Here is a 115,343-nt window from a genome sequence, read left to right on the forward strand (position 1 = left end):
TGACGCCGCTGATGTGCACGCGCAGCTTTTCGTCGGCCGGCAGGTTCATGACCATGAGCCGCTCGAGGCCGGATAGCGCGATCGAGGCCTGGCGCTCGACGAGCGCGAGCAGCATGCCTTCCTTGTTGCCGAAGTAGTACTTGATCAGGGCCGCGTTGAGCCCCGAATGCGCCGCGATCTCGGTGAACGAGATTTCGAGATTGTTGCGTTGGGACAGCAGGGCGGCCACCGAATCGAGCAGCAGCTCGCGGGAAGGCCCGCGTTCGCGAGGGCGCCGCCCGGCCCCCGCCGCTTTCGGCTTCTTCGACGCTGTCTTGCCGGCCATCCCCGAAATTTCCTCAATTGATTGCGGAATGAATTGCTCCATTGTGACAAGCCCTCAATGGGTGCGCCAATGAGGGCGAGTGTTTCGGCGCCGGGAGGCTGCGAGGCGGACCGGGCCGAAAGGGGTACTCATCAAATGAGCTCGCTCATTTTCATGGTGTCGCCGAGCGGCGGCGTATCCTCGATCTCGACGTCGAAGTTGCGCAGGCAGCCTGCGGTCATCGTGTAGAAGCCGGCGAGCAGGCTCAGCTCGACGAGTTCGGCCGCCGAATACAGCGCCTGGGCCTGGGCGAAGATTTCGTCGCCGACTCGGCCGTCGAGCTTGGTCTGTTCGGCAAAACGCACCGCGATCGCTTCGCGCTCGCTGAGGGCGGAAAGATCGCCGCTGCGCATTGCGTCTATCTTCGCCTGGGGCATGTCGATGGCCTTGGCGATGCTGACGTGCTGATGCCACTCGTATTCCGACTCGCTTAGCACGCCAATGCGCAGGATTACGAGTTCGCGCGTGATCGCATCCAGCACGCCGTCGCGCAGCAGCTGGGTGCCGAGCTTGGAGTAGGCCACCATCAGGCCGGGAGCATGGGCCATGATCCGGGTCACGTTGAGCGAACCGAGCCGCTTGAGGCGATCGGCGATTTCGGGCTGCATCGTTTGCGCGTCGGGGTAGGGAATGCGGGCCATGAGCTGTCGTCGACCGAAACAAGTAATTGATTGATTAAATTTAGCACGACCGAAGCCGCCCCGCGTCCGTCGATCAGCACCGGTCGACGTCCACGTTGATCCCGGTCAGCTGCGACTGGTTGCTCAGCACGTCGTAGGCTTTCGGGCCAATCGGCGCGAGCTGGTTTGCGTTGGCTCCGCCGTGACGGCGGGCAGTGTTGAGGCTGCGGGCTTTCTGCTGACCCCAGCCGTGCGTCATCGCGACGACGCCGCTGCGCAGGCTGTCGTCGAACACCAGCGTGGCTTCGACGCTGCCGTAGTCGTTGTGCACGCGCACCGAACTGCCTTCGACGAGCTCGCGCCGGGCCGCATCCTGCGGATGCATCCACAGCGGATTGGTCATGTGCACGCCGTGCTTGAGCACCGGCAGGTTGTGCAGCCAGCTGTTGACCATGTAGTTGGTGCGTCGCGTGATGAGCTTGAGCTGGTCCGGACTTTCGCGCAGCAACTCCTCGTAGATGCGTTCGGCGGTGTCGAAGCCGCGCTCGAAAATCTTCGGGCAGCAGTCGATCAGGCCGTCGTCGTTCTGCACCGCGATCGTGAAGACGTCATTCGGATTCGCGTCGGGGAGGATCGCGGTCTGGCAGGGCATTTCCTTGAGCTTTTCGATGCTCAGGCCCGCGGTTGCCAGCATCGCGTCGACGTTGGCGAACGGATTCGGGGACGGATCGTCGAGCAGGCTTTTCATGCCCATGGCCTGCTGGATGCGCGACAGAATCCACCAGTCGTCGCGGCGTTCGCCCTTGGGTTTGGCGACGGCGGGCGTGTATTGGATGTAGGGCTCCATCGCCACGCCCATGGTGCCGAGAAAGTTCACGTCCTCGCGTTCGAGCCAATCGGTCGCGGGCAGCACATAGTCGGCCATTTCGCCGGTCACCGAGCGATACAGATCGAGCACGACGAGCAGTTCGAGCTTCTCGAAGGCCTTGCGCAAGCGCGCTTCGCCGCCGATCGAGAGCAGCGGATTGCCCGAGACGACGATCATCGCGCGCACAGGTTCTTGCGGATTCTCGATGAACTCGGACATCAGCGTGCCCGGCAGATCGCCGCCGACCGAGCGCATCTCTCCGAGCGGGCTGTCGAAGTAGGGGTTGTCGCGCTTGCGCTTGGAGAACTGCACGGTGTCGCAGACGCCGCGCGAATAGATGTTGCCGCCGCGCCTGCCGAGATTGTCCGAGAACAGGCTCACCATGTTGAGCATCCAGTAGGCGAGCGCGCCCTGGCGGCCCTGGTTGACACCCGTCGCCATGAAGATGCTCGCGCTCGGCGCCGCGCAGAAGTCGCGTGCGACCTGGCGAATCGTCTGCGCCTCGATGCCGGTGACGGCGGCGACGCGATCGACCGGATAGCGGCGCACGAAGTCGATCAGTTCGTCGACGTTGCGCGCGTGCCGCTCGACTCGCGCGCGGTCGTAGCCAATGTGGAAGATGATTTCGTTGAGCAGGCCGGCGAGGAAATAGAAATCGGTGTCCGGGCGGATCAACAGGACTTCGCCGGTCTCGGGAGACGAGGATTCGATCCTGCGCGGGTTGACGAACAGCACGGTCCCGCCGCGCTTTTTGATGGCCTTGAGCTTGGCCATCGGGTCCGAGATGTGGATCAGCGTCATGTGCGAGACCAGCGGATTGCTGCCCAGGCACAGGAAGTAATCGGTATGCAGCAGGTCCGGGATCGGATGCGCGGTCAACGCGCCATAAACCGCTTCGCTGACCGCGAACTTCGACGACATGTCCTGCGTGCCGGCGCTGAAATGCATGCGCGTGCCGAAGCCGTGCAGCAGTGTCGCCGCGTTCGAGTAGTACGAGCCGCTGAACGCCGACGGGTTGCCCTGGTACATCGCGAGCGCGTTCTTGCCATAGCGCTGCTGGATGTCGCGCAGCTTGCCCGCGATCTCGTTGACCGCATCGTCCCAGCCGATCGGCTCGAAGACGCCTTGCTCCTCGCTGCGCGGATTCAGGCGCTTGAGCGGGCGATCGAGGCGATCCGGGTCGTTGTGCAGCTGCAGATAGTGCACGCCCTTGTGGCACGAAAAGCCCTTGTGCACCGGATGCTCCCGGTCCGGTGCCAGGCGCAGAACGCGCTCGTCTTCGACATCGGCGACGATACCGCAGCCGGGTTCGCAGATGCGGCAGAAGGTGTGCACTTGCCGTGTGCTCATGAGGCAGTCTCCATCCAGCCAGCGCGCACGCCGGTCGCTTGATTCAGGCGAACTGCGCGGCGCGCAGCATCGTCGGAACGTCGGTGAACTTCACGCGCGGACGACCCTGCGCGAAGCCGGCGATCTTTTCGGCGCGATCGATCGCGGTCCAGTCGTTCAGTGCGATCAGATCGGGCTTGCGGGCGCGCAGAATGTCGAGCACGGCGCTCGCATCGAGCGTGCTCGTCGAGTACGGTGCTGAGCGCAGTTCCGCGAGCAGGCGTGCCGTGGTCTGGCGCGCGCATTTCTTGTTGGTGCCAATGATTCCGCTCGGTCCGCGCCTGATCCAGCCGGTCGTATAAGCGCCTGGCCTCAGCGTTTCGCCGTCGACGATCTGGCCTTCGATGTTCGGAATCAGTCCGCGACGCTCATCGAACGGCAAGCCCTGCAAGGGTTTTCCGCGATAGCCGATCGCACGCAGAACGAGACTCGCGTCGATCTGCTGGCGTTCGCCGGTCGGCATCGCCTGCAGGATGCCGCGGACATCGGCCTGCAAGGCATTGATCGCGAGTTCGATGCGCTCGACCTTGCCCTCGCCATGCAGGTGAACCGGCGAGGCGAGGAACTTGAGCACGATGCGTTTGGACGGCCGATCGACGCGGCGTTCGAGCAACTGCTTGAGCACCTCGTTCTTGAGTCCCTGGGCCCAGCTCGCAGGCTCGGTTTCGCCTGACGGCAGACCGCTTTCGCCTTCGATCACGACTTCGACGTCGTGCAGATGCAGCAGCTCCTCGAATTCGGGCGAATTGAATGCGCTCTGCTGCCAGCCGCGGCGACCGACGATCACCACTTCGCGGATGCGGCTCTGGCTCAACGCAGCCAGAGCGTGCGGCGCCATGTCGGTCTTGGCGAGCGCTTCGACCGGCAGCGTCAGGATGCGCGCCACGTCGAGCGCGACGTTGCCGTTGCCGATGATCACGGCGCGCTCGCCGGTCAGATTCCATTGCAGATCGCGATAGTCCGGATGCCCGTTGTACCAGGACACGAACTCGCGGGCAGCGGCGCAGCCGGGCAGGGACTCGCCTGGAATATCCATGCGCAAATCGCCTTGTGCGCCGGTCGCGTAAATCACGGCGTCGTACCAGCGCGAGAGTTCATCGACGCTCGCGTCGCGACCGATTTCGAAATGGCCGATCAGGCGCACTTCGGGCTTGCGGATGAGAAAGTGAAACAGCCGCTCGGTGATGAGCTTCTTTTCGGGATGATCGGGCGCGACGCCATAGCGCACGAGGCCCCAGGGCGTCGGCAGGCGTTCGAACAGATCGATCTCGACCTCGGTTTCGTGCTGTTCGAGCAGATGCTGCACCGAGTACATGCCGGCCGGCCCGCTGCCGACGATGGCGATTCGGGCCGGGCGATTCACGCGGCCGCTGCCTTGACGAAGTAGTCGCGGTTGAACTGCTCGTAGTGCCGCCATTTCTCGGGCAGCTTGCTGGCATCGTAGATCGCGAGCACCGGACAAACGTCCGAGCAGGCGCCGCAACTGATGCAGACGGCCGGGTCGATGTACATCTGCTCGGTGCGGTCGAAGCGCGGGTCTTCCGGTGCCGGGCTGATGCAGCCGACGGGGCAGACCTCGATGCAGGAATAGTCGGCTACACAGGGAGCTGTGATGACGTAGCTCATTCTCTCTCCGTGCCGCTTCGGCTCGTTTCGGCTTGTTATGGTCACTGGCTTACGGGCGACCGCTTCCGTATCGGAAGCAACATTAATTTATTGATTAAACAGAGGTCAATGAGGACCGGAAAGCGCTGCTCGTACGCCGGACGCGGCAAAGCTGCAGCGGCGCCCGTAGCGCCGCCGCTGCCGACCCGGGTTTCAGAACTGAAAGCCGAGCGTGAGTCCGTAAGTGGCCGGGTTGCCCCAGGCGACGGAGTCGAAGCGCTGGGTGATGTTGCGATAGACGAAGTACTTCTCGCCGGTGACGTTCTTGCCCCAGAGCGTCAGGGTCCAGCGATCGTCCGGCGTAGCGTAGCGGGCCGAGAGATCGACCAGCGTGTAAGCGTCCTGATGGAACAGATTGCCTTGGTCCCAGGCGAACTTGCCGCTATGGGCGAGGCTGCCGTTGAGCGTGACGTTGCCGGCCGAACCGACGTCGAACAAATACGACACGCCGAGATTGCCGGTGACTTTGGGCGTGCGGATCACGTCGTTGCCGGTGACGTCCTGAGCGGTCGAGTAGTTGCCGCCGCTGGCCGACGGCACGAAGACTTCGGCGTCTTCGAAATCGGTGTACTCCGCCTTCTCGAGGCCGACGCCGCCACGCACGGTGAGACCGCGAGTCGGCGACACTTCGGCCGTGAGCTCGGCGCCGACCATCTCGGCTCCGCCTGCGTTCTGCAGATGCGTGAGCCCATCCGGGCCGACCACGAAAGTCTGCAGGTCGCGGTAGTCGTAGTAGTAGACCGAACCATCGAGGCGCAGCCAGCCCGGCGTGGCCTTGAAGCCGATTTCGTAGGCGTAGAGCGTTTCAGGCTTCACTGGCGGAGCGCCGATGTTCTGCTCATTGTAGATGCCGCTCTTGAAGCCCTTGTTGATGGTGCCGTAGACCATCAGCGCATCGCTGACGTGATAGTCGATCGCACTGCGAAAGGTAAAGGACTTGAACCAGTGCGATTGCTCGCCTTCGGGGCCGGCACCGTAAACGTCGTAGCCGCCTTGGCCATTGAGCTGGCTCACGGTGCCGTCGATGCTCTTCTTCTCGCCGCTGTAGCGAATGCCTTGCGTCAGCGTCACGCCGCTGTCGAGCGTGTAGCTGCCCTGCGCGAACGCGGCAAGCGCGAGCGTCTTCTGGTCGCGGTCGATGATCGCGATCGGCGGAGCCTGCGTCGAGAAGTACAGATTCAGCGGGTCGTAGCCGTCCTGGGACGACTGCAGGTAAGTGCCGGTGATCCACTTGAACGGGCCCGGATCCTTGGAAACGAGCTGGAACTCCTGCGTGATGAAGCGCGGAATCGACTGCTTGGAGGTATAGAAGAACGAGGCCGGGACGACCGTTTCGTTAACCGCCACCAGATTGCCGTTTTCGTCCCTGCGCAAGGCCTGCTGCTGCGTCGCGAGCACGCCGTCGGAACTCGTGCCGTCGCCTTCGACGTGATAGTTCGCTTCGACGCGGCGGTACTGGCTAAGCGAAACGAAGCTCGCGAAACCGAGATCGAGATTGAGCGTCGCATTGACGCCGTACTGCTCGACGTCGAACTTGGGATCGATGTTGGCCGCGAACTCGTCGCGGGTCTGTCCGTAGACCACGCCGGGTCCGTGCTCGAGCGGCAAGGTGCCCGGCGCCGGGCTGTTGACATTGGCGAGATTGTTCTTCGAATTGGTGTATTCGCCGCCGATCAGCAGCGAATTGGAATCGCCGAAGTTGAGCAGCAGCTTGGAGCGCGCCGACACGTAATCGTTGGTGCCGTAGCGCTTGCCGTCGACGAGATTGCGGCTGAAGCCCTTGCCCTGATCCTGCGCCGTCACCGCGAAATCGATCGCCGCGTCGTCGGACAGCCCGGTCGTCATGTACGCATTGCCGGCCCAGGTGTCGTAGTTCGCGTAGCCGACCGAGCCTTCCAGGCTCGGTGTCACGCTGGGCTTGCGAGTGACGATGCTCACCAAGCCACCGACCGCGTTGCGCCCGTACAGTGTGCCTTGCGGGCCCTTTAGCACTTCGACGCGTTCGACGTTGTTGAACGGCAGCTGCGTGGCGACGCTGAGGCCTTGGTAGAAGCCGTCTACATAGGTCGCGACGCTGGGTTCGTCGCCGGCGAGCACGCTGGTGGTGCCGACGCCGCGCATGAAGGGAGCACCGAAGCCGACCACGCGATTGGTGCTGAAGCCCGGCGTGAGTTTGCCGATGTCGAAAGCGTCGGTGACGCCCTGGGCCTCCATCTGCTCGGCGGTCGCCGCGGTGATCGCGATCGGAATGTCCTTGAGCTTCTCCTCGCGATGCTGCGAGGTGACGACGATTTCTTCGATACCTTGGCCCTGGCTGGGTGATGTAGCGTCGGTTCCGCCGGTTGGGCTCGGCGCTTCGGACGAAGCCTCCTGGCTGCGCGCGGGCTGGCCGACGGCGAAGCAGAGGAACGCAACAGCGGAGCTGCTGCGCTTGAACGCGGGCATGCACATCATTGAACGACTCTCCTTGACGCATGAGCCTCCGGGATCGGAGGCGCTCTGTTCTCTTTTTCGTCCGGCGCTGACTGTCCGGGCGACGCTCTTCCTCGTGGACGCTGTGGCTCTGTCGGCCCTTGGTCCTGCTTTTTTTCAGTCTGACAAAGTCGAAAATACGAAGAAACAAATTACGTATATTGTTACTTTAAAGGCGACGAGCGGCCTGGTTCGAGGGCGTGAACGGGCGAGAGCCACCAGCCGGGCTTTTGCGCCCTGTGAGGAAGCGGGAGGGGATGCAGCGGGCGCCGGCTCAGCGCGGAGCGGGCGCCGGATACTGCAACAGCAGAGGCAGCACGATCATGCGGCGAATGAAGTGCCGCAGTTCGTCGTCGCCGATCTCGACCGATTCGAGCTTGATGACGAGCATCTGCTCGGCGTTGGTGAGCCAGGAGACGATCTCGTCCATGCTCAGGTCGCTGGCGAATTCACCGGCTTCGGCCGCGTCGTCCAGCAGGCTGCCCCACCAGGCCCGCTGGCGGCGATGGGCTTCGCTGCTTGGGTCAGCCGCCTTGGACGGGTAATCGCTCGTGTGCAGCACCATGCGGAGGTAGAGGCTGTTCATGGCACTGCGCACGGCCAGCAGCAGGCATTCGGCCAACGAATCCGCGAACTGGCTCTTGCGGACGAAACGGGCGCGGACCTCGTCGTTGACCTTGGCGATCTCGAGCGCGGTGATGTGCGCTACAAGCTCGTCCTTGTTGCGGAAGTGTTTGTAAATCGTCGCCCGCGACAGCCCGGCTTTCGCGGCCACGTCTTCGATGGTGGTCTTGTCGATGCCGAAGCGCCCGAAGCACTCGTAAGCCGCCTGCTCGACGCGCTCCAGCGATGTCGGACGCTGTTCGTCCTGCGTGGACCTGGCTTGCCTTGGGGAAGGGCTCAAACGGGCTTCTCGATGAGGTCGTGATCGGGCGGCGTGTGCCGTGGTCGATTGTAGTCGCAGCCCTGCAAACCGGGGCGCGGCACCAATGTCGGCGTTCGCCGCCGAAGCTCGAAATCCCCGAATATGCAATCTTACAAAAATAGTTACTTGTATAATTATGCCTTCGAAAGCAGGCAGACGCCGTCCGGCGAAACCGACGTAGAGGAGAACAACAATGGGCGAAGCCCGACGTGACATCGCGGTAAGCGCGGAGGTTTCCGAACGCATGCTCGCGCATCTGCGCGAGGACACCACCGATCTGGCCGATCGGGACTTGCTAGTGCCGGTGGCGAACTTCGTCGATCCCGAACGTGCACGCGCCGAGATCGCGCTCATGAAGCGCCTTCCGCTGCTCGTCGCGCATTGCTCCGAGCTCGCGCAGCCGGGCGATTTCATTACGTGCGAAGTGCTCGGCACGCCGATCCTGCTCGCGCGTCAGAGCGATGGCGCTCCGCAGGCTTATCTGAACAGGTGCCGCCATCGCGGCGGACGCGTCGAATCCAAGGCCTCGGGCAACAAGCGCGTCTTCATGTGCCAGTACCACGGCTGGTCCTACGAGCGCGACGGCGGCCGTCTGCGCAACGTGCCGTACGAGAAATCCTTCGACGAGATCGATCGCGGCTGCAACAGCCTCATCAAGCTCGCCACCGAGCAGCGGCACGGTCTGATCTTCGTGACGCTCGCGGGCGATGCGGCTTCGGCGCACGCGCTGGCCGACTATCTCGGGCCGCAGGTCGATGCGCAGATCGCCCCCTGGCAGCTCGAACGATCCGTCATCCATCTCGACAAGACCTTCGAGCTCGACATCAACTGGAAGCTCGTCATGGATGGCGCGATCGACATCCTGCATCCCAAGTTCCTGCATGTCGGCGGCGTCGGCAATCTGATCGAAACCAACGTCGGCATCTATCGCAATTACGGCCGCCACGGCCAGCATTTCGGCGCGCGCACCAAGTTGCGCACGCTCGCGAAATCCGGTGCCGAGGTCAAGGGTGGATCGAAGTACATCGGCTCGAATCTGGTGATCTACCCGAACGCGATGATGATCGCCGCGCCCGATCACATCGAGTTCTGGACCGTCTGGCCGACCGACAAGCCGGGGCGCTGCATCACCAACATCCGCTTTCTCGTGCGCGCCGACATCATGAGCCCGGAGATCGAGAAACGGCTCGCGATGAGCTGGGAGATTCTCGAAAACGCCGCCTCGCGCGAAGACTGGCCGATGGAGCGCTGGATCCAGCAGAACGCCGAGGCGCGGCCCGAAGGCACGTTCCGCTACGGACGCAGCGAAGTGTCCTGCCAGCATCTGCATCGGCAGCTCGCTGCCGATCTCGATGGCGTCACCGAATAAGGAGCGCGCATGGCGGGCTACGATTTTCTGAATGGCATTCGCGTGCTCGAGGTCGCCCAGCTCGGCCCTTCGAGTCTCGGCGGTTATCTGGCCGACATGGGCGCCGAAGTCATCGAGGTGGAAGGCCTCGATGGCGATCCGGTGCGCGTCACGAGTACGCCGGCGGTCGGCTCACCGCAGGGGCCTAGCTTTCTGCATCTGCGCTGGAACCGCGGCAAGAAAAGCATCGGGCTCGATCTCAAGCACGCCGAAGGCGCGGAGCTGTTTCGCAAGCTCGCGGCGCAATCGGACGTGGTCATCGAAGGCATGCGGGCCGGCGTGCTCGATCGGCTCGGCCTGGGCTTCGAGGATTTGCGCAAGCTCAATCCGCGCATCGTGTTCTGTTCGATCTCGGGTCTCGGTCGCAGCGGCCCATATTACACGCTCGGTTCGCACGGACCTTCGTTCGATGCCTTCGGCGGGCTCTCCGCGCTGAATCCCTACGGCTTGTCGCCGGAGGAGCGTGCGCGAACCGATTTCGCGCCGATCGGCATGCACGCGATGGGGCTGAATGCCGCGCTGGGCACGCTCGCCGCGATCCTGCGTGCGCAACGCACGGGCGAGGGCGCGCTGATCGAAGTCACCGGCGCCGAATCGGCCGCGCACTGGCTGCCCGAAGGCGTCGACAAGGTGCTCAACGCCGAACGGCTGCACGATCGTCCGGGCTTCTTCAACAGCGCCGGGCGCATGGCCGGCTGGTCGCGTCTGTACGCGTACGAGACGCGCGACGGTCATCGAATCTTCTTCCAGGGCCTGTTCCCGCGCTTCTGGACTCGCTTCTGCAAACTCATCGAGCGCCCCGACCTGATCGCGCTGAACGAATCGGGCGCGGACAGTGCGGGCATCGATGAAGCGCTGCGTGTCGAATTGCAGAAAATCTTCATCACCCGCACCCGCGACGAATGGATGCACTTCTTCCGCGAACACGACGTGCCGGGTGGTCCGGTCAACACGCCGCAGGATCTGGCGATCGATCCCCACTTCGTCGAACGCCAGAACGTCTACGAAGTCGAGCAGCCTGGCCTCGTTACGCTGCGGCTTTCGTCGACGCCGGTGAAAACGCCGTCTCAGCGTTTCGCGCCGACGCTAGCGCCGGCGCAATGGCAGCACTCGTCGGAGGTACTCGCGGAACGTCTGGGATTGAGCTCCGACGAGATCGAAGGCCTGCGCCGTAGCGGTGCCGTGTACGTCGCGGCGCTGGGAGGCTGAGCCGAGGCGGCACCGCGCGGACTGCCTTCGCCGCCCGCCTTCCCGCGTTTCGCAGCGGGAACCGATCGGGCTGCCGGGCATCGGCAGGGAACCCGGGCGGCTCGAGAATGCCGCGGGACGAGCTCGGCGCTGTCCCGCGGCATCAGCGAAGCGAGGCCTGTGATCAGCTGGCGCTGCTGGCGACGTCGTCGGCTTGCGTGGCGAGCTTGTCGGCGCCGTCTGCGACGGAATGCGCCACGACCGCGACGGCTTCGGCCGCGACCTTGACGGCGCGCTTGACGCGCGCCTTCACCGTCTTCTTGGTGGCGGGTTTCGCGGTCGATTTCTTCGCCACCTTCTTCGCGGCTTTCTTGGCGGTCTTCTTCACCGCGGCGGCCTTGCCGGCGACCTTCTTCACCGCACGCTTGAGCACTTTCTTGGACGCCGCTTTCTTGGTGATGCGCTTGCCGACGGCCTTCTTCGCTGCTTTCTTCGTTGCCTTTTTCTTCGCTGCCATGATCGCTATCTCCATTGATGGAACCGCAGGCGGACCGATCAATGTGATCGAGTCGACGGACGCCGGCGTCGATCGTGGCCTGACGGCGGACAAGATTCAAATCGCGCTCCCATCGGAACGCAAACTACTGCGAGATCACGCGCACCGCTCTGGCCGCGGCAGAGGCGCGGTTCTCCACTCCGAGCTTCTCGAAAACCTGCTCCAGATGCTTGTTCACCGTGCGCGGACTGATGCTCAGAATCTCGCTGATGTCGCGATTGGCCTTGCCCCGGCTGATCCACAGCAAGACCTCTGCCTCGCGCGCGGTGAGCGCGAGCGCCTGCTGCAATTGCAGCGTCTGGGCCAGCTGCACGGCTTCCGGGTCGGCGACTTCGCGCAGGCGGTACAGGTACTCGTCGGGCCCGGTCGAGCTCACGAACGAGAACTCGAAGCGCCGCCCGCCGAGCGCGAGCACCTGCGTCTGCTGCTCGCCGCGCAGGCTCGCGAGCTTGGCCGCGAACTCGGGCGTGAAGCCCTGCTCGGCGGGCATGAGCTCGTGCAGGAGCTGCTCGGCTCGCGGCGTGCTCCACAGCAGCCGGCCGCTCGCATCGGTCGATACGAGGTAGCGGCCGGTCGCATCGAGCGCGGTGCGCGAGGCATGCGCCATGCGCGCGTTCGCCAGATGCACGCGAATCCGCGCGAGCAGTTCGCCGACGACGATGGGCTTGGGCACGTAATCGACGCCGCCGGCCTGCAGCCCGCGCACCACGTGTTCGGTTTCGGTGAGCCCGGTCATGAAGATCACCGGGACGTGCGACAGCAGCTTCTCGCGCTTGAGCCGGCGGCAGGTCTCGAAGCCGTCGAGGCCCGGCATCACCGCGTCCATGAGCACCAGATCGGGCGTGATCTCGTCGAGCAGGGCGAGACAGTTTTCGCCGCTCGTCGCCACGAGCACGGTGATGCCCTCGCTTTCGAGCGTATCGGTCAGAAAGCTCAGGCTCTCCGGCGTGTCGTCGACCACGAGCACGACGTCCCTGCGGGAACCCGCTGCGTCATTCATCCTGGCTTTCCTCCGGCTCCGGCAGCTTGCTGCGCGCGGATTCGAGCATCCGCAGATAAGACGGCAGATCGAAACGGGTCACGGCCTCGCGCAGGCGCACGATGAAGGAGCGACCGTCCGCATGCTGGCCTTCGAGATCGCGCAGCCGAGCCTGGATGCCGCGTACGTGACCGATGCGGCCGAGCTGGTGCAGGGCGTCGAGATGCGGGCGCAGCGAAGCCGGCACGTCGAGATCATCGGCTGCTGGTGGCGCCTGCTCGGACGGCAGGGCCTCGTACTGCCATTGCAGCCGCAGCAGGCTGCCGACGCGTTCGAGCAGCACTTCGACGTCGAACGGCTTGGTCAGGAAGAAATCGTGCAGGCCGGCGCTGGCGATGCCGCTCTGCAGATCGTGCGCGTTGGCCGAGACCATCAGGATCTTGAGCTCGTGCCTGCCCTGGGCGCGCAGGCGCTCGGCGACCTGCCAGCCCGAAAGACCGGGCATCGTCACGTCGAGCGTGATCAGATCGGGCTGGGTACGGCTCGCGATCTCGAGCGCCATTTCGCCGTCGCGCGCGGTCATCAGCTCGAAGCCGAGCGGCTCGAGCAAGGCTTCGACAAGCTCGACGTGCGCAGGATCGTCGTCGGCGATCAGCACGCGCCTGCGCTCGCCCGCGTAGCCGCTGATGCGCTGCCGCGGACGCCGGTCGTCGCGCGTCTCGCTGGTCTCCGACAGCAGCAGGCGCACGATGAACGTACTGCCCGCGCCGGGCGTGCTGCGCACCACGATCTCGCCGCCCATGATCTGCACGAGCACCTTGGTGATCGTGAGCCCGAGACCGGCGCCCGGAACCGCGCGGGCGCCCGGCATGCCGCCGCGCTCGAAGGGCTTGAAGATCGATTCCATGTCTTCGGGCCGGATGCCGATCCCGGTGTCGGATATTTCGAACTCGGCCACCTGCGTTCGATAGCGCACCGTGAGCGACGCATGCCCCTCGCCGGTGAACTTGATCGCGTTCGACAGCAGGTTGATGAGCACCTGGCGCAGCCGCTTCTGGTCGGCGTGCACGAGCTTGGGAAGATTGGGCGCGCGCTCGAAGCGGAACTCGATGCCTTTCGCCGCGGCCTGCACGCGGAACATGTCGACGAGCTGGTCGAGCAGCTCGTGCAGGCGGATCTTGTCGCGCGAGAGCCGGATCATGCCGCTCTCGATCTTGGAGATGTCGAGCAGGCCGTCGACGAGGTTCGACAGGTGCTCGGCGCTGCGCCGGATCACGCGGATGGCGTTCTCGGGCGGATGCTTGGGCTCGCGCTCGAGCAGCTGCGCGTAGCCGAAGATCGAGTTGAGCGGCGAGCGGATCTCGTGGCTGATGCCGATCACGTAGCGGCTCTTGGCCTCGTTCGCGGCTTCGGCGACTTCCTTGGCTTTCTGCAGCGCCGCGTCGGTGCGCTCGTGCGCCTCGATTTCCTCCATCAGCATCGCGGTCTGCCGCGTCGATTCGATGACCGCGGAATTGCGCGATTCGTGCGCGAGCACGAGCAGCCACGACGCCACGCCGGAGACGATCAGCAGGCTCAGGAACACGATCCACAAGGTGTTCGCGATCACTTCGCGCTGCGCCGGCGCCTGCGTCGCGTACTGCAGGTAGATGAAGGCGAGCAGGCAGCCGATCGCCACCATGAACAGCAGCAGGATGCCGAAGAACTGGCCGATGCTGCCGAGCCGCACGGTCTGTTGCAGCGGCTTCGGCAGCAGGCCACGCAGCAGCGCCGCGATCTGCTGGCCGAAGCGGCTCTGATCCTTGCAGAGATCGTGGCAGCGCGCTTCGAGCGTGCAGCAGAGCGAACAGATGTAGCCGTCGTAGGCCGGGCAGGCGGCCATGTCGCGGCGTTCGAACAGGTTCTCGCAGATGCTGCAGCGCAGCTCGCCGGGCTCGCGCAGCTCCGGTGCGCTCTGGCGCGCGAGGTAATAGCGCCCGCGCGTTCCCCAGGCGATCAGTGGCGATGCCACGAAGGCGACACCGAAGCCCACGAACGGAGCGAGCGCCTGCGCGAGATGGCCGAACAGGCCGAAGAACGCGGCGGTCGAGATCACGATCGAAGCCAGCATCGCGCCGACGCCGACCGGGTTGATGTCGTACAGATGCGCGCGCTTGAACTCGATGTACGAAGGCGACAGCTTGAGCGGCTTGTTGACGACGAGGTCCGCCGTGAGCGCTCCGATCCAGCCGACCGCGAAGTTCGCGTAGAGCACCAGGATGCTCTCGATCACGCTGAAGATGCCGATCTCCATGAGCAGCAGCGCGAGCAGCACGTTGAACACCAGCCAGACCACGCGCCCCGGATGCGCATGCGTGAGCCGCGAGAAGAAGTTCGACCAGGCGATCGAGCCCGCGTAGGCGTTGGTGACGTTGATCTTGAGCTGGCAGGTGACGACGAAGACGCCGGTCAGCGCGAGTGCGACCGAGGGCGAACCCAGCATTTCGCCGAAGGCGACGAAGAACATCTGCGTCGGCTGCGTCGCTTCGGAAGCCGCAACGCCGTGCTCGATCGCGAACACCGCGAGCAGGCCACCCGCCGCGAGCTTGAGCCCGCCCATGAACACCCAGCCCGGTCCGGTGGCGATCAGCGCGCTCCACCAGCGCCAGCCGCCGACGGTCTTGCGATCGGGCAGGAAGCGCAGATAGTCGGCCTGCTCGCCGATCTGCGGAAGCAACGACAGCAGCGTCGACGCCGCGACGGCGAACAACAGCACGTCGAGCTTGCCGTCGGCGCTGCCGTGCGCGCCCGAGAATCCGGTCCAGGCTTCGATCGCATCGGGCCTTGCGATCGCGATGTATAGCAGTGGAGCGAGCTGCAGCAACAGCCAGACCGGCTGCGTCGCGATCTGCATGCGGCTGATCAGGCTGATGCCGTACAGCGCGATCGGAATCACCACGAGCGCGCTGATCAGGTGCGCGATCCAGAGCGGCAGGCCCGTGACCATGTGCAGGGCCTGCGACATGATGCTCGCTTCGATCGAGAACAGCAGGAAGGTGAACGAGGCGTAGATCAGCGAGGTGATCGTCGAGCCCATGTAGCCGAAGCCGGCACCGCGCGTGAGCAGATCGATGTCGAGGCCGTAGCGCGCCGAATAGGCGGCGATCGGCAGGCCGATGACGAACATCAGCGCGCTCACGAGCGCGATTGCGAGCATCGCGTTGGTGAAGCCGAACTGCAGCGTCAGGCTGCCGCCGATCGCTTCGCAGGCCAGGAACGAAATCGCGCCGAGCGCGGTGTTCGCGATCACGAACGAGGATCGCTTGCGCGCACTCGAAGCCGTATAGCGCAGCGCGTAGTCCTCGAGCGTCTGCGTCGCCACCCATTTGTTGTATTGGCGGCGTTCGCGAACGATGCGCTGGCGGGGGTTCTGGACCACGGCTCAGCCCAGCGCGAGCCCCGCACCAACGACGACGCTGAGCCATCCGGCCGCACGTGCGAAACGGGAATCGCGCCGCTGCGCATAGGCGCCGAGCGAAAGGCCCACGATGTGCAGCGCCGCGGTCTGGATCAGAAAGCCGCTCGCATAGAGCAGCGGATGCGCGAGCTGCTGCAGTTCGATTCCATGCGCCGCTCCATGAAACAGCGCGAACAGGCCGACCAGCGGAATCGCGAGCGGCAATGCGGCCCGCCAGGCCAACGCAACGGCCAGGCCGAGCGCGAGCAAGGAGACGACGATGCCGCCCTCCATCGTCGGCAGGTTCGCGGCATGCAGCGTCAAGGCGCCGATCGCCATGAGTGCGACGAAGCTCGCCGGCAGCCAGGCTCGCGCGCGTCCCCCGATCTGCGCGGCCCAGACGCCGACGATCAGCATCGCGAGCAGGTGATCGAGCCCGAGCAGCGGATGCACGAGCCCCTGGAAGAAGCTCAGCGACGCGGCCTCATGTCCCGGATGCGCCTGCGCAAGCGGGCCGACGAGGCACAGCAGCACGAACAGCGAACAGCGATGGATGGTTTTCACTCGAAGTATCTCCGGTCGGCGGCTCATGCGGTTCTAGAACGTCTCGGGCAGTTCGCGCGGCACCAGGCCGCCGGTCTGCGCGATGAAGCGCGCGATCTCGTGCACGCCCTTGTTGGCCTTGAGGTTGGTGAAGATGAAGGGCCGCTCGCCGCGCATTTTGCGGGCGTCGCGGTCCATGACTTCGAGCGAGGCGCCGACCAGCGGAGCCAGATCGATCTTGTTGATCACGAGCAGGTCCGAGCGCGTGATGCCCGGCCCGCCCTTGCGCGGAATCTTGTCGCCGGCCGAGACGTCGATCACGTAGATGGTGATGTCGGCGAGCTCCGGCGAGAACGTGGCGGCGAGGTTGTCGCCGCCGCTCTCGACGAAGATGAGTTCCATCGCCGGGAACTTGCGGTGCATCTCGGCCACCGCCGCGAGATTGATGCTCGCATCCTCGCGGATCGCGGTGTGCGGGCAGCCGCCGGTTTCCACGCCCATGATGCGTTCGGGCACGAGCGCGCCGGCGCGCGTGAGGAACTCCGCGTCCTCCTTGGTGTAGATGTCGTTGGTGATCGCGGCCACGTCGTAGACCTGGCGCATGAGCTTGCAGAGCCGCTCGGTCAGCGCGGTCTTGCCGGAGCCGACCGGGCCGCCGATGCCGACGCGCAAGGGGCCATGGGAGGGAAGGGACGCCGGCTTCGTCGTCGATAGCGGAGTGGCGAGCGGACTGTTCATGAGCGGAAGAGCCTCGTGTATTGGGTTTCGTGGCGCAGAGAGCAGAATTCGAGTTTCGGGGCCGCCGTGCCGAGCTCGTCGAGATCGGCTTCGAGCGCACGTGCGGCGGTGTTCGCGACGTGGCCGGACAGCGTGGCGAGCGCGATCTGGCCATCGGTCTGGCCGAGCGGAACCAGGCGCACGCCGGCCGATACCAGGTTCGCGACGGTGGCATGCAGGAAGGCATTGAGCGCGGCTTCGAGCGCGATGCCGTGCGCGGCGCAGGCCAGCGCCATCGTCACCGCCTGCACGACGGGCGCATCGCCCTGCCGCTCGGCGAAGGCATCGAGCAGCGCATGCGGCCAGGCGCGGCGGGTGACGAGCAGAAACGCGGCGCCCTGCTGCCGCGCCTCGAGCGCGGTTTCGCTGCTCGCGCGAAACGCGCTCGCGAGCTCGGAGATCGCATCGAGCCTGCCCGCATCGTGCGCGCAGCGATGCGCCTGCGCGAACAGCACCGCATCGATCCAGCCGCCACCGCGCGAAATGACCGCGCCGATGTAGTCGACGAGCGTCGCCACGTTGCGCACGCTGCCTTCCTCGACGGCCCATTCGAGGCCATGGCTGTAGCTGAAGGCGCCGATCGGATAACTCGGCGAACTCCAGACCAGCAGTCGGTACAGGTCCGCCTCAGTGGCCATGCGAGGCGCCCGTGAACACGAACGGATGCTCGTGCTGCTGCGCATGCGAATGCGCGTTCGCGTAGGCGCCGGATTCCGGCGTGAACGGTGCCTGCAGATGCCGCAGCTGCGCACCGAGGCCGATCAGCATGTCGGTGATCACATGGTCTTCGCGGATCAGGATGCGATCGGCTTCGAGCTGCGCGGGCAGGTGGCGATTGCCGATGTGCCAGGCGAGCCTGACGAGCTCCTGCGCGGTTTCGGCCCTGACTTCGGTCAGCGATTCGGGCGCCGCGATGACTTCGACGATGCGGCCGTCGTCGAGTGCGAGGCCGTCGCCGTGGTTGAGCACGGTGGCGCGTGCGAGGTCGAGCAGGAAGTCGGTGCCGGCGCTCGCGACGTAGCGGAAGCGGCGACGATGGCGCGCGTCGTAATCGAGGGCGATGCGGTCGCTGGCGCTCATGTTCGGCCAGGTTCCGGCGGGGAGGATTTCTTGGGCGCGGTTCATTTTTGTTTCCTAGCGCAGTTGAGCACTGAGCGCTCTCGACCTCGCCGGTCGGGCCTTGCGCTGCTCGTGTGCTCGGGGCAGAAGTTTCGACGCGACATCCCTGTCGCGACGAAACTCGGCGGGCTCCTGCCCGCCGTCCCCTGCGCGCGCTGCGCTGCTCGGTGCGTCACAAGGGAACCCGGTAAGGCGAACGTCAAAAGCAGAAGCTACTGCTTCCGGCAGTCCCCTCTCCCGCTTGCGGGAGAGGGTGGCGCGTAGCGCCGGGAGAGGGAAAGCCCGAAGAGGGAGCTCACTTTGCGGACAAACCCTCTCTCCCCGCCTCCGGCGGGACTCTCTCCCGCAAGCGGGAGAGAGGACAAGCCGTTGACGTTCGACTGCCGGTGCGGACTTCGGGGCCTGCGCTCGATGCCCGATCGACGGCATCGACGCCCTCAGGCTGGCGCACGCTCCGATGATCACGAAAGTCAGCATCAGAACAGGAAATACCGCTGCGCCATCGGCAAGACTTCCGCCGGCTCGCAGGTCAGCAACTCGCCGTCGGCACGCACCTCGTAGGTCTCCGCATCGACCTCGATCAGTGGCATCGCGTCGTTGAGCACCATCGACCGCTTGCCGATGCCGCCGCGCGTATTGCGCACCGCAACGACGGGCCGCGACAGTCCCAGGCGCCGCGCCCCATCGGACGCCGCGAACGCGCCGCTCACGAACAGCAAGGAGGATTCGATCCCGGCGCGTCCGAGCGTGCCGAACATCGGCCGGTAATGCACCGGCTGCGGCGTCGGAATGCTCGCGTTCGGGTCACCCATCGGCGCGGCCGCGATCATGCCGCTCTTGAGCACGAGGTCGGGTTTCACGCCGAAGAACGCCGGCGACCACAGCACGAGGTCGGCGAGCTTGCCGACTTCGACCGAGCCCACGTGGTCGCTGATGCCGTGCGCGATCGCCGGATTGATCGTGTACTTGGCGATGTAGCGGCGTGCGCGAAAGTTGTCCGCGCCATCGCGATCAGGCGCCAGCAGGCCGCGCTGGACCTTCATCTTGTGCGCGGTCTGCCAGCAGCGCAGCACGGTTTCACCGATGCGGCCCATCGCCTGGCTGTCGCTGCTCATCATCGAGAACGCGCCGAGATCGTGCAGGATGTCCTCGGCCGCGATGGTCTCCTTGCGGATGCGCGATTCGGCGAAGGCCACGTCCTCGGCGATGCGCGGATCGAGGTGATGGCAGACCATGAGCATGTCGAGATGCTCGTCGAGCGTGTTGCGCGTGTACGGCCGCGTCGGATTGGTGCTCGACGGCAGCACGTTCGGCAGGCCGGCGACGCGAATGATGTCCGGCGCGTGGCCACCGCCTGCGCCTTCGGTGTGGAACGCATGGATCGTGCGGCCCTTGAAGGCCGCGATCGTGGATTCGACGAAACCGCTTTCGTTGAGCGTGTCGGTGTGCAGCGTGACCTGCACGTCGAGTTCATCGGCCACGCTCATGCAGCAATCGATCGCGGCTGGCGTGGTGCCCCAGTCTTCGTGCAGCTTGAGGCCGCAGGCGCCGGCCATCACCATTTCCTCGAGTGCGGCGGGCTGGCTCGCGTTGCCCTTGCCGAACAGGCCGATGTTCATCGGCAGCGATTCGCAGGCCTGCAGCATGCGCGACAAGTGCCAGGGTCCCGGCGTGCAGGTGGTGGCCAGCGTGCCGTGCGCGGGGCCGGTGCCGCCGCCGAGCATCGTCGTGATGCCCGCGTACAAGGCCTCGTCGACCTGCTGCGGGCAGATGAAGTGGATGTGCGTGTCGATCGCGCCGGCCGTGAGAATCTTGCCTTCGCCGGCGATCACCTCGGTGCCCGGGCCGATGACGATCGTCACGCCGGGCTGCGTGTCCGGGTTGCCGGCCTTGCCGATCGCGACGATGCGCCCGTCCTTCAAGCCGACGTCGGCCTTGACGATGCCCCAGTGATCGAGGATCACCGCATTGGTGATGACGGTGTCGACCGCGCCCTGCGCGCGCGTGACCTGCGACTGGCCCATGCCGTCGCGAATCACCTTGCCGCCGCCGAACTTCACTTCCTCTCCGTAGAGGGGCTGGCCGTCCACGAGGCCGGCGGTGTGATCGTGCTCGATGCGGATGAACAATTCGGTATCGGCCAGGCGGATGCGATCGCCGATGGTCGGTCCATACATGCCGGCGTAGGCGCGGCGCGTGATCGTGGTCGCCATGTCAGTTCTTCACCTCGAGCGGGCCCATCACGTCGCCGCGAAAGCCGATCACGATGCGCGATCCGGAGTAGGCGACGAGCTGCACCTCGCGCGACTGTCCGGGCTCGAAGCGGATCGCGGTTCCGGACGGAATGTCGAGCCGGTAGCCGCGAGCCGCGATGCGATCGAACTGCAGGCCCGGATTCACTTCGGCGAAGTGATAGTGGCTGCCGACCTGCACGGGTCGATCGCCGGTATTCGCTACCGTCAGCGTGATGCAGGAACGGCCGGCATTGAGCGTGATGTCGCCGGCCTCGGTCAGGATTTCACCAGGTGTCATGACAGTGTTTTCGCGATGGGGTGCGATCAGCGGATCGGCTGATGCACGGTGACGAGTTTGGTGCCGTCCGGGAAGGTCGCCTCGACCTGGATCTCGTGGATCATCTCGGCGACGCCTTCCATGACCTGCGCGCGAGAGAGCACCTGGCCGCCGGCCTGCATGAGATCGGCGACGCTGCGGCCGTCGCGCGCGCCCTCGACGACCACGTCGGTGATCAGCGCGATGGCTTCGGGATAATTGAGCACGACGCCGCGCTCGAGGCGGCGGCGTGCGACCTGCGCGGCCATCGCCACGAGCAGTTTGTCCTTTTCACGCGGGGTCAGATTCATCGCTACCGTGTTCTCGTTTTCGACATCGTCTCGTTAGCAGGTCCAGACGCGCGGGAGCGCATCCGGCAATCCCAGGGCCAGGCAGCGCAGCATCGCCGCGATGCGCTTGAGCGCCTCGCGCAGACGTGCGGCATCGGCCGACAGCAGCCGCACGATCAGCAGGCCATCGAAGCTCGTGGCCGCCGCGATCTGCGCGTCCTCTTCGCTCAGGCGCTCGCGCAGCGCGGTCAGCAGCGCGGCGGCGTCGTCTCCGGCATAGAGCAGTGTTGCACAGGCCGACGCATCCCCGAGTGCGAAGGCCGTTTCGCGATGGACGCGCATGCCGCCCTGCAGATGCAGCGCATCGGCCCAGACCAGCCGGCCGTCACGCCGCAGCCTCCAGGCTTCGTGCAGGCGACCGCTCTCGTAGCGCTCCCCCATCGCGCTACGGCCGAACACCACGCTTTCGGTCGCGAGCAGCCGCGCACCGGCCGACAACTCCACGTCGATCTGGCGCCGCAGGCGCGAGCGATCGAACAGGATGGTCTCCTGCGCGAGCCATTCGAGCGTGGCCCCCGGCTCCACGCGTAGATGCACGGCGACCTGCGCATCGGGCTCCCCCGCAAGTGCCCGATAGAGCTTTTCCGCGGCCTGCGTGGCGACCGTGAGCCGGCTGCTTCGCCGGGCGACGATTTCGATTTCGAGCCGATCGCCGCTGGTCAGGCCGCCGCTGGTCGTCAGCAGCACGGCCTGTGGCGGTGCGTCGGCCTCGACGTCGGGGAACAGCACGCGGCACGGCGCCCGCTGATACAGATCGGCCAGCCGCGTGCGTCCCTGCGCGTCGCGCGCGTAGGCGATGCGCAGTGCGCCGTGCACGCGCTGGTGCGCGGGCGGGGTCAAGCTCACTGGCGTCAGCAGCATGCAGCGTCCTGAGTCATCGGCCTCCCCAGCCCAGTCTGTCTTCGTCGGATCGTCCGCCAGAGTCGTGCCAGCTCCGGAGGGGCGAACGCATCTTGGCACCGGCGGCGTACGCATGCCCTACGTCAAACGCCCCATACCCAAGCCGGCGGCCGCATCCCTAGCCTGAAAGGGAGCTCACGGCGCCCAGGCATTTGGGGAGGCGCCGAAGCCCAAACCGGCGCCCGCTCAGGACGGTGCCGGCTCTCTCACGAAGAAATCCGGGGGTCGCATGAAGGGGCACAACAGGCAGTACAGGGGCATTTCATCCACACTCAAACGCGCGGCAGTCTCGGCTTGCGTGCTCGCGGCCGGCCAGGCCGGCGCAGCCGAGATCACGCTGCCGCCGACATCGGTCACCGCGGCGCTGCGCTCGAGCTTCGTGAGCACGAACTACGACGGTCCGGCCGACGACGTCAACGACTTCGTCCTCGACAGCGTGCGCCTGCAGATCGGCGGCAAGGTCACCGACACCATCGGCTTCACCTTCAACACCGACTACAACAGCGTGACGAGCGAAGTGGTGGTGATCGACGCGATCGGCCAGTTCTCGTTCTCGGATCAGTTCAACATCTGGGCCGGCCGCTTCCTGCCGCCGTCCGACCGCGCCAACCTGCACGGACCGTACTACGGCAACGCCTGGGGCTTCGCGATCGACGGCATCCAGGACGGCTATCCGTTCTTCGCCGCGGGCCGCGACAACGGCATCGCCTACTGGGGCGACTTCGACCGCGTGAAGCTGTCCGCGGGCGTGTTCGACGTGCCGTCCACCTCGGCCGCCAACGGTGGCGACGGCAAGGAAGTGGTCTACGCCGCCCGCGTCCACGTCTCGCTGTGGGACATCGAGAAGGGCTACTACCTCAACGGCACCTACTACGGCGACAAGGACATCCTGTCGTTCGGCGCGGCCACGCACAGCATCGACGGCGATACCTCGTTCACGATCGACGGGCTCATGGAGAAGAAGCTGCCGAGCGGCGGCGTGGTGAGCCTCGAAGGCGAATGGGCGAGCTACGAAGGCAAGTCCGGCGGCTACATGCCCGGCGGCATCGGCGGCTTCGACAACAGCGATGGCGGTTTCGGCCTGCTGGCCTACCTGTTCCCGCAGAAAGTCGGCATCGGCCAGATCCAGCTGCTCGGCAAGTACGCGACCAACACCTACGAGTTCCCGGCCAGCCCCGACGTCGATCGCGACCAGATCGAGTTCGACGTGAACTACGTGATCAAGGCGTTCAACGCGCGCCTGTCGCTGTTCTACATCGACAACAGCTTCAGCGGCGCTCCGATCGCGGATTACTCGCAGATCGGCGTGGGCATGCAGCTGCAGATCTGATCCTCGGGCAGGCGCGCGTCGCTCGCCAACCCTCACACACAGGTGAAACATGAAATTCGCAAAGCAGTTTGAAGGCATGAAGAAGGCCGGCATCGCCGCCACGGGTCTGGCGATGTTCGCGCTGTCGGCGATGGCGCAGGCCGCCGATACGATCAAGGTCGGCGTGCTGCATTCGCTGTCCGGCACGATGGCGATCTCCGAGACCACGCTGAAGGACACCGTCCTGATGATGATCGACGAGCAGAACAAGAAGGGCGGCCTGCTCGGCAAGAAGCTCGAGCCGGTGGTCGTCGATCCGGCCTCGAACTGGCCGCTGTTCGCCGAAAAGGCGCGCGAGCTGCTCGCCAAGGACAAGGTCGACGTGGTGTTCGGCTGCTGGACCTCGGTGTCGCGCAAGAGCGTGCTGCCGGTGTTCGAGGAACTCAACGGCCTGCTGTTCTATCCGGTGCAGTACGAAGGCGAGGAGTCGAGCAAGAACGTGTTCTACACGGGCGCGGCGCCGAACCAGCAGGCGATTCCGGCCGTCGACTACCTCATGAACGAAGTCAAGGTGAAGCGCTGGGTTCTGGCCGGCACCGACTACGTCTATCCGCGCACGACCAACAAGATCCTCGAGGCCTACCTGCTCGGCAAGGGCGTCAAGAAAGAGGACATCATGATCAACTACACGCCGTTCGGTCATTCCGACTGGCAGTCGATCGTCGCCGACATCAAGAAGTTCGGCAGCGCGGGCAAGAAGACGGCGGTGGTCTCGACGATCAACGGCGACGCGAATGTTCCGTTTTACAAGGAGCTCGGCAACCAGAAGATTTCGGCCGAAGACATTCCAGTGGTCGCCTTCTCGGTCGGTGAGGAGGAGCTCGCGGGTCTCGACACCAAGCCGCTCGTCGGCCATCTGGCCGCCTGGAACTACTTCATGAGCATCGACACGCCCGAGAACAAGAAGGAGATCGCGGCGTGGCACAAGTTCATCAAGAACGACAAGCGCACCTTCAACGACCCGATGGAAGCGACGGTGATCGGCTTCAACCTCTGGGCCAAGGCGGTCGAGAAAGCCAAGACCACCGACGTCAGCAAGGTCTCCGACGCGATCATCGGCCTGAAGACGCCGAACCTGACCGGCGGCACCGCCGAGATGCTGCCGAACCATCACCTGACCAAGCCCGTCTACATCGGTGAAATCCGCGAAGACGGCCAGCTCGACGTGGTCTGGAAGACCAAGGCCGAAGTGCCCGGCGACGCCTGGTCCGATTACCTCGAAGGCAGCAAGGACATCGAGGCCGATTGGGTCAAGCTCAAGTGCGGCAACTACAACACCAAGACCAAGAAGTGCTCGGGCCAGAACTTCTGATCCCCCTGGTGAAGCTTTTGCTTGGTCATAGCGGAACATTTCCCTGAGGTGCATTGCCCCGGGCGCAAGCCCGGGGCTCTATTGATCACGCATCGAGGAAACGCTGTTCGAGCTGCGTTTCCTTCTGCCAACGAGAACGACGTGGATATGCGATCCATCTTCTACGCCTGTCGAGCCAGCCTGCTGTCCGCGCTGATTCTCGTCGGCCCCATTTCCCATGCGCAGGATCAGCCTGCGCCCGAGGCAGTTGCCGAGCCGCTCATCGAAGCAGCGCCGGCAGCGCCACACGATTACGCGGGCTATGTACGCGCTTTGCCCGAGGCGAGCTATTCCGAAAAGCAGGAGCTGCTCAGGCAGATCGTCGAGACGCGCGACGACAAGGCCGGCGCCCTTTTGCAGGCCTTGCTCGATGGTCGTCTCTACACGCGTGGAGAAAGCACCGACGTCGTCATCGCGACCGGCGAAGGCGACACGCTGGAGCTGACCGACGCGATCAGCGCACAGCCCGCCGGAACCGCGAACAGCGACGCGCTCAAGAAGGTCGGCACCAACAACGCGCTGCGCAAGGCACTGCGCGGGTTGATTGCGCAACTGCAGCTCGCCAGCGAGGACGAGGCCGTTCGCCTCGCCGCCGTGCGCGAGATGATGCGCAGCCTCGACGACAGCACCGTGGCGGTGCTGCGCGCGCATCGCGCCGAAGAAAGCGATGCGTCCGTACAGGAGGCCATCGACGTCGGCCTCGCACTCGCCGACCTGCAAAGCGGCGATCCCGAAGTCCGCCTCGCCGCGGCCGAGCATCTCGACGGCCAGCTCGCGAGCGAGGTCTACAACGCCCTGCTGCCGCTGACCGAGAAGAACGAGGATGGCAGCTACGCCGAATCCGATGCGCGCGTGCGCGTCGCCGCGCAGACCGCGGTGCGCAGCATCGAAAGCAAGCGCAAGTTCTACGGCGCGGTCGAGACGCTGTTCTTCGGGCTGTCGCTGGGCTCGGTGCTCGTGCTCGCGGCGATCGGCCTCGCGATCACCTTCGGCGTCATGGGCATCATCAACATGGCGCACGGCGAGCTGATCATGCTCGGCGCGTATACGGCCTACGTGATGCAGCAGCTCATGCCGCAGCACATCGCGGCCGCGACGCTGCTGTCGATCCCGATGGCCTTCGTCGTCTCGGGGCTCGTCGGCGTGGCGATCGAGCGTGGCATCGTGCGCTTCCTGTACGGCCGGCCACTCGAAACCCTGCTCGCCACCTTCGGTCTCTCGCTGATCCTGCAGCAGCTCGTGCGCAGCGTGTTCTCGCCTCTCAACCGCAGCGTTTCGACGCCCGAGTTCATGAGCGGATCGCTGGTCGTCAACGACGCGCTGTCGCTGACCTACAACCGGCTCTATATCGTCGTCTTCATGTTCGTGGTCTTCATTGCGCTGCAGACGCTGCTCAGGCGCACCTCGCTGGGGGTCAAGGTGCGCGCGGTGTCGCAGAACCGTGGCATGGCGCGCGCGATGGGCGTCAAGAGCGAATGGGTCGATGCGGCAACCTTCGGCCTCGGCTCGGGCATCGCCGGCGTGGCGGGCGTCGCGCTGTCCCAGCTCACCAACGTCGGCCCGAATCTCGGGCAGGCCTACATCATCGATTCGTTCATGGTCGTGGTGTTCGGTGGCGTCGGCAATCTGTGGGGCACGCTGATCAGCGGCATGTCGCTCGGCGTCATCAACAAGCTGCTCGAGCCGTATGCCGGTGCGGTGATGGCGAAGATCCTCGTGCTCGTGTTCCTGATCATGTTCATCCAGAAGCGGCCGCGCGGATTGTTCCCGCAGAAAGGCCGGATGGCGGAGGGCTGATCGTGAATCCGACTCCTCGCGCCTCGTTCATCGGCCGGCTGCTGCGCAGCGACCTCGGCAGCCGCATCTTCTTCGCGTTGCTGCTGCTCGCGGCCGTGCTGATTCCGGCGCTCAACCTGCTCACGCCGGAAGGCTCGGCGCTGCACGTGCCGATCTACACGGTGACGCTGCTCGGCAAGTACATGAGCTACGCGCTGCTCGCGATCGCGGTCGATCTGATCTGGGGCTATTGCGGCATCCTGAGCCTCGGCCACACCGCCTTCTTCGCGCTCGGCGGCTATGCGATGGGCATGTACCTGATGCGCCAGATCGGCACGCGTGGCGTCTACGGCGACCCGGTGCTGCCGGATTTCATGGTGTTCCTGAACTGGAAGGAGCTGCCCTGGTTCTGGCATGGCATGGACCTGTTCTGGTTCGCCATGCTCATGGTCGTGCTCGCGCCGGCGCTGCTGGCCTACGTGTTCGGCTGGTTCGCGTTCCGCTCGCGCGTGACCGGCGTGTATCTGTCGATCATCACGCAGGCGCTCACATATGCGCTGCTGCTCGCCTTCTTCCGCAACGAGATGGGCTTCGGCGGCAACAACGGGCTGACCGATTTCAAGGACCTGCTCGGCTACGATCTGCAGGCGCGCGGCACGCGCATCACGCTGTTCCTGACCACCGCGCTGTTCCTCGGCCTGGGCTACGCGGCCTGCCGCTTCATCATCGGATCGAAGCTCGGCCGCGTGGTCGAGGCGGTGCGCGATGCCGAGAGCCGCACGCGCTTCATCGGCTACCGGGTCGAGAACGTGAAGCTCTGGCTGTGGACGTTCTCGGCGATCCTCGCGGGCATCGCGGGCGCGCTCTACGTGCCGCAGGTCGGCATCATCAATCCGGGTGAGTTCGCGCCGATCAATTCGATCGAAGTGGTGGTCTGGGTCGCGGTCGGTGGCCGCGGCACGCTGTATGGCGCCGCGCTCGGCGCGCTCGTCGTCAACTATGCCAAGACCTGGTTCACCGCCGCGCTGCCGGAGATCTGGCTCTACGCGCTCGGCGCGCTGTTCGTCGGCGTGACCTTGTTCCTGCCACAGGGCATCGTCGGACTCGTCGAGAAGCTCGCGGCCAAAAGGAAAGCCTCATGAATGTCGGTCGCCTGCTCGGCCAGGGCCAGCGCTCGCGCGCACCCAAGCTCGATCTTTCGCACAACATCATCCTGTACCTCGAAGACATCAGCGTGAGCTTCGATGGCTTCAAGGCGCTCAATAATCTCAATCTCTACATCGAAGCCGGCGAGCTGCGCTGCATCATCGGCCCGAACGGCGCCGGCAAGACCACGATGATGGACGTCATCACCGGCAAGACGCGGCCCGACGTCGGCAGCGCCTGGTTCGGCCAGACCGTCGATCTGCTCACCCTGAGCGAACCCGAGATCGCCGCGGCCGGCATCGGGCGCAAGTTCCAGAAGCCCACGGTGTTTCCTAACCACACCGTGTTCGAGAACCTGGAGCTCGCCATGGCGGGCGACAAGTCGGTCTGGAAGACGCTGTTCGCCAAGCTGTCGGGCGAGCAGCTCGGACGCATCGACGAGGTGCTCAGGATCATCGGGCTCACCGAACGCGTCGAAGCGCTCGCGGGCGGCCTGAGCCATGGGCAGAAGCAATGGCTCGAGATCGGCATGCTGCTCATGCAGGACCCGGAGCTGCTGCTTGTCGATGAGCCGGTGGCCGGCATGACGCCGCAGGAGACCGAGAAGACCGCCGAGCTGCTGACCTCGCTTGCCGGCAAGCATTCGGTGGTCGTCGTCGAGCACGACATGGCGTTCGTGCGTTCGATCGCACGCACCGTGACCGTGCTGCACCAGGGCTCGGTGCTCGCCGAAGGCAGCATGGACCAGGTGCAGAACGATCCCAAAGTGATCGAAGTCTACCTAGGCGACTGAACGATGCTCACGATCAAGGGACTCAACCAGTTCTACGGCGGCAGCCACACGCTGTGGGACATCGACATGCGCATCGAAACCGGATCGCGCACCTGCCTCATGGGCCGCAACGGCATGGGCAAGACCACGCTGCTGCGCTGCGTGATGGGCCTGGTGCCGGCCGCGACGGGTGAAATCAGCTTCGATGGCGGCACCGATCTGCGCAAGCTCTCGGCCGACCAGCGCGCCGGACTCGGCATCGGCTTCGTTCCGCAAGGGCGCGAGATCTTCAGCCAGCTGTCGGTGGAGGAGAACCTGCGCATGGGCCTCATCGCCAAGCGCGAACGGCCCGCCGATGCGCTCGAGCGCGTCTACGCCACGTTTCCGGTCCTCAAGCAGTTCCTGCGCCGCCGCGGCGGCGACCTGTCGGGCGGTCAGCAGCAGCAGCTCGCGATCGGCCGCGCGCTGCTGCTGCAGCCCAAGCTGCTGATCCTCGACGAGCCCTGCGAAGGCATCCAGCCGAACATCGTGCACGAGATCGGCGATCTGATCCTGCGGCTCAACGAAGAGAGCGGGCTGACCGTGCTGATCGTCGAGCAGAAGCTGCCGTTCGCACGCCGCGTGGCGAGCGATTTCCGCATTCTCGACAAGGGCCGGCACGTCGCGCAGGGACCGATCGGCGATCTGACCGACGAGATGGTGAAGCATCACCTGACCGTGTAGCGCCGCGGTCGCGGAGGTGGCTCCGCTGGATCGGACTCGGCGCTTCGATCGAGGCGCCGAGTCCGATCCCGATGACGTGATTAAGACTCGGTCTCGCTCACCGTGATCGCGCCCGACGGACACTGGCTGGCCGCCACACGCACCGTGGCCTCGAGTTCCCGAGGCACTTCGTCGTAGCGGACGATCGCGTAACCGTCGTCGTGCAGTTCGAACACCTCCGGGCAAACTCCCAGGCAGGCGCCGAAACCCGCGCAGATTCCCGCGTCGACGTGGACTTTCACTTCGAGCCTCCCGGCACTGCGTCGAACTCCAGCGCGAGGTGCGTGAGCCCGCGCAGGATGAAGGTCGGCAGGTAACCGTACCGGCGTGCGTTGGCCGGCCCGTGGACCTTCTCGGAGATGCGAATGTCGCGGGTCCGGTCGAACATGCGGTTCAGGGCGACGACCGTCTCGGCGCGCGCGAGCGGAGCGCCTGGGCAGGCATGGCGGCCACGGCCGAACGCGACGTTCAGGCGGGCGTTCTCGCGGTTGATCTGGAACTCGCCCGGGTTTTCGAACTTGCGCGTATCGCGATTGGCGGCGCTGTTGGCGATATAGAGGAAGGCACCGGCGGGGATGTCGACGCCGCCGACCTGCGTCGGTTTCTTCGCCAGGCGGAAGTCGCCCTTCACGGGGCCCTCGATGCGCAGGCATTCCTCGACGAAGTTGGGGATGAGGCTGCGATCCTCGCGCAGGCGCTTCTGCAGGTCAGGACGGTCGCCGACGACCTGGAACGCGTAGCTCAGCAGTCGCACCGTGGTTTCCTGTCCGGCGGCGAACAGGTTCGCGGCGATGCGCGCCACGTCGAGCGGCGTCGGCACCGACTTGTCGGGGAAAGTGGCCTTGGCCAGGCCCGAAAGCACATCTCCGGTCGGGTTGAGGCGACGGTCTTCGATGTACTTCGAGAACGTGCTGTACAGCCATTCCAGCGGCGAGTGGTGGGCCTCACGATCCTCGGTGCCGCCGATGGTGGCGCTTTCCCGTTCCTGCCGAATCAGCTGCTGGCGGAACTTGATGCGGTCTTCGGCCGGCACGCCGAGCAGATCGGAGACGACGAGCACGGCGAAGGGCTGCGCGAAGGCCGCCATGATTTCGCATTCGCCCTTGTCGATGAAGGTGTCGATCTGCTGATCAGCCAGCTTCCACATGAAGTCCTCGTTTTCCTTGAGACGCTTCGGCGTGATGAGGGCCATCAGCAGCGCGCGGTGATTGGTATGCACCGGCGGGTCCATCGTCGGCAGCTGATCGTAGAACGGCGTCTTGTCGCGCCAGGCTTCGATCAGTTCGGAAATGTCCTCGTTCTCTTTCCCTTTAAGCGGAATCGGGCATCCCGCGAACGGTCCGGTAGTCGACATGCACGAAGAGAAACGTTCGGGATCGTTGTAGATCTCGAGCGCTTCGTCGTAGCCCGTGACCATGAAGATGCCCTGATGCGGCTCGCGCAGCACCGGAGACTGGCTGCGCAGGTAGTCGAAATAGGGATACGGGTCGTTGATGAAACGGTCGCTGCGGAAAAAATCGTGCTTTTCAAACTCGTGCGACAAATCGCTCATATCGACTCCCTATTCGCGCTGATATCCGCGGCGTGAACCGTCTTCGCCGCTGGTTTTGTGAGGATCGTGGCGGCCCTGCGGGCGCACCGGCACGCCGGTCTTTCAACAGGCTGAAAAGCTCGGCGACCCGAGGTGGAAGTATAAGTGAACAGTGGTGTTGAACAAGCATCGCCTTTGCGCCCGTGGCACAGAAAAATGTGCCCTGCCGGGCGACCGGCGGTGATGCGGAAGCGCCCTCGAGGGGGCGCTGATGACCCGTCTCCTCCAGAAGGGCGCGGCGCCCTTCTCGCAGCTTGGCCCCGACCCGGGGGCTTCTTTTAGCTCCTTGTCTTGACGCCTGCCGCAGTCCATTTGATTATCGTCACATCAATCAATTGGAGTTCGACATGCCGCGAGGTGGTTCCCGGCAGGGATCGGGGCGCCCTCAAGGCAGCGGAAGTCGCTACCCCGGAGAGGCGACTCGCACGATTCGTGTGCCCGAGGGCGCCATGCCCTCGATTACGACGTTTCTGAGCGACTACCGGCTCAAGTTGCTGGCCGCCCGGATCGTCTCGGAGCCGGTCGCGCTCGATCCGCCGCCGCTGCTCATCAACGAAGCCGCGGTGCGCGTGCCCGCGGGTTCCGCGGTGCCCAGTGACGGCGCCGAGATGGAGCTCGGCGTCGACCTCAATCGCCTGCTCGTGCGCAAGCCCGCGGTGACGCACCTCGTGACGGTCGAAAGCGATTCGATGACCCGTGCCGGCATCGAGCCGGGAGACCGGCTCGTCGTCGAATGCGGCATGGAAGCGCGCCATGGCGACATCGTCATTGCCATCATCCTGGGCGAGGGTCATACGCTGAAGCGCTTTTCGACGAAGGGGCCGCGGCCTCAACTGGTTCCCGAGTCTCACAATCCCGTGCATCGGGTGCGCGAGCTCGGCGAGTTCGACGAGTGGATGATCTGGGGCGTGGTCACCAACCAGATCCGGCAGCTGCGATGAGCGCCGACGTCTCGCTGTCGCGGGCCCACGATCAGCGCTTGCGAGCGGTGTATCGGTCGGCCGGCTGGCCCTATCTCGATTCGATCGAAATCGACCTGCTCGCGGCCGGGCTGCTCGAGCGCGTGATGCCCGCCGCTGGCCCGGAAGCCATGCGCGTCACCGATGCCGGCCTGGCGCGGCTTTCCACCGTGCTGACGCGCAATCGCAGCGCGTTCGGCGCGCATGAAGCGCTGGTCGAGCGCATCGCGGAAGATCAGGTGCGTAACGGACGCATCGCCTATTGCGGACTCGGTTTGCTCGCGAAGCCCGCAGAAGCCTGGCTGCACCTGCGCCCGGATGTTTTCTCGATCGCCAATACCACCGTTGAAGAGTACGTCGCGCCGATCATCTTCGAAGTGAAGGTGAAGCGCTCGGATTTGCGCGCCGATCTGAAGAAGCAGGACAAGCGGGCCGGTTATCTCGCGCTGTCGAGCCAGTGCTATTACGTGCTGGCCGATGGTGTCGGCAGCGCGGACGACATTCCGCCCGAGTGTGGCGTGATCATCGCGAGCGAGGTGTCGCTGCAAGTGGTGCGTGCGGCACCGCGCACGCCGATGCGCCTGAGCTTCGGCGCCTGGATGGCGCTCGCAAAGGCGGATCGGTTCAAATCGCTCGCCGATCCGACGCCGTCGCTGTAGGAACGATGGGCCGTTCGACCGCGCCATCCGTCGCGACCATCGCCGTTCGCGAGCTTTGCGCCTTCGCGGCCAAGCAAGGCGATCTGGACATGCGCTTCACGCCATCGCCGACGTCGCAGCAAGGCATCGAAGGCCATGCGGCCGTCGCCGGTCGTCGCGGCAAGGGCTATCAGCGCGAGATCACGCTTCGCCACCGAGCCGCAGATATTCACGTCGTCGGTCGCGCCGACGGCATGCGGCCGAGGCCGCTCGTGCTCGAGGAGATCAAGACCTTTCGCGGCGATCTGGCGCGCATGCCGGACAATCACCGGTATCTGCACTGGGCGCAGCTCAAGACCTATGGCGCCATGCTGTGCGAGGAGCGCAAGCTGCAGAGCCTCAAGCTCAATCTCGTCTACTACGACGTCGACAAGGGCAGGGAGACCCTTCTTCGCGACGAGTGCTCCGCCGAAGCACTCGATGGCTTCTTCTGCCGGCAGCTCGATGTTTATCGCGCGTGGAATGCCGCGCAGGTCGCGCATCGCGAGCGGCGCGACGCGGCCTTGTCCGCGATGCGGTTTGCCCATGCGGAGTTTCATTCTGGGCAACGCAAGCTTGCCGAGGCCACCTATCGCGCCATCAAGCAGGGCCGAAAGCTGCTCGCTCAGGCGCCGACCGGAACCGGAAAATCCGTCGGCACCTTGTTTCCCGCGCTCAAGGCGATGGCGCAGGGGCACATCGACAAGATCTTCTATCTGACGGCGAAAACGTCGGGCAGGAAGGCCGCAGTCGATGCGGTGGAATCGCTGGTACGCGCCAACGGCGCGATTCCGCTGCGCGTGCTCGAGCTGACGTCGCGAGACAAGCTCTGCGTGCATCCCGATCGCCTGTGCACCGGAAGCTCGTGTCCGCGAGCCAGCGGCTTCTACGATCGTCTGGCCGGCGCGCGCGAAGCCGCCAGCACCGCGGAGAACGGCTTCAGCCTTGCATCCGTCAAAGACATCGCCGAACGACACGGCATTTGTCCGTACTATTTCGCGCAGGAGCTGACGCGCTGGGCCGATGTCGTGGTCGGCGACTACAACTACTACTTCGATCGCAGCGCCTTGTTCTACGACCTGGCCAGGGTGAACCACTGGCGCGTGTCGGTGCTGGTCGATGAGGCGCACAACCTCGTCGAGCGATCGCGGCGCATGTACTCGTCGACCTTGATCGAGCGCGACATTCCGCAGGTCGGGAAAGCGCAGCGGCGAGTGCGCCAGGCGCTGCGCAGGCTCGACACCGATTGGCAGGGCCATGCGAGTCGCCAGCCTCCCGGATACACCGAGCAGGCCTCGCCGCCAAAAGTGTTGATCGACGACCTGACGAGTGCGGTCGCCGCGATCGGTGAACTCGCGGCCGAGTCGCCCGATGAAGTGCCCAAGCCACTGCAGCGGTTTCAGTTCGATGCGTCGGCCTTTCTGGAACTGGCCGGCAAGTTCGGCGTGCATTCCGTCTGCGATATCGTCCGCCGTGGCGACCCGCATTCCGCGCAGGCGAATTCCGAGCTGTCGATTCGCAATGTGGTGCCGGCGCCATTCCTTGCGTCTCGCTTCGAAGCGGCGTCCAGCGTGGTGCTGTTCTCCGCGACGATCGCCGCGCCCGACTATCACCTCGAGCTGCTCGGCCTGGATGGAGACGCTGCGTGGATCGATGTCGAATCGCCGTTTCGCGCGGAGCAGGTGCAGGTGCGCATCGCCGATCAACTGTCGACGCGCTACAAGGATCGGGACGCCTCGATCGCGCCGATCACACAGCTCATTTCGAATGAGTATCGGCGGCAGCCCGGAAACTACATCGCGTTCTTCAGCAGCTACGACTATCTCGAAAAAGTGCATGCGGCGCTCAGCGCCTGCAACACGATTCCCTTGCTCAAGCAATCGCCCGGGATGTCCGAGCCCGAGCAGCAGCGGCTTCTCGACCAACTGACGGACCACAGCGCGCTGCTCTGCCTGGCAGTGCTCGGTGGCGCGTTCGCCGAAGGTGTCGATCTGCCCGGCAGGCGCCTGATCGGCGTGTTCGTCGCCACGCTCGGACTGCCGCAGGTCAACGCCGTCAACGATGCGGCGCGCTCGCGAATCGAGCAGGTGCTCGGCAAGGCCGTCGGCTACGACTACACCTATCTTTATCCGGGCGTCCAGAAGGTCGTCCAGGCCGCCGGCAGGCTGATTCGGACGCCGCAGGATCGCGGCGCGATTCATCTGATCGACGATCGATTCAAGCAGTCTCGAATCAGCCGGCTGCTTCCGAAATGGTGGCAGGTGGGCTCGCGCTGAAATGGCGCGGCAGGCGTCCGCGCGGCGTGACGACGCGTCGTGCCATCAGATAGATTAAGCCGATGACCACTCGGCTCAACATCGATTTGCTGCGTAGCTTCGTCGCCATCGCCGAGGCACGCGTGATGAGCCGGTGGGTCGGCGTCAGGGGCAGCGATGCGTACAACCGCGATCCGCTGCAGCTCGCGCTGTCGGACCCCGACACCCTGGATCATCAGGCCGCGACTTCGGGACTCGAGCGCGCCGGTCACCAGTACCGCATCGCCTATGCGAGCGGCAGCATCTCGGGACTCACGGCGGTGGTGCGTTCGGGGCTGCTGCGCAGCTTCGAATCGCACGTCCGGGCCAAGCTGCCGACGCTGTAGAGCAGCGTCGCGCCGACATTAGCGCCCCGTATCGGTCACATAAGAAGTATTAGCTGTCACCGCTACGGCGCTGTCGGCAGAATCCGCAACAGCACCCGCTTCCAGGGCGTTCGAACGAGCGCATGGCGAAGCCCGTGAGACTGCGTTGCAGTGGCTACCAATTCGAAAACGAGAGCGCCGATCATGAGGCTGCTCATGCGCACGCCGTACAACGCGGCACTCGCCGAAGCGCGCATGCCGAGGCCGAGTGACCGCTTCCTGCAAGCCGGCTACATCCGCGGCGAGCACGGCTCCGAAGGCGAATACGTGGTCACGCAGCGCGTGCGCGGCGCGTTCAACGACAGCGGCGTGGATCATTCCACCGACGCCTGGGACACCATCGACTGGTTACGCGGCGATGCTCGAGCGCATGAAGGCGAACGCGGTCATGGTGGATGTCGCGATCGACCAGGGCGGCTGCTTCGAAACCTCCAGGCCCACGACGCACGAGCAGCCCACCTATCGCGTCGACGGCGTCGTGCACTATTGCGCGGCCAACATGCCGGGCGGCGTGGCGCGGACCTCGACGTTCGCGCTGACCGACGTGACGCTGCCCTATGTCATCGCGCTGGCCGACAAGGGCTACCAGGCGGCGATGCAGGCCGACGTCCATCTGCGCGAAGGTCTCAACGTGCATCGCGGCAGGGTCACCTACAAGGCCGTGGCCGATGCGCTCGGTTACGACTACCTGCCCGCGAATCGCGCGCTCGAGGCCAGATCGCAGGCGTGACGATCGGCGTCGCCGCATGTGCGGCGCGCTCATCATCGAGAGGCTTCGATCCCGGCGAGTTCGATCTTCGCGGCCAGAAAGCTGCCGTTCGGCAAGCCCGGTGCCCAATCGCGCCCTTGGGTACGGTGAGTACGGGCTTCCAACATGATGTTCACAAATTCTCGAGATGCCGACGCCGTCTCGTCGAGCGAGGCGAAGGCCATGATGCTGATCGCGGACCTGCAGGCGGCGGCGCAGCGCCTGCTCGATCACAGCCCGGGCGCGCAGGTGCTGAGCGTTCCGGTCGCGGCCGGAGTCGTGCTGCTGGTGGGGCACAAGGACGCGGTCAGAGACGAAGCCCTGCGGCTTCAGGACGCCGAGGCCGGGCCGCACTAGCGATATCGATGCGAACGAGCGCCGGTCATGCCTTCTGCTCGGCCGGCGGCGCATGGCAGTCGAAGCATGGGTTCGCGTCGTCCTGCGACATCATCCGCAACTGCCAGCGCTTGCGGTGGTGAGCGCCAGGTCACCGACACAAGAAATCACGATATCCACCATCGCTTGATGTCAGCTGGACCCGCCGTCTTTTAGGGTGGGGACGTTCAGTGGGCTGACCCCGCATCTTCTGATTCTCGGCGAGACAGGAGAGGCGGGTGGGCAAACTCATCAATATCGACAACGGTGGCACGCTGACGGACATCTGCGTGCTGGACGGTTCCACGGTCTGGCGCACCAAAACGCTGACGACGCCGTTCGACCTGTCGCGCTGCTTCATCGACGGGCTGACCAAGGCATCGAAGGCCATCTACGGCCACGAGGATCTGGTGGCCTTGCTGGCGTCCACCGATCACATCCGCTATTCGACGACGCAGGGCACCAATGCGCTGGTCGAGCGCAAGGGCCAGCGGCTCGGCTTGCTGCTCACGGGCAGCCTGAGCCGCGAGTCGCTGCGTCAGGCCGAACACGCGGCCGATCTGTTCGACGCGCTGGTCGGCGGCCGCTGCGCCACGCTGGATCTGTCCCAGGATGCCGAGGCGCTGGAGATGTCGGCGGTCCGCGCGATCAACACGCTGGCGTCCTCGGGCGCGCACCGGGTGGTGGTCGCGCACGGTGGCGCGGATCGCCTGGCCCAGGAAACGCGGCTCAAGAAAATCTTCCTGCGCAAGTTTCCGCAGCATCTGCTCGGTGCGGTGCCGCTGCTGTATTCGCACGAGGTGGTGCAGGACGAGGACGACGTGCGGCGCACCTGGACGGCCCTGTTCAATGCCTTCCTGCATCCGGCGATGGAGCGCTTCCTCTACAACGCCGAACACAAGCTGCGTCTGGCCAGGACGCGCAATCCGCTGCTGATCTTCCGCAACGACGGCCACTCGGCGCGCGTCGCCAAGACCATCGCGCTGAAGACCTACAGTTCGGGCCCGCGTGGCGGCATGGAAGGCTCGCGCGCACTGGCGCAGCACTACGGCTTCGAGCATCTGGTGTCGATCGACATCGGCGGCACCACCACCGACATCGGCGAAGTCTCGAACGGCAGCGTGCGCGAGGAGCGCCGCGGGCGCGTCGAGAACGTCGAGGTGTCGTTCCCGCTCTGCAACGTCGTCAGCGTCGGCGTCGGCGGCAGCTCGATCATCCAGTGCCGCGACGGCAAGCACATCGACGTCGGCCCGCAAAGTGTGGGTAGCGCGCCCGGTCCGGCCGCGTTCGGGCTCGGCGGAACGCAAGCCACCATCACCGATGCCTTCGTGCTCACCGGCCTGCTCGATCCCGCGACGTTCTTCGGCGGCGATCTGCGGCTCGACGTGGAGCGGGCACGCGCCGCGATCGCGCAGAACGTGGCGCAGCCGCTCGGCCTGACCGAGGAAGTCGCCGCCGAGCGCATGGAGGCGGCCTGGGTCGACAAGGTCGCGCAGAGCATCCGCGACTTCACGCAGGTGACGCCGCAGACCACGCTCGCGGCTTTCGGCGGAGCGGGACCGTTCGTGGTCTGCCGCATCGCCGAGGCCGCCGGCATCGACCGCGTGCTGATTCCGGGCCTGGCGGCGGTGTTCTCCGCGTTCGGCCTCGGCTTCTCCGACATCGAGCATCGCTACGAGGCGCCGCTGGCCAGCGCGGGCGACCTGCCAGCCGTGATCGAGGAGCTCACGCGCCGCGCACGCCGCGGCATGCATGCCGAAGGCTTCGCGCTCGAAGACTGCGTCGTCGAGCGCAGGCTGGCGATCAGCGGCGCGGAGCGCGACGAAGAACTGCCGCTGCCCGAGACGCTTCCGCAAACCGAACCGGGCGAACGCCTGTCGGTGGCCCTGAACGTGCGCAAGCCGATTCCGCAGCCCGCGCTGCAAGGCCGTTTCGGCTCGGCTACGCACGCGGCCGTCGAGGCCGGCCGGCGTCGCGTGGTGCTTGCCGACAAGAGCCGGGAGCTGCCGCTTTATCGACTCGAGGACCAGCGCGCGGGCACTCGCGCCGCGGGCCCGGCCGTGCTCGAGGAGGCCTTCTTCACGTGTCGCCTCGATGCGGGCTGGCAGTTCGAATTCAACGATGCCGGCGACGTGCTGCTGAGCCGCGACGGCCGGAACTGAGGGGAAAGGATCGCGATGAAAAAAGTATTGATCACCGAGAATCTGCGCATCGACCTGGACAGCGAGCAATGGGAGTGCCGCGCCTGCAATGCCGAGCTGATCGGAGCGCGTGAGAACTACAAGCGCGGCCTTCTCGTCTACGACCGCGATCCACGCGAGATCCACAAACCCCTGCTCGATCCGGATTACTACGAGTTCACCTACGCGCCGAATCCGCAGTGGTGTCGCATCCTCGAGTACTACTGCCCGCGGTGCGGCTCGATGATCGAGACCGAATACCTGCCGCCCGGACATCCGCCGATACACGATATCGAGCTTGATATCGATGCGCTCAAGCTGCAATGGAAAGACAGGCCCCAGGTACAGCAAGCCGCCGCAGGCCAGGAGTATCCGCGCCCGGTCGCGCACGGCGGGCAACGCGCCGCGCGCCTGTACACCGGAGAAGGCGCATGAAGCGCGTGTCGGTCGACATCGGTGGAACCTTCACCGATTGCTTCGTCGCCTGGGGTGATCGCTACATCGAATCCAAGGCGCTCACCACGCATCAGAACCTCGCGCTGGGCTTCAACGAGGCGCTGAAGACCGCCTGCCGCCAGCTCGAGATCAGCGAGCGCGAGCTGCTGTCGCAGGTGGATTCGGTGCGCTACGCCACCACGCTCGGAACCAATGCGCTGATCGAGCGCAAGGGCCCGCGCCTGGGCCTGCTGACGACGGACGGCTTTCGCTCTTCGGTTCCGCTGACGCGCGCCAAGGGCTACGGCACCGGCCTGCCGCACAAGCAGCAGATGGACGTGCCGAACGCTCAGCGTCCCGATCCGATCGTGCCGATTCCGATGATTCTCGAAGTGCGCGAGCGCGTGGACTACGCGGGCAGCGTGGTCATGCCGCTCGACGAAGACCAGCTGCGCGATCGCCTGCGTGAGCTCGTGGATCTCGGCGCCGAGGCCATCGTCGTCGTGCTCGCCAATTCGGTGGTCAATCCGGTGCACGAGCTGCGCATCCGCGAAATCTTCCTCGAGGAATATCCGGGACACATGCTCGGTGCGATTCCGATGCTGCTGTCGCACCAGGTGGTCGGTCGCAAGGGCGAATACGTGCGCGCCATGTCGACGATCATCGATGGCTTCCTGCACCAGGTGATGTACCACGGCCTCGGCACGCTGGAATTGAACCTGCGCAACGCCGGCTACGACAAGCCGATGCTGTGCAACCACAACTCCGGCGGCATGGCGCAGCTCAACTCCACCGACGCGCTGCAGACCGTGCATTCGGGCCCGGTGTCGGGCATCGCGGCCAGCGAGCATCTCGCGCTGCAGACCGGACTCGGCAACATCGTCGCCACCGACATGGGCGGCACCAGCTTCGACATCGGCATCGTCGTCGAAGGCGGCATCAAGCACTACGACTTCAACCCCGTCATCGAGCGCTGGATGGTCAGCGTGCCGATGGTGCATCTGGTAACGCTCGGCGCGGGCGGCGGATCGATCTGCCAGTACGACCGCATGTTCCAGACCGTGCAGGTCGGGCCGGAATCCGCAGGCTCCGATCCGGGGCCGGCCTGCTACGACCGCGGCGGCATGAAGCCGACCGTGACCGATGCCGATCTGTTGCTCGGCTATCTCGACCCGGCGCATTACGCGGGCGGCCACATCAAGCTCAATCCGCGTCGCTCGAAGCAGGCGATCGAGGCGCATCTGGCCGATGAGATGGACGAGAGCGTGGTGGAGTGCGCGAAGCTGATCAAGCGCACGGTCGACGCCAACATGGCCAACGGCATCGCGCGCGAGCTGCGTACACGCGGCTACGAGCCCGAGCATTTCACGATTCTCGCCTACGGCGGCAACGGTCCGCTGCACGCCTGCGGCATCGCGCGCGCGCTCGGCGTGAAGACCATCCTCGCGCCGCCGTTCGCCTCGGTGTTCTCGGCCTGCGGCGCGGGCAACATGAGTCAGCTGCACATCCACGAGATGAGCACCTGGACCACGCTGTTCGACGCCAATCGACAGGCCTTCTTCAGCGACTACGATCGCTTCAATGGCGTCGTCGAGGAGCTCGAGCGCCGCGGTCGCGAGGACCTGCTGCGCCAGGGCTTCGAGCCCGCCCAGGTGCGCTACCGTCTCGAGCTCGACATGCGCTACGGCAACCAGCGCGTCGAGACCGCGGTGGTCACCGATCTGAACCGCGTGACCGCACCGGAACACGTGCTCAAGCTGATCGAGCAGTTCCACGAGCGCTACGGCGAGCGCTTCGGCGCGGGCAGCCAGACGCCCGAGGCCGGCGTGCGCATCAACACGATACGCGTGTGCTCGTACATCGAGCATCCGGGCATCCGCTTCCGCAGCATCCGGCCGCCCGAGAAGCTGCTGCCGGCACCATCGCCGGTCAGTACACGCGACTGCCACTTCGTCGGCGTCGACGGCGCGCGCAAGACCGCGATCTACGACGAGGCCGCGCTGACGCCCGGCACGCGGATCGACGGGCCCGCGATCGTGGTCACGCGGGCGACGACCTATTTGATCGAACCGGGTTGGCGTTACACCGCGGCCGACCAGAACGCCGTGTGGTTCACACGGCTCGACGCCTGAGCCGGTGGAGGAACAAGCGCTCATGAACGACAACAACATCACTCCCGACCAGCAGGCGATGCTCGATCGCTTCGTACGGCAGAACAAGCTGTTCTACGCGCCGGACCCGGCGATCATGGAAAACCATCGCATCGATCCGCGCAGCGAGATCGAGCAGCGACTGCTGTCCGGCGAGGTGGACCCGCACAAGATCAACGAGGTTCGAGGCCTGATCATTTCGGCGCTCGACGAATCGAACACCATGATCGAGCAGATGGGCGCGGCGCCCGGTGCCAAGTGGGGCGACATGACCACCGGCATCTTCACCGCGGCCGGTGATCTGTCGATGATCGCGCCGCATGGCGTCGGCGGCTTCGCGGCCGCGGTGTTCTACCCGATCAAGTTCATCAACAAGTACTGGACCTACGAACCGACCGTCGGCGTGCGCGACGGCGACGGCTTCATCCACAACGATGCGCGCTACGGCGGCATCCACAACACCGACCAGTCGATGATGATGCCGGTGTTCTGGGAAGGGCGGCTCGTGTGCTGGGTTTCGGCCACGATCCACGAGGGCGAGAACGGCGCCACCGAGCCCGGCGGCATGCCGGCCGCGGCCGAGAGCAAATTCGACGAAGGCCTGAAGATGTCGCCGTTCAAGGTGGTCGAGAACTTCGAGCTCAAGCGCGATCTGGTCACCTTCCTGCAGAACTCGGTGCGCGATCCCAAGCTGCAGCTCGAAGACATGAAGGTGCGCCTGCATTCCTGTCTGCGCCTGCGCGAGCGCGTGGTCAAGCTGCTCGAAGAGCACGGTGCCGAAGCGCTCATCATGACCTTGCGCAAGCACATCGAGGACGTCGTCGACGAAGTGCGGCGGCGCATCCGCGAGCTGCCGGATGGCACCATGCGCACGGTGTCCTTCGCCGATTCCACGCTGCGCGAGAGCGCGCTGCTCAAGCTCAACATGGCGATCACGGTCAAGGGCGACACGCTGACCGTGGACATGCGCGGCTCGTCGCCGGAGCTCGTCAATCGCTCGATCAATACCTGCCAGGCCTCGTTCAAGACGATGCTCTACAGCGGCTGGATGCAGAACGTGTGGCCGGATCTGCCGTTCACGATGGCGGTGTTCACGCCGTTCGATTTCGTGTTCGACGAGAAGTCCATCGTCAACGGCTCGTTCGACACGCCGCAGGCCATGAGCCTGATTCCGCTGTTCAAGACCATGACCATCGCGAGCATTCCGATGGCCAAGTTCAACTACAGCCTGCCGAACCGCTACACCGCGATGGTCGCGCCGCAGTACGACCAGCCTGCCACGCTGATCTACGGCGGCATCACCCAGCACAACGAGTTCACGGGAAATTTCTGCGCGGACATCAACGGCATGGGGCAGGGTGGCCGCAGCCATCGCGACGGCGAGCATTCGGTGTCTCCGCCGTTCGCGGCGCATTGCGACCTCGGCGAAATCGAGCTCATGGAAGAAGACCTGCCGCTCGTGCGCCTCGGCGCGTTCACGCTGACCAAGGACCGTGCCGGTTTCGGCAAGCAGCGCAGCGGCCTCGGCTACGAGCAGATCCACACCTTCCGCGGCTCGGCGCTCTGGGGCTACATGACCGGCTGCACCGGCTCGCTGTTCCCGTCCGCGCAGCCGCTGTTCGGCGGTTATGCGTCGCCCGCGTATCCGCTGTGCAAGATCAAGGGCGTGAACATCTTCGACGAGCTGCAGAAGAATCCCGAGCGCGTGCCGTTCGACATCGTCCGGCTCATGAACGAGCGCGCCATCGAGGGCGCGACGTATTCGACGCATCCGGCGGCGATGACCTTCGAGCTGGCGCAGCCGGGCGAGGTCTACATGCTGTGCCAGGGCGCGGGCGGCGGTTATGGCGACGTGCTGCAGCGCGATCCCGCGCTCGTGATGAAGGATCTCGAGGAGCAGCTGATCTCCGACGACACCGCACGCGAGATCTTCAAGGTGGCGTATGACAGCGGCTCTCGCCTCGTCGACGAGCAGGGCACGCAGGCGCTGCGCGAGCAGGAGCGCAAGGCGCGCATCGCACGCGGCAAGCCTTTCGACGAGTTCGTCAAAACCTGGAGCACGCCGGAGCCGCCCGCGCATCTGCCCTACATGGGTTGCTGGGGCGCGGACGTGAGCACCGTCTACGGCGTCATGATGGGCGAGCGCGTGAAGATGAGTGCGACCGCGCTGCAGAGCCAGTTCATGCTCAACCCCAAGGACGTGCGCATCGCGCAGCTCGAAGCCGAAGTCGCGGCGCTCAAGCGCGCGAGATAACGAAAGGGGAGCGACCCGGAAGGAGATTCACGAATGACGGACTACGTTCGAATGTTCCGGCTCGACGGCAAGGTCGCCGTGGTGACGGGTGGCGCGCAGGGGATCGGTGCCGAAACCAGCCGGGCGCTCGCGCAGGTCGGAGCGGCGGTGCTGCTCACCGACGTGAACGATGCGGCCGGCAGCAAGACCGCGGAGCGCATTCGCGCGGAGGGCGGCAAGGCGGAGTTCCTGCATCAGGACGTCACCGATGAAGCCCAGTGGGAGGCGGTGATCGCCGCGGCGAAATCGCGGTTCGGCGGACTCGACATTCTGGTCAACAACGCCGGCATCGAACGCATGGGCCTGCTCGACGACGTGGACGTCGAGACCTTCCGCGAAGTACTCGACACCAACGTGGTCGGCGTCTTCCTGGGTTGCAAGCACGCGATGCGCGCGATGCGGCGCGATGGTGGAGGACGTGGCGGTTCCATCATCAACGTTTCGTCCGTCGCCGGGATGATCGGCGTGACGGCACTGGGCGCCTACAACGCGTCCAAGGGCGCGGTGCGCCTGCTGACCAAGTCGGTCGCGGTCGAATGCGCGCAGTTCAAGACCGGCATCCGCTGCAACTCGATTCATCCGGGCGTCGTCCAGACGGACATGGGGCACAAGTTCCTGCAGAACTTCGTGGATCTGGGCCTGACGCCGGATGTGCCGACCATCGATGCGGCGTTCAAGGCGGTGATTCCGTATGGCGAATACGGCGAGGTCAGCGACATCGCGAGCGCCGCGCTGTATCTGGCAGCCGATGCTTCGCGATACATGAGCGGCGCCGAGATCGTCGTCGATGGCGGCTGGACGGCGACCTGAGCGGAGATGATCGAATGGCAGTGATGGAAGGTGAATGGCTCTGGTCGCCTGGGCCCGAGTACGTGGCGCGCTCGCAGATCGCGCGGTTCATGCAATGGCTGCGGCAGCAGCGCGGAATCGATTTCGCCGACTACGAGTCCCTGCATCGCTGGTCGGTGAGCGACATCGAAGCATTCTGGGCGGCCCTGTGGGATTACTTCGAAATCCAGTCCGACAGCCCACCGACGCGCGTGCTCGAAGCCAGCGGCATGTTCGGCGCGCAATGGTTTCAGGGCACGCGCGTCAATTACGCCGAGCATCTGCTGCGCTACGAGGCGCGCGCGTCGGCAGGTGAAACCGCGATCCATCACCTGACCGAGAACCGGCCGCTCGCTCGCATGAGCTGGCAGGAGCTCGGACGGCAGGTGCGCATCCTCGCCACGCGGCTGCGCGCGCTCGGCATCGCTCCGGGCGATCGCATCGTCTCGTACATGCCCAACGTGCCCGAAACCACGGTCGCGATGCTCGCGAGCATGGCGGTCGGCGCGGTGTGGTCGTCGGCCGCGCCGGAGTTCGGTACGCGCACCGTCGTCGACCGGCTCGTGCAGATCGAACCGAAACTGATCTTCGTCTGCGACGGCTATCGCTTCGGCGGCAAGGACTACGAGCGCACGGACGAAGTCCGGCAGATCGTCGCCAGCTTGCCGACGCTGCGGCAGGTGATCTGGCTGCCGTACCTGAAACCGGAGCGAAGCGAGCCGCCGGTAGCCGGCGCGATGGCCTGGAGCGAGGCGCTCGCGGGCCCCGAGGTGTCGCGCGAGTCCTTCCGCTACGAGCGCGTCGACAACCGCCATCCGCTCTGGGTGATGTTCTCGTCGGGCACCACGGGCCTGCCGAAGGCGATGACGCACAACCACGTCGGTCAGCTCGTCGAGCACCTGAAGCTCACCGCATTTCACTTCAACCTCGCGCCGGGCGGCGTGATGTTCTTCTACAGCACCACGGGCTGGACGATGTACAACCTGCTCGTGTCCGCGCTGCTCAGCGGAGCGGCCATCGTGCAGTACGACGGCAGCCCGGTGCATCCGGGGCTCGATTTTTTATGGTCGCTCGCCGCGGACACGCGCGCGACGAACTTCGGTGCGAGCCCGACCTTCGTGCAGATGATGGAGAAAGCCGGGCTGCGCCCGCGCGAGCACTTCGACCTGTCCGCGCTCGAGGCGGTGCTCGTGGCCGGAGCGCCGAGCACGCCCGAAACCTTCCAGTGGTTCTACGACAACGTGAAGGACAATCTCTGGGTCACCTCGCAATCGGGCGGCACCGAGGTGGGCAGCGCCTTCGTCGGCGCATCGCCGACCTTGCCGGTGCATGCGGGCGAGATCCAGTGCCGTTGCCTGGGCATGGACATCCAGGCCTGGAGCGACGACGGCAAGCCGCTGATCGACGAAGTCGGCGAGCTGGTCTGCGTCCAGCCGTTTCCGTCGATGCCGATCCAGTTCTGGAACGACCCCGGCGACAAGCGCTATCACGAGGCGTATTTCGAGCACTTTCCGGGCGTCTGGCGACACGGCGATTTCATCAAGATCAATGCGCGCGGCGGCTGCTACATCTACGGTCGCAGCGATTCCACGCTCAATCGCTACGGCGTGCGCATCGGCGCGGCGGAGGTCTATCGCGTGGTCGAGCAGGTGGAGGAAGTCGCCGACAGCCTGGTCGTCTGCTGCGAACTCGACGCGGGCAAGTTCTTCATGCCGCTGTTCCTCAAGCTCAAGCCCGGCATCGGCTTGAGCGAAGCCCTGATCGACAAGATCGCCGCGAGGTTGCGAGCGGATTGCAGCCCGCGCCACGTGCCGGATCGGCTCTACGCGGTCGAACAGATTCCGTACACGCTCACGGGCAAGAAGATGGAAGTGCCCGTGCGCAAGCTGCTCATGGGCTGGGCGCCGGACAAGGCCGCCAGCCGCGACGCGATGATGAATCCGGCGAGCCTCGACTGGTTCATCGAATTCGCGGCGACGACGAGCGACTACGCGCGGCCTTCGCAGCCGAAATCCGCGAGCCGCTAGCGCGCGCCGTGCTCAAGCCGCTCGATCGCTATCCCGAAGCGCAGGCCGTTGCGGGCCAGCGTGCGCTGCCGGTGACCCTGATCGGCGGCTTCCTCGGCGCCGGCAAGACCACCTTGCTCAACAGCCTGCTGACGCAGGGCGACGGTCGACGGCTCGCGGTGCTCGTCAACGACTTCGGCGAACTGAACATCGATGCGCGTCTGATCGTGAAAGTCGAAGGCCAGCAGATGGAACTCGCCAACGGCTGCATCTGCTGCTCGATTCGCGACGATCTCGTCGCCGGCGTCGAGCGCCTGCTCGCATCCGAGCCGGCGCCCGAGCAGTTGTTGATCGAAACCAGCGGCGTGTCGGACCCGATCAACATTCTCTGCACCTTGAACCAGTCGCAGCTGCGGCGGCGCATCTTTCTCGAAAACGTGGTCACGGTGGTCGACGCCGTGCATGCGCCCGATGCGCGCACGAGCGAATACGCCGAGCTGTTCGAGCGCCAGATTCGCGGCGCGTACATGATCGTGCTCAATCGGGCTGGCGCGGCCGGGGCCGATCGGCTCCGCGAGTTGCGCGAGTCGATCGTCGAGCTGCTGCCGGGCGCCGCGATCATCGAGACCGAAGACGGCACGGCGCCCTTGGCGCTGCTGCTCGGCGACACGCGCCTCGGGCAATCGGCGTTTCGTCCCGAACCGGTGCTGGATCCGCGCTCGCATCCGTTCGCGAGCATGGTCTGGCGCAGCGAGCGGCCGCTGCAGCGCGCCGAGTTCATGCGCACGATGAAGGCCTTGTCCGGCAGCGTGTACCGCGCCAAGGGCTTCCTGAACTTTCGGCACTATCCGCTCGCGACGCTGTACCAGAAAGTCGGCAGCTTCGAGTCCTGCATCGACGGCGGCGCCTGGAGACAGACCCGTCCGCATTCCGAGCTCGTGCTGATCGGCGTGAGTTCCGGCTTCGATCCACAGCGCATCGGCCTTGCGCTGGATGCCTGCACGGATGCGAGCGTGCGCCCGGCGCCGAAGCCCGTCGCCGGCGAATAAAAAAACCCCTTCCGGCCTGGCGACGGAAGGGGTAGCGAGAGAAGGGCCGCACGCAGCCCTTCGGTAGCAGAGCACTCGTCCGAGCCTTGGATCGAGCTTGCCCTTATTGGAAATCTGGAGATCGGGCGAAACGCGGCAGCTCGGTGACGCCGCCGCGCTTCGCGAGACCCGATCAGGGCTTGGGTTCGGCCTGCGCGCTCGCGTTCTTGGCCAGATCGTCCTTGAGATCGTGCGCGCGCTTGATCACGTACTGGTGGATGGCGTCGACTTGTTCGGCCGACAAGGTGCCCGTGAACGAGGGCATGCCCTTGGCCGCGTAAGCGCCCGCGACGATGCCGTTGAACAGCTGGTGCTTCTCGGGCGTCAGGTAGCGCAGGTCGGGCAGCACCGAGCCGGCGATCGCGGAAATGCCGTGGCAGACGCCGCAATGGCCGTTGTAGAGATCGCGGCCTTGCGCCACTTGGCTTTCGCTGCCGGTGAGTTCGGGCGGCTCGGGCAGGTTCGCGGGCATCGGCTGCAGCGCCGGCAGCGCGGCCGTGCCGCCGATCTTGTAGGTCAGCACGCGCGCACTCGGACGGACCTTGGCGGGCTCGGCGAGACCGCCGAGCACGAGCGGGAATGCGCCGCCCCAGCCGGCCGCGACGGTCACGTACTGCTCGCCGTTGATCTCGTAGGTCATCGGTCCGGCCATCACACCCGTGTTCGCCGGCGTTTCCCAGAGCTTCTCGCCCTTGTCGGCCGAGTAGGCGACGAAGCGTCCATCGGCCGTGCCCTGGAACACCAGCCCGCCCGCGGTGCTCAGCGTGCCGCCGTTCCAGACGGTGACGTAGTCCTGGCGCCAGACTTCCTTGCGCGCGACCGGATCCCAGGCGATCAGATGGCCCTTGTGCAAGGCGGCGATGCCCGCGAGTTCGGCGGCGTTCTCGGGCAGGGCGAGCGGCTGCGAGCCCATGTGCCAGCTGCCCTTGCCGGTGAAAGTCTGCTTCGGATCGGGCACGTAGGCGCCGAGCGCTTCCTGCATCGGAATGTAGACGTAGCCGGTTTGCGGGTTGAACGACATCGGCTGCCAGTTGTGCGCGCCGAGCGGGCCCGGCGAGACGACCTGCATCTTGCTGCCCCAGTCCGCCGTCTCGGCTTCGACCGGGCGTCCGGTCTCCATGTCGACGTGCGTCGCCCAGTTGGCCGGCGCGTACTTGTCGGCCGACAGCAGCTTGCCGGTGGCGCGGTCGAGCACGTAGAAGAAGCCGTTCTTCGGCGCCTGCATGAGCACCTTGCGCTTCTCGCCGGCGATCGTCAGGTCGGCCAGCATGATGTGCTGCGTCGCCGTGTAGTCCCAGCTGTCGCCCGGCGTGGTCTGGTAGTGCCAGACGTATTCGCCGCTGTCGGGCTTGAGCGCGACGATCGACGACAGGAACAGGTTGTCGCCGCCGCCCGGGCTGCGTACGTGGCGGTTCCAGGTCGAGCCGTTGCCGGTGCCGATGTAGAGCAGATCGAGATCGGGGTCGTAGGCCATCGCGTCCCAGACCGTGCCGCCGCCACCGAACTTCCAGTAGGCATCGCCGCTCCAGGTCTTGCGCGCCATTTCCATCGCCTTGTCCTCGGCGGGCTTGGACGGATCGCCCGGCACCGTGAAGAAGCGCCACAGCAGCTTGCCGTTCTCCGCATCGTAGGCGCCGACGTAGCCGCGCACGCCGAGCTCGGCGCCGCCGTTGCCGATGATGACCTTGCCCTTGATCACGCGCGGCGCGCCGGTGACCGTGTAGCTGCGCTCGTGATCGATGACGGTGTCGGTTTCCCAGACTTTCTGGCCGGTCTTGGAATCGAGCGCGATCAGGCGGCCGTCGTAGGCGCCGACGAAGACCTTGCCCTTCCACACCGCGACGCCGCGATTGGCGACGTCGCAGCAGCCGTCGCGATCCTTGTCGCGCGGCACCTGCGGATCGAACTTCCAGAGCTCCTTGCCGGTGACCGGATCGAGCGCGCTGACGATCGAGAACGCGCCCGTCACGTACATCACGCCGTCGACGACGACGGGCGTGGCTTCGGTCGCGCGATCGACGTCGAGCTTGTAGCTCCAGGCCAGGCCGAGTCCCTTGACGTTCTCGGTGCTGATTTTCTTGAGCGGGCTGAAGCGTTGCTCGTCGTAGGTGCGGCCGTAGCTCATCCACGAGCCCGGTTCGCCGTCGGCCGCGGTCAGGCGTGCGGCATCGACGTTGGCCGTCGCGCTGGCCTTGGTTTCGGTGGTGCCGCCGGCTTCGTTCTGTTTCTTGCCGTTGCAGGCCGTGAGCGCGATGCCGAGCGCCATCACGCTCAAAAGATGCGTTTTCATCGAAAAAACCTCATGCGAATGGAAATGCCGAGGGCGGAGCGTGCCGGCGTTTCGGTGAATGGGGAGCTGCGTGATTTCGCCTTCAGGCGCTTGCGAATTGGGCTTTCAGCCACTCGCTGGCTTCGTTCATGACCCGGCGGCTGATGTCGAAGGCCGCGAAGAAATAAAGGAAGCCGTGGATCGCGCCGTCGTATCGCGAGTGATCGACCTTCACGCCCGCCTTCTTCAGCGCGGCCGCGTAGGCATCGCCTTCGTCGCGCAGCGGATCGAACTCGGCGGTCACGACCAGAGCCGGTGGAAGTCCCGACAGATCTTCGGCCCGGCTCAGGTTGAAGCGCGGATTCTGGCTGTCGTGTCCAGGGCCGAGATAGTGATCGGTGAACCAGACCATGTCGCGCTGTGCGAGCAGATAGCCCTCGGCGTTGGCGACCATCGAGGCGCTCGGTGTGCCGACGTAAGCGGCGACTGGATAGATCAGCAACTGAGCGCAGAGCCGGCCCGGGGAGGTCTTGCGCGCTTCGATCGCGGTGACCGCCGCGAGATTGCCGCCTGCGCTGTCGCCGCCGATGGCGATGCGCTTCGGATCGCCGCCGATCTCCTCGCAATGCTCGATCAGCCAGCGCAGCGCGAAACCCGAATCCTCGACCGCGGCCGGAAAGCGGTGCTCCGGGGCCAGCCGATAATCCACCGAGACGACGATGCAGCCCACCGCGCCGCAGAGTTCGCGGCAGACCGCATCGTAGGAATCGAGATCGCCGATGACCCAGCCGCCGCCGTGGATGAACAGCAGGACCGGAAACGGCCCGCTTCCGTTGGGCGTGTAGATGCGGGCCGAAACGCGGTCGGCCGACAGCACGCGATCCTCGGTCCTGGCGATCGACTGCGTGGCCGGAAACGATGCGAGCAGCTGCTTGAAGCCGGCGCGCGCGACGTCCACTGGCAGGGTGTTGAATTCGGGTACTCCGGCGGCTGCCAGATCGCCAAGAAACTTTTGGAGCTGCGGGTCCAAAGGCATGGGTTTTCTCCTCGGTTCGTTCTTTAGTCTTGTTGTTTCGATCGAGCGAGAAAGCCGCCAGAACGCCGCACCGACAGGCGACGGTCGGCAGCTTCCCCGCTACGATCGAGTGCTTCTACAGCGGCAGCGCTACATCACGTAGGTCGACTTGAGCTGCCAGTAACCGCTCAGCGCTTCGGGGCCGAGTTCGCGGCCGAGGCCGCTGGCCTTCACGCCGCCGAACGGCGAGCCCACCGACGGCGCGTAGCCGTTGATGCCGATGGTGCCGGTCTGGATGCGCGAGGCGACGTCGAGCGCGCGCGCTTCGTCGCGGCTCCACACGGTGCCGCCGAGACCGAAGGCGCTGTCGTTCGAAATGCGAACGGCCTCGGCCTCGTCGCCGTACGGAATCACCGCCAGCACCGGCCCGAAGATTTCCTCCTGCGCGATGACGGCCTTGTTGTCGACGTCGGCGAATACCGTGGGCTCGACGAACCAGCCGCGGCTCGTGTGCTTCGGCCTGCCGCCGCCGGTGACGAGGCGCGCTTCGCTGCGGCCCTTGGCGATGTACTGCTCGACACGATCGCGGTGCGCGGACGAGGCCATCGGCCCGATCTGCGTTTCGGCGTCGAGCGCCTCGCCGACTTTCAGCTGCGCGGCCACGCTCGCGACCGCGTCGACGACTTCGGCATAGCGGCTGCGCGGAGCGAGGATGCGCGTGCTCGCGAAGCAGGTCTGGCCGTTGTTGAGGAACGAGGCCATCGGCAGGTTCTGCGCGAGCTGGGCGAGATCGGCGTCTTCGAGAACCACCGCGGCGGACTTGCCGCCGAGCTCGAGCGTGACCGGACGCAGCAGCTGGCCGCATTCGCGCGCGATGATGCGACCCGCGGCGGTCGAGCCCGTGAACGCCACCTTGTCGACGCCCGGATGCGAGACCAGGTAGGCGCCGACGTCGCGATCGGCCGCGACCCAGTTGATCACGCCGGCCGGCAGCTTCGCCTCGATCGCCGCTTCGGCGAGGATGTAGCTGTCGAGCACGGTGCCGGGCGAGGGCTTGATGACCATCGTGCAACCGGCCGCGAGTGCGGGCGCGATCTTGGTCATCGCCAGCGTCACCGGATAATTCCACGGCACCACGGCGGCGATCACGCCGACCGGAACGCGATCGACCAGCGTCTGCTTGCCCATCTGCGAGGCGCGCGTCTCACGCGTTTCCTGCTGCTCGGCAAGGCCTGCGTAGTATTCGATCAGCGACAGCGCCACATCGCCTTCGAAGAAGCTGCTGAGCCAGGCCGGCATGCCGTTCTGGCGCGACACGCTCTGCGTGAGCTCGGCCTTGCGGCGCTGCAGGGCCTCGCCGAAGCGACGCAGCGCGGCCGTGCGCTCGGTCACCGGAACATCCCGCCAGCCGCTGCCGTCGAAGGCCGCACGCGCCGCCGCGACCGCGCGATCGATGTCGGCCTTCTGTCCTTCGGGAACCGTGCCGATGACCTCTTCGGTCGATGGATTGACCAGCGTGAAGACCTGGGCGGACGAAGGCTCCACCCAGGCGCCACCGATGAAAAAGCGGGAGGTGTGATTGTTGCTGGTCATGCGGTTCTCCTGTCGTTATGTACTCGGCGCAAAAATGAAACGTCCAACTTCAAGCCCAGCAGGTGGGTGAGGTGTCGATGCGTTCGACGCTCCGATGCCGTCTCGATGCCGCTCGACGAGACGGCGAACGCGACTCCACGAGCTACGTTAGGAGGCGCCTCTGAGGCCAGCCACTACCCGAAGCGGGTAGCAGGACGATCCGGCGGCCGCGTGTAGGCTGCGGGTGGCGGCCGGCAAGGCCAGGGGCGAGCTTTCGCTGCGCTGCGCGCAGGCTCCGCCACGGAAATTCTGAGCGGCACGATTGGAGCCCGGCGCTTGCGGGCTCCCGATTCTTGTCGGGCGGACGGCCGCCTTGTCCGGCGCCAAACTGCGCTCAATCGGACCTGATGCTGGAAATCACCGCGAAGGCTTCCGATCGGCGATTGATGCCGAGCTTTCCGAAGATCTTCTTGAGGTGGAACTTCACGGTGTTCTCGGAAATGCTGGTGGCGTCGGCGATCTCCCGGTTCGACATGCGCTGGCGCAGGCATTCGATGATCTCGCGCTCGCGGTCGCTGAATGCGGCGAGGTCCACTGTCACGCTCGATGCCGCGAGCCCCGCGGCAGGGCAGCCACCCTGGATGCGGCTCAGGACATCGGTCGCGAACCGACGCAGCGCGGTGTCGCCGATCGCCTGGGTGGAGGCGAGGAAGCCTTCGAGCAACTGCCGGATCGACTTGCCTTCGTCGATGACCATGCGGACGTAGCCGCACTCGTGCGCCATCTTGAGCGCGGTGGAGAACTGGCGCGCGGCGGGCATGGACAGGCCGCGCGCTTCGAGCAGGAGCGCCTTGCCGAAGCCCAGCTGGGTGCTGACGAACATCGACTCCGAATGAAGCTCGTGCAGGCGCGCGATCTCGGCCGCGGCCTCCTCGAAGCGCCTGGTGCGGATGGCTTGGCGGATGTATCCGAGCTGCGGGTCCATCGCGAGCTCGCCGCAGGGCATCCATTGGTCGGCGATGCCGAAGCGATGCTGCGGTCCGTCGCTGAGCACGCCGTGCTTCTGCGCCGCTGAGCCGCTGGCACCGAACAGGCGCTCGCGCCGTATCAGCGAGGCGATGCGAGGCCAGCGGCCCTGCACGCACAGGACCTCGGCTTCGGACAGCAGGGTGTGCGCTTCGGCATCGCGATGCAGGGCGCGGAAGCAGCGCGCGGCCGACAGCACGCCGACGGCGAAGAAATCCGGAATCGCGCACTTGAGCAGCATTTCGCGATATTCGGACAGCACCAGCTGCACGGTGTCGAAGTCGTCGGTGACGTACAGCGCCCAGACGTAGCAGGCCGCCAGCGGTGCCGTCGCGAACGGCATGTCGAGGGCGCGGCGTTGCGAGGCGAGCGAGCTGCGCAGCAGGTCGAGCGCGCCCTGCGTCTGGCCGTGCATCAGCAGCGTCACCGCCTTGACGCAATCGGTGTAGCCCGACGTGAACGACGAATTGGCGAGCTTGTTGAAGGTTCGCGCCGCGGTGATGCGAACCTCGGATTGCTTGAAGTCTCCGATCACCAGCTGCCGGTAGGCATCGAGATTCGCCGCCGCGGCCAGCTCGAAGTTGTTGAACCGATCGCTGGCGCCGCCGAGCGACGAGACTTTCTCGACGCTCGAGAACGCCTTGGCCATGTCGTCGGTGCAGATCGCGGCGATCGCGACCACCGGCAGATCCTGCAGTGAATCGCTGTCCGCATACCAGTCGGACGGGTCGTCGGAGCCCATCAGCGAGAACAGCTTGGTGCGCTGGTTCAGGAACATCAGCGCCCAGGCCATGCGCCGCTTGAGCAGCGGACGCCGGATGACCTCGGCCAGCGGAATGCAGTCGAGCCAGCGCTCGGTGATCGTCATTTCGCCGTCCGACACCAGCCTTTCGGACCAGGTCTCGAAGATGTCGGCGGCGAGCGAGTAGTTCGAAGCCGCGACCGCATGATGCATCGCGTCCTCGTACAGCCCGTTCTGGTAGAACCAGTCCGAGGCTTGGCGATGCAGCGAGCGGAACTTGTCGTGATGCTGGTTGAGCAACTGCTCGCGCAGATGCGTTGCGAGCAGGGTGTGATAGCGGAACCAGACATGGTTCTCGTCGAGCGGACTCACGAACAGCCCGAGCTTCTCGAGGCGCAGCAGCTGCTGCATCGAATCCGAACGGCCGGTTAGCGCGTTGCAGACCTGCGCGCCAAGGCGGTTCAGGATGCAGGTGCGTTCGAGAAAGCGCAGCGTGTCGGGCGACAGCCCTTCGAGCACGCATTCGGTCAGGTAATCCGCGAGTTCGCGCGGGCGGTATTGATCGATCCGGCGCAGCGCATCGGACGGCAGGCGGCGCGACAAGCCCAGGCGAAACAGCTGGATCGCCGCGGGCCATCCTTCGGTGCAGCGATGCACGGCCGCGAGATCGTCGTTCTGCATCGACAACACGCCGGCCGAAGAGAAGAAGCGCTGCACTTCGTCGAGCGAGAACGACAGGTCGGCCGCATGCAGGACGAGCACGCGATTGGCGACGGTCAGCCGTGGAATGCCGATGTCGGGCAGCGTCCTGCTGGCGATGAAGACGCGAACGTGCGCCGGAAGCTTGAGCAGGAAATCCTTCCAGAACGACAGGATCGCGCGGTTCGACAGCACTTCGAATTCGTCGACGAACAGCGTCAGCGGGCTTCTGTCGCTCTCGAGCTTTTCGACGAACCAGTCGCTGCGTTCCTGGTGGCTCGCTGCGCTGCCGGCGGCGTTGACCCTGATCGCGTCCTGGCCCGCGGTGCCGAAAATCTGCGCGAGCAGCTTCTGCAGATGCGTCGAATGCCGCGTGGAGTCGTTGTCCGATTCGTCGAGGTTGAGCCAGCCGCAACGTATGCCGCGCGAGCTGCTCTCACTGCGGATTTGCTGCAGCGCGGTGGACTTCCCGTGTCCTGCCGGTGCCTGCAGGATCACCACGGGCTCGGAGGCGCTTTCGAACACCCGGCCCAGGATGCCTTCCCGCAGGATGCGCTGACTCATCATCGCGGGCACCAACGGGGTGTAGCGGCCCGCAGGGGGGCCGGAAGTTCCGCCTGAGGGTTCATTCAGCGAACCGCTCGATGGACCGTACGATGCAGTGGCCGCTGGGCGGCTGAGCTTGTTCATCGACCGTATACCGGTAGTTTTTGTGTTTCTCCTGATGCGGACCATACCGCAGTGGGGCCGCGCTAGCCCTACCCGAAGCGGGTAGTAGTGGCTGGCGGGGGGGCTCAATAGTGTTCGCCGACCAATGTCACCGTTAAGTGGGAAGGCCATGGCCGACGATTTGAACAACACACATACCCGCGCAGACTTCGATGTCGTGATCGTGGGCGCCGGCTGGTCCGGCATGTACATGCTTCATCAATGCCGCCAGCTCGGGCTCACGGCGCACGTCCTCGAGGCCGGGCCGTCCGTAGGCGGAACCTGGTACTGGAACCGCTATCCGGGCCTGCGCTGCGACGTCGAGAGCGTGCAGTACTCGTTCTCGTTCGATGCTGCCCTGCAGCAGGAATGGACCTGGACCGAGCGCTATGCGACCCAGCCCGAGATTCTCGAATACGCCAACCACGTGGCGAAACGCTTCGATCTGCTGCGGGACATCTCGTTCAACTCCAAGGTCTCCGCGGCGCGCTTCGACGACGAGGCCGGCATCTGGAACGTCGAGACCCGGCAGGGACGCAAGGTTTCGGGCCGTTTCGTGGTGATGGCCACCGGTTGCCTCACGGTTCCGAAGGACGTCGTCATTCCGGGCATGAGCGACTTCAAGGGCGAGGTCTATCACACGGCGCGCTGGCCGCAGACGCCGGTCGATTTCAGCGGCAAGCGCGTCGGCGTGATCGGCACCGGCTCGTCGGGCATCCAGGCGATTCCGATCATCGCCGAACAGGCCAAGCATCTCTACGTGTTCCAGCGCACGCCGAGCTACAGCCTGCCGGCGAAGAACCGCGAACTCACGCCCGAGTACGTGGCGGAGGTGAAGGGCAATTACGAAACGCTGCGCAACGAGGCGCGTGCGCATCTGGTCGGCATTCCGGCGCCGACCTACGCCGCTTCGGTGTTCGACGTCAGCGACGAAGAGCGCCGCGAAATCTACGCCTCCAAGTACGACAACGGCCTGCCGTTCGCGCTGATGGTGGCGTTCGGCGACCTGCTGATGGACGAGAAGGCCAACAAGACCGCGCAGGATTATCTCGCCGAGCGCATTCGCGAGAAGGTCGAGGATCCGGAGATCGCCGAGCAGCTGATCCCGAAGGAACAGTTCGTCGGCACGCGTCGTCTCTGTCTCGACACCAACTACTACGAGACCTTCAACCGTCCCAACGTGACGCTGAAGAACATCGCCAAGAAGCCGATCGACCAGATCACCGAGACCGGTGTTCGCATGGGCGACGAGTTCGTCGAAGTCGATTGCCTGGTCTACGCGACCGGCTACGACGCGATGACGGGCCCGCTGCTCGCGTTCGAGATCGAAGGCAAGGGTGGTATCAAGCTCAAGGACGCCTGGGCCGAAGGCCCGAAGTCGCTGCTCGGCTTGATGGTGAGCGGTTTTCCGAACCTGTTCACGATCACCGGTCCGGGCAGTCCTTCGGTGCTCAGCAACATGTTCTGTTCGATCGAGCAGCACGTCGAATGGGTCAGCCGCCTGCTCGGCCATCTGCAGCAGCAGAAACTGACGCGCGTCGAGGCCAAGCCGGAAGCCCAGGAGAACTGGGTCGCACACGTCAATGAAGTGGCCAATTCGACGCTGTTCCCGCGCGGGAACACCTGGTACATGGGCGCGAACATTCCGGGCAAGCCGCGTGTCTTCATGCCGTATCTCGGCGTGGGGCCGTATCGCCAGATCTGCGATGAAGTCGAGAAAGACGGCTATCGGGGCTTTGCGATTTCCTGAGTGCCGGTCGTCGTGGCGACGAATCGATCCGCTACCCGTTTCGTGTAGTTGTTGGGTAGCGAGCGAAGATCGATAGTCGATTTATAACAATTGCCGCATCGATCGTAACGGATGCGGAAGTGATGCGATGAGAGAGGCGAAGCCATCATGAACCCAGCGACAAGTCGGTAGCGCAGGAACACAGCCGCATCACCGGTCGCATGAATCTGCGACCGGTGTTGATCGGCTGGCAGCGCCTGTCGATCAGGCCAGGCGCCGACCCGCAGACCTCATCGGTCGAACGAATCTCAGTGCTGAATGCGTATGGCAGTGCACGCGCCGCCGGGCGGCGCTTGTCTGCGAATCACGCAGTAAACGAGGAAAGCTATGTACTCCCTGCGTCAACGACTCGCGATGTGGATCATCGGCCACCAGAAGATCAGCTGGGCGGTGTTCATTGTGATCACTGCGTTCTTCGCGGTGGGGTTGAGGAATGTCGAGCTCAAGACGATCTTCTCGGACCTGCTGCCGAAGGACGATCCGTTCGTGCAGGTGTTCAAGGACCACCCGAACTTCGGCAATCCGCTGACCGTGACCCTGATGGTCAAGCGCAAGGACGGGGACATCTTCAATGCCGAGACCCTGAACAAGGTCTGGCAGATGACGCGCGACATCGATCTGGCGCCGGGGGTCGACCACGACCAGATCCTGTCGATTGCGACCGAGAAGGCGCGCTACGCCGAAGCCACGCCGTACGGCATCGACATGCGGCCGCTGATGGGTGATTCGGTGCCCAAGACGCAGGACGAGATCGATGCCTTCCGCAACAACCTCGACAAATCGCCGAACGCGCGCACCTTCCTGGTCTCGCAGGATCAGAGCAGCACGCTGATCAACGCCACCTTCATCGAATCGCGGCTCGATTACGGCGAAGCGTTCCAGTACGTGCAGAACCTGGTCAACCAGAACCGCGACGCCGACCACGACATCTACCTGGCGGGCCAGCCGGCGCTGACGGGCTGGGTCTACGAATACGAAAGCCAGATGATCGGCATCTTCGCGGTGACGCTGACCCTGCTGGTCGTCGCATTGACGCTGTACATGCGCAACGTGGTCGGCGTGGTGACGCCGATCGTGACGAGCCTGGTGGCGGCGGTGTGGGGTTTCGGATTCGTCGGCTGGCTCAAATCGCCGATCGAACCGCTGCTGATGATCGTGCCGCTGCTGCTGGTGGCACGCAGCTTTTCCCACTGCGTGCAGTTCACCGAGCGCTACTACGAAATCTACGCCCACGTGCGCGACAAGCAGAAGGCGGCCGAGATCACCATGGGCGTGATGATGGCGCCGTCGGTGCTCGGCATCTTCACCGACATCGTCGGCATCTTCCTGATCGCGCTGGCGCCGATTCCGGCGATGGAGCGCTTCGCGCTGTTCTGCGGCTTCTGGGCGATCTGGCTGATCCCGACCGGCGTGGTGCTGATCTCGCTGCTGCTGGCCGCGCTGCCGGCACCGAAGAACGTCGAGAAGCTGGTGGGCGCCGAAGCGGCACAGACGCCGTTCAACCGCGGCTTCAAGAAGCTGCTCGAATCGATCGCGAGTGTCACCTACGGCAAGCGCGGCAAGGTCACGGCCGTGATCGTGGCGGTCTGCGGAGCGGCGGCGATCATCACCGGCCTGCAGATCAAGATCGGCAACCCGGTGGAGGGCAGCAACCTGCTCTGGGACGATTCGGAATTCAACGAAGCGGTGCGCCAGATCAACGGTAATTTCCCGGGCGTGAACACGCTCGAGATCGTGCTCGAAGCCAAGGACCAGCGAAACCCCGATCGCGTCGGCCGCCAGGCCGAGACGATCATGACGATGCTGCAACTGCAGAACATCATGGAGAACGGCGGCGAGCCGCCGCGCGCGACGCTGTCGTTCGCGGATTACCTGATGGAAGGGAACCGCCTGTTCTCGGGCGGCAACCCGAAGTGGCTGCCGCTCGACCCGACCAACGAAATGGTCGGAGCGGCCTCGATCGCGGTGATGCTCGGCTCGAGCCCGAAGGCGTTCTCGCACGTCATCAACTTCGACATCCAGAACGGCACGGTGTCGCTCTGGTACAAGGACAACAAGCAGGAGACGGTCGACTCGGCGCTCGCCGCCGCCAAGAGCGCGGTCGAGCAGGTCGGCGTCGACCACGATGCGTTCCGGGTCCGCCTGGGCACCGGCACGATCGCCTTGCAGCAGGCGATGAACGACGTGGTCGAGCGCTACCACTGGGTCATCATCGGCCTGCTGAACTTCACGATCCTGCTGGGCTGCAGCTACGCGTACAAATCGGTCGTCGCGGGTCTGATCCTGCTGGTGCCGGTGAACCTGTCGAACTTCGTGCTGCTGTCCTCGATGCACCTGATGGGCATCGGTCTGGACATCAACTCGCTGATGGTCGCCTCGATCGGCGTCGGTGTCGGCATCGACTACGGCATTTATCTGCTGAGCCGCATCTGCGAGGAATACCACGCGCAGGGTCGCGACATCGGTCGCGCGAACGCGGCGGCACTGAGCACGACGGGCAAGGCGATCATGTTCACGGCGTCGATCATGCTGCTGGGCATCACGCCCTGGTACTTCCTGTCGGACCTGAAATTTCTGGCCGACATGGGCCTGCTGCTCGACCTGCTGATGCTGATCAACATGGTGCTGGCGCTGGTGGTGCTGCCGCTGCTGGTCTGGTTGATCAATCCGCGCTTCCTGCGGCGCGAAGACCTGCTGGTCGGTGAAGGCGTCGATCTGTCGCAGTACACCGCGGCGCGTGAGCACGAGGAGCGGCTCGCACACGCGCTGTAGCAGCCCCCCGCAACACACACACGATCGAAAAACGTTGCACTAGAGGAGACGAGAGATGCACATCCGCAAATTCGATTTCAACTACAGCCGCCGCATGTTCCTGGAAAAGACCATGATGGGCGCGGCCACGGCGGGCGTTCTGGCGCCGATGTGGCCGGAGCTGGCGCACTCGGCCGATGTGTCGAAGGCCTACCCGGACGAGCTGTTGTCGATCGAGATGTACACCAAGGGCAAGATCAAGCCGGGTGACGTGCTGACGGCCGACAACGTCGACGCGGTGAAGGATCTGCTCGATCCGGTGGCGTACAAGCAGGTCAAGACGATGGGTCGTCGCATCAACATCGTCGAATCGACGCGCGACGTGACCAAGCTGTTCCCGGCGAAGTATCTTGAAGCGACCCTGAAGAACAAGGGCAAGGCGAAGTTCGGAGAGGACGGCAACGTCTACAACGCCGATGGAAAACCGTGGATCGGCGGCAGCCCGTTCCCGGATGCCAAGGAAGCCAACGAATTCACCGCCAACCTGACCTTGAGCTGGGGCCGTCACGACTACTCGCAGTACGCCGTGCGCGACTGGGACATCGGACCCGATGGTGAAGTGTCGTACCAGTACGACTTCGTCTGGGCCGAACTGAACACCACCGCGCGTGTCGATGGCACGACCTGGAACAACCGAGCGGACCTGCTGCGCCTGCAGTCGGTGTGGTTCACATCGCCGAACGACGTCAAGGGCAGCTCGTTCCTGAACACCTGGTACTACGATCAAAGGAAGTTCCCCGATCTGATCGGCTACCTGCCGGCGTTCAAGCGCGTGCGGCAGTTCCCGACCAACCAGCGTTTCGAACCGCTGGTGCCGGGCATCACGCTGTTCCTGTCGGACGCGTGGGCGGCGGGCGACCCGATGCAGACCTGGGGCAACTACAAGATCGTCGGCCGCGGCCCGATGCTCGGCGTGATCGGCCCGAAGAACTTCATGGGTGGTTATCACCCGAACTACGAGCGCCCAGTGCATGGCGGCCCGAAGGGCAAGACCTTCCACGACACTTACATGGAGCTGATTCCGGAGTGTGTGATCATCGAAGCCGAGCCGACGGGGTATCCGCGCGCGCCGGTGGGCAAGAAGCGCACCTGGATCGACGTTCGCAACGGCATGTACGTGGCGTACGTGACCTACGATCGCCGCGGCGAGATCTGGAAGTCGTTCGAGCCTCAATACGCGCAGTACAGCAACGACAAGCTGACGATCAAGGACGTCGACGGCAAGCCGGCGTGGTCGTGGGTGGCGGTGATCTGCCATGACGTGCAGTCGAACCGCCTGTCGCGCTTCGTGCAGGCCAAGGAAGTGACGGGCGGCTACAAGTCGACGTACAGCGAAGGCGGCATCGACGTCTACAACAAGTACCTGACGCCGCAGGCCATCGGCCGACTCGGCGCGTAAGGCAAGGCGCCTGCACGGCGGCGTCGCGATTGCGACGCCGCCGTGATTCGAGCGTTGTGGAACGAAGCAGTGAGGAGAGAGAACTCGTGAGCGTCATCGAACGCGGCCTGCGTGCCACTCGTGCCCCCATTTTTATCGCTTTAGCTGCAGCCGGACTGCTGTCCGCGGCGGCTTATGCGAACACGCCTGCGGCCACGCAGCCGACGGGCGCCGCACCGGTGGCGAACACGCCGGCGACGGCGACGTCATCGAACAACCCCGTCGTGCTGCAAGGCACGGCGCATCAAGCGCTGTTCAGCGTCGCCTTCGATGGCGATCGTGGTGTCGCGGTCGGCGCGATGGGCGAACTGCTCGAATCCACCGACGGCGGCAAGAGCTGGAAGGCGACGGCCAAGGGCATCACGCCGCTGTCGTTGCTCGGCGTCGGCCAGCACGGCGCGCATCGCCTCGCGGTGGGCCAGCAGGGCCTGATCCTGCGCAGCGAAGGCGGCGCGGCCTGGAGCAAGGTCGACAGCGGCAGCCAGCAGCGGCTGCTCGCGGTCAGCGTCAACGAAGCGGGCCTGGCGGCCAGCGTCGGCTCGTTCGGCGCGATCCTGATTTCGGACAACGGCGGCCAGAGCTGGCAGCCGATCGTGGTCGACTGGACGCGCTATCTCGAAGATCCGGTCGACCCCCATCTCTACGACGTCGCGGTCAGCGACGGCGGCGTCATCACCATCGCGGGCGAATACGGTCTGATCCTGCGCTCGGCGGATCGCGGCCAGACCTGGGTCGCGGTGCATCGCGGCGAAGCCTCGATCTTCGACATCGCGATGCGGGCCGATGGCACCGGCTACGCGGTCGGACAGAACGGCCTGGTGATGACCTCGTCGGATGGCGGCAACACCTGGCGCGACCTGCCGACGGGTTCCGAAGCGGTGCTGCTCGGCGTGTGGTCGGCGCCGGATGGCCACGTGATCGTCGCGGGCATGCGCGAGACGCTCGAAAGCCGCGATGGCGGTGCGACTTGGAAGCGTCGCACCGATGGCGATTTCGCCACGGCCTGGTATTCGGCGCTCGCGGCACCGGCGAGCGGCGGACTCGTGCTGGTCGGGCACACCGGACGCATCGTGAGGATCGACAGCTGAGTCGGAAGCCAGATCAGTTTCGAGCAGTTCATAAAAAAGACGATTGGAGGGAGTCGAAATGATTGGGAAAGAGCTCAAAAGAAGCGTGTACAGAAGCTTGCGTGGCCTGGGGATCGCGGCTCTTCTGGGAGTGGCGGCACCGGCTTATTCGCAGGCCGTCGAAGAGATGCCGACCGCAGCCGATAGCGCGAGCGTCGAGGGTGGTTTCGATGCAGGCAACGATTCGCCGTCGCCCGAGATCGAAGGCGGCGGCTGGTTCAGCGGCGTGGGCTTCTCGTTCAGCGGCTTCTCGCGCATCGAAACGGCGATCCGCATGACCGGTGAAGAAAACCCGTACAACCAGCGCGGCAACCTGTTCAACGGCGTGCCGACGGAACGCTGCGGCGGCGTGCCGCCGACGCCGGTCTGCATCTCGCCCGACGTGGCGACGCGCAACGGCCAGAAGGCCGACAACACCTTCAACCTGCAGCAGTTCCGCACGCACCTGGACTTCCAGGCCACGCTGAGCGAGAACTGGTCGGCGCGCATGCTCGTGCGCGGCATCTACGAACTCGGCGAGTACGACAATTTCAACCCGGACAAGGTCGGCAGCAACGCCGACGGCTACCTGTACGGCAAGCCGAACTACTTCGAGTACGACAACTACCGCAAGGGCGGCTGCCAGAACCGGCTCGAAGTCTGCGGCCGCCACTACATGGTCGACCTGCCGAACTTCACGCTCGACTACCAGAACGGCCCGCTGCTGATCCGCGCCGGCAACCAGCAGATCGCCTGGGGCCAGGCGCTGTTCTTCCGCGTGCTCGACGTGCCCAATGGCCTCGATCTGCGCCGCCACCTGTTCCTCGACTACACGCCCGAGGAATACGCCGACGAACGCGTGTCGTCGCCGGCCATCCGCGCCTCGTACCAGATCAACAACGAGTGGGAGGCCGACAGCTACGTGCAGATGTTCCAGCCGACGATCTACTCGAACCCGAACACGCCGTACAACGTGATCGCCTCGCAGTTCACGATCCACGACCGCTACAACCAGGTCGACGACAAGCTCAACTACGGCCTGCGCCTGCGCGGCAGCGTCGCCAACGTGGGCCTGCAGTTCGTCTACGCCAATCGCCTGAACCCCGACGGCGTGTTCCGCTGGACCGAATCGGGCGTCAACCGCGGCCTGCCCGGCGCACTGCCGAACGTCGTGCCGGGGCTCACCGACACGGTGTCGCAGCTGCTGGGCCTGGCGCTCGGCCCGCTCGGCGGCATTCCGGCCACCGGCGCGATCCTCGCGCGCACGCCGTTCGAAGTCGATCCGACCGGCGTGGTGTCGGCGACCGAATGGTTCACCTACGCCGGCATGGCGCGGCTGTCGGCCGTCGAAGGCCTGAACGCCTCGATCAACGATTTCCCGGCGACGGCCTTGCTGCTGGCCAACCCGGTCGACTCCAACGAAGCGGCGATGCGCGAACTCGACCTGTTCTTCCAGCTCTCGGGCGGCCTGCGCGGCCACATCGAGCGGCAGTACAAGCGCGAGAACAACATCGGCTTCGGCACCAGCTACGTGATCGAAGCCGATCCGGGCACGCTGCTCGATCAGCTGATCATCAACTTCGAAGCGATGTACACGCCGGACCGCACGTTCACGGCGCCGTCGCTGGGCGCCGGCTACGACGAGCGCGAAGAGTGGGTGACGGCCCTGGTGATGGAGAAGTACCACCGCTTCTCGCAGAGCTTCCCGGCGACCTACCTGGTGTTCCAGTGGGAGCACCGGACCGAGAGCGACCTGTACGGCCGCCTGCTCGACGGCATGAACGGCGATTCGCGCAACACGGCAGGCGGCATCAATGGCAAGTGGAACGGTTGGGATGGCCTGGTGTTCGCGTTCCAGCAGCCGTTCCCGAACCTGGTGTACCGCGTCGACGCGGCGGTGCTGTACGACACGCGCGGCGGCCTGCTGGCGCAGCTGGGCCTGCGCTGGAAGCCGAGCGGCCCGCTGTCGGCCGAGGTGTACTACACGTATCTGAACGGCGGTCTGGGCGGTAACGACAACGACAACATCATCTCCACGATCGACTACGCCGACGAACTCGGCATCCGCCTGGGTTATCAGTTCTGATGGGGAATTGATGCACGTTCCAATAACGAATCTCTCGTTGCACCTTGTGTAGTTTGGCTCCTGCCGGCACGGCTCCTCCAGCTTGCCGGCAGCTTTTTTTGCGCGATCGATAGCGCAAAGGCTTTTGGTTTCACAGAATGCGAACAGCCGATCGCTGCACGCAGTGCTTGCTGCGTGCAGCGACGGAGCGGCGATGGATGAAGGATCGGCGCAGCGTATGCGCCGATCCTTCTTTGCTTCGGGTGCTAGGCCTTCAGGCCGTTTCCGCGATCGGCGAAGCGCTCGCGCAGCTCACGCTTGAGAATCTTGCCGCTCGCGTTCTTGGGCAGCGCTTCGATCACTTCGACGAGCTTGGGCGCCTTGTAGCCGGCCATGCGCTCGCGGCAGAACTGCAAGACTTCTTCGGCCGTGACGCTGTGCCCCGGGCGCGGAACGACGACCGCCATCACCGCCTCGATCCAGCGCGGATGCGGCACGCCGAAGACGGCCACTTCGGAAACGCTCGCGTGCGTGAAGATCATCTCCTCGACCTCACGACTCGCCACGTTCTCGCCGCCGGTCTTGATCATGTCCTTCTTGCGATCGACGACGCTCAGGTAACCCTCTTCGTCCATCACACCGAGATCGCCGCTGTGGAACCAGCCGTTGCGGAAAGCTTCGGCGGTCTTCTCGGGGTTTTTCCAGTAGCCGAGCGTGACGTGCGGGCCGCGATGCACGATCTCGCCGATCACGCCGACGGGCACCGGACGATCCTCATCGTCGACGACGCAGGTCTCGACGTTGATCGCGGGACGGCCGGCCGAGCCGAGCTTGCGCATCTGGTCCTCGGGCTTGAGGATCGTGGCGACCGGTGACATCTCGGTCTGTCCGTAGAAGTTGAACAGGCGAATGCCGGGCAGCCGAATGCTGAGCTCCTTGATGACCTCCACCGGCATGATCGAGGCGCCGTAGTAGCCCTTCTTCAGCGACGACAGGTCGGTGTTGTCGAAATCGGGATGACGCAGCAGCGAAATCCACACCGTCGGCGGGCAGAACAGCTTGGTGACGCGTTCGGCCTGGATCGTGCGCAGCAGATTGCCGGCTTCCGGCGCCGCGAGCACGATGCTGGTGGCGCCGAGGTAGAGGTCGGGCGTCAGGAAGCAGTCGAGCTGCGCGCAGTGATACAGCGGCAGCGAATGCACTTCGACGTCGTCGCTGCTCATCTCGCCATCGACGATGCAGCTGGTGTAGTGAGAGTAGAGGCAGCGGGCCGACAGCAGGGCGCCCTTCGGGCGCGACTCGGTGCCGCTGGTGTAGAGCATCTGCACGGGTTCGTCGTCGCCGACTTCGACATCGGGCGCCGTGGCGTCGCGATGCAGCATCCAGTCCTGCACGCACTCCCATCCGCCGGGCGTGGTCTCGAGCTTTTCGCGAATGGCGCCCTTGAGCTTCAACTTGAGCCTGGCTTCGGCGATCGCCGCGTCGGCGGTGGCGGCCAGTGCGTCCTCGACGATCAGGCCGCTGGCTTCGGCGTTTTCGAGAATGTAGGCGACCTCGCTCGCGTTGAGCATGAAATTGATCGGCACCATCACGGCACCGAGGCGCGCGAGCGCGAAGCGGACCACGACGAAGGCATGATTGTTGTGCGACAGCAGGGCGATGTGATCACCCTTGCGCACTCCGCGATCCGCCAGCGAATTCGCGGTCCGGTTCACCACCTCGTCGAGTTCCGAGAAGCTCTGGCGAAGGCTGCCGTAGACGATGGCGGTCTTGTTCGGCGTGCGAGCCGCGCTTCGCCAGAGCAGATCGCCGAGGCGATGGCGGCGGGCGCTGTTGAGCAGGCTTTGGATGTTGGGCGAGGTGTTCATCGGCTGTCCTTGAATCGTCCGTTTTTTCGCGAGCGTTGCGGCCCGCTCGCGGGCCGTTCGTCTGGGAGCTGTCGGGTGCGGGGTGCTCGCGGCGAGCGCAAGCCGATCGACGATGGCACGAGCTGATCTGAGCCAGCCTGATTGCCTCTCCTGCTCCAACACTACCCGAGATCACCCATCGGCGGCGCTACCCGAAATGGGTAGCCATCGCCGGCGCCCGGATGGAGCGCGGTGAGCGTGGGCCCGCGATTTCCGGGGTCAATGGCCGTGATCCGGAGCGGCTCCGGACGAGCCCGCATTCACGATCGCGTGAAGGACGATGCCGTCGTCTCGCGAGGCAGCGGCGCCACGCTGGGCCAGCGCGACGAGCGATTGACGAAGCCGAAGATCGCGTCGGCGGCGCGGGCCGAGGACGGAATCTCGTGGCCGCCGCTCTGGCCGATGAGGCCAAACGTCTCGTCGCGATAGGCTTGTTGCATGGCGAGAAAATCCGCATGCGAAGCCACCGCGAGGTCGAGCGTCGCTTCGAGCGCGGACACGTCGTCGAGGACCGGGCCCAGCTTCCACTGCTGGTAGCACGAGTCGGCCTGCCAGCGGACTTTCATCGGATTGAGGAACAGGCAGGGTCTCGGGCGCACGAGGAATTCGGCGAGCTGGCTGCTGACGTCGCCGAGGTAGACGTCGGCGGCGAGCGTGTAGCTCATGTCGGTCGATCGCTCGCTACCGAGATCGATATGGAAATGGGGCAGCCCGCGGTAACGCTCGATGAAGGCCAGATCGGTCTTGCACAGGCCTTCACGCAGCCGGATGTGAGGCGCGAAGATGAGGTTGTACCGCGATGATTTCGCGAACGCTTCGAGCACCGCTCGTCCGGCCGCGGTCCATGACGAAAGGCCGCAGCGGAAGTGCGGGTTGTAGAGCACCGTGATGCGGCCGTTGTCGAAGAACGGCTGCTGATCGCAGCTGCGCCGCCTGAGCCAGTCGAACTTGGCGTAGATGCCCGTGCTGTACTGGCCGACGCGAATGAACTTTTTCTCGAGCAGCCGGCGCGCGATCTTGTCGCCGGCCATCAGCACATAGTCGAAGTGCCGCGTACGTGCCGCGAAGCCCGAGGCGCGGTCACCGGCGCCGTGGCGCGTCCAGACGAACTTGGGCCGGGTTGCGAAGCGCTTGAGCCAGAGCGTGGTCTGTTCGGGCGCGACGACGGCATCGAAGCTGCCGAGGTAGGCACGATTGGCGAACAGCGCGAGCTGCTTCCATGGCGTCCAGCCCGCCCTCGTGCGCCAGCGCTCGAGCGCCGGCAGCTGCAGGCGCCTGAAATGCAGTGGCGCCGATGCGCTGTACTCGCAGAGCAGCCGGCGTGCGAACCGCTCCTGCTCATCGTTGATGAAGCACACATGCACTTCGGCCTCGGGATAGCGATCGGCCAGTTCGGCCGCGATCGGCAATGCATGCGGAATCTGGTGAATGTGTCCGATGAACGGAAAGACGAAGCGCATCGCAGGGCCTGCTCAGGCGGAGACCGGGGCTTGCGCCGCGATCCGGGTCGGGCGCCAGAGCGCGAGGTAGTGGTCGACGGCGCGATCCACCGAGAAATGGCGCGCGCGTCGCGCGAGCTCCTCGCGATCGATCGCGGTCGCCTGGAGCGTCGTTCGAATCGCGTCGGCCATGGCCTGCACGTCACCGACGCCGACGAGCGTTCCCCAGCGGCCTTCGCCGAGGATCTCGTCGGGGCCGGACGGGCAGCGGGTCGACACGATCGGAAGCCCGGCGGCGAGCGCCTCGACGAGCACGTTGCCGAAGCCCTCGCGACGCGACGACAGCACGAACATCCGCGCGTGCGCGAACCACGGGGCGATGTCGTTCACTCTGCCGGGCAGGGCCACGCTGCCGCTCAGGCCGAGCTCCTTGACGAGCGCATGCAGCGAGCGCTCCTCCGGCCCGGCGCCCAGGATCACGAGGCGCGCCGGCTGCTCGCGCCTGACGATCGCGAATGCGCGCAGCAGGTCATCGAAGCCTTTCACCGGATGCAGGCGCCCGGCCGACACAATGACCGGACAGCTGCCGTCGCGCAGCCACGGATGCGGTGGCGGACGATCGGCGTTGCGCATGAACGAAGGCAGATACGCCGGGTTGTGGATCACGTGCAGCCGGTCCTGCGGAACGCCCCAGTGCCGGAGCAGATCGTCGGCCACGCCGTGACTCACGGCGACCACCGAATCGGCATGCTTCCAGAGCAGCCTGACCGAACGCGTGTTGATCCAGAACTGGCGCGCCGATTTCCACTGGGCATCGGCGCTCAGGTGTTCGTGCTGCGTGACCGTGAGCTGGATGCGATCGCCGAACAACCGCCGCAGCAGCGCACCCCAGTTGTTGTAGCGGTTCAGCGCGGTGACGAGCCGGACGCCGGGATGCCGGTACAGGTAGGCGGCGAGCCGCAGTTTCGCGGCGAGGCCGGTCCCGAGTATCACCCGCCCGGCTTTCGGCGACAGGCCGGGCTCGTCGCGAAAGCGCCTGGCGGGCGCTTCGGTCAGCACGTCGACGCGGTGGCCTCGCTCGATCAACTCGTTGACCAGACGCAGGGTCCAGGGCCGGACTCCGCCGCTGGACGGCTTGGGCCAGGCCATCAGGCTGCAGTAGAACGCGATGTGGAGAGGCAGCTCGGACGAAGACGGCTTCGGGTGCGGCGCTTGCGCTGACAGCATGTTCCGTGGGAAGGCGTGATCGTGGGCCGACTATAGGAACGCGCTTCCAACCGAATCGTGACCCGCACATTACCGATTTGTCATCCAGGCCGGTGTTAGCGCCGCCAGCGGCTCTCGCGCTAATGTGCGCCGCCCGTGGACCGTGGACCGCAATGCGCATCCTGATCATCGAAGACGAGGACAAGACCGCGTCGTTTCTCGCCAAGGGCCTGAGTGAATCGGGCTATGTCGTCGACCGCACCGAGAACGGCGAACACGGTCTGATGCTCGCGCTCGACATGGTCTACGACCTCGTCATCCTCGATGTGATGCTGCCGAACCTCGATGGCTGGTCGGTGCTCGCGGAACTGCGCCGACGTGGCCGTCAGGTGCCGGTGCTGTTCCTCACGGCCCGCGACGCGGTCGACGATCGCGTGCGTGGCCTGGAATCCGGCGCCGACGATTACCTGGTCAAGCCGTTCGCGTTCTCCGAAGTGCTCGCGCGCGTGCGCACGCTGCTGCGCCGCCCGCCGATCCAGACGCGCGAGCACTTGCGGATCGCCGATCTGGAGATCGATTTCATGCGCCAGCGGGCTTCGCGCGGCGGCGCCAGACTCGATCTGACGGCCAAGGAATTCGTGCTGCTGAGCCTGCTGATTCGTCGCAAGGGCGAGGTGCTGTCGCGCCTGTTCATCGCCGAGCAGGTCTGGGACTACAACTTCGACAGCGACGCGAACGTCGTCGACGTGGCCATTCGCCGGCTGCGCCGCAAGCTCGACGATCCTTACGCGGTCAAGCTGATCCACACCGTCCGCGGCTCCGGCTACGTGCTGGAGGATCGGGGCTGATGCGGTGAACGACCCGATGCCCGATGCCTTGCCGGCGCGTGCCACGCCTTCGATCGCCTCGCGCCTGACGCTCGGCTACACCTTGTGGGCGCTGGTGATCCTGGTCGCGAGCACCACGGTGCTGTACGCCTTGCTCGCGCATGCGCTCGATCGCGAGAACCGCGATCTGGTCAGGACGCTGCTCAGCGTGCTGACCGAGGATGCCGAAGAGGAGGATTCGCACTTCCTGCTGCCGGGCATGCTGTCGGCCAAGCAGCCGTATCAGCTGCGCGTGTTCGACGAACAGATGCGCCCGCTCGCCGCGAGCACGGCGATGGAATTCATCCCGGTTCCCGAACGCTCGGCCAGAGCCGACACCATTCTCGAGTGGGACATTCCGTCCGGCCATTACATGTCGGCCGCCAACTGGACGCGCGATGCGCCCGGTGTTCCGCGCCGCATGGTGCAGGTCGCGGTCGAGGTGTCGGACGATCGCGATCTGCTGTCGCGCTATCGCATCGGCACCGTGCTGGTGCTGCTGATCGGGCTCGGCGCCTGCGCGCTGACGAGTTTCGTCATCGTGCGTCGCGGGCTGCGTCCGCTGCAGGAGGTGATGGAGACCACCGAGCGCATCACCGTGAACCAGCTGCACGAGCGGCTCGTCGCTACGCAGTGGCCGAAGGAACTCGTCGAGCTGGCGACCTCGTTCAACTTCATGCTGGCGCGCCTGGATCGCGCGTTCCAGCGGGTTTCGCGAGCCTCGTCGACGCTCGCGCACCAGTTGCGCACGCCCGTCAACAACCTGATCGGCGAGGCCGACGTGGCGCTGTCGCGCGCGCGGTCCACCGATGAATACCGGGCGGTGCTGGAATCTGCGATGGAGGAATATCAACGGCTGTCGAAGATCATCGACACGCTGCTGTTCTTCACGCGCATCGACAATCCGCACCACAAGCTCAAGCTCGAGCGCTTCGACGGCTATACCGAAGTGCAGAAGATCCTCGATTTCTTCGAGCCGCTGGCGCTCGAAGCCGAAGTCGATCTGGCCCATGGCGGCACCGCGCTGGTCACCGCCAACCAGACGCTGTTCGGCCAGGCGCTCGGCAATCTGGTCAGCAATGCCTTGCAGCACACGCCGCCGGGCGGACGTGTGTCGGTGCAGGTCGAAGCCACGGAACAGGCCGCGGTCATCTCGGTCCACGATTCGGGCCATGGCATCGCCGCGGACGATCTGCCTCACGTCACCGAGCCGTTCTATCGCTCGGAGGATGCGCGCTCGACGCGCAGGACCGGCATGGGGCTGGGGCTTTCGATCGTGCGGTCGATCGTCGAATGGCACGATGGGCAAGTGAAGATCGAGTCGACCGTGGGCGTCGGCACCACGGTCACGCTGTGGTTTCCGCACGGCGTCGAAAAGCCGAACGGCCCACATGTTCGCCACTGATGTTTCCCGGTCCATTCCCTGGAGTCGCTGACCATGACCTCGCGGCCTGATTCGTCCCCGGTGATCCGCATCTTCGTCGGTTGCGATCCGAACGATTGCGATCTCGAGCAGATGATGGTGCTCGAGCATTCGCTGCGCGCGCATGCCTCGCTGCCGATCGAACTGCACTGGATGCGGCTGTCGCGCGACGCCGAAAGCCTCTGGTATTCGAACCCGGAAACGGGCGCCGGCTGGCGCACCGAACGCTGGGCGACGCCGTTCTCGGGGTTTCGCTGGGCCGTGCCGGCCGCCTGCGGCTATCGCGGGCGCGCCATCTACATGGATGCCGATACGCTCGTGCTGTCGGATATCGCACGCCTGTGGAATGCGCCCTTGCATGGAGAGGCGATCGCCATTGCCCGTCCGCAGGCCGGCTTTCCGCGCTTCTGCGTGTCGCTGTGGGATTGCGAGCGGGCCGAGCGGCATCTTCCGGCCTTCGAGCGTCTGCGGGCCGATCCGCAAGCGCATTCGGATTGCCTGCGCTACTTCAAGCAGCATCCCGAACTGATCGAGCCGATCGATCCGGCGTTCAACAACATCGACGGCGAAAACCAGCCGGTCGAGCGCATCGCGATCCTGCATTACTCCGACATGGGCACGCAGTTCTCGCATCGCCTGGCCGTGCCACGCATCGCGAGCGAGGGGCGGCGGCACTGGTTCGACGGTCAGATCCTGCCGCACCCGAGGCAGGATCTGGCCGCACTGTTCGACCAGAGTTACAAGGACGCCATGGACAGCGGGCGCAGCCTCGATGAGTATCGCAGCGCGAGCCGCTTCGGCGATTTTCCGAAGAAATCCGAGCGGCATTACGCCGGCAACCCGATAACGAGATCAACACTGGGGCGCTTATGGAGGCAGTGGCGGTTCGGAATCTGAGCGAACCTGCCGAGGAGCAGGAGCTCTCGGCGGCGGTGCCGGTCTGGTTGCTGACCGGCAACCGTCCCGGAGAAGTTTCGCAGCAGCGTGCGCTCGCCGATGCGATCGGCCTGCCGTTCCAGGAAATCCAGGTCGCCACGCTGGCCGCCGCGGGCGGGCGCGCGCGCTTCGATGATTCGGCGCTGCGTCCACCGTGGCCGCGGCTCGCCATCTCGTTCGGCAAGACGCTGCCGATGGCGCTCGCCCTGCGCAAGCTCAGCAAGGGCTTCACCAGGATCGTGCAGCTCGGACGGCCGCGTGGCGTGCACCGCAACGAGATCGATCTGATCGTGCCGATGCCGCAGGACGTCATGCGTGATGCGCCGAACGTCCATCGCATCCGCATGCCGTTCAATGGCCTGCGACGCCACGCGGGGACCGGCGAAGTCGGGCAGCGGCTGCTCGCTGGCGGGTTCGCGCCACCATACTCGACGCTGATCATCGGCGGCCGCACGCGCCAGCATGCCTTCGCCGAGCACGAGATCACCGAACTGGCCGACCGGATCGGCGAGCGGGTGCGCGAGCGCGGTGGCAGCCTGCTCGTGAGCACGAGCCCGCGCACCTCGCCCGAGACGATCGCGCGGTTCCGCGAGCGCCTGCGCGTGCCGGCGCAGATCTACGAATTCGTCGCCGGTGATCGCGACAATCCGCTCGGGGCCTACATGCAGCTGGCCGACGAGCTGATCGTCACGGGTGATTCGGCGTCGATGATCGCCGAATGCTGGCGCAGCGGCCGCCCGCTGCTCGTGGCGCCGATGCGATGCAGCCTGCGCTACCGCTGCATCCGCCGGCTGCGCTCGGCGCTACCGTGGCTCGTCGAGCGCGGCCAGGTGCCGGCCAGCGTCGACATCGAGCGCTGGATACTGCAGCTCGAACGCCAGGGCGACGTCGGCGTGCTTGGCCGTTCGGAGCCGCGCCGCGCCTACAACGCGCAGCGCGACGATGACCTCGAGCAGACCGCCCGGCGCATCCGCTCCCTGCTCTGAGCGAGCCCCGCTGTGGCAGGCTGTGGGCGGAACTCCGAGCGCGGCAGTCGCGGGTGTCCAAGCGTCGTCACGTAGCCGAAGAACCGGACTTGACGCAGGTCAATGCGGAGCCTCTCATGCCTCGCTAGCATCCGTGCCGCCGGACTCGACCCCCGGTCATCCCAGCAACCTACTGGGCGCCTCAAAAAGAAAGGCGGGCTGCGGCCCGCCTTTCTTTCGCCCCGACATCCTCAATGGCCGCGAAGCCGAGCTCTACGCCGAGCGCGGCTGAGCCGGTTCACGGCGCCTCACGGCGCCAGCGGATGTTCGCGCAGGAATTGCAGCATCCGCGCCGTCCACTGATCCGGCCATTCGTTGTGGCCGGCGGTGCCGGTCAGCCGCGCCTTGAGGTGGAACGGTGAGCCGTTGACCTCGGTGCCGCAGGCGCGATCGCAGTTCTGTAGGGGTTGTTGCGTGCGATCGAGCATCTGCGTGCGCGCATCGGCGGTGCCCGACTGGATCAGCTGTTCCTGCATCGCCTGCATGTTCGGGCAGCTGCCGTAGACGTCGCAGTCGCGGTGCAGCAGGAAGATCGGCGCGTCGCTGCGCGTCACCACGAGCTCGCCGTCGTCCGCGGCGGCGACCGCGACCGGGCGCTGCGGGCAGGCATCGTCGAGGAAGGCATACGGATTGGGGCCCGAGTACGTCGCGGCCGCCGCGATGCGCGGCCGGTGCTGCACGTATTCGACGGTCGCCGAGGCGCCATTGGAATAGCCGACGATGAAGATCCGCCGGCCGTCCACGCGGCCGCTCTGCACTACGCGGTCGATGAAGTGATCGATCGTGGCGAAGTCGACGTTGGGCGCGTAGCGAACGCCCGCGATCTCGCGCGTGCCGGTCGCGAACTGCCGGTACCAGATGTCCCAGCCGAGCGAGAAGCCGTTCGGCAGCGGATAGAAGTGCTTGGTGAAACGCGGCATCGGGGCCAGCAGCAGAAAGCCCGGCCGCTGCGGGTCGCCGCTCAGATCGGCCGTGAGCCGAAGATCGACGAGCCCGGTCTTGGCGAGCTGCCCGTCGAGCGGAGCGAACGAGGCCTGCAGGAATACCACGAGCGGCAGCGGGTGCGCGCTGCTCGCATCGGGGTGATCGTAGAAGCAGGCCTGGCGCGGCGTGCCGTCGCCGTCCGTGTAGTCCGCGAGCCGGCTGCCGTCCTTGCAGCGCACGAGCGAGTAGCCGGCCTGGGTCATCATGGCGTTGTGCGGCCGTGGCGTGTTGCCGAAGGCGCTGCAGGCCTGCGCCTGCGCTGGCGTCGACAGGCCCTGCGCGCACAGCAGCAGCGCAGCCGCGAGCGCGGCCGCGCCGGTGAATGATCGGCTCATCGGTTCTCCTCCCGGTGTGGCTTTCGTCATCGCTCTGGCGGCGATGCGGCCGGGAGTCTAAGGCGCGGCATTTTCCGCGCGATCCGTCCGTTCGGACGGCGCGTCGTCAGGCAACCGTGATTGCGGCTACGAGCAAGGGCGCTCGCGAAACGGGCGCCGCGCCCGAGGCCCGATCTACCAGGCTCCGTTGGTCACGCGCACGACGTAGAAACCGCTGTAGCCGTCGCTGTACCAGATCTCCTTGCGTTCGGGCGCGAAGGCCGGGCTCGACAGCGCCTGGTTGCTCGCCTGCGCCGGAACCGGCAGCAGGCGCGGCGAGATCGGCGCGTTGTAGTAGGCGACTTCCTTCGGACGCTGCGGATCGCGGATGTCGAAGATGCGCAGGCCCGACAGGATCATGCTGCAGGCGGCGATCGGCGGATCGTCGCGCGTGGGCACGTTGCAGTAGTGCCCGGCGTAGCCGCTGATGAGGCTTTTGGCGCCGGCGTCGTTCTCGACCACTTCGCGGTTCTCGGGCTCGTGCACTTCGAGCCGCAGCTGCGAAACCACCCTGGGCGCGGTTTCGTCGGCGATGTCGATGATGCGCGCCGCGCCGACGGTGGGGCCGTTCGAAGCCGGAATGCCCGGCACGTTGGCGACCGAGAACTCGTCGACTTCGAGCAGGTAGGGCCTGCCGTTGCGTGTGAACGGAATCGCGTTCTGCGGAATGCTCATGTTGTCCCAGGCCAGCCGGCCGACTTCGCGCACCTGCGGATCGGGCTTGCGCGACTGGATCTCGGACACGTCGAGAATCACCAGCCCGAGTCCGGTGCCGATGCCCGAGGCGAGGTAGGCGCGATTGCCGTCGTCGCTGATCGACAGGCCGTGCGACTTGTACTGGGTATTGAGCAGGCGACGCGGGCGCGTCGGATCGGAGATGTCCACCGCCGTCATCGTCGGCGTGCCGGGCGACGAGCTGTAGAAAGTCTTGCCGTCCGGCGCCATGCCGCTTTCGTGGCCGAGTACGCCGGTCAGCGAGGACGACCGCAGCTTGGGATCGCGGCAATCGTCCTTGAGGTCGTAGACGTCGACGATGCCCGGGCCGAACGCCGGGTTGCCCATCACCGCGGCGAGCACGCCGGCCTGCTGCGAGACGACCAGCGATTCGTGCGGCGACAGCATCGCCAGCGAGACCAGGCGCTTGCTCAGCACCGGCCGGGTCGGATCGTTCATGTCGAGCACGTTCACGCCGACGTTGGCGTCGAGCACGTTGGTCGGAAACAGCAGCGTGGTGTCGTAGTAGGCGCACTCGTTGCCGTGCGCGTCGACGTAGCGCTCGACCTTGAAACCGCCGACGGTGCCGATGGCATTGGGCACCGTGTACGAGCCGACCAGCTCGGTGTTGCAGGTGTAGCCCTCGGCGGCGCGTCCGCTGTCGTGATCGGCCGGCGTCACGCGTCCCTGCAGATCGGTCTCGGGGCGCGAGCCCGGCCCGCAGCTCGCCTTGGGCGTCGCGCCGGTCAAGGCCGAAGTGCTCTCGTCCGCGCTGCCGCAGGCCGTCAGCGCGGTCGCCAGCAATCCCATCGCGCCCATCGACCGGACGCGTCTTGCCATGTTGCCGGTGATCATCGTCTCCCCCTTTGCTTTAGTTCTCGTGATGTTCGTCGAGCGCTGCCCGAGCGGTTCCGTCGAGCACCGCCAATGTCAGATCGAGGCGGCCGATCTCTTCGGATTGTTCGATCGTGATGCGTGTTGCGAGCTCGCGCACCGCGGCGTGCCGGGCCTCGGCGGCGGCGAAGCGCGCCATCGGCAGGGCGCCCTGGTGATGCGCGAGCATGAGCCGCAGGAACAGGCGATCGCGATCGGGGCCCTCGAGCCGGCGCAGTCGTTCGAGCGCTTCGTCCGAGGCGAGCCCGGCCATGCCCTTAGGCGAGCGGCCGCAGTCGAGCAGATAGGCGTCGAGCTGCGCATCGTGCGGCCTGCCGGCCAGCAGCATCCAGCCCATGCCGCGCTGCGCGGGCACCAGCGGGCGATTCCACAGGCTCAGCCAGCCGCGCATTTCACCGAGCTCCACGAGCTGCGAATCGGCGATCGACTGGGCCATCGCGCGCAGCGCCGAAGGCCGGCCGTCGAGCATGAGCCTGGCCATGACGATGGCCTGCTGATGATGCTCGATCATGGTCTGCGCGAAGCCGACGTCGAGCGCAGCGGGAGCCTCTGGCCGCATCGCGCTTTCGACGGTGCGTCGAGTGGCCGGCGCCAAGCCGGCCGCGACGATCGCCACCGCGGCGAGCGCGAGCGCGGCCGCCTTGTAGTGACGGCGCATCACGATCCGGCTTGCGTTGTTGCGGATGCGACGAGCGGCAAAGCGGGTTTCCGGGCCTGCATCGCGGGTCTCTCTCCAGCGGCGAGCTCTGGCTGCATCGGCTCTTTTCGATGCCGCAGCGTAGGGGCGATGCGAGGCGAAATTCAACAGGAGCGTCGACTCTGGTGGTCGCTCTGGAAGGCTGGGGGCCGGCCGCCGGCGGCGGTTTCAGCGGCGTTCCCGCGGGCTTTCTTTGCGATCGCCAACCGAGCGAAGGTTGGCGCATCGCTGGACTTGGCTTACATTCCACCGCGTCGCCGATTCCGGCACGAAAAAAGGTCAGCGAAGGGACGATATGGCTAAGAAGACGGCAGCAAAGAAGGCAGCACCCGCGAAGAAGAAGGCGACGACCAAGCCGGCAGCCAAGGCTGCAAGCGCTCCGAAGGCGATCAAGGCGGCGCTCAGCAAGTCCGCGCTCGTCGCGCATCTCGTCGAAGCCAGCGGCGTCGTGGCCAAGGACGTTCGCTCGGTCATGCAGGCGCTCGAGCACGCAGTCGCCGGTTCGGTGAGCAAGAAGGGCGCGCAGTCGTTCACGCTGCCGGGCCTGCTCAAGATCAGCGTCGTGAACGTGCCCGCCAAGCCGCGCCGCAAGGGCATCAATCCGTTCACCAAGGAAGAACAGTGGTTCGCCGCCAAGCCGGCCACCGTGAAGCTCAAGGTGCGCCCGCTCAAGAAGCTCAAGGATTTCGCAGCCTAAAACGCTACGCGTCGGCTTGCGATGGACGGAAGGCCCGGGCAAGTCCCGGGCTTTCTTTTGCGCCTCGCCTACGGTTCATCATTGGCTCTCTACCCTCGGCGACCAAGGATGCGCAGGGAGAGCGTCGATGGGAATGACAGAGGATGCGGGAGCCGGTGATTCCCGCTGGCTCGAGGGTGGAGAAGCCGGAGCGCTGATCCGCGATTACGACTGGGCGAGCACGCCGCTAGGGCTGACTGCGCAATGGCCGCACAGCCTGCGTACGGCGGTGAACCTCATGCTCAACTCGCGTCATCCGATGTGGATCGGCTGGGGACCGCAGGCGAGCTTCCTGTACAACGATGCCTACGTGTCGGTGCTCGGCCAGGCCAAGCATCCGTGGGCGCTCGGCCGCCCGGCCGCCGAAGTCTGGGCCGAGATCTGGGACGTCTGCGGGCCGCTCGCCGACAAGGTGTTCGAGCGCGGTGAAGCGAGCTTCGTCGACGATGTGCGCCTGCTGATGTGGCGCGGCGATTTCTTCGAAGAAACCTTCTACTCGTTCTCGTACAGCCCGATCCGCGACGAGAGCGGGCAGGTGGCCGGCCTGTTCTGTCCGTCGACCGAAACCACCGCCAAGATCCTCAACGCGCGCCGGCTCGCCACGCTGTCGCGGCTGGCCGCCAAGGCCACCGTCGAGGCGACCACGCTCGGCGCCTGCGACACCGCGATGCGCATCATCGGCGAGAACCCGGACGACATTCCGTTCGCGCTGCTGTACCTGATCGAGAACGACCGCCTGGTGCTGCAGCGCAGCGTCGGCCTCGATGCGCTGCCGGAGGCGTTTCGTCCGGCGTACATCGAGCCCGATGCCGATGAGGAGGCCGCGCCGGTGTGGCCGGTCACAGAGGTGATCCGCCAGGGCCAGCCGCTGACTTGCGCGCCTGCGCAGGGGCTCACGGTGATCGGCATCGGCGATCAGCCGGTGCGCGAGGCGATCGTGCTGCCGGTGGCTTCGAGCCAGCAGGAAAAGCCTATCGGCGTGCTCGTGGCCGGCGTCAGTCCGGCGCGCAGGCTCGATGCCGAATACCGCACCTTCTTCACGCTGGTGGCCGGACAGATCGCCACCGCGCTCGCCAATTCGCAGGCCTACGAGGCCGAGCGCCGCCGCGCCGAAGCGCTCGCCGAGCTCGATCGCGCCAAGACCCGGTTCTTCTCGAACGTGAGCCACGAACTGCGCACACCGCTCACGCTGCTGCTGAGTCCACTCGACGATGTGCTCGAAGGCGACGTCGAGCCCACGCAGCGCGAGCGCCTGCTGATGGCGCGGCGCAACGCGCACCGGCTGCAGAAGCTCGTCAACACGCTGCTCGATTTCTCGCGCATCGAAGCCGGCCGTGCCCAGGCGCTCTACGAGCCCACCGATCTGGCGCTGCTGACCGCGCAGCTCGCGAGCAACTTCCGCTCGACCGTCGAGCGCGCGGGCCTGCGGTTGCTGGTCGATTGCGAGCCGCTCGCCGAGCCGGTCTACGTCGATCGCGACATGTGGGAAAAGGTGGTGCTGAACCTGCTGTCGAACGCCTTCAAGTTCACGTTCGAAGGCGAGATTCGGCTGTCCCTGCGCAGCACCGGATCGGCGGTGGAGCTCGTCGTCGGCGATACCGGCGTGGGCATTCCGGCGGCGGAGATCCCGCGCCTGTTCGAGCGCTTCTTCCGCGTCGAAGGCACGCGCGCGCGCACCCACGAAGGCTCGGGCATTGGCCTGGCGCTCGTGCGTGAACTCGTCAAGCTGCACGGCGGCAGCATCGAGGTCGACAGCGTCGAGAACTATGGCAGCACGTTCACGATCCGCCTGCCGACCGGCAGCGCACATCTGCCGGCCGAGCATCTCGGCGGGCGTCGCGACGACCGCTCGGGCACGGCGGCGCGCGTCGAGACTTTCGTCGACGAAGCGCGGCTGTGGATCGGCGAGACGTCGGCGCCGGCCCTGCGGATGCCGGCCGCGCAGGCGCACGGCGAGCAGCAGGCGCGGCGCGCGCGCGTGCTGCTCGCCGACGACAACGCCGACATGCGCGATTACGTGCACAGCCTGCTGAGCGCGCAGCACGAGGTGACTTGCGTGGCCGACGGGCTCGCCGCCTGGCAGGCGCTGCAGGGCGAGCCGCCCGATCTGCTGCTGACCGACGTGATGATGCCCGGCCTCGACGGCTTCGGGCTGCTGCGCAGGGTGCGTGACGATGAGCGCCTGCGCGAGCTGCCGGTGGTGCTGCTGTCGGCGCGCGCGGGCGAGGAATCGCGCGTCGAAGGACTCAACGCGGGGGCTGACGATTATCTCGTCAAGCCGTTCGCGGCCAAGGAGCTGCTCGCGCGCGTCGAATCGCAGATCACGCTCTCCCGGCTGCGCCGCGAGGCCCGTGTCGAAGCCGAGACGCTCAACGAAGTCTCGCGCAGCCTCATCGAGCTCGACATGCAGGTGCTCGTGCAGAAGATCACCGACGCCGGCACCGAGCTCACCGGGGCACGCTTCGGCGCGTTCTTCTACAACATGATCGACGAGAACGGCGCCGCGTATCAGCTCTACACGTTGTCGGGCGCCCCGCGCGAAGCCTTCGAGAACTTCGGCCATCCGCGCGCGACGCCGGTGTTCGCGCCAACCTTCAACGGCGAAGGCGTGATCCGCAGCGACGACATCACCCAGGACGAGCGCTACGGCCGCTGGGGCCCGCATTTCGGCCAGCCCAAGGGGCATCTGCCGGTGCGCAGCTATCTGGCGGTGCCGGTGGTGTCGCGCAGCGGCAAGGTCATCGGCGGCCTGTTCTTCGGCCATCCCGAGCCCGGCGTCTTCGACGAGCGCAGCGAGCGCCTGATCACCGGCATCGCGGGCCAGGCCTCGGCGGCGCTCGACAACGCGCGGATGTTCGACGAAGTGCAGCGCGCCGCCAAGGAGCGCGAACGCCTGCTGCAGAGCGAGCGCGCCGCGCGCGGCGAAGCCGAGCGGCTCAGTGCGATCAAGGACGAGTTCCTCGCCACGCTGTCGCACGAGCTGCGCACGCCGCTCAACGCGATTCTGGGCTGGGCGCAGATCCTGGCCGGCCGCAACGCCCGCAGCGACGACCTGCAGCGCGGGGCCGAGGCGATCTACCGCAACGCGCGTGCGCAGGCGATGCTGATCGAAGACCTGCTCGACATGAGCCGCATCACCTCGGGCAAGCTCAGGCTCGACGTGCAGTCGGTGGCACCGATGTCGTTCATCGAGGCGGCGACCGAAGCGGTGAGGCCGGCGGCCGACGCCAAGAACATCCGCATCGAAATGATCGTCGATCCGCTCGCCGGCCCGGTGTCGGGCGATGCCGGGCGCTTGCAGCAGGTGGTCTGGAACCTGCTTTCGAACGCGATCAAGTACACGCCCAAGGGCGGCAAGGTGCAGGTGCTGCTCGAACGCATCAACTCGCACATCGAGATCAGCGTCGCCGACACCGGCATCGGCATCGAGCCCGAATTCCTGCCACACGTGTTCGAGCGCTTCCGCCAGGCCGATGCGTCGACCACGCGCCGCTTCGGCGGCCTGGGCCTGGGGCTTTCGATCGTCAAGCATCTGGTCGAACTGCACGGCGGCACCGTGCAGGCGCGCAGCGCGGGCGCCGACCAGGGGGCGACCTTCACGGTCTGTCTGCCGCTGTCGGTGCTGCACCGCCCGGCCGAAGCCGAGCGCGTGCATCCGCGCGCGAGCGTGGCCGAGCCGGTCGACGTGCGCGCCGTCGATCTGAGCGGCCTGCGCGTGCTGGTCGTCGACGACGACCGCGATGCGCGCGAACTCATCGACCATGCGCTTGTCGCTTGTGGCGCCGAAGTGCTCAGCGTCGATTCGGGTGCCCAGGCCCTGCGCGTGATCGAAGGGCTGCGGCCGCAGCTGCTGATCAGCGACATCGGCATGCCCGGCATGGATGGCTACGAGCTGCTCAGGCGCGTGCGGGCGATGCCGGAGATCGTCGCGAACCTGCGTCCGATCGCGCTGACGGCGTTCGCGCGCACCGAGGACCGCACGCGGGCGATGCTCGCGGGCTTCCACATGCATCTGTCCAAGCCTGTGGAGCCGGCCGAACTCATCGCCACGGTCGCGGCGATGGCCGGCCGCGCGCAGCTCTAGCCCGCGTTTCCCAGAGGTCGCCGGCGAATCCCGTGCTGCTACCGTTCGATCCCCCTGCGAGAAATGCGGGCTAGGTCCACCGAACGGCGATCTGGTACAAGCTGCGCAGGATCGATCGCGGTTCGGGGGACGGATTGAGCAAGAGCACGGAATCGAAATCTGCGCGGGGCTTGCTGGGCCTGCGCCCGGTGTCGCTGGTGTCGTGGCGCGATGCGTTCGCCACGCTTGCCCCGATCGTGCTGATCAGCGCGGCGGCCATCTTCGCCACGCTGCACTTCATCCGGCCGGCGCCGCCCGATTCGCTGACCATCGCGGGTGGCCCGGCCGGCAGCAACTTCCAGGCGGTGGCGGATCAGTACCGCAGCATCCTCGCGCGCAACGGCGTCGAGCTGCGCGTGCTGCCTTCGTTGGGCTCGGCCGACAATCTCGACCGCATCAGCCAGGGCGAAGTCGATCTGGCGCTCGTGCAGTCGGGCGTCACGCGCGACGGCGGCACCGATGACCTGGTTTCGCTCGGCACCATGTTCCGGCAGCCGGTGTTCATCTTCTACCGCGCCGCCAAGCCGATCACGCTGCTGTCGGAACTCGCCGGCAAGCGCGTGGCCGTGGGCCGCGAGGGCAGCGGCACGCACTTTCTCGCGCTGGCCCTGCTCGACGGCAACGGCATCGAGCCCGGAGGTCCGACCGCGCTGCTCGATTTCGAAGGCGAGGGCGCCAAGCAGGCGCTGCTCGATCGCCAGGTCGATGCGATCTTCCTGTCGGGCGATTCGGCGAGCATCGGCACCGTGCGTGACCTCATGCATGCCGAAGGCGTGAAGCTCTACGACTTCACGCAGGGCGAAGCCTACGAGCGCCGCTTCCGTTATCTGAACCGGCTCGATCTGCCGCCCGGGGCCTTCGATCTCGGCAGCAACCTGCCCGATCACCGCATCACCCTGATGGCGCCGACGGTGGAGCTGCTCGCGCACAGCGACATCCATCCGGCTCTGTCGGACCTGCTCATCGAAGCCGCCAACGAAGTGCACAACCGCGGCACGCTGCTGCAGAACCCGGGCGAGTTTCCGCACCCGATCGAACACGATTACCCGATGAGCAGCGACGCCACGCGCTACTACAAGTCGGGCAAGGGGCTGGCGTACCGCTATCTGCCGTTCTGGCTCGCGAGCCTCGTCAACCGGGCGCTCGTCGTGCTGCTGCCGCTGATCGTCGTGGTGATTCCGGCGCTGCGCTTCGCGCCGAATCTGTACGGCTGGCGCATCAAGCGGCGCATCTACAAGCGCTATGGCGAGCTCATGGAGTTCGAACGCGGGGCGCTTGAGACGATGACGCCCGAACGCCGCAGCGAACTGCTCGCCAAGCTCGACGAGATCGAGAAATCCATCATCAGCGCGAAGATTCCGGGCATGTTCGCCGACCGGCTCTACATCCTGCGCCGCCACATCCATTGGGTGCGCGAGAGCCTGTCGCCGGGCACGGCGCCGCCGAAGGAGGATAGGGCGACGGTGCTGCTGGATTGAACCTCGCAGAAGCGCGCCGGTCTCGTCCGCATGGGGGAGGCCCCTGCGCTTGCTGCCGCGCATAGTCGCTCGCCGACCGGGCTGGCGATCGGGGAGGCGGCGGCATGAAGGCAAGGACGGATTTCGTTCCGATCGTGACGGCGTATCTGCTCTGCCTCGCGGCGGGATTCGCCACGTTGAAGTACGCAGGCCTGCCGCAGCCCTGGGACGCGTTCGCGGCCGACATCGTCGCCACGCTGGTGATCTTCGCTTTCAGCGTCGCCTACCGGAACTCGAGTTTCTACGATGCCTACTGGAGCGTGATCCCACCCTTGCTGTCGCTGTGGTGGATGCATGCGCACGCCGGCATGAGCGGTGATGCGCGCGCGATCGTCGTGGTGGCGCTGGTCTGGCTGTGGGCGATTCGCCTGACGACGAACTGGGCCCTGCACTGGGGCGGTTTGAATCACGAGGACTGGCGCTACCCGATGCTGCGGGCACGCGCGGGCAAGGCGGCGCTGCTCGCCGATCTGTTCGGCATCCACCTGTTTCCGACGGTGCAGGTCTTCCTGGGCTGCCTGCCGGTCTACGTCGTGATGAGCCGCGGCGGTGCGCCGCTGGGCTGGCTCGATGCGCTGGCTTTCGCGGTCACGCTCGGTGCGATCCTGATCGAAACCATCGCCGATCTGCAGCTGCATGCGTTCATCGCGCGGCGTGAGCCGGGCAGCTTCATCCGCTCGGGGCTGTGGGCCTGGTCGAGGCACCCGAACTACTTCGGCGAGCTGGGCTTCTGGTGCGGGCTGGCGCTGTTCGGGCTCGCCGCCGCGCCATCGCAATGGAAGTGGTGGCTGCCCGGAGCGCTCGCGATGGCGGCGATGTTCGTTTTCGCGAGCATTCCGTTCATGGACCGGCGCAGCCTCGAACGCAGGCCCGCGTACGCCGACTACATGCGCAGGACTTCGGCGCTCGTGCCGCTGCCGCCGAGGCGTTGAAGCCGCGCGGCCGCGCTATGAGGCCGGCTCTCCGTTGATCGTCGCGATGACGAGCCGCGGACCACCGTGGTCGCGATGCTCGCCCAGGTAGATGCCTTGCCAGGTGCCCAGGCGCAGGCGTCCGGCACGAATCGGCAACGTCAGCTCGCAGCCGAGCAGGCTGCTCTTGATGTGCGCGGGCATGTCGTCGCCGCCTTCGTCGACATGCCGGAAATAAGCGGCGCCATCCGGCACGGCCTGGTCGAACCAGCGCCCGAAATCACCGCGCACGGCCGGATCGGCGTTCTCGTTGAGGCTCAGCGAGGCGGAAGTGTGCTGGAGCAGCAGATGCAGCAGGCCGATGCCGATGCCGCGCAGCTCGGGCAGCTGCGACTCGATCTCGGCGGTGACCAGATGAAAGCCGCGCGGGCGCGGCTTCAGTCGAATTTCGGTCTGCTTCCACATGGCGACAGCATAAACGCTGCTCGCGCCGGGCTGCTTCGCGCGTGGCTCGCGGATCAGGCTTGCGGACCAACCGTTGAGGACGGGTTTGGCGTTCCAGCTCTGCCCGCCCGTCGCCAAGGGGGGCGACTGTCTCGCATACACCGCCCGCCAGCCGTCGCTCAACTGACTTGCGCTTCAGGCGCGCGCGGTGGCCGAACCTGGATGCCGCCTTATAGGCAACGAATTTGAAGCGCTTCAATAAAGCCAGAATGCTTCTTGACAAAGAGTACCCTATCGATCAGTCTTGACTCCGCGACTATAAATATTCCGGGCAATCGCCCGACAGCGGATGGAGGAGAACGGTGCAAAAAAGCTCGCTAATTAAAGCGGTTACGGGGGTTGTTGGCATGCTTGCGACCTTGCCGGCAATGGCCCAGGTCGAAGCGCCAATGGCCGAGGCGACTTCCGAAACCCAAAATGAAAGCGCTATCGATCAGGCTGCTCCGGCTGCCATCGAGGGAAGCGCCGCACAGTCAGCCCCAGCCCCGTCTGGTGCTGCGGCCGCCAGCTTCGGCGGCATCGAAGAAATCATCGTGACATCGCGTAAGCGCGCCGAATCGATCCAGGCGGTGCCGCTCGCGGTTTCGGCGGTCAGCGGCGAGGCGCTCGAGCGCGCCAACGTCAGCGACGTCAGCCAGCTGTCGACGCAGGTGCCGAGCCTCACGATCGTGCCGGGCTCTTCGGGCAGCAAGGCGATTCCGACCTTCGCGATCCGCGGCCAGAGCCAGCAGGAACTCACGATCCTGGCCGATCCGTCGGTGCCGATCTACATCAACGACATGGTGATCGAGCGCCAGCAGGGCGTGAACCAGACGCTGTTCGATCTCGAATCGGTCGAAGTGCTCAAGGGTCCGCAGGGCACGCTGTTCGGCCGCAATTCCACGGGCGGCGCGATCAACATCAAGGCCAACCGCCCATCGAAGATTTCCGAAGGCTACGTCGGCGCCACCTTCGGCAACTTCGGTCGCTTCAACACCACCGGCATGGTCAACGTGCCGATCACCGATTGGGCGCAGCTGCGCGTGGCCGGGCAGACCACCGACAGCGACGGCTACATCAAGGACGTGGTGCTCGACGAGAACGTCAACCACGAGCACACCAAGGCGGCTCGCGTCTCGCTGGCCCTGCAGCCGGCCGAAGGGCTCGATTCGCTGTTCACGTACAGCCGTTTCATCGAGGACGATGGCGGCACGGGCGTGTTCATCCAGAAGCTCGCTCCGGGGTCCGGCGCGAATGCGACGCGCCCGGACGGTTCCCCCAATCCGACCGCCGCGGCGCTCGGCTATCAGGGCGCGCTCAGTGGCGAGCAGATCCTGGCCGACCAGCAGGCACGCGGCATCTACAAGACCGCCAGCGGCGCCGATCAGTACACCAGGATTTCGACCTGGGACATCGCCAACACGACGACCTACGAGCTCAACGACAACCTGTCGGTGAAGAACATCGCGGGCTATCGCCGCGTGACCGGCGGCAACTTCGACGACATCGACGGCATGCCGATCCCGTTCTTCCAGATCGCGCGCGACTACGATTTCAAGCAGTGGTCCGAAGAATTGCAGCTGTCCGGCAACACCGAGACGCTGAACTGGATCGTCGGTGCGTACTACTTCAACGAGAAGGGCGGCACCAAGGACTACAGCATCACGCTCAAGCCGGCCACGACGTCGCCGGGCAACCAGATTCCGCAGCCGCATCCGAATCGTTTTCCGGGCTGGTCGCTGACCTGGCCGACGGGCGAGAACACCAGCAAGTCGGTGTTCGCGCAGGCCACGCAGAAGCTCGATCCGCTGCTCGAAGGCCTCGCGCTGACGGTCGGCGCGCGCTACACCTGGGACGAGCGCATCGCGCGCGTTCGCAATCGCAGCGGCAATTCGACCAATCCGGACGGACCCGAGGTCTGCCGCTTCTCGCGTGATCTGGATGGCGATGGAACGGATGAAACGCCGGCCGCCCAAGTGCCGATTGCCGATTGCGACGTCTCGTTCAAGAAGGACTTCAGCGAGCCGACGTACAACATCAGCCTCGATTACCAGGTCACCAAGCAGAACCTCGTGTACCTGGCGCATCGTCGTGGCTATCGCACCGGCGGCTTCGGTGCGCGTGCGGCGACGCAAGCGGCGCTGTCGGAAACCTACGATGCCGAAATCGTCACCGACTTCGAGCTCGGAACGAAGAACGACTTCACGGTCGGCGGTCGTCCGCTGCGCGTGAATCTCGCGGCCTACTATTCGGACTACAAGGACATTCAGCGCCTGCTGACCGATCCGGCGACCAACCCGCCGCAGACCGTTCCGGTCAACGCGGGCAAGGCGACGATCAAGGGCGGCGAACTCGAACTGACCTTCATGCCGACGGATCACCTGACGCTGTCGGGCTTCTACTCCTACGTCAATGCGGGCTATGACGAGTTCAACGACTGCAGTGTGGATGCCGATCCGACGACGCCCGAGCTCGACTGCACCGACCGCAAGGATCAGCCGTTCGCCCGTGCGCCGAAGAACATCTACAGCGTGACGGGTCGTTACGACATTCCGGTCGACTCCAAGTTCGGCGCTCCGGGTGTGCAGCTGAACTACTACCATACGGATGGCTTCTCCTCGAACGATACCTACCACCCCGAGCAGGCCGTCAAGGGCTGGAATCTCATGAACTTCCGCGCCGATTGGAGCAGTGTCATGGGTTCGAGCTGGAACGTCGGCATGTCCGTCAACAACCTGCTCGACAAGGAGTACGTGCTGCCGGTCGGTGACGTGTACACGAGCGCGGTCATCGGCGTCGTCAGCCGCACGCCGGGTGCGCCACGCACCTATCTGTTCGACGTGCGCTACAACTTCTGATCCCGAAGTCGAAGCAAACAAAAAACCCTCGCATTGCGAGGGTTTTTTGTTTGTGCATCGTCGAGTGCGACAGCGAGCGACGCAGGCTCGCGACAGCGCGTCTCAGAGCGAACTCACCAGATGTCCGCCATCAACGGCGAGGATCTCGCCGGTGATGTAGCTGCCGGCTTCCGAGGCCAGCAACAGCAGGGGGCCGTCGAGCTGATCGAGCCTGCCGAAGCGGCGCTGCGGCACGCGCGACATGAGTTTCTGCCCGGGTTCGCTGAGCAGGAAATCCTGGTTGAGGTCGGTGACGAAGTAGCCTGGGGCGAGCGCATTGACGCGAATGCCATGGCGAGCCCATTCGAGCGCAAGCGATTTGGTCAGCTGCAGCACGCCGGCCTTGGAGGCCGCATAAGGCGCCACCGCGCCGGCGACGCGCAGCGCGAGGATCGAGGCGATGTTGACGATCGTGCCGGGTTTTTTCGCGGCGACGAGCCGCTTGCCGGCCTCCTGCGCGACGCGCCAGACGCCGCCGAGATTGGTGCCGACGACCCTCTCCCAATCGTCTTCCGTTTGCTGCAAGGCCGGCTTGGATGTCGTCGTGCCGGCGTTGTTGACGATGATATCGGCGACGCCGCCCTGCGCTTCGATCGCATCGAAGCCGGCCTTCACCGATTCCGCATCGGTCACGTCGATCGCCACCGCATGCGCCTTGCCGCCGGCGGCGACGATCTCGTCGACTAGCGCCTGCAGTTTGTCGGCGCGCCGTGCCGCGACGATGAGTTCCGCTCCGTGGCGTGCGAGCGTCAGCGCGAAATGATGTCCCAGGCCGCTCGAAGCACCGGTGACGAGCGCTCGGCGGCCGCTCAGATCGAACATCGAGGTCATTCGTGGATTCCCTTCAATCGATGGAAAGAATGGCGGTCGCCTGGCTCGACAGCAGGCCGCCGTTTGCATGCGCGAGTGCGAGCCTGGCGTCGCCGATCTGCCGTGCGCCGCATTCGCCGCGCAGCTGGCGCACCGACTCGATGAGCAGGAACAGTCCGAACATGCCCGGGTGGCAATACGAAAGCCCGCCGCCGCTCGTGTTTACGGCGAGCTTTCCGCCCGGCGCGATCGCGCCGTCTTCGACGAAGCGTCCGCCTTCGCCCTTGGGACAGAAACCGAGGTCTTCGAGGAACAGCAGCGTGTTGATCGTGAAGGCGTCGTAGACCTGCACGACGTCGATGTCGGCGGCCTCGACGCCGGCCTGCGCGTAGGCGCGGGCGCCGGATTCGACGGCGCCGGTCACGGTCAGATCGGGCATCGACGAGATGTCCGCATGCGTGACCGCACTCGCGGCCGCGAGCACGGACACCGGCTTGCGCCTGCAGTCGCGTGCCCGGTCGGCGCGAGTCAGCACGATCGCCGCGGCCCCGTCGGTGACGAGGCAGCAGTCGCGCAGGCCGAGAGGATCGGAGACCAGGCGTGCATTGAGGACATCGTCTAGCGTCAGGTCGTCGCGTGCGTAAGCCTCGGGATTGAGCTGCGCCCAGCGGCGAGCGGCAACGGCCACCTCCGCGAGTTGGCGCTTGGTGGTGCCGTACTCGTGCATGTGGCGCGCGGCCGCGAGCGCGTAGGCCGAGATCGGCCGCAGCGGCTTGTATTGCGCATCCCAGAACGCATTCTTCGAGGTTTGCACGAGCGCGCCGCTCGCGGTCGCCTGATTGCTGCCGTAGCAGATCAGGGCCACGTCGCAATAACCCGCTTCTAGCGCGAGCGCCGCGTGCTCCAGATGCAGCAGAAACGCCGAGCCTCCGCTGCGATTGTTGTCAGTGAGCTTGGGCCGTATGCCGAGATACTCCGGCAGGCTCAGACCCGACAGCGTGTCCTGCGGCTGGGCGACGAACAGTGCATCGACGTCGGACAGCGCGAGTCCCGCGTCGTCGAGCGCGAGCAAGGCGGCGCGCGCGGTCAGGTCGATCGACTCGAAGCCCGGTGACTTGCCGATGCCGAAAGTCGCGGCGCCGACGATCGCCGCCTTGCCGCTCGGAAAACCGTTGCGATACGCGCTCATGCCTGCCCCTCGCCAGCCACCTCGAACACCACGAGCGGCCTGCCGTCGTCGGTTTCGATCTTCGCCTGCACGGCCATGCCGATGCGAACCTGCTCGGCCGGAATGCCGACGACACGCGACATCATGCGCGGGCCCTCGGCCAGATCGACCAGGACGACGTTGTAGCTCGGCTCCGGCGGCCGCTTGCGAATGACGGTCGCCGAATAGACGACGCCGGCTCCGCTGGCCTCGACCCATTCGAGATCGGTGTCGCCGGTTCCGGGTTCGGCCACGCGCGGGTAGAACACGTAGCGGCCGCTGGCCTTCGCGCGCTGGATCATGAAACGGCCCTGCGCGAGAAAGGCCTTGAACTGCGCTTCCGGGTGAATCGCTTCTGCCGCTGCGTGTGCGTCGCTCATCTTCAGTTGCCGGTGAACTTCGGCGAGCGCTTCTCGAGGAAGGCGCGCGTGCCTTCCTTGAAGTCCTCGGATTGCGCGAGCAGCGGAACCGTGGTGCCTTCGTAATCCATGAACTGATCGAGCGTCATCGTCGACGCGACGTCGAACATCTGCTTGGCGAGGGCCAGCGCGAGCGTCGGTGCCTCGACATAGGTCTTGGCGAGGGCGATGGCCTCGCTCATGAGCGCATCGTCGGCGACGATGCGCGTGATCAGGCCGAGTTCGAGCGCCTCCTTGGCGCCGAACATGCGCGCCGAGTAGACGAGTTCCTTAGCCTTGGCGACACCCAGATAACGATTGAGGAACCAGACGTTGCCCGCGTCGGGCGATAGGCCGATCTTGCGCTGCACGCAGCCCATGCGCAGCGATTCGGTCGCCAGGATCGTGTCGCAGGCCAGCGCCATCGACAGGCCCATGCCCACGGCCACGCCGCGAATCGCGCCGATGATCGGCTTGTTCACGCGGCCGAGGCCCTTGATCGCCTTCTGCATGTGGCGCGCCTTGAGCAGCGAGCCGCTGATGCCGCCCTTGGCCATTTCACTGACGTCCGCACCGGCGCAGAAATCGGTGCCCGCACCGGTGAGGATCACCACGCGCACTGCGCTGTCGTCGTTGATCTGCTCGGCGATCTCGGCGATGCGGTCGCGCATCGCCAGCAGCATCGCGTTCTTCTTGTCGGGTCGGTTGAGCGTGATGGTGGCGATGCCGTCCTGGACGGCGTAGTCGATCGACATGATGCGGGCTCCTCATTGTGAATGGCGTGGCCATCGTTCGATTCCGGCTGTCGCCGATTCGCTCGCTGGCGTTCGTGATTTCATTCTATTAGGATACCATTTAACAAGTATCAGGAAACCAGACCGGCAGGCTTCGAGGAAGGCACCGTCGGCAGGGCCCGAAAACCGGGCCAGCCGCGTGTTCTGTCCAGGCTTCGCTCTCCACCAGAAACGCATGGTCACACTCGGCCACATCATCGAACGCAACGAACGCCTGTTCCCCGAGCGCCCCGCGCTCGTGACCCAGGCTTCGTCTCGGGATCGTTCGCAGGCTCGCCGCAGCACGCATGCGCAATTCGCGCAGCGTGCGCGCCGCCTCGCGTCCGCACTCGAGCGTCGTGGCCTGCGTCGGCAGGATCGCTTCTCGGTGCTCGCGATGAACTGCGCCGAGTACGTCGAAGCCTATGCGGCGGCCGAGTGGGCGGGTTTCGTGATCAACACGGTCAACTTCCGGCTCGCCGCCGCCGAGATCGCCTGGGTGCTTCGAGACGCAGCTCCGAAGCTGCTGATCTTCGAGGAACAGTACACCGAAGTCGTCGAAAGCCTGCGCGAGCAGTTCCATGGCGTCGAACGCTACGTCTGCATCGGCGATGCCCCGACCTGGGCCGAGAACTACGAAGCGCTGATCGAAAGCGGCGACGTCAACGGCAGCTCGTTCCGCTCGCAGGTCGACGACTACCTGTGCCTCATGTACACGAGCGGCACCACGGGAAAGCCGAAAGGCGTCGTGCACCGGCAGAGCTCCTGCCTGCGCATCGCAGAAGTGCTGTCGAGCGAGCTCGGCTTCGGGGCGGATTGCCGCCTGCTCGCGATCGCGCCGATGTTTCACATGGGCGCGCGCACGCTCGCACAGGCCTCGTACTTTCGCGGCGGCTGCATCGTGCTGCATCGCGGTTTCGATGCGCAAAGCGTGAATCGCTGTTTCGAGCAGGAGCGCATCACCGCCGTGCATCTCGTGCCGACGATGGTGCAGGCCCTCCTCGATGCACCGAACTTCGGCCAGCATGATTTTTCGAGCCTCGAAATGCTCATGTACGCCGCGGCACCGATGCCGCTTCCGCTGCTTCGCCGCACGGTCGAAGCCTTCGGTCCGATCACCGTCAACGGCTACGGTCAGACCGAAATCAACGGCATCACGTTTCTGCATCCGCATCAGCACGTGCTCGACGGGGACGACGAGCAGATGCGCCGTCTCGCCTCGGTCGGACAGGCGCACTGGCAGTGCGAGCTGCGCATCGTCGACGAAGCCGGCAGCGAGCTTCCGCGCGGACAAGTCGGCGAAGTCTGCGCGCGCTCGCAGACTGCGATGGCCGGCTACTGGAACAACACGCAGGCGACGATCGAAACGCTGCGCGACGGCTGGGTCCACACGGGCGATCTCGGTTATCTCGACGACGAGGACTATCTGTTCCTGGTCGATCGCAAGAAGGACATGATCATCAGCGGCGGCGAGAACGTGTATTCGCGCGAAGTCGAAGATGCGCTCGTCGCGCATGGGGCTGTGCTCGAGGCCGCGGTGATCGGGGTGCCCGACGCACGCTGGGGCGAGACGGTGAAGGCCGTCGTCGTGCTCAAGCACGGCTGCATGCTCGAAGCCGAACCATTGATTGCGTTCTGCAAGACGCAGATCGCCTCCTACAAATGCCCGAAGAGCGTGGACTTCGTTGGCGAACTGCCGCGACTCAACACGGGCAAGGTTAACAAGATGGAACTGCGCGAGCGGTTCTCACCGAAGCACTAGGTAGCCCCAGGCTCATCATGCAAAGCTTCAGCTTCGATTCCGTCGATCTTCCTGGCAGCATTCCCGCACTGCGTTCCGAGGTGCGGGCTTTTCTGGGGCAGGAGCGCGAGCGCTGGCCGGCCGAGCGCCGTGCCAATTCCTGGGCCGTGTTCGACTCCGAGTTCTCGAAGCGGCTCGCGGCCCGCGGCTGGGTCGGCATGATCTGGCCCAAGCAGTACGGCGGCCATGAGCGCAGCAGCATCGAGCGCTACGTCGTGCTCGAAGAACTCCTTGCGGCCGGCGCGCCGGTCGGTGCGCACTGGATCGCCGATCGCCAGTCCGGTCCTGCGATCCTGCGCTTCGGCAGCGAAGCCCAGCGGGAGCGCTATCTGCCCGGCATGGCGCGCGGCGAGATCTACTGCTGCATTGGCATGAGCGAGCCGAACGCCGGCTCCGATCTCGCCTCGGTGCGCACGCGTGCGGAGCGCCTGCCCGACGGCCGCTGGAAGATCAACGGCCAGAAGATCTGGACCACGCAGGCGCAGCGCTGCAAGCTCATCATCGCGCTGGTACGCACGAGCCCGGTCGACGACAAGAATCGCCAGGCCGGTCTTTCGCAATTCCTGATCGAGCTCGACACGCCGGGCGTGCAGATCCGGCCGATTCCGGATCTCGTCGGCGACGTGCATTTCAACGAAGTGTTCTTCGAAGACTGCATCGTCGATGCCGAGTGCCTGCTCGGTACCGAAGGCGAAGGCTGGAAGCAGGTCACCGGCGAGCTCTCGCTCGAACGCAGTGGCCCCGAGCGCTACATGTCGAGCCTCGCGCTGTATCTCGAGCTGCTGCGCGCGGCCGGGCCGAATCCGTCCGAGATCCTGCGCCAGGCCATCGGCCGCACGGCGGCCGAACTGTGGACCTTGCGCCAGATGTCGCTATCGGTCGCGGGCCAGCTCGCCGCCGGCCGTGACCCGAGCATCGAAGCCGCGATCGTCAAGGATCTCGGCAACAGTTTCGAGCAGGCGCTGCCGGCGCTCGTGCAATCGATCGTCGACGAGGGCGTGAGGCTAGAAGCCGATAGCGATCTGTCGCGCGTGCTCGCGTTTCTGCTGCAGACCTCGCCCTCGTTCTCGCTGCGAGGCGGCACACGCGAAATCCTGCGCGGCATCATCGCGCGTGGCCTCGGCTTGCGCTGAAAGGAAAAGCCCAATGAGCGAACAGAGCCAGATGCTCGCCGACGCCGTGACGCGCTTGCTGCGCGACACGCCGGCACACGAAGCCGCTGCAAATGAACCGATTTCTGGAGAGGCCGGCGGTGTCGTCTCCCCCGCATGGCATGCCGGGCTGTGGGCCCAGGTCGTCGACCTGGGCCTGACTTTGTTGCTCGTCTCCGATGAACAAGGCGGTGTCGGCGGCGACTGGGAAGACGTGCTGGCCGTGCTGCAGCCGCTGGGTTACTACGCGGCCCCGATTCCGGTCGCTGAGGCAATGCTCGCCAATCGCCTGCTCGCCGACGCCGGGCTCGATCTCGCCGATGGCGTGACGACGCTCGCGGTCGATGTCGAAGGCAGGCTGACGAAGCAGGACAGTGGCTTTGCTTTCAGCGGCCAGCTCAAGGGTGTTCCGTGGGGACGTCAGGCCGAAACCGTCGTGACGGTGTTGATGCTCGACGGCAAACCGCACGTCGTTGCCTTGCGTCCTGAGCAAGCCGCTGCAATCACGCATGCGCAGAATCTCGCATTCGAGCCGCGCGACGACCTGCGCTTCGACGAAGTCCGCGTGCAAGCTGCCGCGCTCGACAGCCGCGAAGCCAAGACGCTGTTCGACTACGCCGCGCTGCTGCGGCTCGCGCAGATCACCGGCGCGCTCGAAGCCGCGCTGCATCGCTCGATCGACTACGCCAAGGAGCGCAAGCAGTTCGGCCGCGCGATCGGGCAGTTCCAGGCCGTGCAGCAGCAGCTCGCGCTGTTCGGTGTCGAAGCCGCAGCCGTGGCCTGCGCGGCGCGCTCGGCGTTTCGCGCCGCGGCCAAGGGAGATGCGAGCTTCGCCATCGCCGCGGCCAAGCTGCGCGCCAACATGGCCGTCGGCGTCGCCACCGCGACCGCACATCAGGTGCATGCGGCGATCGGCTTCACCTGGGAATACGCGCTGCGCCAGTCGACGCAGCGGCTGTGGTCCTGGCGCAGCGAATTCGGCAACGACCGCTACTGGGCCGATCGCATCGGCAGCGCGGTCGCCGCACGCGGCGCCGAGCACTTCTGGTCCGACCTCACTGCGCGCGACGACGCCGTCGCCGTCTGAATCCCGTAACGAGAACATACATGCAGGACGTCGTCATCGTTTCCGTCACTCGCACCGGCATCGGCAAGGCCTTTCGCGGAGCGCTCAACAACACGCACGGAGCCACCATGGGCGGCTTCGTGATCGAACAGGCCGTGCGCCGCGCGCAACTCGAAGGTGGCGAAGTCGACGATGTGCTGCTCGGCTGCGCCTGGCAGGAAGGGGCGACGGGCTCGAACATCGCGCGCCAAGCCGCATTGCGCGCCGGCCTGCCGGTGAGCGTGTCGGCCGCGACGGTCGATCGCAAATGCAGCTCGGGTCTCAACACGATTGCGATGGCGGCGACGCGCATCATGGCCGGCGAAGCCGACATCATCGTCGCCGGCGGCGTCGAGTCGGTGTCGCTCGTGCAGGATCATCGCAACACGTACCGCGGACGCGAGGACTGGGTGGCCGAGCATCGGCCGGGCGTCTACGCGACGATGATCGCGACGGCCGAGAACGTCGCGAGCCGCTACGGCGTTTCGCGCGAAGTCAGCGATGCCTTCTCGCTGCAAAGTCAGCAGCGCACGGCTGCTGCGCAAGCGGCTGGCCGCTTCGACGATGAAATCGTCGCGTTCACGACCACGCGCCTGCTCAAGGACAAGCAAGGCCAGGTCACCGACGAAGAGGCCGTCACGCTCACGCGCGACGAAGGCAATCGCCCGGAGACCAATGCCGAAGGCCTCGCCAAGCTCAAGCCGGTCATGGGCGAGGGCTATACGGTGACGGCGGGCAATTCGAGCCAGCTGTCGGATGGCGCCGCCGCGGTCGTGCTCATGAGCGCGAGCGAAGCCGCGCGTCGCGGCCTGCAGCCGCTCGGCATCTATCGCGGCTTTCAGGTCGCCGGCTGCGAGCCCGACGAAATGGGCGTCGGACCGATCTACGCGGTTCCCAAGCTGCTGCAGCGTGCGGGCCTGCGCGTGAGCGACATCGATCTGTGGGAACTCAACGAAGCCTTCGCCGTGCAGGTGGTCTACTGCCGCGACCAGCTCGGCATCGATCCCGACAGGCTCAACGTCGATGGCGGTGCGATTTCGATCGGCCATCCGTTCGGTGTCTCGGGCACGCGCCTCGCGGGGCACGCGCTGATCGAAGGCCGTCGACGCAAGGCCAAGTACGCAGTCGTGACGATGTGCGTCGGCGGCGGCATGGGCGCCGCGGCGCTGTTCGAGATCGCCTGAGCTTTGCCATGACCTCGGCCCCGGTCCCCACATTGTTCTCGCCGTTCACCTTGCGCGGCCTGACGCTGCGCAATCGCATCGTCGTGTCGCCGATGTGTCAGAACAGTGCGATCGATGGCCTGCCGACGCCCTGGCATGCGATGCACCTCGGCACGCTCGCGGTGTCGGGCGCGGGCCTGCTGATCCTCGAGGCGACGGCCGTCGAAGCCGATGGCCGCATCACGATCGACGATCTGGGGCTCTATGACGACGCGCAGGAAGCCGCGCTGCGCAAGCTCGTCACGGATATTCGCAGCTACTCCGACATTCCGCTCGGTATCCAGCTCGGCCACGCCGGACGCAAGGCCTCGACGAAGTCGCCGAACGACGGGCGCTTTCGCACGCTCGTGCTCGGCGAGGGTGAAGCCTGGTCAACCTGGGCACCGTCTTCGATCGCGTTCGGCGAAGGTTGGCCGACGCCGCGCGAACTCGATACGAACGGGCTCGCGCGCATCCGCGGAGCCTACGTGCAGGCAGCGCAGCGTGCCGAGCGCATCGGCTTCGACCTGCTCGAACTCCACGCGGCGCACGGCTATCTGCTATCGCAGTTCCTCTCGCCGCTGACGAACCGGCGTAGCGATCGCTACGGCGGCAGTCTCGAGAATCGCATGCGCTTTGCGCTCGAATGCCTGGGCGCGGTGCGCGAAGTCTGGCCTGCGCACAAGCCCATTGGCGTGCGCATCAATGGTTCTGATTTCACCGAGGGCGGCCTGACGCCGGACGAAGCCGCGATCTACGCGCAGGCGCTGTGTGAGCACGGCGCGGACTACGTCACCACTTCGGCCGGCATGGTCACGCCCGAGAGCCGCTTCCCACGTGTCGAGCCCGGATATCTGCTGCCGCTCGCCGGGCCGCTGCGCGAGCGCGGCATCGTCACGATGGGCGTCGGCATGATCCTGACGCCACAGCAGGCCGAGCAGGTCATCGCTGAAGGCCAGGCCGATCTCGTCGCGCTCGCACGCGCGCTGCTCGACGATCCGCGCTGGGTCTGGCATGCGGCCGAAGCACTCGGTGCCGAGCTGCCGGTGTCCCCGATTCCGCATCGCTATTTCTATGCACACCCGCGCAAGTGGGCGGGCTATCGCATCGTCCATCCGCCTGTGCAAAGCACCGCGCAGGCCTGAATCAACACGCATCACGAGAAACGAGAGCACCTATGGGCAAGCAGATTCCGATCAAGGAAGACCTCTTCACCTGGCCTTCCGATGCGCCGCAGCTGATCGGCGGCCAGTGTCCTGAATGCGGCGAACATCACTTTCCGCTGCAGCAGAACTGCCCGAGCTGCGCGAGCCGCCGCATCGACGCGGTGAAGCTGAGCCGTCGCGGCAAGCTGTGGACCTGGACCACGCAGACCTTCGTGCCACCGGTACCTCCGTACACGGGCCCGGTCGAAGGCTTCAAGCCTTTCGGCGTCGGCTACGTCGAGCTGCCCGAGGGGCTTTGCGTCGAAGCTCGCCTGACCACGGCTGACATCTCCAGGCTCAGGATCGGCATGGACGTGGAGCTCGTCGTCGAAACCTTCAAGCGTGACGAGCAGGGCAACGACATTCTCAGCTACGCCTTCGCGCCGGTTTGAGCGCGCGGGCTCGAGACAACAAGAGACAGCAATGGCAAACGATATTGATATCGCAATCATCGGCGTTGGCCTCTACGGCTTCGGGCGCCATCCGGAAGTGTCGGCGATCCAGATGGGCGTCGAGGCCGCGAACAAGGCCATGGACGACGCCGGGCTGGGCTGGCGCGACGTGCAGGTCGGCTACGTCGGCAGCCTGTCGGTGATGATGCCCGAGACGATGACGAAGTTCTTCGGCTACACCGGCATGGCGATGAGCAAGATGTTCAACGGCTGCGCAACGGGCGGCAACCTGCTGCTCAACACCGCCAACGCGATTCGCGCGGGCCGTGGCGACGTCGGCATCTGCATCGGCCTCGACAAGCATCCCAAGGGCGCGTTCTCGGCCGGTGAAAGCATGGATTCGACCGCATTGCCGCAGTGGTACGGTGACATCGGCCTGACCGTGAACCCGCAGTTCTTCGCGATGAAGATCCAGCGCTACATGCACGACTACGGCATCAGCCCGGCGACGCTCACGCGCACCGCTGTCAAGGCGTTCGAGAACGGCGCGCTCAATCCCGCGGCCTGGCGCCGCAGCGCGCTGACGGCCGAGCAGATCGACAGCTCGCAGATGGTCTGTGATCCGCTGCGCAAGTATCACTTCTGCTCGCCGAGCGACGGCGCGGCCGCGGCCATCGTCTGCCGCGCGGACATCGCACATCGCTTCCCGGGCACGCCGATCTATCTGCGCGCGGCCGAGTTCCGCACGCGCGAGTACGGCAGCATCGACGTGCAGGCCACCTCGTTTTCGACCAAGGCCACGATCGGAGCGAGCGAAGCGGCGGCCAAGGCGGCCTTCGAAGCGGCCGGCATCGGTCCGGACGAGATCGACATCGTGCAGTGCCAGGACACCGAAGTCGGCCACGAGATCATGCATCTCGCCGAACTCGGCCTGGTCCAGCACGGCGAGCAGGAAGGCCTGATTCGCGATGGCGGCACCTCGCTGACGGGTCGCCTGCCGACCAACACCGACGGTGGCCTGCTCGCGAACGGCGAACCGATCGGCGCCTCGGGCCTGCGCCAGGTGCACGAGATCGTGCGCCAGCTGCGCGGTGTCGCCGGCCCGCACCAGGTTCGGCGCGAACTCAAGACGGGCATCACGCACGTCTACGGCTTCCCGGGTTCGAGCTGCGTGACGATTCTGTCGAAGTGATCCGACCTTGATTCGGCCAGGAGCGCGCATGAACGAGAAGACCTACACGCAGATCCGCTACGAGCAGATCGGTGCGGTCGTGCGCGTGCTGCATGACCGGCCCGGGCGCGCGAACGCCGAGAGCGAAGTGCTGCTCGCCGAACTCGATGCCGCGCTGGAACGGGCGAAGCACGATGAGTCCGTGCGCGTGCTGATCCTCGGTGGTACCGGCGACCACTTTTCCGCGGGTCATGACCTGCACGACGGCACCTCGCTGCGTGGCGCCTACACGCCCGAGCAGCACTGGGTGTGGGAGCAGGAGCATTACTACGGCAACGCGATGCGCATCTGGGACTTCCCCAAGCCGACGATCGCGCAGGTACAGGGCGCCTGCATCGCGGCCGGCTTCATGGTCGCGAATTCCTGTGACCTGATGGTGGCGAGCGAAGACGCTTACTTCGCCGATCCGGTCGTGCACAGCCTCGGCGCGGCGGCGGTCGAAGTGCTGCTGCATCCCTGGGTGCTCGGGCTGCGCAAGGCCAAGGAGTTCCTGTACACGGGCCAGCGCATCACCGCGGCCGAAGGCCAGGCCTGGGGCATGATCAATCACGTGGTGCCGCGCGATCGGCTCGAGGCCTTCACCCTGCAGCTCGCGCAGCGCATCGCCGAGGCGCCGCCGATCGCGATCCGCATGCTCAAGCGTTCGCTCAATCGCAGTGCGGACATCCAAGGCTATCGCAACGCGCTCGACGCGCATTTCGACACGCATCTGCTGAGTTCGTCGACGCAGGAGTTCAAGGACATCGTCGCCAGGGGCATGCAGGCTTCGATGAGCGCGGCGAAGAAAGTGCAGGGCCAGTCATGAGCCGGACGATGAAGGCCTTGCTGCTGAGTGGCACCGACTTCGAACACTTCGGCCTGGCTGAATGCGAGGCTCCGCGTCCACAGGCGGGTGAAGTGCTGCTGCGCATGCGCGCAGCGGGTATCACGCTGCGCGACTACAAGGTCGTCACCGGAGCCTACGGATCCGACGGCCAGACGCGTCCGCTGATCCCGGGTGGCGAGGGCGTCGGCGAGATCGTCGAACTCGGCGAGGGCGTGCGCGGCTTCGAAATCGGACAACGCGTGAGTCCCCTGTTCGTTCAAGGCTGGGTCGACGCGCTCCCGAAGCGCGAGACGGTCGCGACCGGCACGCTCGGCGGCCCTGTGCTGCACGGCTGCTACGGCGAGTATCTGGCCGTGCGTGCCGACAGCGTCGTCGAAGCGCCCGAACATTTGAGCGATGTGGAAGCGGCGACGCTGCCGTTCGCCGGTGTCGCGGCCTGGCGCACGATCCACGAGCAGGGCGCGATCGGGCGTGGCGACACCGTGGTGATCCAGGGCACCGGCGGCATTCCGCTGTTCGCGCTGCAGTTCGCCAAGCAGGCCGGCGCCCGCGTGATCGTTACCTCGAAGAGCGACGACAAGCTCGAACGCGCCAGGCAGCTCGGCGCCGATCACGTCATCAACTACGCGAGCACACCGGATTGGGCGCAGGCGGTGCTCGATCTCACGAGCGGTGAAGGTGCGCACCTCGTGCTCGATCCGGGCGGCTCGGCGACGATCGCACAATCGGTGCGGGCCGTGCGTCCGTGTGGTGCGATCAGCGTGTTCAACGCACTCGGTGCGGCCGACATCGGCCTGAACCTGCCGTATCTGCTCGGCCACAACCTGCGCGTCTACGGCGTCAATGCGGGCTCGCGGATCGCGCATCGCAAGGCCGTGCTCGCGATGGCGGCCGGCAAGCTCAGACCCGTCATCGAAACCGTCGTAAGCCTAGCCGAGGCACCGCAGGCCGTGGCGCGTGCGCCCAAGGCCGAGCAGTTCGGCAAGGTTTGTCTGCAGTTCGACCCATAAGCGATTCGACAAGAGATTCCATGGACTTCAACGACACTCCGGAAGAAGCCGCGTTTCGCGCCGAGGCGCGCAGCTGGCTCGCTTCGGTCGCAAAGAAACGCAGCGGTAGCACCTCGTTCGCGATCAGCCAGGAAACCGGCGACTTCGACGCCGAGTTCCCGAAGCAGCGCGAATGGCAGCGCCAGAAATACGATGCCGGATTCGGCGCGATCTACTTCCCGAAGGACGTCGGCGGTCGCGGTGGCACGAGCCTGCAGAACATGACCTTCATGGAGGAGGAGGCGCGCTTCGACGTGCCGGTGACCGCACACTTCATGATCGTCAATCGCGGCTGCTGCTCGCTGCTCATGCGTCACGGCACGCCCGAGCAGAAAGCGCTGATTCCGGCCACGCTGCGCAGCGATCTGATCTGGTGCCAGCTGTTCTCCGAGCCCGGTGCAGGCTCCGATCTCGCCGGCCTGCGCACGCGCGCCGAGCGTGACGGCGACGACTGGGTCATCAACGGGCAAAAGATCTGGACTTCGAACGCGCAGTACGCCGACTGGGGCGTGCTGATCGCACGCACCGATCCGAACGTGCCGAAGCACAAGGGCCTGACCTTCTTCATCGTCGACATGAAGTCGCCGGGCATCGAGCTGCGGCCGATCAAGCAGCTCACGGGCGCCTCGAACTTCAACGAGGTGTTCTTCAACGATCTGCGCATTCCGGATGCGCATCGTGTCGGCGAGGTCAACGCGGGCTGGAAGGTCACGGTTTCGTTCCTCGCGGGCGAGCGCACCAACATCGCGATCAAGGAACTCATGCCGCTGATCGGTGGCATCGTGAATCTTGCGCGACAGGTGCAGATCAATGGCCGGCCGGCGATCGAGGACGGTGAAGTGCGCGCGAAGATCGCGAGCTTCTACGTACGCGAAGCGGGTGTGCGCTTCACCGTGCAGCGCATGCTCACGGCGCTGTCGCGCGGCGAGGAACCGGGGCCGGAGATCACGATCGGAAAATACACGATCGCCAACCTCGTGCAGGAGATGACCGCGTTCGCGCTCGACCTGCAGCATGCCTCGGGGGCGGTGATGACGCCCGACGCGGTGCCGTTCGACGCGATCTTCCAGAACGAATGGTTCGGCTCGGTGATCGACCGTCTCGGTGGTGGCACCGATGAGGTGCTCAAGAACGTGGTCGGCGAACGCATTCTCGGCCTGCCTGAGGACGTGCGCGTCGACAAGACCATGCCGTTCAACCAGATCAGGGCCGTAAAGGCATAGGGGCGATCCGACATGGACTTCGATTTTTCGGACGAACAGAAAGCCATCCGCGACGAGGCCCGCAAGCTGCTCGCGGCCCAGTGCGATCTCAAGCGCGTGCGCCGCGTACTCGACGGCGAAGCGGACTTCGATCGCGAGCTCTGGCAGACCATCGCCGAGGCCGGCTGGCTCGGCTCGGCGATCGACGAGGAGCACGGTGGTCTGGGCCTCGGGCGCGTCACGCTCTGCGTGATCGCCGAGGAACTCGGCCGCACGCTCGCGCCGGTGCCCGTCGCCGCTTCGATCTATCTCGTGGCCGAGGCGCTCGCGCTGTCGAACAACGAGACGCTCGCCGCCGAACTGTTGCCGGGGCTCGCATCGGGTGAGCTGATCGGTACGCTCGCGTTGACCGAAGGCGTCAAGCCCCTGCATGCACTCGACGCGATCGAGACGAGGGTGATCGATGGACGGCTCACCGGCAGCAAGCTGCCGGTGCTCTTCGGCCACATCGCCGATTTCGCGCTGGTCGCGGCGAAGAACGCAGCCGGCGCCGTCGGTCTTTATCGGATCGACCTGAATGCGCAGGGCGTGAAGCGCGAAGCGCTCGACAGCATCGATCCGACGCTACCGCTCGCGCGCATCGGCTTCGAGCAAGTGGAGTGCGCGATGCTGATCGAAGACGCGGGCGAGCTGCTGCCGAAGCTGCTCGATCGCGCCGCCGTATTCCTCGCCTTCGAGCAGATCGGCGCCGCGACCGCGGCGCTCGAAATGTCCTGCGACTACGCACGGATTCGCCAGGCTTTCGGACGTCCGATCGGCTCGTTCCAGGCGATCAAGCACAAGCTCGCCGAGATGTACACGAAGATCGAGATCGCGCGCTCGAACGCGTTCTATGCGGCCTGGGCGCTCGAGGCCGATGCGCCGGAGCTCGCGCTCGCAGCAGCGGCCGCGCGTCTCGCCGCGACCGACGCTTTCGAGTGGACGGCGAAGGAAACCATCCAGACCCACGGCGGTATCGGTGCGACCTGGGAGGCCGATCCGCATCTGTTCTACCGGCGCTCGCGCGCACTCGCGAGCCTGCTCGACACGTCCTTGGCCTGGCGCGACCGGCTCGTGCACGAGCTCGAACTGCATTTCGCTGCCTAGCTCGCAGCGCGCATAAAGGAATACAACCATGCGTGAAGCCGTCATCGTCTCCACCGCGCGCACGCCGATCGGCAAGGCGTTTCGCGGTGCGCTCAACAACATCAAGTCGCCGACGCTCGCGGCGCATGCGATTCGTCATGCGGTGCAGCGCGCCGGCCTCGAAGGCGCTGAAGTCGAGGACGTGGTGCTCGGCAGCTGCCTGACCGCCGGCACGGCCGGACAGAATCTCGGACGCATGGCCGCACTTGCGGCGGGCCTCGGCAACTCCGCGTCCGCGCAGACGCTCGATCGCCAATGCGCTTCAGGCCTCATGGCGATCGCGACAGCCGCCAAGCAGGTGATCGTCGATGGCATGGACATCGTCGTCGGTGGTGGGCAGGAGAACATCTCCGCGCTCAACACGCCGTTCAACGAATGGGTCGCGCGGGAGAAGGACGACAACGTGCTGCGTTTCGCCGAGCACGCCTACATGCCGATGCTGCAGACGGCCGAATTCGTCGCGAAGAAATACGGCGTCTCGCGCGAGACCCAGGACCGCTACGCGCTGTGCTCGCAGCAGCGCACGGCCGAGGCGCAGGCCGCGGGCCGTTTCGAGGCCGAGATCGTGCCGATCGAGGCGACGATGGCGGTCGTCGACAAGCAGACCAGGGAGACTGCGTACAAGCCCGTCAAGCTGTCGAAGGACGAGGGCAATCGCGCCGACACCACTTACGAGAGCCTCGCCGGACTCAAGACCATCGTCGATGGCGGCTGCATCACCGCAGGCAACGCATCGCAGTTGTCCGACGGTGCGTCTGCGAGCGTGATCATGGAAGCCAGCGTCGCTGCGCGGCGCGGCTTGCAGCCGCTCGGCATTTATCGCGGCATGGCCGTGGCCGGCTGCGCGCCCGAGGAAATGGGCATCGGCCCGATCTACGCGATTCCGAAGCTGCTCAAGCAGCATGGCCTCAAGATCGGCGACATCGGGCTGTGGGAAATCAACGAGGCCTTCGCCGTGCAGGTGCTCTACGTGCGCGATCATCTGGGCATCGATCCTTCGATCTACAACGTCGACGGCGGCGGCATTTCGATCGGCCATCCGTACGGCATGACCGGCGCGCGCGTGATCGGCCATGCGCTGCTAGAAGGGAAGCGCCGCGGTGTCAAGTACGTCGTTGCCGGCATGTGCATCGGCGGCGGCATGGGCGCCGCGGCCCTGTTCGAGATCGCCTGAGGACTCGTGATGGGGCTCGACTACGAAAAGGTCAAGAACTGGCCGCAGCCGCTCGTCACGCAGGAGTATTCGGAGCGCGACAGCATTCTCTATGCGCTGGGCCTCGGCGCCGCGATGAGCAATCCGCCGGCCGCCGACGACCTGCGCTACGTCTATGAAGGCGTTGCAGGTGGTGAGCTCGTCGCGCTGCCGACGATGGCGGCCGTGCTCGCGCTGCCGCACTTCTGGATGCAGGACCCCGAGGCCGGCATCGACTGGCAGAAGATCCTGCACGGCGAGCAGTTCCTGCGCATGCATGCGACTATGCCCGCGAGCGGACGCATGCGCTCGCAATGCCGCATCGAGGAGATCTACGACAAGGGCGCCGACAAGGGCGCGGTGCTGATCCAGACGCGCGACCTGATCGACGACGCGACCGGCACGCTGATCGCGACGATCGGGGCCTCGGTGTTCATGCGTGGCAACGGCGGCTTCGGCGGCAAGTCCGAAGGCGCGCCGAAGCCGCACGCGCTGCCGGCCGATCGAGCGCCCGACGCGACGCTCGATCTGCAGACGCGGCCCGAGATGGCCGCGATCTACCGGCTCTCGGGTGACTACAACCCGCTGCATGTCGACGGCACGGTGGCGAAGAACGCGGGTTTTCCGGTGCCGATCCTGCACGGCATGGCGACCTACGGCGTCGCCGGTCGCGCGATCGTCAAGCTGCTGTGCGCGCATGATGCGAAGCGGCTGCGCGTGCTCAACTGTCGCTTCGCCAACCCGGTGTTTCCGGGCGAAACGATCCGCACCGAAGTCTGGCATCAGGGCGAGGGCATCGCCGGTTTTCGCTGCAAGGTGGTCGAGCGCGACCTCATCGTGCTCAACAACGGTTACGTGGAGTTTTCCTCATGAGTGAAATAACCGACGAACAGCTGCTCGAACGCTATCCGGGCGTCCGCATCGAGCACGACAACAAGGCGTTCTATCGCGGCCTGCTGGACCGGACGCTGCTGATGGACCGCTGCGGCGATTGCGCGCACTGGTTCCATCCGCCGCGCCCGATCTGCCCGAAGTGCTGGTCGCGCAACATCCAGCCGACCGCGGTGAAAGGCTCGGGCACGATCCATCTGCTGATCTTCCTGCACCAGGGGCCGAAGGCGCCCGGCGTGAGCTACGACAAGCCGCATCCGGTGGCGACAGTAGAGCTCGACGAGCAGCCCGGCCTGCGCTTCACGAGCACGATCGTCGGCACGCCGAACGAGGAACTGTCGATCGGTCAGCGCGTGCGCCTGACCTGGATCGATCGCCGGACCGGCGCCGATCCTAAGCCCGTCCCGGTCTTCGAGCGAGTCGGTTCATGAGCGCGCGCGAGTCTTATCGCATCAAAGACCAGCTCGCGTTCGCGAGTGTGGCGACTACCGAGTTCTCGCGCACGCGCAACGATCGCACGCAGCTGTCGATGACGATCGACGCCTGCGTCGACGCGATCCGCGCCGCCGGCCTCACCGCCGCCGACATCGACGGCATCAGCGCCTCGGGAACCTCGCAGGACGCCAAGGTGCTGCAGTCCGCGCTCGGCATTCCGCGCCTGAGCTGGTGGGCGCAGCCGCCGCTCACGGGCACTTTCGCGACGACGATCTTCGAAGCCATGCACGCGATCCAGGCCGGCGTCTGCGAAACCGTGCTGTGCTATCACGCGGCCTATCGCCTGCCCTGGCAATCGCGCGCCGCCGCGCTCGATCCGATGCGCCGCCGTGTCGGCGAGCTCACCGGCATGATGGGCGCGGTCGAGCCCGAGACGATGGCGGGTTCGGTCGGTTACACCGCCTGGGCGAGCCGCTATCTCTACCAGTACGGACGCAAGCGCGAGGACTTCGGGCTCATCGCGATCAACGGCCGCGGCAACGCGATGCGCAACGAGCACGCGGTCATCCGCGATCCGCTGAGCATGGAGGCGTTCATCAACGGCCGCATGATCCGCGACCCGCTCTGCGTCTACGACATGGACGTGGCCGTCGACGGCGCCGACGCCTTCGTCATCACCACCGCCGAGCGCGCGCGCGACCTGAAGCTCAAGCCCGTCCTGATTCACGCCCACGCTTCTGGCATGGTCGCTCCGAACGAGGAAGACCAGCTGCCAGGCCTGCATGCGCACGGCCAGCAGATCGTCATCGACCTCATGAACCGGCGTAGCGACATCGGCGTGAACGAAGCCGATCTCTACTATCCCTACGACGGCTTCACCCTGCTCGCGATCTCTTGGATCGAGAACTCGGGCCTCTGCAGGCCCGGCGAAGGCGGCGATTTCCTGCGCGCGAACTGGGACGCGAGCGAGCAGCGCGCCAAGCTGCGCGGCCGCGTACCGCTGAACTCGCACGGCGGCAGCCTCTGCGACGGCGCGACGCAGGGTTCCGGTCACATCCGCGAGGCGATCCTGCAGCTGCAGGATCGCGCGGGCTCGCATCAGGTGCAGGACGCGAAAACCGCGCTGCTGCACATCGGCGGTTTCTTCTACAACTCGCACGCGCTCGCCTTGCACACGGCGTAAGCAGCGCATTCAAAGAACAGAAATCAGGAGCGGCACATGGCGTTACTCGAAGGCAAGGTCGCGGTCATCACCGGAGCGGGCGGAGCGCTCGGCAGGGCCTACTCGCTGTTGCTCGCGCAGGAAGGGGCGAGCATCGTCGCCAACGACTACAGCGCGGATGCGGCCGAGAAGACCGTGGCCGAAGTACGCGCGGCCGGCGGCAAGGCGATCGCAGTGGTCGGCGACGTCGGTTCGGTGGCGAGCGGTGAAGCGGTCTGCAAGGCCGCGATCGACGCCTTCGGCGGCGTGCATATTCTGGTCAACAACGCGGGCATCCTGCGCGACAAGTCCTTCCACAACATGGACGAAGCGCAGTGGGATTCGGTGATCCAGGTACATCTCAAGGGTGCCTACGCGATGACCAAGCCGATCTTCGGCTGGATGCGTGCGAACGGGCAGGGCGGCGTGATCGTCAATACGACCTCGACCGCCGCGCTGTTCGGCAACTTCGGCCAGGCCAATTACGGCGCGGCCAAAGGTGGCATCTACACCTTCACCAAGGCGCTCGCGGTGGAAGGCCGCAAGTACGGCATCCGCAGCTGGACCATCGCACCGGCCGCGGTCAGCGCGCTGACCGGCGCAGTCGGCATGGACGAGGCGACACAGGCCGCGCTCAAGCCCGAGTACGTCGCGCCCGCGCTGCTCTACATGGTCAGCTCGCTGTCGGGCGACAAGACCGGCAAGTGCCTGTACGTCTCGGGCCCGAAGATCATGGAACTCAAGCTCGAAGCCGGTCGTGGCGTGAAGGCGGCCGGACTCACCGCGCAGCAGCTCGCCGAGAACGAATCGCGCATCTTCCGTGATTCGCCGGAGCTGACGTTCGACGATTTGAATCGCATCGACTGAGTTTCAAGCGGCAAGCTTCGCCTTGCCGGAGTCTGCCCCTGCGCTGCTGGCACAGTGCTTGCTGACCCCGCTGCCACTGTTGCGCGGTAGCGCCCGCCACGCCCAAAGAAGGGCGCGGCGTGTCCGGACGAAGGCGTCTGTCCCGAGGACTTTCCTGCTCGGGCCGGACGCCTTTTTCGTTTTCCGGGCGGCCAGAAAGGATGCGAAGCAAGGGAGATGGGGGGATGGAACCGACGATTCTCGTAGGCTGCCGATCGATGGAGCTGAGTGTCGACACCAGCGGACGGCGCCTGGTGGTGTGCACGAGCATGCTGCTGCTGATCGGGACGCTGCTGTGCGTGCCGATGGTGCGCGAGCTGGGCCTGGGACTGTTGCAGACCGCGCGCGGTCTGCTCGATACCGAAACCGCCGTGCCGGTCGCCGCCCCGCTGGCGCAGCGCGGAATGCCGCGAGGTTTCAGCAAGGACATCCAACGATTGCTGCCGCAGTATCACGATCATTTCCGCGCCGCGGCGACACGCTCCGGCGTCGATTGGCGGCTGCTTGCCGCGATCGGTTACCAGGAGTCGCGCTGGAATCCGCAGGCGGTGAGCCATACCGGCGTGCGCGGCCTGATGATGCTCACGCAGGACACCGCGGCGATCTTGGATGTAGCGGATCGCGAGGATGCCGAGCAAAGCATCCATGGCGGCGCGCGCTGGTTTGCGCAGCTGCGCCGCCGGCTGCCGAAGCAGATCGTCGAGCCCGATCGTACCGCCATGGCGCTCGCCGCCTACAACCAGGGCTTGGGCCATTTGCTCGATGCGCGCCAGCTCGTCGCGCAGCGGGGTGGCGATGCCAACCGCTGGGCGGACGTGCGCAGCGCGCTGCCGCTGCTGTCGCAGCCCGAATGGGCTGCGCAGACTCGCTATGGACAGGCGCGCGGAGAAGAAGCCGTGGATTTCGTCGACAGAGTGCTGCGGTACCACGAGGCGCTGCGCGCGATCGACCGTGCGGCGTCCGCCCAGCGCGAAGTGGTGGCGAGTCGCTAGCCGTTCAATCGAGATCGGCGAGCAGCGCGTCCGGCGTGTCGGTGAAATCGCGCGTCGAGTTCGGCATGCGTAGCGCATGCTCGGCGATGCCGCTGCGAAACACGAAGCACGATCCATTGACATGCCCGGTCTGTGCGGCGTTTTCGAGTGGATCGAGCGTGACCGTGCGTGAGCCCGAGATCATCACCGCGCGACGCATGACGACGATGGCTTCGAGTGCGTCCACATCGGTGAATGTCTCGCGAGCCCAGGGCAGCATCTTCTGCCACGAACGGCCCGCGTAGGGCTCGGGCGCGAGAATGTTCTGGTCTTCGACGCTCCAGTGCAGCACTTCGCGGCCATCGCAGGCCAGCCGCAGTTCGCGCGGGCCCTGGAGCTTCCACCACGGCGCCTCGATATCGTACTGACGCCGCACGGTTCCGCGCGCCGCATGCGCGATCGCCAATCCGGCGGTATCGAACATGTGCGTGCATTGTTCGCCGGGCGGCGTGTGGCGGAAGATGGCGGTCGCATCGGGCGTGAGCTTCATGCCGACGAGGCGTTTGAGCTGATGCGCGGCCGGCACGCAGAGCGTCCACGGAGTGCGGAGGGCGCTGCCTTCGATCGCGGTGACGCGCTCGCCGTCGTGGTGGATCTCGACGCCGTAGCGATGCGGATCGTCCTCGAGGTCGGCGCGTGCCCAGCCGGGCCCGGTGATGATGCGCAGCCGGCGCCGGTAGATTCCGGGCCGATGCTGCGAATAGAGCGGGGAGACGCTCATGCGGGCGGCGAGGACGCTTCACCGCGGCGGCGAAAGCGCTCGCTGACACCGGCTTCCGACAGCACACGGAACACCGCGTCGGAAGCGGCGATCAGTTTGCCTGCGCTCGTGAATTCCACGTCGACGAAGGCGATGCTGCGGCCCTTGCGCCGGATGTGGCCGCGTGCCTCGACCCAGTCCCCGAGCCGGGCCGAGGCGATCATCTGCGTCGACAGCTGCAAGGTCACGACGGTCGGCGTCGGCTCAGGGCCGGCGATCAGCGTGTAGGCGGCAACGAAATCGGCGAAGCCCGCGATGAAGCCGCCATGCAGTTCCTTGAACGGATTGCAATGGTGTTCATCGGCACGCACGCCGAGCACCGGATAGTCGTTCTCGCGCTTGACCCAGAACGGGCCGATGCGCCCGACGTAGGAGCGATTGAAAGTCGGCTCGAGCAGGCTGAAGCCAGCGGGAATATCGGGATGTTCCGTGCTCATGCGCCCGCCTTCGGGAAGCTCACCGCGGACAGAATGCGCAGCAAGCCGGCCTTGCGAACGAGCCCGATCAGTTCGGGCTGGCGCACGAAGATCGAGCCGCCGAAGGACATCGCATTGAGCGAGATTCGCTCTCCGTCCTGCTCCCAGGTTTCGCGGCTGCGGGGAACCAGCAACAGCCAGCCGCGCATCGCGAGCAGGTTGTAGGCCGGCAGGCGCTCGCCTTCGGCAGCGCGCAGGCCGCAGAACTCGCAGGCCGCGCGATAGGCGTCGTGCAGGCGCTTGCCGGCCGCTTCGAGCGAATCCGGCCAGGTGTCTTCGAAGCGCACGAAGGCGTGACGGAACGGCAAGGCATCGAGCTGTTGCGGGGCTTTGCCGGCACTCACGCTGGGCAACAGCGCCTCGATCAGCGGTGCGGTGAATGGCGCGATCTGCAGGTGCCGATGCTGCACGCTCGCCCCGGCCGTGGTGCCCGAGTTGTAGAAGGCCAGGCCTTCGATGTCCCGCATCGCCTGCGCGAGCGCGGCGAAGTCCGCGCCTTGCAGCGGCAATTCCTGGTCGACGAAGGCCCGGCTGATCACGAGTACGTGATTGAGCAGTACCGGAAACTTGTTGAGCAGCAGCACGTGCTCGGCGCCGAGGTCGGCGACGTGGAGCGCCGGGTCGTAAGGGAGGAACGGATTGAAGCTCGCCGAAGGCTTGGCGCCCGGTTTCGGGATGCTCGCCTGGTCCTTGCGCTCAAGCGAGGAGGCCCACTCGATGCGATACGGCAAGCCGTTCTCGCTGGCTTCCTCCCGCGCGACGTGGAACGGGACCAGTGCGGCGCTCGCGAGCGCGCGCCGCGTGGTTTCGGCGCTGGCCTCGGCCAGGTTGATGATGCTCATGCTGTCTTCCGTCAATCGATCGAGGGATGTGCAGGCGGAAGACTAACGCGAGCCCGCGGGCGGTGCGCTCGGCACGTCCTTGAAAGCGCCCTTGTCGACGCGAATCTCGGGCGGCAGGCCGAGCACGCGTTCGGCGAGCACGTTGCGCAGGATTTCATCGGTGCCGCCTTCGATGCGGTGCAACGCGCCGAAGTGGAACATCCAGTGGAAGAAGTAGGCCTCGTCGTCGCCTTGGCTCTGCACGAGCGCGCGCGAGCCGAGCAGGTCGAGGCCGAAGGCCGCGATCTCCTGTGTGGTATTGGCACCGACGAGCTTGCCGACCGAGGCTTCGGGGCCGGGTTCGCCGCCAGCGGCGAGCGCGGTCAGCAGACGCTGCACACCGAAGCGGATGCCGCAGTCCTTCGCATACCAGTCGGCGAGCTTGAGCCGCACGGCTTCGGAGTCGATCGGCTTTGCGCCGCTCGCATCGGGCTTGATCGCGAGTTCGAAGATCTCCTCGAAACCCATCGGCGTGCTCGCGCCGATGGTCATGCGCTCGTTCATGAGCGTGGTCAGCGCGACTTTCCAGCCGTTGTTCACGCCGCCGAGCACCTGGGCGTCGGAAACGAAGACGTCGTCGAAGAACACTTCGTTGAAATGCGCGTGGCCCGACAGCTCGGCGATCGGTCGCACCGTGAGCCCGGGCGACTTCATGTCGAGGTAGAGCATGGTCAGGCCCTTGTGCTTGACCGCGTCCGGATCGGTGCGCACGAGTGCCATGCCCCATTCGGCGTAGTGCGCGCCCGAGGTCCAGACCTTCTGTCCGTTGAGCCTGAAGCCGCCGTCGACCTTCTCTGCGCGCAGTCGCACACCCGCGAGATCGGAGCCTGCCGCGGGCTCGCTGAACATCTGGCACCAGACGTTCTCGCCGCGTGCGATGGCGGGCAGGAAGCGGCGCTTGTCGGCATCGCTTGCGAAGGCCATCAAGGTCGGCGCGATGAAGCCCTGGCTGATCATGAAGGGCCCGTTGAGTTCGACGAACGGGCCTTCTTCTTCCTGGAAGATCACGTTCTCGACCGGCGACAGCCCCTGGCCGCCGTACTCGCTCGGCCAGACCAGGCAGGCCCAGCCGGCATCGTGCTTGGTGCGCTGCCAGCGCTTGGACAGCGCGATCCAGTCGGCTTCGTTCTCGAACGGCTTGCCCGCGAAACGCAGCTTGCGCGCGATCGCGACCTGGTCCCAGGGCGCGTGCTCGCGAATGAAGGCGCGTGCACGTGCGCGGAAATCGGCTTGTTCGGCGGTGTCGGCGAGATTCATGGGCGTTCTCAGGCGGCGGAGGCGTGCTGGCTGACGAGCAGGCTCACGAGGCGCTCTTTCCAGAACGTCTGCGAGCCCGGCGAACTCGCGAGCGATTGCGCGCGCCGGTAGTACAGATGGGCGTCGGATTCCCAGGTCACGCCGATGCCGCCGTGGATCTGCAGGCATTGCTTTGCGCAAAGCCGGAACGCCTCGCTCGCCGAAATGCGCGCGACTGCGGCCGCTTCGGCGACCCGGCTGTCGTCGCTCGCGAGCGCGGCGGCTGCGTAATAGCAGTTCGATCGTGCGAGCTCGAGCGTGGAGAGCATGTCGGCCATGCTGTGCTTGAGCGCCTGGAACGAACCGATCGCGCGTCCGAAGGCGTAGCGCGTGAGGCTGTAATCGCGTGCCATCTCGAGCGCCGCCTGTGCGCCACCGAGCTGTTCGAAGGCGGTGAAGATCGCGAGGCGGTCGAGTATGCGTTGCCAGAGCGCATGGGCCTGCGTTCCGCTTGCGAGCGATGTCGCCGGCGCGTTCGTGAGTTTGAAGCTGCCGGCTGGGTGAAGCAGGTCGAGCGTCGTCTCGACATCGCCGGCGCGTGTCGCCGCGCAAAGCTCGACGAGCAGCAGACGGGCATTGTTCTTATCGCCGACCAGCGTGATCGCGGCATTCGCCGATGCCGCATCGAGCAGCAGTCCGGTCTCGCCGCTCAGCTGCGTCGCGGCCGCCGAGAGTGACGGTGCCTGCTGCCAATCCTGCGGCATCAGCAGCATACCGATTGCCGAGCCATCGGCGATCCTGGACAGCCATCGCGCCTGTGCCTCGGATGCATCGCAGAGCGACAGCGCGTTCGCGAATCCGCAGCTCGATACGCCAAATGGAATCGCCGCGAGTGCGCGGCCGCACTCTTCTGCGAGGACGCAGAGCACAAGTTCTCCCAGCTCGCTACCCCCGAAGCTTTCGCCAACGCCGGCCGCGAGCCAGCCGGTTTGCGCGAGGCAGTCCCAGAGCTCCAGGTCACGCTCGTGTCCGCGTTCGATCTGCTGCAGCGCCGAGCGCGCGTTGCTCGAGGCGAGCACGGTGCGGAACTCCTCGCGAATGGCGTCGATCTCGGCTGAAAAGGCCAGATGCATGGTGTGTTCTCTCCGGCTGCTCTACGGAGCCTGAATGCGGGAATGGGGCGATGGTATGCTGCGCTCGCCGAATAATAGTGTACCATTTTGAATGCCCGTTCCAGCCGGCCCGATCCGGCATCGAAATCCAAGCTAAATCGCGGGCGCAGCAGGAGGAGAGCGCAGTGAATCCAATCGATCCGCGGCAGTTCCGTAACGCCCTCGGAGCTTTCACCACCGGCGTCACCGTGGTGACCACGCGCGATGCGCAGGGCCAGGATGTAGGCCTGACCGCGAACAGCTTCAGTTCGGTTTCACTCGATCCGCCGATGGTGCTCTGGAGCCTGGCCAAGAACGCCAATAGCCTGCCGGCCTTCATGGACAGCGATCACTTCGCGGTGCACATCCTGTCCACCAGGCAGCAGCCGATGTCCGATCGCTTCGCCAAGCGCGGAACCGACAAGTTCGGCGGGCTCGACTTTGCGCGCGGGCATGGCGGAGTTCCGCTGCTGAACGACTGCGCGGCCCGATTCGAATGCCGCATGGCTTATCGCTACGAAGGTGGCGACCACATGATCTTCGTCGGTGAGGTTCTCAAGTTCGAGCACTTCAACCTGCCATCGCTCGTCTACCAGTCCGGCGGCTACGCGCTCGCGGTGAAGAAGCCGGCGGAGTACGCGGCCGAGGACGCGAGCTATTCGAGCGAGAGCTTCGGCCGCAATGCGCTGACCTATCTGCTCGGCCGCGTGTATCACCAGATGCGCTTTCAGCTCAAAGCGTTTCTCGAAGAGCGCGAGCTCGACGATGTGGGGCATCAGGTGCTCGGCATCCTCGGCATTCGCGACAGCCGCAGCATCGACGAACTCGATGCGCTGGTGCGCATCACGGGCACGCGCGTGCACGCCCAGTCCCTCGAGCCGCTGGCCCGTCGAGGGCTCGTGGGAATCGAAGGCAAGGACGGACAGGCGATCGTGCAGCTGACCGATGCGGGTCGTGAGCTCGGCATCGAAATCGTCGCGGCGACGAAATCGATCGAGGACGATGCCCTCGAAGTCTTCGACCCGACCGAAGTCCAGGTGATGACGCATCTCGTGCGTCGCCTCGCTCGCCGTACCTCGGTAGAAGCCCCGCCGCTGTGGAAGAAAGCGGATTGAGAATCCCTGCATGCGAGGCCCTTGCCCTTCTCCTTCGGGCGAAGGTGGCGCATAGCGCCGGATGAGGGATATTCGGTGATGGCTAGACCTGGCTATCGCTGAAAATTTCTTGCCGCGGCCCTCCCCGGAGGGAGACGGAGAAAGCAATGGCTCCTGTCACGCCCCGCGCGTCGCTCCACCAGGATAGTTGCCGCCACCGAACAGCTTGTCGAGCGTCGCATAGTCCACCGCGCCGGCCGCCGTGCGCGGCAGCTTCTCGATGAACTCGACATGGCGCGGTTTCTTGTACGAGGCGATGTGGGCGCGGCAATGCTCGATGAGTTCTTCGCGCGTCGCGCTGCTGCCCGGCTTGAGCTGCACGATCGCCTTCACGCTCTGCACCCACTTGTCGTCGGGCACGCCGATGATGCCGCAGTCGGCGACTGCCGGATGCGAGCGCAGGCAGCCTTCGACTTCGGCCGGATAGATGTTCTCGGCCATCGACTTGATCATCTGCGTCTTCGGCCCGACGAAGCTCAGCGAGCCGTCGTTCTCGCGGCGGCCGAGGTCGTTCGTGTAGTGCCATCCACCACGCTGGCGCTGCGCGTTGAGCTCGGGCCTGCGCCAGTAGCCGTGCATGACGGTCGGCCCGCGAATGACGATCTCTCCGGTTTCACCCGGCGCGACTTCGTTGTCGTCCGCATCGAGGATGCGCACCATCGCGACCGGGCCGGTGCGGCCGTTGCGTGAGGCGCACTTGCCGAAGCCGTAGTACTGCCAGACCACAGGACCACCGACTTCGGTCTGGCCGAAACCGAACAGGCTGCGCTCCGGCGTAACCGTGACCATCGCATCCCATTCGGGCGACAGGCTCGGCGAGCGCAG

At 65.8% G+C, this 115,343-nt stretch carries 93 protein-coding genes and 3 pseudogenes (2 of these 96 only partly in view); 54 read left to right on the top strand and 42 right to left on the bottom strand.

The annotated features are described in order from the left end of the window. From AC3WUM_RS02675 to AC3WUM_RS02705, 7 genes are all read right to left on the bottom strand, one after another. Positions 1-325, bottom strand: the 5' end (the start) of a protein-coding gene (locus AC3WUM_RS02675; protein WP_492408538.1) for a TetR family transcriptional regulator. The gene continues 401 nt to the left of window position 1, outside the view; 325 of the gene's 726 nt are visible here — the first part of the coding sequence; its start codon is at positions 323-325; its stop codon lies off the left edge, out of view. A gap of 131 nt (positions 326-456) precedes the next feature. Next, complete coding sequence (locus AC3WUM_RS02680; protein ID WP_492408540.1) at positions 457-1,005, bottom strand: carboxymuconolactone decarboxylase family protein; 549 nt, start codon at positions 1,003-1,005, stop codon at positions 457-459. Between the two features lie 73 nt (positions 1,006-1,078). Next, positions 1,079-3,202 (bottom strand): molybdopterin-containing oxidoreductase family protein, encoded by a 2,124-nt coding sequence (locus AC3WUM_RS02685; protein ID WP_492408541.1) that lies wholly within the window; start codon positions 3,200-3,202, stop codon positions 1,079-1,081. A 43-nt stretch (positions 3,203-3,245) separates the two neighbouring features. Next, a complete protein-coding gene (locus tag AC3WUM_RS02690) occupies positions 3,246-4,604 on the bottom strand; it encodes an FAD-dependent oxidoreductase (protein ID WP_492408542.1) in 1,359 nt (452 codons plus the stop codon). Beyond that, positions 4,601-4,867 (bottom strand): 4Fe-4S dicluster domain-containing protein, encoded by a 267-nt coding sequence (locus AC3WUM_RS02695; protein ID WP_492408543.1) that lies wholly within the window; start codon positions 4,865-4,867, stop codon positions 4,601-4,603. Before AC3WUM_RS02695 ends, AC3WUM_RS02690 begins: the two co-directional genes overlap by 4 nt. Positions 4,868-5,059: 192 nt before the next feature. After that, positions 5,060-7,360, bottom strand: a complete 2,301-nt coding sequence (locus tag AC3WUM_RS02700; RefSeq protein WP_492408544.1) for a TonB-dependent receptor — start codon at positions 7,358-7,360, stop codon at positions 5,060-5,062. Positions 7,361-7,652: 292 nt separating this feature from the next. Next, positions 7,653-8,282, bottom strand: coding sequence for a TetR/AcrR family transcriptional regulator (locus AC3WUM_RS02705; RefSeq protein ID WP_492408545.1), 630 nt, complete (start codon positions 8,280-8,282; stop codon positions 7,653-7,655). A 214-nt stretch (positions 8,283-8,496) separates the two neighbouring features. On the opposite strand from AC3WUM_RS02705, the gene AC3WUM_RS02710 reads away from it, so the two are divergent. Together AC3WUM_RS02710 and AC3WUM_RS02715 are read left to right on the top strand one after the other, a co-directional pair. Next, complete coding sequence (locus AC3WUM_RS02710; RefSeq protein ID WP_492408546.1) at positions 8,497-9,672, top strand: aromatic ring-hydroxylating oxygenase subunit alpha; 1,176 nt, start codon at positions 8,497-8,499, stop codon at positions 9,670-9,672. 9 nt (positions 9,673-9,681) lie between these two features. After that, on the top strand, positions 9,682-10,920 hold the full coding sequence (locus tag AC3WUM_RS02715) for a CaiB/BaiF CoA transferase family protein (protein ID WP_492408547.1): 1,239 nt from the start codon (positions 9,682-9,684) through the stop codon (positions 10,918-10,920). A 163-nt stretch (positions 10,921-11,083) separates the two neighbouring features. On the opposite strand, the gene AC3WUM_RS02720 is transcribed toward AC3WUM_RS02715, so the two are convergent. The 11 genes from AC3WUM_RS02720 to AC3WUM_RS02770 all read right to left on the bottom strand — a co-directional run bounded on the left by AC3WUM_RS02720 (position 11,084) and on the right by AC3WUM_RS02770 (position 22,070). Further along, entirely contained in the window at positions 11,084-11,416 is a 333-nt protein-coding gene (locus AC3WUM_RS02720; RefSeq protein WP_492408548.1) for a histidine biosynthesis protein HisIE, read from the bottom strand. Between the two features lie 124 nt (positions 11,417-11,540). Further along, on the bottom strand, positions 11,541-12,455 hold the full coding sequence (locus AC3WUM_RS02725; protein ID WP_492408549.1) for a response regulator: 915 nt from the start codon (positions 12,453-12,455) through the stop codon (positions 11,541-11,543). Next, positions 12,448-15,852, bottom strand: a complete 3,405-nt coding sequence (locus AC3WUM_RS02730; protein ID WP_492408550.1) for a hybrid sensor histidine kinase/response regulator — start codon at positions 15,850-15,852, stop codon at positions 12,448-12,450. Before AC3WUM_RS02730 ends, AC3WUM_RS02725 begins: the two co-directional genes overlap by 8 nt. Before the next feature lie 3 nt (positions 15,853-15,855). Continuing rightward, a complete protein-coding gene (locus AC3WUM_RS02735; protein ID WP_492408946.1) occupies positions 15,856-16,425 on the bottom strand; it encodes a HupE/UreJ family protein in 570 nt (189 codons plus the stop codon). A 42-nt stretch (positions 16,426-16,467) separates the two neighbouring features. Further along, on the bottom strand, positions 16,468-17,151 hold the full coding sequence (gene ureG, locus AC3WUM_RS02740) for an urease accessory protein UreG (protein ID WP_492408551.1): 684 nt from the start codon (positions 17,149-17,151) through the stop codon (positions 16,468-16,470). Further along, positions 17,148-17,828, bottom strand: coding sequence for an urease accessory protein UreF (locus AC3WUM_RS02745; RefSeq protein ID WP_492408552.1), 681 nt, complete (start codon positions 17,826-17,828; stop codon positions 17,148-17,150). Before AC3WUM_RS02745 ends, ureG begins: the two co-directional genes overlap by 4 nt. Next, a complete protein-coding gene (gene ureE, locus AC3WUM_RS02750; RefSeq protein WP_492408553.1) occupies positions 17,818-18,315 on the bottom strand; it encodes an urease accessory protein UreE in 498 nt (165 codons plus the stop codon). The genes AC3WUM_RS02745 and ureE overlap by 11 nt, the downstream gene beginning before the upstream one ends. 470 nt (positions 18,316-18,785) lie before the next feature. Then, on the bottom strand, positions 18,786-20,522 hold the full coding sequence (ureC, locus tag AC3WUM_RS02755; RefSeq protein WP_492408554.1) for an urease subunit alpha: 1,737 nt from the start codon (positions 20,520-20,522) through the stop codon (positions 18,786-18,788). A 1-nt stretch (position 20,523) separates the two neighbouring features. Then, on the bottom strand, positions 20,524-20,841 hold the full coding sequence (locus AC3WUM_RS02760) for an urease subunit beta (protein WP_492408555.1): 318 nt from the start codon (positions 20,839-20,841) through the stop codon (positions 20,524-20,526). A gap of 26 nt (positions 20,842-20,867) precedes the next feature. Beyond that, the gene (locus tag AC3WUM_RS02765; RefSeq protein WP_492408556.1) at positions 20,868-21,170 is read right to left on the bottom strand and encodes an urease subunit gamma; all 303 of its coding nucleotides are present in this window, start codon (positions 21,168-21,170) and stop codon (positions 20,868-20,870) included. 33 nt (positions 21,171-21,203) lie between these two features. Beyond that, positions 21,204-22,070: an urease accessory protein UreD gene (locus AC3WUM_RS02770; protein ID WP_492408557.1), complete on the bottom strand. Its 867-nt coding sequence runs from the start codon at positions 22,068-22,070 to the stop codon at positions 21,204-21,206. A gap of 268 nt (positions 22,071-22,338) precedes the next feature. Here AC3WUM_RS02770 and AC3WUM_RS02775 point away from each other — a divergent pair, with 268 nt between their 5' ends. From AC3WUM_RS02775 to urtE, 6 genes are all read left to right on the top strand, one after another. Then, positions 22,339-23,439 carry a porin family protein gene (locus AC3WUM_RS02775; RefSeq protein ID WP_492408558.1) on the top strand — a complete coding sequence of 367 codons (1,101 nt, stop codon included), beginning with the start codon at positions 22,339-22,341 and terminating at the stop codon, positions 23,437-23,439. A gap of 76 nt (positions 23,440-23,515) precedes the next feature. Further along, on the top strand, positions 23,516-24,790 hold the full coding sequence (urtA, locus tag AC3WUM_RS02780) for an urea ABC transporter substrate-binding protein (RefSeq protein WP_492408947.1): 1,275 nt from the start codon (positions 23,516-23,518) through the stop codon (positions 24,788-24,790). A gap of 147 nt (positions 24,791-24,937) precedes the next feature. Next, positions 24,938-26,626 (top strand): urea ABC transporter permease subunit UrtB, encoded by a 1,689-nt coding sequence (gene urtB, locus AC3WUM_RS02785; RefSeq protein ID WP_492408949.1) that lies wholly within the window; start codon positions 24,938-24,940, stop codon positions 26,624-26,626. Positions 26,627-26,628: 2 nt separating this feature from the next. Then, positions 26,629-27,747 (top strand): urea ABC transporter permease subunit UrtC, encoded by a 1,119-nt coding sequence (gene urtC / locus AC3WUM_RS02790; protein ID WP_492408559.1) that lies wholly within the window; start codon positions 26,629-26,631, stop codon positions 27,745-27,747. Then, on the top strand, positions 27,744-28,544 hold the full coding sequence (urtD, locus tag AC3WUM_RS02795; RefSeq protein WP_492408561.1) for an urea ABC transporter ATP-binding protein UrtD: 801 nt from the start codon (positions 27,744-27,746) through the stop codon (positions 28,542-28,544). The genes urtC and urtD overlap by 4 nt, the downstream gene beginning before the upstream one ends. A 3-nt stretch (positions 28,545-28,547) precedes the next feature. Further along, the gene (gene urtE, locus AC3WUM_RS02800; protein ID WP_492408563.1) at positions 28,548-29,246 is read left to right on the top strand and encodes an urea ABC transporter ATP-binding subunit UrtE; all 699 of its coding nucleotides are present in this window, start codon (positions 28,548-28,550) and stop codon (positions 29,244-29,246) included. Positions 29,247-29,326: 80 nt separating this feature from the next. Here the strand turns inward: urtE and AC3WUM_RS02805 are convergent, their stop codons facing one another. Beyond that, on the bottom strand, positions 29,327-29,527 hold the full coding sequence (locus AC3WUM_RS02805) for a ferredoxin (protein WP_492408564.1): 201 nt from the start codon (positions 29,525-29,527) through the stop codon (positions 29,327-29,329). After that, on the bottom strand, positions 29,524-30,837 hold the full coding sequence (locus tag AC3WUM_RS02810) for a cytochrome P450 (protein ID WP_492408566.1): 1,314 nt from the start codon (positions 30,835-30,837) through the stop codon (positions 29,524-29,526). Before AC3WUM_RS02810 ends, AC3WUM_RS02805 begins: the two co-directional genes overlap by 4 nt. A gap of 488 nt (positions 30,838-31,325) precedes the next feature. On the opposite strand from AC3WUM_RS02810, the gene AC3WUM_RS02815 reads away from it, so the two are divergent. The 6 genes and pseudogenes from AC3WUM_RS02815 to AC3WUM_RS02840 form a co-directional block, all read left to right on the top strand. Continuing rightward, on the top strand, positions 31,326-31,817 hold the full coding sequence (locus AC3WUM_RS02815; RefSeq protein ID WP_492408568.1) for a LexA family protein: 492 nt from the start codon (positions 31,326-31,328) through the stop codon (positions 31,815-31,817). Further along, positions 31,814-32,494 carry a hypothetical protein gene (locus AC3WUM_RS02820; RefSeq protein ID WP_492408569.1) on the top strand — a complete coding sequence of 227 codons (681 nt, stop codon included), beginning with the start codon at positions 31,814-31,816 and terminating at the stop codon, positions 32,492-32,494. Before AC3WUM_RS02815 ends, AC3WUM_RS02820 begins: the two co-directional genes overlap by 4 nt. A gap of 5 nt (positions 32,495-32,499) precedes the next feature. After that, on the top strand, positions 32,500-34,788 hold the full coding sequence (locus AC3WUM_RS02825; protein ID WP_492408570.1) for an ATP-dependent DNA helicase: 2,289 nt from the start codon (positions 32,500-32,502) through the stop codon (positions 34,786-34,788). 134 nt (positions 34,789-34,922) lie between these two features. Next, a pseudogene (locus tag AC3WUM_RS02830) lies at positions 34,923-35,102 on the top strand (LysR family transcriptional regulator); the annotation flags it as partial. A gap of 285 nt (positions 35,103-35,387) precedes the next feature. Then, positions 35,388-35,513: pseudogene (locus AC3WUM_RS02835) on the top strand (hypothetical protein); the annotation flags it as partial. Between the two features lie 37 nt (positions 35,514-35,550). Further along, positions 35,551-35,922, top strand: a pseudogene (locus tag AC3WUM_RS02840) (alanine dehydrogenase); the annotation flags it as partial. A 32-nt stretch (positions 35,923-35,954) separates the two neighbouring features. Here AC3WUM_RS02840 and AC3WUM_RS02845 read toward each other — a convergent pair. Further along, positions 35,955-36,125 carry a hypothetical protein gene (locus tag AC3WUM_RS02845; RefSeq protein ID WP_492408572.1) on the bottom strand — a complete coding sequence of 57 codons (171 nt, stop codon included), beginning with the start codon at positions 36,123-36,125 and terminating at the stop codon, positions 35,955-35,957. Between AC3WUM_RS02845 and AC3WUM_RS02850 the strand changes: the two genes are divergently transcribed. The 8 genes from AC3WUM_RS02850 (at position 36,124) to AC3WUM_RS02885 (ending at position 47,256) form a co-directional block, all read left to right on the top strand. After that, positions 36,124-36,297, top strand: coding sequence for a hypothetical protein (locus tag AC3WUM_RS02850; protein WP_492408574.1), 174 nt, complete (start codon positions 36,124-36,126; stop codon positions 36,295-36,297). The two genes, AC3WUM_RS02845 and AC3WUM_RS02850, sit on opposite strands and share 2 nt — an antisense overlap. 257 nt (positions 36,298-36,554) lie before the next feature. After that, positions 36,555-38,477, top strand: a complete 1,923-nt coding sequence (locus tag AC3WUM_RS02855) for a hydantoinase/oxoprolinase family protein (protein WP_492408575.1) — start codon at positions 36,555-36,557, stop codon at positions 38,475-38,477. A 15-nt stretch (positions 38,478-38,492) separates the two neighbouring features. Continuing rightward, positions 38,493-38,930: an acetone carboxylase subunit gamma gene (locus AC3WUM_RS02860; protein ID WP_492408577.1), complete on the top strand. Its 438-nt coding sequence runs from the start codon at positions 38,493-38,495 to the stop codon at positions 38,928-38,930. After that, entirely contained in the window at positions 38,927-41,062 is a 2,136-nt protein-coding gene (locus AC3WUM_RS02865; RefSeq protein ID WP_492408579.1) for a hydantoinase/oxoprolinase family protein, read from the top strand. The genes AC3WUM_RS02860 and AC3WUM_RS02865 overlap by 4 nt, the downstream gene beginning before the upstream one ends. Positions 41,063-41,084: 22 nt before the next feature. Further along, positions 41,085-43,334 (top strand): hydantoinase B/oxoprolinase family protein, encoded by a 2,250-nt coding sequence (locus tag AC3WUM_RS02870; protein ID WP_492408581.1) that lies wholly within the window; start codon positions 41,085-41,087, stop codon positions 43,332-43,334. 33 nt (positions 43,335-43,367) lie between these two features. Further along, positions 43,368-44,183, top strand: coding sequence for an SDR family NAD(P)-dependent oxidoreductase (locus AC3WUM_RS02875; protein ID WP_492408582.1), 816 nt, complete (start codon positions 43,368-43,370; stop codon positions 44,181-44,183). A 23-nt stretch (positions 44,184-44,206) separates the two neighbouring features. After that, positions 44,207-46,228, top strand: coding sequence for an acetoacetate--CoA ligase (locus tag AC3WUM_RS02880; protein WP_492408950.1), 2,022 nt, complete (start codon positions 44,207-44,209; stop codon positions 46,226-46,228). A gap of 8 nt (positions 46,229-46,236) precedes the next feature. Continuing rightward, positions 46,237-47,256, top strand: a complete 1,020-nt coding sequence (locus tag AC3WUM_RS02885; protein WP_492408583.1) for a CobW family GTP-binding protein — start codon at positions 46,237-46,239, stop codon at positions 47,254-47,256. Positions 47,257-47,428: 172 nt separating this feature from the next. On the opposite strand, the gene AC3WUM_RS02890 is transcribed toward AC3WUM_RS02885, so the two are convergent. The 4 genes from AC3WUM_RS02890 to AC3WUM_RS02905 form a co-directional block, all read right to left on the bottom strand. After that, the gene (locus tag AC3WUM_RS02890) at positions 47,429-49,585 is read right to left on the bottom strand and encodes a PQQ-dependent dehydrogenase, methanol/ethanol family (protein ID WP_492408585.1); all 2,157 of its coding nucleotides are present in this window, start codon (positions 49,583-49,585) and stop codon (positions 47,429-47,431) included. 82 nt (positions 49,586-49,667) lie between these two features. After that, positions 49,668-50,600 (bottom strand): LipP1 family hormone-sensitive lipase, encoded by a 933-nt coding sequence (gene lipP1 / locus AC3WUM_RS02895; RefSeq protein ID WP_492408586.1) that lies wholly within the window; start codon positions 50,598-50,600, stop codon positions 49,668-49,670. 129 nt (positions 50,601-50,729) lie between these two features. Further along, entirely contained in the window at positions 50,730-52,172 is a 1,443-nt protein-coding gene (locus AC3WUM_RS02900; protein WP_492408587.1) for an aldehyde dehydrogenase, read from the bottom strand. A 373-nt stretch (positions 52,173-52,545) separates the two neighbouring features. Continuing rightward, complete coding sequence (locus AC3WUM_RS02905; protein ID WP_492408588.1) at positions 52,546-55,182, bottom strand: winged helix-turn-helix domain-containing protein; 2,637 nt, start codon at positions 55,180-55,182, stop codon at positions 52,546-52,548. Positions 55,183-55,456: 274 nt separating this feature from the next. Here AC3WUM_RS02905 and AC3WUM_RS02910 point away from each other — a divergent pair, with 274 nt between their 5' ends. The 5 genes from AC3WUM_RS02910 (at position 55,457) to AC3WUM_RS02930 (ending at position 64,556) form a co-directional block, all read left to right on the top strand. Continuing rightward, a complete protein-coding gene (locus AC3WUM_RS02910; protein WP_492408589.1) occupies positions 55,457-57,076 on the top strand; it encodes a flavin-containing monooxygenase in 1,620 nt (539 codons plus the stop codon). Between the two features lie 366 nt (positions 57,077-57,442). After that, a complete protein-coding gene (locus AC3WUM_RS02915) occupies positions 57,443-59,887 on the top strand; it encodes an efflux RND transporter permease subunit (protein WP_492408591.1) in 2,445 nt (814 codons plus the stop codon). Positions 59,888-59,942: 55 nt separating this feature from the next. Continuing rightward, on the top strand, positions 59,943-61,325 hold the full coding sequence (locus AC3WUM_RS02920) for a DUF1329 domain-containing protein (protein WP_492408592.1): 1,383 nt from the start codon (positions 59,943-59,945) through the stop codon (positions 61,323-61,325). Between the two features lie 86 nt (positions 61,326-61,411). Beyond that, positions 61,412-62,452, top strand: a complete 1,041-nt coding sequence (locus AC3WUM_RS02925; RefSeq protein WP_492408593.1) for a WD40/YVTN/BNR-like repeat-containing protein — start codon at positions 61,412-61,414, stop codon at positions 62,450-62,452. A gap of 85 nt (positions 62,453-62,537) precedes the next feature. Beyond that, positions 62,538-64,556: a DUF1302 family protein gene (locus tag AC3WUM_RS02930; RefSeq protein ID WP_492408595.1), complete on the top strand. Its 2,019-nt coding sequence runs from the start codon at positions 62,538-62,540 to the stop codon at positions 64,554-64,556. A 245-nt stretch (positions 64,557-64,801) separates the two neighbouring features. On the opposite strand, the gene AC3WUM_RS02935 is transcribed toward AC3WUM_RS02930, so the two are convergent. The 3 genes from AC3WUM_RS02935 to AC3WUM_RS02945 all read right to left on the bottom strand — a co-directional run bounded on the left by AC3WUM_RS02935 (position 64,802) and on the right by AC3WUM_RS02945 (position 69,108). Next, positions 64,802-66,403: an acyl-CoA synthetase gene (locus AC3WUM_RS02935; protein ID WP_492408597.1), complete on the bottom strand. Its 1,602-nt coding sequence runs from the start codon at positions 66,401-66,403 to the stop codon at positions 64,802-64,804. A gap of 299 nt (positions 66,404-66,702) precedes the next feature. After that, positions 66,703-67,902, bottom strand: a complete 1,200-nt coding sequence (locus tag AC3WUM_RS02940; protein WP_492408598.1) for a sensor domain-containing protein — start codon at positions 67,900-67,902, stop codon at positions 66,703-66,705. A gap of 12 nt (positions 67,903-67,914) precedes the next feature. Beyond that, the gene (locus tag AC3WUM_RS02945) at positions 67,915-69,108 is read right to left on the bottom strand and encodes a glycosyltransferase (RefSeq protein WP_492408599.1); all 1,194 of its coding nucleotides are present in this window, start codon (positions 69,106-69,108) and stop codon (positions 67,915-67,917) included. A 152-nt stretch (positions 69,109-69,260) separates the two neighbouring features. On the opposite strand from AC3WUM_RS02945, the gene AC3WUM_RS02950 reads away from it, so the two are divergent. From AC3WUM_RS02950 to AC3WUM_RS02965, 4 genes are read left to right on the top strand one after another with little or no spacing between them, the layout of a single operon-like run. Further along, positions 69,261-69,935 carry a heavy metal response regulator transcription factor gene (locus AC3WUM_RS02950; protein ID WP_492408600.1) on the top strand — a complete coding sequence of 225 codons (675 nt, stop codon included), beginning with the start codon at positions 69,261-69,263 and terminating at the stop codon, positions 69,933-69,935. A gap of 4 nt (positions 69,936-69,939) precedes the next feature. Next, positions 69,940-71,358, top strand: coding sequence for a heavy metal sensor histidine kinase (locus tag AC3WUM_RS02955; protein WP_492408601.1), 1,419 nt, complete (start codon positions 69,940-69,942; stop codon positions 71,356-71,358). Positions 71,359-71,391: 33 nt separating this feature from the next. Further along, a complete protein-coding gene (locus tag AC3WUM_RS02960; RefSeq protein ID WP_492408602.1) occupies positions 71,392-72,273 on the top strand; it encodes a glycosyl transferase in 882 nt (293 codons plus the stop codon). After that, the gene (locus tag AC3WUM_RS02965; RefSeq protein ID WP_492408604.1) at positions 72,255-73,298 is read left to right on the top strand and encodes an ELM1/GtrOC1 family putative glycosyltransferase; all 1,044 of its coding nucleotides are present in this window, start codon (positions 72,255-72,257) and stop codon (positions 73,296-73,298) included. Before AC3WUM_RS02960 ends, AC3WUM_RS02965 begins: the two co-directional genes overlap by 19 nt. Before the next feature lie 287 nt (positions 73,299-73,585). Here AC3WUM_RS02965 and AC3WUM_RS02970 read toward each other — a convergent pair whose 3' ends face one another. The 3 genes from AC3WUM_RS02970 to AC3WUM_RS02980 all read right to left on the bottom strand — a co-directional run bounded on the left by AC3WUM_RS02970 (position 73,586) and on the right by AC3WUM_RS02980 (position 76,961). Then, complete coding sequence (locus AC3WUM_RS02970; protein ID WP_492408605.1) at positions 73,586-74,656, bottom strand: hypothetical protein; 1,071 nt, start codon at positions 74,654-74,656, stop codon at positions 73,586-73,588. Positions 74,657-74,830: 174 nt separating this feature from the next. Continuing rightward, positions 74,831-76,249, bottom strand: a complete 1,419-nt coding sequence (locus tag AC3WUM_RS02975) for an LVIVD repeat-containing protein (protein ID WP_492408606.1) — start codon at positions 76,247-76,249, stop codon at positions 74,831-74,833. Between the two features lie 31 nt (positions 76,250-76,280). Further along, on the bottom strand, positions 76,281-76,961 hold the full coding sequence (locus tag AC3WUM_RS02980; RefSeq protein WP_492408607.1) for a DUF305 domain-containing protein: 681 nt from the start codon (positions 76,959-76,961) through the stop codon (positions 76,281-76,283). A 334-nt stretch (positions 76,962-77,295) separates the two neighbouring features. On the opposite strand from AC3WUM_RS02980, the gene AC3WUM_RS02985 reads away from it, so the two are divergent. From AC3WUM_RS02985 to AC3WUM_RS03000, 4 genes are all read left to right on the top strand, one after another. Beyond that, positions 77,296-77,697, top strand: a complete 402-nt coding sequence (locus AC3WUM_RS02985) for an HU family DNA-binding protein (protein ID WP_492408608.1) — start codon at positions 77,296-77,298, stop codon at positions 77,695-77,697. Positions 77,698-77,824: 127 nt separating this feature from the next. Beyond that, the gene (locus AC3WUM_RS02990) at positions 77,825-81,820 is read left to right on the top strand and encodes an ATP-binding protein (RefSeq protein ID WP_492408609.1); all 3,996 of its coding nucleotides are present in this window, start codon (positions 77,825-77,827) and stop codon (positions 81,818-81,820) included. A 134-nt stretch (positions 81,821-81,954) separates the two neighbouring features. Further along, complete coding sequence (locus AC3WUM_RS02995) at positions 81,955-83,337, top strand: TAXI family TRAP transporter solute-binding subunit (protein WP_492408610.1); 1,383 nt, start codon at positions 81,955-81,957, stop codon at positions 83,335-83,337. 104 nt (positions 83,338-83,441) lie between these two features. Beyond that, entirely contained in the window at positions 83,442-84,308 is an 867-nt protein-coding gene (locus AC3WUM_RS03000) for a DUF1295 domain-containing protein (protein ID WP_492408611.1), read from the top strand. Positions 84,309-84,323: 15 nt separating this feature from the next. Here AC3WUM_RS03000 and AC3WUM_RS03005 read toward each other — a convergent pair whose 3' ends face one another. Further along, positions 84,324-84,752, bottom strand: a complete 429-nt coding sequence (locus tag AC3WUM_RS03005) for a secondary thiamine-phosphate synthase enzyme YjbQ (protein WP_492408612.1) — start codon at positions 84,750-84,752, stop codon at positions 84,324-84,326. A 572-nt stretch (positions 84,753-85,324) separates the two neighbouring features. Between AC3WUM_RS03005 and AC3WUM_RS03010 the strand changes: the two genes are divergently transcribed. Next, a complete protein-coding gene (locus AC3WUM_RS03010) occupies positions 85,325-87,628 on the top strand; it encodes a TonB-dependent receptor (protein WP_492408613.1) in 2,304 nt (767 codons plus the stop codon). A 102-nt stretch (positions 87,629-87,730) separates the two neighbouring features. Here AC3WUM_RS03010 and AC3WUM_RS03015 read toward each other — a convergent pair whose 3' ends face one another. The 4 genes from AC3WUM_RS03015 to AC3WUM_RS03030 are packed head-to-tail and all read right to left on the bottom strand — an operon-like array spanning position 87,731 to position 90,837. Then, positions 87,731-88,498 carry an SDR family NAD(P)-dependent oxidoreductase gene (locus AC3WUM_RS03015; protein ID WP_492408614.1) on the bottom strand — a complete coding sequence of 256 codons (768 nt, stop codon included), beginning with the start codon at positions 88,496-88,498 and terminating at the stop codon, positions 87,731-87,733. A 13-nt stretch (positions 88,499-88,511) separates the two neighbouring features. Next, entirely contained in the window at positions 88,512-89,666 is a 1,155-nt protein-coding gene (locus tag AC3WUM_RS03020; protein WP_492408615.1) for an acetyl-CoA acetyltransferase, read from the bottom strand. After that, on the bottom strand, positions 89,663-90,064 hold the full coding sequence (locus tag AC3WUM_RS03025) for a Zn-ribbon domain-containing OB-fold protein (protein WP_492408616.1): 402 nt from the start codon (positions 90,062-90,064) through the stop codon (positions 89,663-89,665). The genes AC3WUM_RS03020 and AC3WUM_RS03025 overlap by 4 nt, the downstream gene beginning before the upstream one ends. 2 nt (positions 90,065-90,066) lie before the next feature. Then, on the bottom strand, positions 90,067-90,837 hold the full coding sequence (locus AC3WUM_RS03030) for an enoyl-CoA hydratase/isomerase family protein (protein ID WP_492408617.1): 771 nt from the start codon (positions 90,835-90,837) through the stop codon (positions 90,067-90,069). A 214-nt stretch (positions 90,838-91,051) separates the two neighbouring features. On the opposite strand from AC3WUM_RS03030, the gene AC3WUM_RS03035 reads away from it, so the two are divergent. The 17 genes from AC3WUM_RS03035 (at position 91,052) to AC3WUM_RS03115 (ending at position 108,821) form a co-directional block, all read left to right on the top strand. Beyond that, positions 91,052-92,617 carry a class I adenylate-forming enzyme family protein gene (locus AC3WUM_RS03035; protein ID WP_492408618.1) on the top strand — a complete coding sequence of 522 codons (1,566 nt, stop codon included), beginning with the start codon at positions 91,052-91,054 and terminating at the stop codon, positions 92,615-92,617. 17 nt (positions 92,618-92,634) lie between these two features. After that, the gene (locus tag AC3WUM_RS03040; protein ID WP_492408619.1) at positions 92,635-93,789 is read left to right on the top strand and encodes an acyl-CoA dehydrogenase family protein; all 1,155 of its coding nucleotides are present in this window, start codon (positions 92,635-92,637) and stop codon (positions 93,787-93,789) included. Between the two features lie 13 nt (positions 93,790-93,802). Next, positions 93,803-94,894 carry an acyl-CoA dehydrogenase family protein gene (locus AC3WUM_RS03045; protein ID WP_492408620.1) on the top strand — a complete coding sequence of 364 codons (1,092 nt, stop codon included), beginning with the start codon at positions 93,803-93,805 and terminating at the stop codon, positions 94,892-94,894. Positions 94,895-94,914: 20 nt separating this feature from the next. After that, positions 94,915-96,096, top strand: a complete 1,182-nt coding sequence (locus AC3WUM_RS03050) for an acetyl-CoA C-acyltransferase (protein ID WP_492408621.1) — start codon at positions 94,915-94,917, stop codon at positions 96,094-96,096. Between the two features lie 8 nt (positions 96,097-96,104). Then, on the top strand, positions 96,105-97,259 hold the full coding sequence (locus AC3WUM_RS03055) for an NADH:flavin oxidoreductase/NADH oxidase (protein WP_492408622.1): 1,155 nt from the start codon (positions 96,105-96,107) through the stop codon (positions 97,257-97,259). A gap of 32 nt (positions 97,260-97,291) precedes the next feature. Further along, positions 97,292-97,711, top strand: a complete 420-nt coding sequence (locus tag AC3WUM_RS03060; RefSeq protein WP_492408624.1) for a Zn-ribbon domain-containing OB-fold protein — start codon at positions 97,292-97,294, stop codon at positions 97,709-97,711. A 31-nt stretch (positions 97,712-97,742) separates the two neighbouring features. Next, complete coding sequence (locus AC3WUM_RS03065) at positions 97,743-98,903, top strand: thiolase family protein (protein WP_492408625.1); 1,161 nt, start codon at positions 97,743-97,745, stop codon at positions 98,901-98,903. 28 nt (positions 98,904-98,931) lie between these two features. Continuing rightward, positions 98,932-99,747: an enoyl-CoA hydratase gene (locus AC3WUM_RS03070; protein WP_492408626.1), complete on the top strand. Its 816-nt coding sequence runs from the start codon at positions 98,932-98,934 to the stop codon at positions 99,745-99,747. Then, the gene (locus tag AC3WUM_RS03075) at positions 99,744-100,778 is read left to right on the top strand and encodes a zinc-dependent alcohol dehydrogenase family protein (RefSeq protein ID WP_492408628.1); all 1,035 of its coding nucleotides are present in this window, start codon (positions 99,744-99,746) and stop codon (positions 100,776-100,778) included. Before AC3WUM_RS03070 ends, AC3WUM_RS03075 begins: the two co-directional genes overlap by 4 nt. 20 nt (positions 100,779-100,798) lie before the next feature. Further along, positions 100,799-102,040, top strand: a complete 1,242-nt coding sequence (locus AC3WUM_RS03080) for an acyl-CoA dehydrogenase family protein (RefSeq protein WP_492408629.1) — start codon at positions 100,799-100,801, stop codon at positions 102,038-102,040. 12 nt (positions 102,041-102,052) lie between these two features. Then, entirely contained in the window at positions 102,053-103,165 is a 1,113-nt protein-coding gene (locus AC3WUM_RS03085) for an acyl-CoA dehydrogenase family protein (protein ID WP_492408630.1), read from the top strand. 28 nt (positions 103,166-103,193) lie between these two features. Then, positions 103,194-104,378 carry an acetyl-CoA C-acyltransferase gene (locus AC3WUM_RS03090; RefSeq protein WP_492408631.1) on the top strand — a complete coding sequence of 395 codons (1,185 nt, stop codon included), beginning with the start codon at positions 103,194-103,196 and terminating at the stop codon, positions 104,376-104,378. 9 nt (positions 104,379-104,387) lie between these two features. Continuing rightward, the gene (locus AC3WUM_RS03095; RefSeq protein WP_492408632.1) at positions 104,388-105,269 is read left to right on the top strand and encodes a MaoC/PaaZ C-terminal domain-containing protein; all 882 of its coding nucleotides are present in this window, start codon (positions 104,388-104,390) and stop codon (positions 105,267-105,269) included. Further along, on the top strand, positions 105,266-105,718 hold the full coding sequence (locus AC3WUM_RS03100) for a Zn-ribbon domain-containing OB-fold protein (protein ID WP_492408634.1): 453 nt from the start codon (positions 105,266-105,268) through the stop codon (positions 105,716-105,718). The genes AC3WUM_RS03095 and AC3WUM_RS03100 overlap by 4 nt, the downstream gene beginning before the upstream one ends. Next, on the top strand, positions 105,715-106,905 hold the full coding sequence (locus AC3WUM_RS03105) for a thiolase family protein (protein WP_492408635.1): 1,191 nt from the start codon (positions 105,715-105,717) through the stop codon (positions 106,903-106,905). Before AC3WUM_RS03100 ends, AC3WUM_RS03105 begins: the two co-directional genes overlap by 4 nt. 36 nt (positions 106,906-106,941) lie before the next feature. Beyond that, positions 106,942-107,790, top strand: coding sequence for an SDR family NAD(P)-dependent oxidoreductase (locus tag AC3WUM_RS03110; protein ID WP_492408636.1), 849 nt, complete (start codon positions 106,942-106,944; stop codon positions 107,788-107,790). A gap of 224 nt (positions 107,791-108,014) precedes the next feature. After that, a complete protein-coding gene (locus AC3WUM_RS03115; RefSeq protein WP_492408637.1) occupies positions 108,015-108,821 on the top strand; it encodes a transglycosylase SLT domain-containing protein in 807 nt (268 codons plus the stop codon). Positions 108,822-108,825: 4 nt separating this feature from the next. Here the strand turns inward: AC3WUM_RS03115 and AC3WUM_RS03120 are convergent, their stop codons facing one another. From AC3WUM_RS03120 to AC3WUM_RS03140, 5 genes are read right to left on the bottom strand one after another with little or no spacing between them, the layout of a single operon-like run. Further along, complete coding sequence (locus tag AC3WUM_RS03120) at positions 108,826-109,581, bottom strand: DUF2889 domain-containing protein (RefSeq protein WP_492408638.1); 756 nt, start codon at positions 109,579-109,581, stop codon at positions 108,826-108,828. Beyond that, a complete protein-coding gene (locus AC3WUM_RS03125) occupies positions 109,578-110,057 on the bottom strand; it encodes a PaaI family thioesterase (protein ID WP_492408639.1) in 480 nt (159 codons plus the stop codon). Before AC3WUM_RS03125 ends, AC3WUM_RS03120 begins: the two co-directional genes overlap by 4 nt. Further along, positions 110,054-110,938, bottom strand: coding sequence for an ATP adenylyltransferase family protein (locus tag AC3WUM_RS03130; RefSeq protein ID WP_492408640.1), 885 nt, complete (start codon positions 110,936-110,938; stop codon positions 110,054-110,056). The genes AC3WUM_RS03125 and AC3WUM_RS03130 overlap by 4 nt, the downstream gene beginning before the upstream one ends. Positions 110,939-110,980: 42 nt before the next feature. Further along, the gene (locus tag AC3WUM_RS03135; protein WP_492408641.1) at positions 110,981-112,234 is read right to left on the bottom strand and encodes an acyl-CoA dehydrogenase family protein; all 1,254 of its coding nucleotides are present in this window, start codon (positions 112,232-112,234) and stop codon (positions 110,981-110,983) included. A gap of 8 nt (positions 112,235-112,242) precedes the next feature. Next, positions 112,243-113,346: an acyl-CoA dehydrogenase family protein gene (locus AC3WUM_RS03140; RefSeq protein WP_492408642.1), complete on the bottom strand. Its 1,104-nt coding sequence runs from the start codon at positions 113,344-113,346 to the stop codon at positions 112,243-112,245. Positions 113,347-113,510: 164 nt separating this feature from the next. Here AC3WUM_RS03140 and AC3WUM_RS03145 point away from each other — a divergent pair, with 164 nt between their 5' ends. Further along, positions 113,511-114,479 (top strand): flavin reductase, encoded by a 969-nt coding sequence (locus AC3WUM_RS03145; RefSeq protein ID WP_492408643.1) that lies wholly within the window; start codon positions 113,511-113,513, stop codon positions 114,477-114,479. A gap of 156 nt (positions 114,480-114,635) precedes the next feature. Here AC3WUM_RS03145 and AC3WUM_RS03150 read toward each other — a convergent pair whose 3' ends face one another. Continuing rightward, positions 114,636-115,343, bottom strand: the final stretch of a protein-coding gene (locus tag AC3WUM_RS03150) for an AMP-binding protein (RefSeq protein WP_492408644.1). Its footprint extends 849 nt past the window's final position; only the last 708 of its 1,557 coding nucleotides appear in the window; its start codon lies off the right edge, out of view; the stop codon is at positions 114,636-114,638.

The organism is Hydrocarboniphaga sp. FW305-C-57, assembly GCF_058783045.1.

What these genes read in the sequence shown, in the direction of transcription:
- AC3WUM_RS02680 (WP_492408540.1), bottom strand. Translation starts at nt 1,005, where the DNA reads ATGGCCCGCATTCCCTACCCCGACGCGCAAACGATGCAGCCCGAAATC.
- AC3WUM_RS02685 (WP_492408541.1), bottom strand. Translation starts at nt 3,202, where the DNA reads ATGAGCACACGGCAAGTGCACACCTTCTGCCGCATCTGCGAACCCGGC.
- AC3WUM_RS02695 (WP_492408543.1), bottom strand. Translation starts at nt 4,867, where the DNA reads ATGAGCTACGTCATCACAGCTCCCTGTGTAGCCGACTATTCCTGCATC.
- AC3WUM_RS02700 (WP_492408544.1), bottom strand. Translation starts at nt 7,360, where the DNA reads ATGATGTGCATGCCCGCGTTCAAGCGCAGCAGCTCCGCTGTTGCGTTC.
- AC3WUM_RS02710 (WP_492408546.1), top strand. Translation starts at nt 8,497, where the DNA reads ATGGGCGAAGCCCGACGTGACATCGCGGTAAGCGCGGAGGTTTCCGAA.
- AC3WUM_RS02715 (WP_492408547.1), top strand. Translation starts at nt 9,682, where the DNA reads ATGGCGGGCTACGATTTTCTGAATGGCATTCGCGTGCTCGAGGTCGCC.
- AC3WUM_RS02720 (WP_492408548.1), bottom strand. Translation starts at nt 11,416, where the DNA reads ATGGCAGCGAAGAAAAAGGCAACGAAGAAAGCAGCGAAGAAGGCCGTC.
- AC3WUM_RS02725 (WP_492408549.1), bottom strand. Translation starts at nt 12,455, where the DNA reads ATGAATGACGCAGCGGGTTCCCGCAGGGACGTCGTGCTCGTGGTCGAC.
- ureG (WP_492408551.1), bottom strand. Translation starts at nt 17,151, where the DNA reads ATGAACAGTCCGCTCGCCACTCCGCTATCGACGACGAAGCCGGCGTCC.
- AC3WUM_RS02745 (WP_492408552.1), bottom strand. Translation starts at nt 17,828, where the DNA reads ATGGCCACTGAGGCGGACCTGTACCGACTGCTGGTCTGGAGTTCGCCG.
- ureE (WP_492408553.1), bottom strand. Translation starts at nt 18,315, where the DNA reads ATGAACCGCGCCCAAGAAATCCTCCCCGCCGGAACCTGGCCGAACATG.
- ureC (WP_492408554.1), bottom strand. Translation starts at nt 20,522, where the DNA reads ATGGCGACCACGATCACGCGCCGCGCCTACGCCGGCATGTATGGACCG.
- AC3WUM_RS02760 (WP_492408555.1), bottom strand. Translation starts at nt 20,841, where the DNA reads ATGACACCTGGTGAAATCCTGACCGAGGCCGGCGACATCACGCTCAAT.
- AC3WUM_RS02765 (WP_492408556.1), bottom strand. Translation starts at nt 21,170, where the DNA reads ATGAATCTGACCCCGCGTGAAAAGGACAAACTGCTCGTGGCGATGGCC.
- AC3WUM_RS02770 (WP_492408557.1), bottom strand. Translation starts at nt 22,070, where the DNA reads ATGCTGCTGACGCCAGTGAGCTTGACCCCGCCCGCGCACCAGCGCGTG.
- AC3WUM_RS02775 (WP_492408558.1), top strand. Translation starts at nt 22,339, where the DNA reads ATGAAGGGGCACAACAGGCAGTACAGGGGCATTTCATCCACACTCAAA.
- urtA (WP_492408947.1), top strand. Translation starts at nt 23,516, where the DNA reads ATGAAGAAGGCCGGCATCGCCGCCACGGGTCTGGCGATGTTCGCGCTG.
- urtB (WP_492408949.1), top strand. Translation starts at nt 24,938, where the DNA reads ATGCGATCCATCTTCTACGCCTGTCGAGCCAGCCTGCTGTCCGCGCTG.
- urtD (WP_492408561.1), top strand. Translation starts at nt 27,744, where the DNA reads ATGAATGTCGGTCGCCTGCTCGGCCAGGGCCAGCGCTCGCGCGCACCC.
- urtE (WP_492408563.1), top strand. Translation starts at nt 28,548, where the DNA reads ATGCTCACGATCAAGGGACTCAACCAGTTCTACGGCGGCAGCCACACG.
- AC3WUM_RS02810 (WP_492408566.1), bottom strand. Translation starts at nt 30,837, where the DNA reads ATGAGCGATTTGTCGCACGAGTTTGAAAAGCACGATTTTTTCCGCAGC.
- AC3WUM_RS02815 (WP_492408568.1), top strand. Translation starts at nt 31,326, where the DNA reads ATGCCCTCGATTACGACGTTTCTGAGCGACTACCGGCTCAAGTTGCTG.
- AC3WUM_RS02820 (WP_492408569.1), top strand. Translation starts at nt 31,814, where the DNA reads ATGAGCGCCGACGTCTCGCTGTCGCGGGCCCACGATCAGCGCTTGCGA.
- AC3WUM_RS02825 (WP_492408570.1), top strand. Translation starts at nt 32,500, where the DNA reads ATGGGCCGTTCGACCGCGCCATCCGTCGCGACCATCGCCGTTCGCGAG.
- AC3WUM_RS02850 (WP_492408574.1), top strand. Translation starts at nt 36,124, where the DNA reads ATGATGCTGATCGCGGACCTGCAGGCGGCGGCGCAGCGCCTGCTCGAT.
- AC3WUM_RS02845 (WP_492408572.1), bottom strand. Translation starts at nt 36,125, where the DNA reads ATGGCCTTCGCCTCGCTCGACGAGACGGCGTCGGCATCTCGAGAATTT.
- AC3WUM_RS02860 (WP_492408577.1), top strand. Translation starts at nt 38,493, where the DNA reads ATGAAAAAAGTATTGATCACCGAGAATCTGCGCATCGACCTGGACAGC.
- AC3WUM_RS02865 (WP_492408579.1), top strand. Translation starts at nt 38,927, where the DNA reads ATGAAGCGCGTGTCGGTCGACATCGGTGGAACCTTCACCGATTGCTTC.
- AC3WUM_RS02870 (WP_492408581.1), top strand. Translation starts at nt 41,085, where the DNA reads ATGAACGACAACAACATCACTCCCGACCAGCAGGCGATGCTCGATCGC.
- AC3WUM_RS02875 (WP_492408582.1), top strand. Translation starts at nt 43,368, where the DNA reads ATGACGGACTACGTTCGAATGTTCCGGCTCGACGGCAAGGTCGCCGTG.
- AC3WUM_RS02880 (WP_492408950.1), top strand. Translation starts at nt 44,207, where the DNA reads ATGGAAGGTGAATGGCTCTGGTCGCCTGGGCCCGAGTACGTGGCGCGC.
- AC3WUM_RS02890 (WP_492408585.1), bottom strand. Translation starts at nt 49,585, where the DNA reads ATGAAAACGCATCTTTTGAGCGTGATGGCGCTCGGCATCGCGCTCACG.
- lipP1 (WP_492408586.1), bottom strand. Translation starts at nt 50,600, where the DNA reads ATGCCTTTGGACCCGCAGCTCCAAAAGTTTCTTGGCGATCTGGCAGCC.
- AC3WUM_RS02900 (WP_492408587.1), bottom strand. Translation starts at nt 52,172, where the DNA reads ATGACCAGCAACAATCACACCTCCCGCTTTTTCATCGGTGGCGCCTGG.
- AC3WUM_RS02905 (WP_492408588.1), bottom strand. Translation starts at nt 55,182, where the DNA reads ATGAGTCAGCGCATCCTGCGGGAAGGCATCCTGGGCCGGGTGTTCGAA.
- AC3WUM_RS02910 (WP_492408589.1), top strand. Translation starts at nt 55,457, where the DNA reads ATGGCCGACGATTTGAACAACACACATACCCGCGCAGACTTCGATGTC.
- AC3WUM_RS02915 (WP_492408591.1), top strand. Translation starts at nt 57,443, where the DNA reads ATGTACTCCCTGCGTCAACGACTCGCGATGTGGATCATCGGCCACCAG.
- AC3WUM_RS02920 (WP_492408592.1), top strand. Translation starts at nt 59,943, where the DNA reads ATGCACATCCGCAAATTCGATTTCAACTACAGCCGCCGCATGTTCCTG.
- AC3WUM_RS02935 (WP_492408597.1), bottom strand. Translation starts at nt 66,403, where the DNA reads ATGAACACCTCGCCCAACATCCAAAGCCTGCTCAACAGCGCCCGCCGC.
- AC3WUM_RS02940 (WP_492408598.1), bottom strand. Translation starts at nt 67,902, where the DNA reads ATGCGCTTCGTCTTTCCGTTCATCGGACACATTCACCAGATTCCGCAT.
- AC3WUM_RS02945 (WP_492408599.1), bottom strand. Translation starts at nt 69,108, where the DNA reads ATGCTGTCAGCGCAAGCGCCGCACCCGAAGCCGTCTTCGTCCGAGCTG.
- AC3WUM_RS02950 (WP_492408600.1), top strand. Translation starts at nt 69,261, where the DNA reads ATGCGCATCCTGATCATCGAAGACGAGGACAAGACCGCGTCGTTTCTC.
- AC3WUM_RS02960 (WP_492408602.1), top strand. Translation starts at nt 71,392, where the DNA reads ATGACCTCGCGGCCTGATTCGTCCCCGGTGATCCGCATCTTCGTCGGT.
- AC3WUM_RS02970 (WP_492408605.1), bottom strand. Translation starts at nt 74,656, where the DNA reads ATGAGCCGATCATTCACCGGCGCGGCCGCGCTCGCGGCTGCGCTGCTG.
- AC3WUM_RS02975 (WP_492408606.1), bottom strand. Translation starts at nt 76,249, where the DNA reads ATGGCAAGACGCGTCCGGTCGATGGGCGCGATGGGATTGCTGGCGACC.
- AC3WUM_RS02980 (WP_492408607.1), bottom strand. Translation starts at nt 76,961, where the DNA reads ATGCGCCGTCACTACAAGGCGGCCGCGCTCGCGCTCGCCGCGGTGGCG.
- AC3WUM_RS02985 (WP_492408608.1), top strand. Translation starts at nt 77,296, where the DNA reads ATGGCTAAGAAGACGGCAGCAAAGAAGGCAGCACCCGCGAAGAAGAAG.
- AC3WUM_RS02990 (WP_492408609.1), top strand. Translation starts at nt 77,825, where the DNA reads ATGGGAATGACAGAGGATGCGGGAGCCGGTGATTCCCGCTGGCTCGAG.
- AC3WUM_RS03000 (WP_492408611.1), top strand. Translation starts at nt 83,442, where the DNA reads ATGAAGGCAAGGACGGATTTCGTTCCGATCGTGACGGCGTATCTGCTC.
- AC3WUM_RS03005 (WP_492408612.1), bottom strand. Translation starts at nt 84,752, where the DNA reads ATGTGGAAGCAGACCGAAATTCGACTGAAGCCGCGCCCGCGCGGCTTT.
- AC3WUM_RS03015 (WP_492408614.1), bottom strand. Translation starts at nt 88,498, where the DNA reads ATGACCTCGATGTTCGATCTGAGCGGCCGCCGAGCGCTCGTCACCGGT.
- AC3WUM_RS03020 (WP_492408615.1), bottom strand. Translation starts at nt 89,666, where the DNA reads ATGAGCGCGTATCGCAACGGTTTTCCGAGCGGCAAGGCGGCGATCGTC.
- AC3WUM_RS03025 (WP_492408616.1), bottom strand. Translation starts at nt 90,064, where the DNA reads ATGAGCGACGCACACGCAGCGGCAGAAGCGATTCACCCGGAAGCGCAG.
- AC3WUM_RS03030 (WP_492408617.1), bottom strand. Translation starts at nt 90,837, where the DNA reads ATGTCGATCGACTACGCCGTCCAGGACGGCATCGCCACCATCACGCTC.
- AC3WUM_RS03035 (WP_492408618.1), top strand. Translation starts at nt 91,052, where the DNA reads ATGGTCACACTCGGCCACATCATCGAACGCAACGAACGCCTGTTCCCC.
- AC3WUM_RS03040 (WP_492408619.1), top strand. Translation starts at nt 92,635, where the DNA reads ATGCAAAGCTTCAGCTTCGATTCCGTCGATCTTCCTGGCAGCATTCCC.
- AC3WUM_RS03045 (WP_492408620.1), top strand. Translation starts at nt 93,803, where the DNA reads ATGAGCGAACAGAGCCAGATGCTCGCCGACGCCGTGACGCGCTTGCTG.
- AC3WUM_RS03050 (WP_492408621.1), top strand. Translation starts at nt 94,915, where the DNA reads ATGCAGGACGTCGTCATCGTTTCCGTCACTCGCACCGGCATCGGCAAG.
- AC3WUM_RS03055 (WP_492408622.1), top strand. Translation starts at nt 96,105, where the DNA reads ATGACCTCGGCCCCGGTCCCCACATTGTTCTCGCCGTTCACCTTGCGC.
- AC3WUM_RS03060 (WP_492408624.1), top strand. Translation starts at nt 97,292, where the DNA reads ATGGGCAAGCAGATTCCGATCAAGGAAGACCTCTTCACCTGGCCTTCC.
- AC3WUM_RS03065 (WP_492408625.1), top strand. Translation starts at nt 97,743, where the DNA reads ATGGCAAACGATATTGATATCGCAATCATCGGCGTTGGCCTCTACGGC.
- AC3WUM_RS03070 (WP_492408626.1), top strand. Translation starts at nt 98,932, where the DNA reads ATGAACGAGAAGACCTACACGCAGATCCGCTACGAGCAGATCGGTGCG.
- AC3WUM_RS03075 (WP_492408628.1), top strand. Translation starts at nt 99,744, where the DNA reads ATGAGCCGGACGATGAAGGCCTTGCTGCTGAGTGGCACCGACTTCGAA.
- AC3WUM_RS03080 (WP_492408629.1), top strand. Translation starts at nt 100,799, where the DNA reads ATGGACTTCAACGACACTCCGGAAGAAGCCGCGTTTCGCGCCGAGGCG.
- AC3WUM_RS03085 (WP_492408630.1), top strand. Translation starts at nt 102,053, where the DNA reads ATGGACTTCGATTTTTCGGACGAACAGAAAGCCATCCGCGACGAGGCC.
- AC3WUM_RS03090 (WP_492408631.1), top strand. Translation starts at nt 103,194, where the DNA reads ATGCGTGAAGCCGTCATCGTCTCCACCGCGCGCACGCCGATCGGCAAG.
- AC3WUM_RS03095 (WP_492408632.1), top strand. Translation starts at nt 104,388, where the DNA reads ATGGGGCTCGACTACGAAAAGGTCAAGAACTGGCCGCAGCCGCTCGTC.
- AC3WUM_RS03100 (WP_492408634.1), top strand. Translation starts at nt 105,266, where the DNA reads ATGAGTGAAATAACCGACGAACAGCTGCTCGAACGCTATCCGGGCGTC.
- AC3WUM_RS03105 (WP_492408635.1), top strand. Translation starts at nt 105,715, where the DNA reads ATGAGCGCGCGCGAGTCTTATCGCATCAAAGACCAGCTCGCGTTCGCG.
- AC3WUM_RS03110 (WP_492408636.1), top strand. Translation starts at nt 106,942, where the DNA reads ATGGCGTTACTCGAAGGCAAGGTCGCGGTCATCACCGGAGCGGGCGGA.
- AC3WUM_RS03115 (WP_492408637.1), top strand. Translation starts at nt 108,015, where the DNA reads ATGGAACCGACGATTCTCGTAGGCTGCCGATCGATGGAGCTGAGTGTC.
- AC3WUM_RS03120 (WP_492408638.1), bottom strand. Translation starts at nt 109,581, where the DNA reads ATGAGCGTCTCCCCGCTCTATTCGCAGCATCGGCCCGGAATCTACCGG.
- AC3WUM_RS03125 (WP_492408639.1), bottom strand. Translation starts at nt 110,057, where the DNA reads ATGAGCACGGAACATCCCGATATTCCCGCTGGCTTCAGCCTGCTCGAG.
- AC3WUM_RS03130 (WP_492408640.1), bottom strand. Translation starts at nt 110,938, where the DNA reads ATGAGCATCATCAACCTGGCCGAGGCCAGCGCCGAAACCACGCGGCGC.
- AC3WUM_RS03135 (WP_492408641.1), bottom strand. Translation starts at nt 112,234, where the DNA reads ATGAATCTCGCCGACACCGCCGAACAAGCCGATTTCCGCGCACGTGCA.
- AC3WUM_RS03140 (WP_492408642.1), bottom strand. Translation starts at nt 113,346, where the DNA reads ATGCATCTGGCCTTTTCAGCCGAGATCGACGCCATTCGCGAGGAGTTC.